We start from the raw sequence: 115343 nt of genomic DNA on the forward strand, positions 1-115343 counted from the left end.
GCCGGCGGCGTGCGGCGCGCCGGAGGTATCGGAGGGCCCGTCCATCTCGCGGGCGATGAACTCCTCCAGATCGAACAGGTTCGCACCTGCCCGGTCGGCGATGGTGAGCAGGGTGGTCATCCGCGCGACCTCCTCGACCTGCTCCTTCAGGAACCACTGCATGAACTGCTCGCCGAGGTAGTCGCCCTCTTCGCGGGCGGTGCTCGCGAGCTGGACCACCTGGTCGGTGACGGTCTTCTCCTGCGCCAGCGCCAGCGCGATCGGCTCGCGGGCGTTCTCGAAGTGCGACTTGGCCGCGTCGACGCTGCGGATCTCGACGCTGATGTCGCGGTCGAGGAAGTACTGGACGATCATCATGGCGTGGTTGCGCTCTTCGACCGCCTGCTTGTAGAAGAGCTTGGCGAGCTGCGGCAGATCCGCGTTGTCGTACCAGACCGCGAGTGCGATGTACTGGTGCTCCGCATTGAATTCGTTGTGGATCTGATCCTGCAGCAGGCCGTGGAATTTAGTGCGCGGGGGCTCCGGATGGGTCGACATGTGCACGAGATTAATGCTGGTCAAGGGCCTTGTCATCCAAGTACACCCTTAATGAGGTTAGTATTGCCTAAATTCTGCGCTGAATGGAAAGCGTAATTCAGCTGGAGTTCCGGGAAACAATTCCGGGAATGCGCGGCGGCGCGCCGGTGGACAGCGGTGCGCGCCCGGACTGCTCCCGCGCCAGGAACTCCTCGACGTCGAAGAGATTGCCATCGGCCCGCTCCACCACGGTGACCAGCGTGTTCGCCCGTGCCGCTTCCTCGATCTGCTTCTCCAGGAACCAGCCGGTGAATTGCTCGCCCAGGTAGTCGTTCGCCCGCCGGGCCTGCTGGGCCAGATCGGTGAGGCGAGCGCTGCGCTCGCTCTCCAGGGCACAGATGTGGGTGGCGGCATCCTGTGACGAACCGAACTCCGAGCGGATCGGATCTATTCCGGTCACCCCGACCGGCAGTTCCCGGTCGAGCAGGTAGCCGATCATGCGCAGCGCGTCGGTGCGGTTGTCCTCGGAGCGCCGATACGCGTAGGCCGCCGAGCGCGGCAGCTTGGCCGCGTCGAAATACACCGCGACCGCGAGGTACTGCTGGGAGGTGGTCAGTTCGAAACGGATGTGGTCGCGGAGCAGCCCCGCGAAGGGCTGCTCCACCGATATGTCGGGCATCCCTCGAAACTACCCCGTGCGGAGGTCCTCCGGAATCTGCTGATCGTTGGCGAGGGCGTCGAAGAACCGGCTGGCCCGATCCCGGTCCCAGAGCAGCACATTGCCGCTGTCGGTGTCGTCGAAGCCGCCGATCGGCACCGTGGTGTTCACGGTGTCGCCGCGCATCGCCCAGCCGAGCGAGGCGACGTGCCAGAGGTGGTCGCCCTCGTCCACCTTCAGCGAGCCGACGGTGTCGGTGGCCAGCGGCCAGAGCGTGAACGGGTTGGCCAGCGTGCCCGCGCTGGTCGCCTTCTGCAGCAGCGCGGCCATGAACTTGCGCTGGTTGTTCATCCGGTCGATGTCGGCGAGCGCGGTGGCGCGGCTGCGCACGAAGCCGAGCGACTGCGGGCCGTCCAGGGTCTGGCAGCCGGCGGGCAGGTCGATGCCTGCCAGCGGGTCGCTGATCGGGGCGTCCAGGCAGACGTCGATGCCGCCGAGGGTGTCGACGACGGCGGCGAAGCCACCGAAGCCGATCTGCGCGTAGTGGTCGATGCGCAGGCCGGTGGCGCCCTCGACGGTCTGCACGAGCAGCGGCGGGCCGCCGAAGGCGAACGAGGCGTTCAGCTTGTCCCTGCCGTGGCCGGGGATGCTCACGTAGGAATCGCGCGGCAGGCTGACCAGCGTCGCCTGCCCCGACTTCGGGATGTGCACCAGGATGATGGTGTCGGTGCGCTCGGAGCCGACCTCGCCGCCGGTGGCGAGATCCTGCTCCTGCTCCGCCGAGAGCCCGGCCCTGCTGTCCGAGCCGACGAGCAGCCAGTTGGTGCCGGGGGTGTCGCCGATCCGGTCCTCGTAGGCGCTGAGCGCGTCGATCCGGGTCAGCGAATCGTCCAGGTGCACGACGGCCGCGACCATGCCGACGATCAGCACCAGCAGGAAGACCAGGAACCAGCGGAAGAGGTGCCGCTTGCGGCGCCTGCGCTCCGGCTGCGGGGCGCGCGGGGGAGCGCCGCGGCCGCGCGACGGGGGCGGGGGTGGGCGGCGCTGGTCCCGGTAAGGCTGCGGCTGCTGCGTCGGCGCGTGCCGCGCCCGCTGCGGCGGCTGCTGCGGTTGCTGCGTGGGGTGTTTGCTGGTGTAGCGCCGGGTGGCCTGCTCCGGCTCGGGCGACCGCGAGTAGGCGAGCTCCTGGTCGCGCCTGCCGTCCCGGCGCACGACCTGGGTCGGCTCGATCCCGCCCGCGCCCGGCGGCGGCGGGCGGCGCTGGTCACCGCCGGGCGGGCGGGCGCCGGGCGGCTGGTTGCGGTACGGCGGCTGACCGCCGCGTGGCGGCTGGTGATCGCGTGGCGGCTGGTGATCGCGCGGGGGCTGGTGATCGCGCGGGGGCTGCTGGCCGCGTGGCGGCGGATTGCCGCGGGGAGCGCCGGGGGGCCGGCCCTCCCGATGTGGCGGCGCACCGCGGTGCGGCGGCTCGGCGCCGCGCGGCGGCGGGGGCCCCGGCCTGCGCTCCTGCTGTCCGGGCGGTGGCGGCGTCCGGCGCGCGGGGTACTTGGGGTCCTCGCCGTTCATCATGCAGACTCTACTGATCCGTCGGGTCGATCGGGCGGTACGCGGGATGCCCCCGCTCACTTGATGAATCACCCCGGACGCGGCCGGTGTTAGCGGCTCAGGGCAGCCAGTCGACGTGCCCGCGGAGCACGGTGTAGCCGACGTAGGCGATGGTGTCGATCAGCGCGTGCGCGACGAGCAGCGGCCAGAGCCGCCCGGTGCGCTGCCACCAGCGCCCGAAGATCAGCCCCATCACCACGTTGCCGAGCCCGCCGCCGAGCCCCTGGTAGAGGTGGTAGCTCCCGCGTAGCAGCGCCGAGGCCAGCAGCGCCGAGTTGTCCGACCAGCCGAGCCCGCGCAGCCGGGTGAGCAGGTACCCGACCACGATGATCTCCTCCGCCGCCGAGTTGGCGCAGGCGGAGAGGATCAGCACCGGCAGCCGCCACCAGTGCTCACCGAGCGAGCTCGGCACGATCGTCACGCTGAAGCCGAGTGCCTGCGCGAGCAGGTAGAGCCCGAGCCCGGGCAGCCCGATCAGCGCGGTGAAGCCGAGCCCGGCGAGCAGGTCGCCGCGCCAGCGGTCCCTGGCCAGCCCGACCGCCTTCGGCCCGATTCCGCTGCGCCACAGCAGGTAGAGCCCGAGCGCGGCCCACGCGACCAGCCGCAGCACGCCGAGCAGTTGGAAGGCCAGGTCGAGCAGCGGCTGATCGGCGCGCGAGGCGTTCAGCGCGACGGTCCTACCGCCGACCCCGCCCGGCTGCAGCGCGCTCTCCAGCAGCGACAGCGCGGCGCTGAGCCCGCTCGCCCCGAAGGTGAGGGCGAGGACGAGCACGACCTCGATCCGGAGCGCGCGCCGCTCGGACTCGTCGAGCGGGCGGGACGGGGCTGGGTCGGCGGGCATGACAGCGAATCTAGTCAGCGGCGGAACTCCTCCACCGGCGTGTACTCCGCCGCCGCCGCGCCCATCTCGTTGCGGTACCTGGAACGCCGCCTGCTCGTCCTCACCCGCGGCTACCTACTGAACCTGCTCGGCCCGCTCCCGGACGCCGAACTGGAGGTCAAGGCGTACGTCATGGTCAGCGTCGGGGTGGCGAGCAGCCTCCGCATCGGCCTCGAAGCCCCTGCCCACCTGGACCGCGACCAGGTCATCGGCGAGATCGCCCGGATGGTCTCGGGCTGGCTCCAGCCGTAGTGCGTCAGATTCTCCGCAGCCCGTTCAGGAACGGGCAGCCCGCGAGGGTGCGGACCGCCCGGCTCAATCCTTCGACGTCGTCGGCGGGGGTGCGGAAGGGCAGGCGGAAGTCGTGGTCGCCGTCCATGCCCTCGATGCGCAGGGTCAGCCCGTAGCGGTCGATGGCGAGCGGGTGCACGATGCCGCGCTGCAGGTGCGCGGGGAGTTGCCTGGCGATCATGGCGACCAGGTCGGCGTGGTCGCTCTCCAGGTGCTGGAGCCAGGCCGACTCCATGGCGCAGAAGGGGTCGGGGACCGCGGTGCGCAGCTCGTCGACGTCCACCGACTCGGCACCGGTGGAGTCGGCGACGACGGCGGACTTGATCACGACGCGGAGCAGGGTGAGGCCGTGCCCGACGTCGAGCAGCATGGGATGCGGCAGCTCCTTCGCGACCTCGCCGGCGAGCGCGCGCTGCGCGGGCAGCGGCACCGCTCGCACCCAGCCGCGCAGCCAGACCAGGGAGCGCACCGGCTCGCGCACCACGATGGGGGCGTGGTCGGTCAGCTCGAGGACCGCGGGCGCGCCGCCGCCGCCGGAGTTGGCGACCAGCACCGCCGCGACCGATGTGCTCGGCACCGCGACCACCGCGTCGCCGCACTCGCGCAGGTGGTGCACCGAGACGGGGGTCGGGTCGATGCCCGGCATGGCGAGCACCGCGTTCTCGGCGTGCGCACAGGCGCTGCGCACCCGTTCCGCGGTCGACGGTGCGAGGGTCGATTGCGGCATGTAGTCCTCCTGGTGCCCGCTCGCCCGGCTCGGCGAGAATTAGGTTACCCTAAGCTAAGTGAACGGACGATCTTGTGCAAGAGCTTCGATCAGGGCGGTCGGGAGGTCCGGCCCGGCCGGGAGCGCGCGCCCGTGCCGGTCAGGCCGGGGTTACCGTGGGCGGATGACCGAGCCCTCCACCGCGCCGAGCACCGCCGCACCGGAGTCCGGCGTGCCGATCGACGGCGCGGTGCCGCTCGAAATCGCGCTGGCCGACGCCGGGCCGCCTGCGGGCGGGGCCGAGCCGGTGCTGATGTCGCTGCGGCCACCGCCCCGCCGCAGCCTGGCCGACGGCCTGATCCGCCCGCTCGGTCCGCTGCCGCCGGGGAGCAGGGCGCTCGGGCCGGAGCTGCCCGACGCCGAGCTGGCCGATCTCATCGGCTCGGTGGTGCACACCGCCGACGGGTTCGTCGCCCGCACCGGGGAAGCCGCCCGTGCGCTGGCGCTCCTCGCCGCCACCGCGGCCGCGCTCTGCGGCGAGGACGTTCGCCGCGGGCTCGCCGCCCCGGACATCGCCTTCCTGACCGGGCTGAATCCGCAGGCCGTCGAGGCGGTGCGCGGCGTGTTGCTGTGGATCGAGGCGGAGAATCCGGCCGAGCTGACGGCCGAACTGGCGGCCCTGCTGCGCGGGGGCGGCGCAGGCAGCGCAACGGCGGGATGAGTTCCGCGGGACGCAAGTAGTGTCATAGGCGTGCCGCGCATCGCCTACTTCGGACCATCGGGAACCTTCACCGAGATGGCGCTCGCCCGATTCGAATCGGCGGGCGCCTTCGAGGGGCAGGTGGAGCGGGTCGCCGCGCCGAGCCAGGGCGCCGCGCTCGACCTGATCCGGGCGGGCGAGGTCGAGGGCGCGGTGGTGCCGATCGAGAGCTCGGTGGAGGGCTCGATCGCCGCCACCCTCGACTCCCTCGCGCTCGGCGCGCGGCTGCAGATCGTCGCCGAGACCGAGCTGGAGGTGACCTTCAGCATCCTGGCCAGGCCCGGCACCGAGCGCGCCGACGTGCGGTTGCTCGCCGCCTACCCGGTGGCCGCCGGGCAGGTGCGCGAATGGGTGGCGCGCGAGTTGCCGGACGCCGCCTACTACACCTCCACCTCGAACGCCGCCGCCGCCGAGGACGTGCAGGCGGGCAAGGCCGACGCCGCCGTCTCCACCGTCCTGGCCGGCGAGCGGCTCGGGCTGGCCACGCTGGCCGCCGGGGTGGCCGACCACGACCAGGCCGTCACCCGCTTCGTGCTGGTGACGGCGCCGCGGACGGCCCCGCCCGCCACCGGCGCCGACCGCACCTCGGTGGTGCTGGAGCTGACCAACGAACCCGGCTCGCTGATGCGCGCCTTCGCCGAATTCTCCACGCGCGGCATCGATCTCACCCGGATCGAATCGCGGCCGACCCGAACCGGCATGGGCGCCTACCGCTTCTACCTGGACTGCGTCGGGCACATCGACGACAGCGCAGTGGCGGAGGCGCTCAAGGCGCTGCACCGCTCGGCGCCGCGCATCCGCTACCTCGGATCGTGGCCCGCGTTCGCCAAGCCCGGCGCCCCGCCGCCGCCGGACACCGATGCCGCGCTGTGGCTTTCGCAGCTACGAAAGGGGGTGGCGGACCGTTGAGCGCACGACTGATCCTGGTTCGGCACGGAGAGACCGAGGGCAACGTCGCCAAGTTGCTCGACACCAGGGTGCCCGGCCTCCCGCTCACCGAACGCGGGGTGGCGCAGGCGAAGACGCTCGGCGCCACGCTGGCCGCACCGCCGCGCGCGCTGTACTGCTCGGCCGCGCTGCGCGCCAGGCAGACCGCGAGCTACATCGAGGAGGCGACCGGGGTGGCCGCCCAGGTGCTCGACGGCACCTACGAGGTGCAGGTCGGCGAGATGGAGGGGCAGAGCTCGGCCGCCGCGCACGACCTCTTCCAGGACATCTACCATGCCTGGCACGAGGGTGAGCTGGACCGCAGGCCGCCGGGTGGTGAGTCCGGGTACGAGGTGCTCGCCCGCTTCCTCCCGGTGATCGAGCAGCTGCGGCGGACCTGGTTCACCGACGGCGCCGACGGCGACGTCCTGCTGGTGATCCACGGCGCCGCCATGCGGCTGCTGGCCCGGGTGCTCACCGATATCCGGCCACCATTCACCACGAACAACCACCTCGACAACACCGAGACCATCGAGCTGCTGCCGCGGCCGGACCGCGGCTGGGAGCTGACCCGCTGGGGCCGCTTCACCCCGCCCTTCGGCCCGGATACCGAGCCGCAGCAGGACGACCCGATGGGCTGACGCCCTACCGGACCGGGAACTCGTCGCGCTCGGGCAGGCCGTTCACCAGGTCGAGCAGCGCGGCGCGGAGCCGGGCCGGGGTGCCGCTGCTCAGCGAGGTCCACTTGCTGCCGTCGTCGGCCCGGCTCGCGGTGGCGAGGAAGCGGCCGTTGCGGGTGTCGAAGACGGCGATGTGGTTGTCCGCGTACTCGCGGGTGCCGTCGCGGTAGGCCACCCCGACGATCTCCGCGTGCGCCTCCAGGTGCACCAGCGCCGAGGCCAGCGCCTGCGCGTCCCGATCCGGGGTGCCGACGCCTGCGAGCCGCCGCGCGGTGGCGGCGGCATCCCCGAGCTCGCCGAAGATCGGCACCAGATCGTCGGTGTAGGCGTTCATGCCGGTGAGGTCGAGCGGCTCGGCGGGGCCGAGCGCGGCGAGCAGCGGGGCGGGCAGATCGTCGCCGACCTCGTCGAGGACGTAGGAGTTCGGCCCGCGGAGGGCGACGGTCACCAGGTCGTCGCCCTTCGCGAGGCAGAGCCTGCTCACCCGGCCGTCGACCACCAGCCGCAGCGCGACCACCCAGTGCGGGCGGTTCAGCGTGCGCAGGCGGTCGGCGAGCTCGGGGTGCACCTCGCCGCCGGACAGCAGGGCGCGCTCGGTGAGCGACCCGGCGGCCGCGGCGAGCGCGGCATCGTGCTCGGCGACGTTGTCGTACCGGCCGATCGCGTCCAGCACGACCGGGACGTCGTCGATCTGCAGCTCCTCCAGGAGGAACTGCATCTCGTCCAGCGAGAGCACCACCGACTCGAGGGCCGCGGGACCGCGGCCCGCACCGAGCACGGTCACCGAATGGTGCCGGCGTCCGCGCCGATCACGCCGTCGGTGGCCCAGCGGCCGTCGTGGAAGTGCTCGTCGCTGCGCAGGTAGTCGGCCGCGTCGTGCTCGCCCTCGTCGTCCTCGCCGGTGGCGCGGCCATTGCCGAGCAGCGGGCTCTGGCCGCTGCCCGTGGAGCGAACCGGAGCGGCGTCCACCCGGGCGACCACGGAGTCGCCGACCGCCGCGGCGACCGGAACGCCCGCGCCGAGTGCCGCACCGGCGCCCCAGCCGTCGGGAAGCGTGAGCTTGCCGTTGCTGTTCGCCGAGCCGCCGGCGCCGACGCCGGAGAGCGCCGCGGAGCGGGTGCTGGCGGCCGCCGCGCCCGCGGCGCCCGCCACCCCGAGCCCCATCGGCGCGACCGCGGCGGGGGCCGCGGTGGTGCCCGCGGAGGTGAGCGCGGAGATGGCGGCGCCACCGAGGTTGCCCGCGGTGGTGACGCCGGTGCCGACCACCGAGCCGGCCACATTGGCGGCCTGGGTCGCGGCACTGATCACCGCGGGGTTCTGCACGAAGGCGGTGGCCGCGGCGACCGCGCTCTGGATCGGATCGCCCTGGAAGGCCGTCTCGGCCGACTGCTCCGATGCGCCGTCCGCCGTGCCCGCGCCGTTGGCGATGGCGGGCGGCCGGGCGAACTCACCGGGCGTGGTGACGAGTGCGCTGGTCGCCGCCTCGTAGGTCTCCATGACGAGGGCGGCGCGGATATCCATGGCATGTTTGGCGACTTCGGCCACCTCGAAGGCGCCGGAGAGCGCGCCGGGCGGGTTCGCCGAGGCGACCACCGCCGCGTTCACGGCGACGATCTCCGGCAGGCTCGGCATGGCGAGCGAGGCAACGGTGTACGCCGTCGCGTTGGCCGCCGTCTTGGTGGCCATGGCGGCCGCCATCACGCCCTGCTGCTCGGCCCAGCCCATGAAGCCGGTGAGCCGGGAGAGCGCGGCGATGCCGTTGATGCCCTGCATGCCGACGCCGAGCTCGGCCATCACCCGTGCGACGGTGGCGGTCGCGTCCACCCAGACGCCGGTGAGCGCGCCCCACGCGGTCGCCGCCGCGGAGATGGGAACGGCGTGCGCGCCGGTGTTCAGCGCGACCGAATTCACCTCGGCCATGCGCGGCAACCAGAAAACCCCGGTGATCCCTGCGGTCATTCTCGTTTCTCCCCTGTTCGAATTCGCTCGCGGATCAGGCGCCGATCGCGCCGAGCGCGGCCGCCTGGACGACGTCCTGGCCGAGCTGTGCGGCCAGCTGGCTGCGCAGTACGGCGGCGGCGTGGTGCAGCTCGAGGATCCCCTGCGCGACCGCGTGGTCGTGGGTGCCTGCCGCGGTGTTGAAGTGGTTCGCCGCGAGCAGCGAGACCTCTTCGGCGCCGGACGGCAGCACGTGCGTGGCGGGCGCGGTGACGGTGGCGGCGGCTGCGAGCCGCTCGGCGAGCAGATCGAGCTCGGCCGCGGCCAGAAGCACGGCCTCCGGCGACATGAGTACGTGGCCAACCATGACTCGACTCCTTCTAGTGGCTATGGGGCGGAACCACGAGAATTCCCCCTACGAGTTCTAGGACGCGACGGCGACACCATCGGTTCCCTCGAGTCCTCGAGTTCCCTGAGACTAACGCACATCCGCGCGTTCGCCGCGGGAAAACTCAACCCCAGCCCAGCTCGTGCAGCCGCGCCTCGTCGATGCCGAAGTAGTGCGCGATCTCGTGAATCACGGTGACCGCCACCTCGTCCACCACCTCGGCCTCGTCGCCGCAGATGTCGAGGATGGCGTCCCGGTAGATGGTGATGGTGTCCGGCAGCGAGCCGCCGTAGTGGCTGTCCCGCTCGGTGAGCGCGATGCCGTGGTAGAGCCCGAGCAGATGTGGGTCTTCCGGATTGCGTGGCTCGATCAGCACGACCACGTTGTCGATGGCCCGAGCCAGCTCCGCCGGGACGAGATCCAGTGCGTCACCGACCAGTTCCTCGAACCGGGCGGCGGGCATCGCGACGGTCACCGCGGCGCGGGCTGTGGCGGCAGCGGGGCCGCGCCGGGCAGCGGGGCCGGGGTGGAGCGGCCGCTGTTCGGCGGCGGCACCGGGGCCTGCCCGTTGATCAGGATGTCACCGCGCGCCGAGCCCTGGATCGGCGCGAAACCCTCGCGGTCGGCGCCCTTTCCGATCATGCAGTCCAGCTTGCGGCTGCCCGCCAGCCAGCTGCGCGCGTCCAGGTAGTCGAAGAAGAGGGTGAGCGTCTTGTTCCGGATGGCGTCCGGGCTGCCCAGGTAGTCCGTCGAGGTGCGGGTGCACTCCTGCTCCATGAACTTGTCCTGGTCGTCCTTGGTCGGCAGGCCGCTGGTGAAGTGCGAGCCGAGGTCGATGGTGGAGACGATCTCGACCGCGTGCTGCTGGGCGCACTCCACCGGGTCCGACGGCAGGTTCTGATTGATGCCGAGGCAGACGCCCGGCTCGTAGACCCGGGACTGGTCCTGCTTCGCGGCGCTGCCGACGGTGCTCGGGGTCCCGGTGGCGGCGGCGACCTGCAGCCCGCAGCGCAGCGTGCGATCGCCCGCCTGCCAGCCGTCCGCGCTCGGGTACATCAGCCCGACCACGTACCGGCCGCGCGGATCGAACCGCCCGCCCATGTACTTCTGCACCGCCGGGACGCAGTGCTCCTCCTTGAGTTCGGTGAGGCGGAGCGAGTCGGGGAAGCGGGAGCCGGGGGCGAACTCGCGGCCCGGGTAGCGGCTCATGTCCACCTCGGCGGCGACCTCGAACAGGTGCTTGCCGTCGCAGCTCACCTTCACCAGGTCGCTGCGGTCGGTGGTGCTCCAGGTCAGGCAGTCGCCCGCGGCCGCGGTGCCGAAGGCGGCGTCGCGCAGGCCTGCCGGGGCGGCGGGGTTGTGCGCCTCGAGCCCGGTCTCGTTGTCGAACCCGGTGACGAAGAGCGTCACCATGGCGGCGGCCACCGCACCCACCGCGACCGCGAGCAGGGACAGGCGCAGCGTGCGGGCGGACAGGTGCAGCCCGCGCTTGCCTGCGCGCGGCTCGCCGTCGCCCGTTTTTCCTCGGGCGCGGTCGCGGGGGTTCGGCTCGTCGGGAGACATCGCGATCCATCATGGCAGCGCCATCGCGTCGCGTGCCACGTTCGGGTGTATCGACTGGGGTTCAGCGGGGTCGATTACGCTGGTCGCCCATGATCGACCTCCGATTCCTGCGGGAGAATTCCGACGTCGTCCGGGCCTCCCAGCGCGCCCGCGGCGAGGACCCGGCGCTCGTCGACGCGCTGCTCGAGGCCGACTCCGCGCGCCGCTCCGCGGTGGCGAAGGCGGACAACCTGCGGGCCGAGCACAAGGCCATGGGCAAGCGGGTCGGCAAGGCGAGCCCGGACGAGCGCCCCGAGCTGCTCGCCCGCGCGCAGGAGATGTCGGCGCAGGTGAAGGCGGCCGAGGTGGACCAGCACGCGGCCGACGCCGCGCTGGACACCGCGCAGCGGGCGATCTCCAACGTGGTCCAGGACGGCGCGCCCGCGGGCGGCGAGGACGACTACGTGGTGCTGGAGACGGTCGGCACGCCGCCGGAGTTCGACTTCGAGCCGAAGGACCACCTCGAGCTCGGCGAGGCGCTCGGGCTGATCGACATGGAGCGCGGGGCCAAGGTCTCCGGCGCCCGCTTCTACTTCCTCACCGGGTACGGCGCGCTGCTGCAGCTCGGGCTGTTGCAGCTGGCCGCGCAGCGGGCGGTGGCGAACGGCTTCACCATGATGATCCCACCGGTGCTGGTCCGGCCGGAGATCATGGCGGGCACCGGGTTCCTCGGGCAGCACTCGGCCGAGGTGTACCACCTGGAGGAGGACGACCTGTACCTGGTCGGCACCTCCGAGGTGCCGCTGGCCGGCTACCACTCGGGCGAGATCATCGATCTGAGCGCCGGGCCGAAGCGGTACGCGGGCTGGTCGTCCTGCTTCCGCCGGGAGGCGGGCAGCTACGGCAAGGACACCAGGGGCATCATCCGGGTGCACCAGTTCGACAAGATCGAGATGTTCGTCTACTGCGACCCGGCCGAGGCGGACGCCGAGCACGAGCGGCTGCTCGCCTGGGAGCGCGAGATGCTGGCCGCCATCGAGGTGCCGTACCGGATCATCGACGTCGCCGCGGGCGACCTGGGCAGCTCGGCCGCGCGGAAGTTCGACTGCGAGGCCTGGGTGCCGACCCAGGGCGCCTACCGGGAGCTCACCTCGACCTCGAACTGCACCACCTTCCAGGGCCGCAGGCTCTCCGTGCGGTTCCGCGACGCGGACGGCAAACCGCAGATCGCGGCCACCCTGAACGGCACGCTGGCGACCACCCGCTGGATCGTCGCGATCCTGGAGAACAACCAGCGCGCCGACGGCTCGGTGCGGGTGCCCGCGGCGCTGGTCCCGTTCGTCGGTACCGATGTACTGCCGCCGCAAACCAGGACATCGGCCTGACGCGGCGATAGCCGGGAGTTCGCCGGGGGTCGAAAACAGGGATAGGGCTGTGGCCGGGGTGGGTTGCCTCTACCCTGTTGTCGTGCGAGGAATCGGGTCTCGCGGCGATACCCGAACCCGGGTGCGGGCCGCGTCAGCGCTGGCGACGGCCATGGTCATGTCCAGGACCACCGGCGCCTTCTATGTCATGGGCGGTGCCCTCGGGCTGCTGCTCACCGCGATCGCGCCGGGCGACGAGGGCAACCGGGTGCTGGTCGGGAGCGCGGCGGCCGTCGCGCTGCTGCTCGGGCTGAGCCTGCTCGGCTGGGGTCCGCGGATGCCGCACAACGTGCACCATGCCTACGTCGCCATCGCGACCGTGCTGGTGACGGTGGCGGTGCACTCCTTCCCGAACACCGTCGGCGCGATCAGCCTCGCCGCCTTCTACGTCTTCGTCGCCTGCGACGCCGCGCTCTTCTTCGCCTGGCCGCTCGCGGTCGCGCACATCGGCTTCGCCATGGTGATGTGTCTGTGGGCGCTGCCGACCAGGGATCTGCCCGGCTGGTCCGGGGTGATCCCGGCGGGCGTGACGTTCGGCGTCGGCGTCGTGGTCGGAATCCTGACCAGGATGGCCTCCGAGGCCGATATCGACACCCTGACCGGGCTGCTCAACCGGCGCGGCTTCGACCGGTTGCTGAACGCCGCGATCGAGCAGGCCGGGCGCACCGGGCAGGGGCTCGCCCTTGTCCTGGTCGACCTCGACCGCTTCCGCAAGATCAACGACCACCTCGGGCACCGGGCGGGCGACGCCGTGCTGCAGCGGGTCGCCGACGCCTGGACCGAGCTGCTCGCGCCGGACCAGCGGCTGGCCCGCTACGGCGGCGACGCCTTCGCGCTGCTGCTGCCGAACACCACCGAGCAGGCCGCCATCCTGCTCACCGAGCGGCTGCGCGCCGCCGTCACCACCGGCTGCTCGGCGGGCGTCACCTCGTGGCAGCAGGGCGAGTCCGGCTCGCTGCTGGTCAGCCGCGCCGACGTCGGGCTGTACCGGGCCAAGCAGGGCGGCCGGAACCGGACGGTGCTCGAGTCGTCGCGGCAGCAACCGCTCGCGGTCGAGTTGCGCGACGCCATCGACCGCGGCGCGCTCGACGTGCACTACCAGCCGATCGTCAGCCTCACCGAGGGGGGCGGCAAGGCGGTCGGCGTCGAGGCGCTGCTGCGCTGGTCGCCCGCCGCCCAGCCGGACGTCACCACCGAGGGGCTGATCCGGGTCGCCGAGGAGTTCGACCTCATCTCCGACCTGGACGAGCTGGTGCTGCGCAAGGCCTGCGCCGACGCGGCCAGGCTGCAGGAGACCTTCGCCCAGCTCGACCTGACGCTGAACGTCAATGTCAGCGGCCTCGAACTGGCCGAGACCGAGTACGCGGACCGGGTGGCGGGCATTCTGGAGAACACCGGCTGGCCCGCCGACCAGCTGGTGCTCGAGGTGACCGAGAGCGAGCTCGCGGCGGAGTCGCAGACCGCCATCGCGAACCTGCACACGCTGCGCGAGCGCGGGGTCCGGATCGCCATCGACGACTTCGGCACCGGCTACTCCTCGCTGAGCAGGCTGGCCACGCTCCCGAGCGACATCATCAAGGTGGATCAGTCCTTCGTCGCCGCCATCCGCTCGGACTCGCCCGCCCCGCCGCTGCTCGGCGTGATCGCGGCGCTGAGCAACGCGCTCGACCTGCAGGTGATCGCGGAGGGGGTGGAGACCGAGTACCAGGCAGCCGTGCTCACCGAGCTCGGCTTCGCGCTGGCACAGGGGTACCACTACAGCGACTCGCACCCGGTCGCCGAGCTGATCACCGACCTGAACAGCGGGCGAGGTGAGCTCACCGCCGAGCCCGCCGTGCCGCCGCGCACCGGGGACGACGACACGCACGAGACCGCCGACGGGTGGCTCCCGCTCGGCTGAGCGGAAATTCCGTTGACCTGCCATCGGCACGGGCGCAGGATGGGGCCATGCACCTGCTGATCTACGCCTGTTGAGTTGTGCTCGGCCGCGCTGAGCGCGGCCGCACCGAGGCGGGGCTCGCGCTCCGCGCGGTGCTCTACACCGGCACGCGCGAGTTCGTGCCGTACTACGCGCTGTACGCGGTGTTCTTCGCCGATCACGGGCTGAGTACCGCGCAGATCTCGTCGCTGCTCGCGCTCTGGTCGGGGACGGCGTTCCTGCTCGAGGTGCCCTCCGGCGCCTGGGCCGATGCCTACTCGCGGCGGGCGCTGCTGATCCTGAGCGGGCTGCTGCTGGTCGCCGGGTTCGGGGTCTGGACGGTGTGGCCGGGGTATCTCGGCTTCGCCGTCGGGTTCGTGGTGTGGGGTGCGGCGGGGGCGCTCTCCTCCGGCACCTTCGAGGCGCTGCTCTACGACGAGCTCACCGCGCTCGGTGCGGCCGGGCGGTACCCGGTGATCCTCGGCCGGACCAGGGCGGCCGGTGAGTTCGCCGTCGTCGTGGCGATCCTCGCGGCCGCGCCGCTCTACGCCTGGGGTGGGTACGCGCTGGTCGGGTGGGTGAGCACCGGGCTCGCCGCGGTGCACACGCTGGCCGCCTGCGCGCTGCCCGCGGCGCCGAGGGTGGTCGGGGTCGGTGACGTCCCGGAGGACGGGGACGAGATCGAGTGCCCTCCCGCCGAGGCGTCCATCCCCTCCGACAGCACCTCCGGTGTCGGGCGCTGGATCGCCATGCTGCGCAGCGGGCTCGGCGAGGCGCTCACGCATCGGAAGGTGCGGCGCGGCGTGCTGCTGGGGGCGGCGCTGTACGGAATCACCTCCTACGACGAGTACTTCGGGCTGCTGGCCGAGGCGGGCGGTGCGGCGACGGCGGTGGTCCCGCTCCTGGTCGGGGTGACGGTGGTCGGCTCGCTGCTCGGCGCACTGGCCGCCGGCCGGACCGAGGGCCGCTCCGGCCGGGTGCTCGGCGCGCTGGTCGGCGCGGGCGCGCTGCTGCTCGCGGCGGGCTCGGTGCTGGCGGGCAGCGTCGGCGGTGCGGTGGCGGTGGTCACCGGATTCCTCGCCATCGCCGTCGGGTACGGCGTCGGGGTGAACGCGGAGGTGGTCGCCGACGCCAGGCTGCAGGAGGCGATCGACGGCCCGGCCCGCGCCACCGTCACCTCGGTCTCCGGCCTGCTCTCCGAGGTGGTCGCGCTCGCGGTGTTCGGCTTCGTCGCACTGGCGACGGCGGTGCTCTCGCTGGCCACCACCATGGCGCTGCTCGGGCTGGCGGTGCTCGCCATCGCCGCGGTCACCCCGCGCTGGCTGCCGTCGCGGCGGTAGCGTGCCGGGATGACCGGACGCACGCGCATCGGGGTGCTGCTCGGCTTCGGGATCGGCGCCGGGGTCGCCGTGCAGGCCAGGATCAACGGCGCGCTCGGCGCCCGGCTGCAGGACGGCATCGCCGCCGCGACGGTGAGCTTCCTGGTCGGGCTGGTGGCGCTGCTGCTCGCGGCGCTGCTCGACCGTCGGGTGCGCGCCGGGCTGCACCGGGTGCGCGCCGCGGTCGCCGACCGGTCGCTGCGGCCCTGGCAACTGCTCGGCGGGCTCTGCGGCGCCTTCTTCGTAGCCGGTCAGGGGCTCACCGTCGCGGCCATCGGGGTCACCGCCTTCACCACGGCGGCGGTGGCCGGGCAACTCGTCAGCAGCCTGGTGGTGGACCGGCTCGGGATCGCCCCGAGCGGCCGCACCCCGGTGACCCCGCGGCGGCTGGCGGGCGCGGTGCTCGGCATCGCCGCGGTCGCGCTCGCGGCCTTCGGCCAGCACGGCGCGCCCGCGGGCGGGGTGGCGCTGCTCCCCGACATCCCGCCGGTACTGCTGGTGCTGCTGCCCGCACTGGCCGGAATCGGGCTGGCCTGGCAGCAGGCGGTGAACGGGCGGGTCGCCGCGGTGGGCGGCCCGCCCGCCGCCGCGCTGGTGAACTTCGTCGTCGGGCTATTGCTGCTGGTCCCAGTCACGGTGGTGGTGCTGGCGGTACGCGGCCCGCCTGCCTCGCCGCCCCCCGAACCGTGGCTCTACCTCGGCGGGCTGATCGGCGTGGTCTTCATCGCGGTCGCCGCGTTCACCGTCCGCTGGATCGGCGTCCTGCTGCTCGGCCTCACCTCGGTGGCCGGCCAGCTCACCGCCGCCATCCTGCTCGACGTGCTCACCCCGACCGGACCGGGCATCTCCCTCGCCGCGCTGACCGCCTGCGCCCTGACCCTGATCGCCGTCCTGGGAGCCACCCCGGCCCGCCGACGTTGAAACGCCTACCCCCGGGGCCGCGAGGCCACCGGCGAAGTCCGGGCAAACTACGCTGCCAGCATGGTGATCGAATACGGGGTGTGGGTGTCTCGATTGATGCTCGGCATGGTGTTCGGGCTCGCGGCGGCGGGAAAGTTGCTGGACGCACCGGCGACGCGGAAGGCGGTGGGGGAGTTCGGGGTACCGGTACGCGCGGTGCCCGCCGTCGCCGCTGGGCTGCCCTGGCTGGAGGCGATGATCGCGGCCGGGGTGCTGATCCGCCCGGTGGCCGGGCTCGCGGCGGGCGCCGCGGTGCTGACGCTGCTGGTCTTCACCGGCGCGGTGCTGCGGCTGCTGCGCGCGGGCAAGCGCCCCGCCTGCGCCTGCTTCGGCGCGAGCGAGCGGCCCATCGGCGGAACAACGCTGGTGCGCAATGGAATCCTGCTCGCGCTCGCCGCGATCGTGCTGGCAGGCGCGCTGCGCTACCCCGAGGTCCCCGAGATCCTGCCCGCGGACAACACCTTCGGGCTCACCCTCTTCGCGCTGCTCGCCGCGGTGCTGCTGTGGCTGGTCGGCGAACTGCTCGCGGTGCGCCGGAGGCTGGACCAGCAGGCGCTCACCACGCTCGGTGCCGAGGGGTTGCCGGCCGGGGCGGTGGCACCGGAATTCGAGCTCCGCCCGGCCGATCCCGGCGCGACCCCGGTGACGCTGGCCGACCTGCTCGTCCACGGCCGCGGCGTCCTGCTCGTCTTCGTGCACCCGGGCTGCGAGATGTGCGCGGCGCTGGCCAGGGAGCTGCCGCGCTGGCAGCGCCGGGTCGCGGAGGCGCTCACCATCGTCACGGTCGGCAACGGCGACCCGGCGGAACACGCCGCGTGGGGCGCGGAGCAGCGGCTCGGTGATATCCCGGTCCTCGTACAGCAGGGAAACGAGGCGGCGCTGCGCTATCGGGTCCGCGGAACCCCGTCGGCGGTCCTGATCGACCGGGAAGGCCGGATCGCCGCCCCGGTCGGCCGCGGCGCGATGGCCATCAGGGATCTGATCGTGCACCCGAAGGTGGCCGCGGATCGGTAAGGCGGACCGTTCCGGGGAGTTTGCCCGAAATTCGCTGCAACTGAATCATTTTCACGCGATGAACTGTCAATCCCCATTACGATCGGCTCCGCAAGGCTCCATCGCCCGACGACTTCGAGGTGACATATGGCCGACTTCGCGTTCACGGACTACTCCGGCAAGGAATTCATCATCCGGCTCAACAACGAGCAGCGAATCGAGGAGGCCCGGCGCATCCTGGCCGGGGAGGAGACGATGTCGATCCACGTGATGGGTCGCATCCGGAAGCAGCCGGTGGACTACAACCCGCACTGGAGCTTCCACCTGGACCCGGACACCATCACCTTCTTCACCATGGCGATCGAGGTGTGCGACTCGTCCATCACCTACACCGAGGACCACCTGGACGAGGCCTGCGGCGCCTTCCTGCCCGGCTGTTTCTGGTGCCCCTGGTCCTCCAAGCTGACCAGGGAGGTCGGCGCCCGCGTCAGCGCCTGATGAGCGCCGGTCCGCCGGTCGGCCCGCTGCGGGGCCGGCCGGCGGACCGGGCGTCAGTGCGTCTCCAGCTTCTTCGACCGCAGCTCGTGGCCCTTGGAGGTCTTGCAGCGCCCGCTCTCCAGATCCCACTGCCAGCCGTGCAGGTTGCAGGTGAGGGTGCTGCCGTCGATCACCCCGAAGCGGGAGAGATCGGCCTTGAGGTGCGGGCAGCGGCGCTGGATCTCCCAGCCTTCCAGCTCGACCGAGGCGGAGTCGTCGTGTGCCTCGGAGAACCAGCCGTCGGCGTAGGCGATCCGCTCGTCGGTGAGGCACTTGAAGAAGGTGTAGAGGAACTCGTTGTAGCCGCCGATGCGCCAGGTCTGGAACCGGGTGGAGAGGAAGATCGTGTTCACCCAGTCCGGTTCGTCGTCGCGCAGCACGGTGCGGACCAGTTCGGGGGCGATGCGGAAGCCGTAGCGGTACTTGCCCTCGCCCTCGACGGGCGCGCGGACCACCCGCTTCGGGAAGTCGAGCACCACCGTCTCGTCGCCCATGACCAGCCCGACCGCGTACCCGATGCCGTCGCAGATCAGGTCGCTCTGCGCCATGATCGGCTCGAACTTGGCGCGCAGCGGCTCGAGCAGCGGGCCGTCGCCGTAGGCCCAGGTGGCCTTCTGCGCGGCGATGACCGGGGCCAGCCTGGTGGCCATCTCCTCGATGTAGGCGGCCTTGTCGCCGTAGATGGTGGCCGGGTCCACCGGGTGGGTGAGTTCGAGTTCCTTGCCGTGCACCTCGGCCACCGAGCCGGGGATCATCAGGATCCCGCCGGAGTTGCCGTTGATCCGCATCTGCTCGAGGAAGGTCTCCTGGTCCGGGAAGATATTGCTGTTCTCCGGGGAGAAGCGGTCCTCGGTGTCGTTGAGGTAGCGCAGCTCGTCGTCGAGGAAGACCGGCGGGCCCGCCGATGGCACCACCCAGGTCGCGCCGACCTGCTCGATGTAGGAGCGGGCCCGGTCCATCCCGCGCTGGCGTTTCTGCCTGGCGAAGTTGGCCTTGGTGCGGGAGGGGATGTCGTAGACCATCGGGTACCAGATGGCGCCGGAGTACTGCAGCAGGTGGATGTCGATGTGGCCGAACGCCTGGTCGAGCAGCTCCATGTCGACCGGGCGGGCGTCGTTCATGTTGAAGCAGGTGGTCTCGCCGTCGGAGACGACGATGCCGGAGTCGCCGATCGGGCCGTCGGCGGGCGCGCGCAGCGCGATGATCATGATCTCCAGCTCACCGCCGGGCCCGGTGACGGTGTGCTTGACCGAGTCCTCGGTTTCGAAGAACTTCTCGAAGCCGAGCTTCTCCAGTTCGCGGCGCAGGTCGGGCACCGGGTAGTCGGGCAGCAGCACGGTGGCGTTCTTGTTCACGTGCTCGAGCAGGTTCTTCGCGTCGAAGTGGTCGCGGTGCAGGTGCGAGACGTAGAGGAAGTCGACGTCGCCGATGGCGTCCCAGTCCAGCCCGGTGTTGTCCGGGAACGGCACCCACGAGGCGAAGTAGGCCGGGTTCACCCAGGGATCGCAGAGAATCGTCCCGGCCGTGGTGCGGATGTGGAAACCGGCGTGTCCGACGCTGGTGATCTGCACGGAATGCTCCTCCTGACCGTTGCCAGATGCCAAGGGTAATCCGTCGGAACGGCGCCTGCTCAGGGGGTGACGTCGCCGATGCAGTAGCCCTGCGCGGCCGCGTCGCCGGTCGCGGAGCCGTCGGTGAGGGTGAAGGTGCGGGTCTGCGTGGCGCCGGTCGCCTGCGTCACCGGCGCCTGCACGGTGATGTAGCCGGCGCCGAGCCAGGCCGAGGTGAGCTCGGTGTCGTCGAAGGCGGTGACGCCGGTGAGCGCGCCCGGCTTGTTCGCCAGCGGCGCGGGCAGCGGGGAGCCGGTGCCGCGCGGGTCCCAGGTGGCCGGGGTGGCGGCGCAGACCAGCGGGTGCTCGCCCTCGGTGTCGGCGGGGTCGAGCGGCTGCCCGACGAAGCGGGAGAGGTAGCGGCGCACCACGTGCCTGGCGTCGGCGTCGTCGAACTGCGGGGTGGTTCCGGTGGCGAAGACCCGGGGGCAGGCGTAGCCGGACTCGATGTCGCGCAGCTCGGCGCGGACCGTCACCGCCGGGCCCTGCCAGCTGACGGCGGTCGCGGTGGCGGTGCCCGGCCCGGCCAGCGCGGCGAGCACCGGCGCGGCGTCGGCGTACATCTCCGCGACGTGCGCGGGCGCCAGCGTCCAGCAGGACTCCTGCAGCTCCTCGATCGGCTGCGTGGTCAGGTCGGCGGCCCAGCGGCGCAGCGCGGGCGCGGCGCCCGGAGTGCCTGGCACCTCACCTACCGGCGGTGCCTCCGCAGGCACCGGCGGCGCCTCCGGCGCGGGCGGCGGAGCCGGAATGCTGCTGCTCGGCACGGTGGCGGCGGACGTTGTGACCTGCGCCGCCTGCTGTTCCGGCTCGTCGCCGGGGATGCCGGAGACGGAGTCACAGCCCGCGATCAGCGCCACCGCGAGACCGCCGAGCACCAGTCTCCGCGCCTGCCGCCTCGGGCGGAGCGGGGGAGCGGGGCGCTTGGCTCGCGGATCGCGGTGCACGTCGACGTACCTCTTCTCTCGTGATGCCTGGTGCCGGAGCGGAAGGATGCGGCGACTACGCTAGCGGAACTGTGGAACCCGTCTACCGCACGATCATCGGCCTGGCCCGGACCGTCTTCTTCGTGCAGGGCCTGAAATTCACCGTCACCGGCGCCGAGAACTTCCCCGCCACCGGTGGCGGCGTGGTCGCCATCAACCACACCGGCTACCTGGACTTCACCTACGCCGGCCTCCCCGCGCGCACGCCGAAGCGGTACATCCGCTTCATGGCGAAGAAGGAGGTCTTCGACAACAAGATCTCCGGCCCGATCATGCGCGCGCTCAAGCACATTCCGGTGGATCGCGGCGCGGGCGCCGACTCCTACCGGGCCGCCGTGCGGTACCTGAGCCGCGGCGAGCTGGTCGGCGTCTACCCCGAGGCCACCATCAGCCGCAGCTTCGAGATCAAGGACTTCAAGTCCGGCGCGGCGAGAATGGCGCTGGAGGCCCAGGTGCCGATCATCCCGGTGGCGATCTGGGGTGCGCAGCGGGTCTGGACCAAGGGTCACCCCAAGCGCCTCGGCCGCACCAATACGCCGATCCACATCGTGGTCGGAGCACCGATCCAGCCGTATGAGCCCGCCGCCGAGCTCACCGCCGAGCTGCGCGCGACCATGCAGCGGCTGCTGCTGGATGCCCAGCGCGACTACCGGCACGAGGAGGGCGCGTACTGGGTGCCGTCCCGCCTCGGCGGCTCGGCGCCCACCCTGGAGCAGGCGAACGAGCTGGACGCCGCCGAGGTGGCCGAGCGGGCCGCGAAGCGCGCCGCCCTGAGCGATCCCGACCAGCGCGATTCTCGGAATCCGGACGCGGGCGGATAGAGTTTTTCCAGCGCCCCCCGGGGCGCGCGCGGATGTAGCGCAGTGGTAGCGCATCACCTTGCCAAGGTGAGGGTCGCGGGTTCGAATCCCGTCATCCGCTCTCTGCCTGATTCGGCCGGAGGATTCCGGCAACCCTCCGGACATGTTCGATCGCCCGCACGCCGTCGTCCCCGAGATTGGCCGAACAGGACACTCCGTCGCCCCGGCCGGGGAGGGCCGCTGTGCATCCGGGCACCTTCGGCGCCGAACCCGGCTCGGCGCGCTCGCTGTGAGTGTGCCGGAGGTGCCCGACGCGGTGCGCCGGGTGCAGACGCAGCCCCCGAGGGCGAAATCCGGATGAGGCGTGCGGTAACGGCCTGTCACCTGGCACGATCTCCCCTGTGGTCGCGTCGTGCAGATGCACACGACGACGCGATCCGGCGCCGCGCGCGGCGACGTTGCACAGAATTCACCGAGGAATTTCTGGATACCGACCAATCGGTAGCCGCAGTCGTGTCGAATCGCCGAGGAGTGTGTGTTGTGCAAGAGCTCGAGGTGTGAACCCAATGGCCACAGCTGGTGTGTCCGCAGAACGGACAGTGGTGAGCGGGGTACTGCTCTCGCGATCGTCGACCGACGGCGCGAGCCCAACCGTGCTACGCACGGCGGAGCGGGACGTCGCCGACGGCGCGACCGTCGAAACGATCGTCACCGTCCTGGACGAGGTGGGCACGGCACCCGGCTCCGATGTGACGATCGATGACATCGCCGTCGCCTATCGCTCCCCGACGCAGCGCCGGGAGATCCTGGCCGCGCTGGCCGACGGCCCATGGCGCACGGCCTCGCTGGTGTCGACCAGGTCGGCGCTCGCGGCCTTCGTCGCGCACCTGCCCGAGGTGGCCGGGCACAACACCGTGCTGGTGCTGGAGGCCGCGGATTTCCACACCACCTGCGCGGTGGTCGGCCCCGACCGCAATCAGGCGCCGGTCGGCGATTCCTGGCAGACCGTCGTCGCCGATGCCGAGGGCATCGAGCGCACGCTGGCCCGGGTCCGCTCGGTGCTCACGGCGGTGCATGCCGAGCCGGACGCGGTGGTGCTCTGCGGCTCGGCCGCCGACGACGCCGCCCTGGCGGAGGCGCTGCGCTCGGCCTTCGGAGTCCCGGTCGTGCATCCGGCCGCGCCGGGCAAGGCCGTCGCGCAGGGCGCCGCGCTCGCCGCCGCGACCGGCCGGGCCGCTCCGGTCGCCGCCGCCCCGCGCCGCCGCGGAGTGCGGCCGCTGCTGGTCGCTGCCGCTGCCGCGCTCGTACTCGGCGCCACCGGCTTCGCCGCCGCCCAGGTGCTCGACAGCGGCCACACCGAGCAACAGCCCTCGCCCGCCGCCATCGCCAGCTCGGCGCCTGCGCCGTCCTCGGCCGCGGAGCCGACCCAGCCGCCCGAGGCCCCGCCCCCGGTGGAGCCGCCCCCGCCGCCGCCTGCCGAGGTACCGCCGCCCCCGCCCGCGGAGATCACCGCCGAGGTGGCCGAGCCGGCCCCGCCGCCGCCCGCGCCCCGGCCCGCGCCGCAACGCCCCGCGCCCCCGCGGACGACGCAGGCACCGCCGCCGCCCGAGCCGGAGCCTGCCCCGGAGCCCGCTCCCGAACCAGCTCCCGAGCCGCCCCCCGCCCCCGCGCCCGCCTCGCCGATCGCGCCGCTTCCGAGCGGGCTCTTCCCCGGTGAGTCCATGCCGCCCGCCGCGGACGCCGACCCGGAGGTGCAGCGGCAGTGGTGGGAGAACCACCTGCACTTGAAGGAGCAGTGGCTGAACAGTGGCGGCGGTTAGCGGAAGGCGCGCAGCCGCAGGCTGTTGCTGACCACGAACACCGAGCTCAGCGCCATGGCGGCGCCGGCGAGCATGGGGTTCAGCAGCCCGGCGACGGCCAGCGGGATGGCGGCGACGTTGTAGGCGAAGGCCCAGAACAGGTTGCCGTGGATGGTGCGCAGGGTGCGCCGCGCGAGCCGGATGGCATCCGCGGCCACCCGCAGGTCGCCGCGGACCAGGGTGAGGTCGCTCGCCTCGATGGCGACGTCGGTGCCGGTGCCCATGGCGATCCCGAGGTCGGCGGTGGCCAGCGCGGCGGCGTCGTTCACGCCGTCGCCGACCATGGCGACCACCCGGCCCCGCCGCTGCAGCTCGCGCACGGTGTCGGCCTTCTCCTCGGGCAGGACGTCGGCGATCACCTCGTCGATCCCGACCTGCGCGGCGACGGCCCGCGCCGCGGCGGCGTTGTCGCCGGTGAGCATGACCGGGGTGAGCCCGAGCGTGCGCAGCCGGGTGACCGCCTCGGCCGAGGTCTCCCGGACGGCGTCGGCGACGACGAGCACGCCGCGGGCCCTGCCCGCCCAGCCGGCCAGCACCGCGGTGCGGCCGGCGCGCTGCGCCCGCTCGACTGCCGCCGCCAGCTCGGTGCCGAGCTCGAGGCCCTGCTCGGTGAGCAGCCGGGCCCGCCCGACCAGCAGTTCGGTGCCGTCGACGGTGCCGCGCACGCCGAGCCCCTCCCGATTGGCGAAGCCGGTGACCGCGGCGAGCTCGCCGGTGCGCTCCGCGGCGGCGGTGGCGATCGCGCGGGCGATCGGGTGCTCAGAGCCGTGTTCCAGCGCGCCCGCCAGCGCGAGCACCCGGTCGGCGTCCTCGCCGTCGGCCGCGACGACCTCCAGCAGCGTCATGACGCCGGTGGTGACGGTGCCGGTCTTGTCCAGCACGACGGTGTCCACCCGCCGGGTCTGCTCCAGCACCTCCGGCCCCTTGATCAGGATGCCGAGCTGCGCGCCGCGCCCGGTGCCGACCAGCAGCGCCGTCGGCGTGGCCAGGCCGAGCGCGCACGGGCAGGCGATGATCAGCACCGCGACCGCCGCGGTGAAGGCGGCCGCCACCGAGCCGCCGGTGCCGAGCCAGAAGCCGAGCGTGCCGACCGCGAGCGCGATCACTATCGGGACGAAGACGCCGGAGATCCGATCCGCCAGCCGCTGCGCGCGGGCCTTGCCCGCCTGCGCCTCCTCGACCAGCTTCGCCATCCTGGCCAGCTGGGTGTCGGCGCCCACCCGGGTCGCCCGGACGACCAGCCGCCCGCCGATATCGACGGTGCCGCCGGTCACCGCGGCGCCCGGCCCGACCTCGATCGGGACCGACTCGCCGGTGAGCATCGCCGCGTCCACCGCCGAAGAGCCGTCGACCACGACCCCGTCGGCGGCGATCTTCTCGCCCGGCCGGACCACGAACTCGTCGCCGACCAGCAGCTCCCGCACCGGGATCCGCCGCTCGACCCCGTCGCGGCGCACCGCGACGTCCTTGGCGCCGAGCTCGAGCAGCGCCCGCAGCGCCGCCCCCGCCTGCCGCTTGGAGCGCGCCTCGAAGTACCGCCCGGCCAGGATGAAGGTGGTGACGCCCGCCGCCGCCTCCAGGTAGATCGCGCCGGTGCCGTCCATCCTGGCGATGGTGAACTCGAACGGGTGCGTCATTCCCGGCGTGCCCGCGGTGCCGAGGAACAGGGCGTAGAGCGACCAGCCGAAGGCGGCGAGCACGCCCATCGAGACCAGGGTGTCCATGGTGGCGGCGCCGTGCCGCAGGTTGGTCAGGGCCGCGCGGTGGAAGGGGAGCGCGCCCCAGACCACCACCGGCGCGGCCAGCGTCAGCGAGAGCCACTGCCAGTTGGTGAACTGCAGCGCCGGGATCATGGCCATGGCGATCACCGGGACGGTGAGCAGCGCGGAGATCGTCAGCCGGTTCCTCGCCTCGGCCGCCGGGTCGGGCTCGGCCGCAGCAGGCGCCTTCGCCTCGGGGGGCGCGGGCAGCGCGGCGGTGTACCCGGCCTGCTCGACCACGTCGATCAGCTGATCGGGGTGCACCGGCCCGGTGACCTCGACGCTCGCCTTCTCGGTGGCGTAGTTGACGGTCGCGCTGACGCCGTCGAGCCGGTTCAGCTTCTTCTCGATCCGGTTCGCGCAGGAGGCGCAGGTCATGCCGCCGATCACGAGCTCGATCTGCCCGACGGGCTGCTGCGTGGCGGTGGTCATCGGGCGCTCCTTCGTCGGCGGGTTCGGTTCCTACCATACCCCCCTAGGGTAATTTGTCGAGGCCGTGCAGGTGCCGCGCGGTCGGCGATGCGGCGACGGTGTCCGGGTCCGGGTAGGTGCCGAGGAGCCGGTCGGCGGTGCCGGAGCTGGTCACCGTGAACCAGTAGTGCTCGTTCCGGTAGTGGTGGTGCCGGTGGTTGCGCCACACCGCGCGGTAGAGCGCGCGCTTCGGCTTGTAGTCGGTGTGGATCAGGTAGTGCGTCCACTCGTACGCGATGCCGAGCACGGTGATGGTGAGCAGGACGGTGAGCCCGAGCTCGGTCCTGGGGAAGGCGAGCAGGGCGATAGCGGTCAGCACCGCGATGGTGACCAGCAGCGAGCGCGGCGGGATGAAGATCAGCGGGATGTCGCGCGGGTCGGCGTGGTGCTCGCGGTGCTTGCGGGCCAGCTCGGAGTCGATCGAGACCGGCCCGAGCCGCCGCGGGCGCCAGTGCAGCACGGTCACGTGGATGACCCACTCGATGGCGGGGAAGGCGGCCAGCGCGAGCAGCGGCACCAGTGCGTCGGTCGGCTGCCAGTCGCCGAGCGCGAGCCGGGCGGTGAGCGCGGCGACCAGGGTCGCGGCGATCATCCAGGGCGAGGGGTGGCGCAGGAATTCGGTGAACGCGGCGCGCAGGGAGAGGTTGCGCCGGACCGGGCGGGTTCTGGTACTCATGGCTGCTCCTCCGGGGTGAGGATCTCGATCAGGGTGGTGGTGGCCGGCTCCAGCAGGGCGCGGGCCAGCGCGGCGGCCTCCTCGGGGTCGCCGTCCGTGACGGCGGCGGCGAGGGCGCGGTACGCCTCGGCATTGCCCACCTCGGCGGACATGACCGGGGCCAGCGCCGCCAGCGCGGGTTCGTAGGCGGCGCGCAGCATGGTGAACATGAGCCGGAAGACGATGGAGTCGGCGGCGTCGACCACGTGGTCCCAGAAGGTGAGGGCCGCGCGCTGCGCGGCGATGGGGTCGTCCGCGGCGGCGGCGACCGCCTCCGCGGCGGCGACGATCCCGTCCGCGATCTCGCGCCCGCGAACAGCGGCGTCGGCATCACTGCGGGGCGCCGCGCCGGGATCGTCGCCGACAGCGGTGCGCCGCCGGCCGAGGCGAGCGGCGGCCAGCTCGGCGATCTTCGGCCCGCTGTGCAGCCTGACCTCGAGGATGCTGCGCGCCACCGCTGGCTCGAGCACGCCGTCCCGGATCAGCAGCCGGGGCAGGATCTCCAGCCCGGAGCCGTGCCGGTAGTCGAGCACGGTCGTCGCGTCGCCCTGCCGCACGGCGACCAGCCCGGCCCCGGCCAGCCGCTGCAGCGCCTCCCGCACGGCGGGCCGGGAGACGCCGAGCGCCTCGGCCAGCTGCCGCTCGCTGGGCAGCGTCGAGCCGGGCGGGAGCTCGCCGCTCAGGACATCGGCCGCGATCTGTTCGAAGACGTCGGCCGAGACCGAGCGCTTGACCACCGGTTGCAAAGGCATGCCGGGAGTCTGCGCCGGAATTGGTCAGAGGTCAAGTGGTCAGACCAGTCAGCTCGGGTCGGAGCCGCTGACCGCCGCCAGCCACAGTGCCGCCACCGCCCCCACCGAGCCCGCCGCCGCGAAGGCGGCGAGCCCGCCACCGGCGACATAGACCCAGAACAGCGCCGCGAACGGCGCCGCGACCGCGGACTGCGCGTCGAGCACCAGGCGCCGCCACAGCCCGGCCCGCGCCACGGCATCCGGATCCGGCCGCGACGGATTGTCGACCAGCTGACCCGGCGGCTCGGCGCGCCGCACCCGCCCCGACGGGAACAGCCGCCCGTCCGCCGAGCCAAGCGCATCCGCCGCCGGGACGACCCGCTCGGTGTGCAGCACGAGCGCGGGATCGAAGAAGACCGGAACCCAGCGCGTCCCGCCCCCGGACTCCGCGACCGGCTCGATCTCGAGCCACGACCGGCTGACCAGCCGATGCTGCTGCCGCACCCGGCGCACCCGGACCTGCCCGCCCGCGGGCACCGCGCCCCCGATCCACCCGAGCGCGAACGCCAACTGAACTCCGCTGTACCCGAGAATTCCGAGCGCGACCGCCGCGAGCCCGCCGAGCTGGTCCGGATCGGCGAACGGCGCCCACGCGGCGCAGACCGCGAGGGCGCCGATCGTCACGGACACCGGATAGGCCGCCACTCGACGGCCCGCGCTCACTTCACGAAACCGATGATGGTGTAGTCCAGCGAGGCCAGCCCGGCCGCGCCGAAGTTGGCGATGTCGGCGCGGACGGCGACATTGCCCGGCGACTGCAGCAGCGGCAGCGAGTGCCCCTCCTCGAACACCTTGCGGTCGATCTGGTTGGCCTTCTCGATCGCCTTCTGCGGGTCGAGTTCGGAGATGGTCTCCTCGATCAGCGCGTTCAGTTCGGGGGAACCGATCCGGCCGTAGTTGCCCTGGAGGTTCTCCGGTTTGTAGCCGTAGATCTGGTCCAGGCTGCCCAGCGGGAACGGGTCGCCGACCCAGGTCCACTGCGCGACATCGAAGTTGCCCGGCTGGATCACCTCGGTGAAGTAGCCGCGGCCCGGCTTGGTCTCGATGTTCAGCTTGACCCCGACGGCGCTCAGGTTCTGCTGGATGATCTGCGCGATCTGCACCCAGGTGTCCGCGTCGTACATGATGTCGCGGATCTCGAGTTTGCGGCCGTCCTTGACCCGGACGTCGCCCTCCAGCTTCCAGCCGAGCGCGTCCAGCTCGGCGGCGGCCGCGGCCGGGTCGAAGGGCAGGCTGTTGTCCTGGTATCCCTGCTGACCCTGCAGGTAGATGTGGTTGTTCAGCGGCTTGGGCTCCTGCACCAGCCCGTTGTGGATGGCGGTGGCGATGCCCTGCCGGTCGATCGCCTTGAAGATCGCCACCCGCAGCGCCGGGTCGGCCAGGATCGAGCCGGGCGCGCCGTTGAAGGTCAGGTGGCTCCAGCTGTTGCCCGGCGCGCGGCGGATCGCGATGCCAGGGGTGGTCTGCGCGGTGCGCAGGTCGTCGCGGGAGCCGATGCCGACGGCGTCGATCTCGTCGTTCTGCAGCGCCGGGATCTGCGCCGCGCTGTCCAGCACGCTGTAGGTGATGGTGTCCAGCTTGGGCTTGTTCCCCCACCAGCGCGGGTTGTGGCCGAGCACGATCCGGCCCTGCGCCCGGTCGACGGACTGCACCAGGAACGGCCCGGCGGTCTGGCCGATGCCGTCCACCAGGCTCTTGTTGAACGCCTCCGGGTTCTGCGTCACCGCCTTGGGGAAGAGGAACGAGTTCCCGGCGAACTGCCCGCGCCAATCGGCGAAGTGCTTGTCGAAGGTGAGGATCGCCTGCCTGTCGTCGACGCCGCGCTCGACCTTCGCGACCCGGTCGAAGCCGCTGGTGTTGGCGATCAGGAAGGCCGGGTCCCGCCCGCTCAGCGCGTTCGCCTGGGCCGCGATGTCCTCCCAGGTGATCGGCGCTCCGTCGGACCAGACCGCGGCCGGGTTGATCGTGTAGGTGACCTGCTGCGGCTCGGTGCCGGTCAGCTCGACGCTGGTGAAGTAGTCGGTGTTGACCGAGAGCGCGCCCGCGGCGTCGGTGCGGAACGAGCGCGGCAGCACCGGCCGCAGCAGGCTGCCGGTCTCGGCGTCGTTGCCGTCGTTGGAGAGCGCGTTCCAGTTGGCCGGCAGCGCGGTGAGCGAGAGCCGCAGGTTGCCACCGTCCTTCAGGTCGGCCGGGTCGCGCGGGTTGATGTCGCTGCTGCTGCCGATCGCGGCCACCGCGCCCTCCGGTGCGCCGGAGTCGTCGGCGCTACATCCGGTCGCGATGAGGCTCAGCGCGATCAGGGGTATCGCGAGACGGGCCACCGTGGTTCTGGCACGCATGGCACTCCTTCCGGTCCGGTTCGGCGGGGTCACTTCAGGAACCCGATCCTGGTGTAGTCGTAGGACGCGAGCCCGGGCGCGCCGTAGTTCGCCAGCTCGGCCCGCACGGCGACGTTACCCGTGGACTGCACCAGCGGAACCGAGAAGCCGATCTCGAAGAGCTTCCGGTCGACCTCGTTGGCGAGTTCGATCGCCTTCGCCGGGTCCAGCTCGGCCAGCGCGCGCTCGATCAGGGCGTTGATCTCCTGGTTGCCGATCCGGCCGTAGTTGCCCTGCAGATCGTCCGGGTTGTAGGCGTATACCTGCGGCAGGCTGCTCAGCGGGAAGGCGTCGCCGGACCAGACCCAGTGCGCCACATCGAAATCACCCGGTTTGATCACGTCCGTGAAGTAGCCCGCACCGGTTTTGGTGTCGATGCTCATCTTCGCGCCGACCGCGGCCAGGTTCTGCTGGATGATCTGCGCGACCTGCACCCAGGACTGGGCGTTGTACATGACGTCGCGGAACTCCAGCCTGCGGCCGTCCTTGACCCGGACGTCGCCCTCCAGCTTCCAGCCGAGCGCGTCCAGCTCGGCGGCGGCCGCGGCCGGGTCGAAGGGCAGGCTGTTGTCCCGGTACCCGATCTGGCCCTCCACGTAGACGTGGTTGCCGAGCGGCCGCGGGTTCTGCACCAGCCCGTTCTGCACCGCGTTCGCGATGCCTGCCCGGTCGATGGCCTTCGAGATCGCGACCCGCAGCGCCGGGTCGGCGAAGATCGAGCCGGGCGCGCCGTTGAAGGTCAGGTGCGTCCAGCTGTTGCCCGGCGCGCGGCGGATCGCGACGCCGGGCGTCGCCCGCGCGGTGCGCATGTCGTCGATCGAGGAGATGCTGATCGCGTCGATCTCGTTGTTCTGCAGCGCGGGCATGGTGGCGTCGTCGGTGAGCACGGAGAAGGTGATGGTGTCCAGCTTCGGTTCGGTGCCCCACCAGCGCGGGTTGTGGCCGAGCACGATCCGGCCCTGGGTCCGGTCGACGGATTGCACCAGGAACGGCCCGGCGGTCAGGCCGATGCCGTCCACCTGGCTGTCGTTGAACGCCTCCGGTGTCGCCGTCACCGACTCCGGCACCAGGAAGGTGTTCCCGGCGAACTGGCCGCGCCAGTCCGCGTAGTGCTTGTCGAAGGTGAGCACCGCCTGTTTGTCGTCGGCGCCGCGCTCGACCTTCGCCACCCGGTCGAAGCCGTTGGTCATCTTGATCAGGTAGCGCGGGTCGCGGCCGCTCAGCGCGTTGGCCTGGGCGGCGAGGTCGCGCCAGGTGATCGGGGTGCCGTCGGACCAGACCGCATTCGGGGCGATCGTGTAGGTCACCCGCTGCGGCTGCTCGCCGGTGAGCTCGACGCTGGTGAAGTAGTCGGTGTTCACGCTGAGCGCGCCCGCCGCGTCGGTGACGAAGGCGCGCGGCAGCGTCGGCCGCAGGACGCTGCTCACGCTGCCGTCCGCGTCGGTGTGCAGCGGGTTCCAGTTCTGCGGCAGTGCCGTGACGGCGAGCCGCAGGTTGCCGCCGTCGCGTAGCTCGGCGACGTCGCGCGGGTTGATGTCGCTGGTGCTGCCGAGCGTCGCGTCGCCGTCGGCGGCCGGGTCGTCCGGGCTCGCACACCCGCCGAGCACCAGCCCCGCCGCAAGGAGCGGAATCACCCAGCGTGTCGTGCGCCTGCCCACCGTCGTTCTCCTATCCGCTGACGACCGGAATCGGTACCGCGGCGATCAGCGCGCGGGTGTACTCGTGCTTCGGGTCCGCGAAGATCTGTTCCGCCGGTCCGGATTCGACGATCTTGCCGCGGTACATGACCGCGATGTCGTGCGCCAGATTGCGGACGACCGAGAGATCGTGCGAGACGAAGAGGTAGGAGAGCCGGTGCTCGGCCTGCAGCGCGCGCAGCAGGTTCAGCACACCGGCCTGGATGGAGACGTCCAGCGAGGAGACCGGCTCGTCCAGCACCAGGAGCTCGGGTGCGAGCGCGAGCGCCCGCGCGATGCTGATCCGCTGCTTCTGGCCGCCGGAGAAATCGGCCGGGTAGCGCTCGGCGTGCTCCGGCCGCAGCCCGACCTGGGCGAGCAGCTCGGGCACCCGGCGGGCGATCTCGGCGCGCGGCCGCTTGTCGATCCGCAGCGGCTCGGCGATGGCGTCGAAGACCGGGAGCCGCGGGTCGAGCGATGCGGTCGGGTCCTGGAACACGATCTGCATGGCCCGGCGCAGCTCGCGCCTGCGCTCGCCGGTGAGCGCCGCGACGTCGGTGCCGAGAATCTCGATCCGGCCCTGCTGCGGCCTGGCCAGATCCAGGATCTGGGACAGCGTGGTCGACTTGCCCGACCCGGACTCGCCGACCAGCGCGAGCGTGCGGCCCTCGCGCACCTCGAGGTCGATCCCGTCGACCGCGCGGACCTCGCCCTTCTTCCGCTTGAAGACCAGCCCCGAGGTCAGCGGGAAGGTCTTGACCAGCCCCGATACCCGGAGCACCACGTCCGGTTTCGCGACCGCGACGGGCTCCGGCGGCGCCGCGATCTCGGCCCGGTAGGCGCCGAAGAGCTCGCCGGAGCCGATCTCGCCGGTGCGGATGCAGGCGGCGCGGTGGGCAGGCGCGACCTCCGCCAGCGGTGGCTCGGCGGCGAGGCAGGCGTCCAGCGCCACCGGGCAGCGCGGAGCGAAGGAGCAGCCGGGCGGCAGCGCGTGCATGGCGGGCGGGGCGCCGACGATCGGGATGAGCGGCTGACGCGCCGGGCCGTCCATGCGCGGGATGGAGCCGAGCAGCCCCACCGTGTACGGCATCCGCGGCACGCCGAAGAGTTCGCCGGCGCTCGCCGTCTCCACGATCCGGCCCGCGTACATGACCGCGACCCGGTCGGCCAGGGTGGCCGCGATCCCCATGTCGTGGGTGATCATCACGACGCCCGCGCCGGTGATGTCGCGCGCCTCGCGCAGCAGCCCGAGGATCTGCTGCTGCACCGTGACGTCGAGCGCGGTGGTCGGCTCGTCGCAGATGATCAGCGCCGGGTCGTTCGCGATGGCCATGGCGATCACCACGCGCTGCCGCATGCCGCCGGAGAACTCGTGCGGGAAGGCCTTGGCGCGCAGCTCCGGCTCCGGGATGCCGACCAGGTCGAGCAGCTCCACCGCGCGCTTCGCCGCCGCGGCCTTCCCCATCTTCCCGTGCGCGAGCAGGGCCTCCGCGATCTGCTCGCCGACCCGGTACACCGGGGTGAGCGCGGAGAGCGGGTCCTGGAAGACCATGCTCACGGTGCTGCCGCGCAGCTTGGAGAGCTCGCGGTCGCCGAGGCCGAGCAGCTCCCTGCCGCGCAGCCGGATCGATCCGCTCACCCGCGCCTGGTCCGGCAGCAGCCCCATGACGGCGAGCGAGGAGACCGACTTGCCCGAGCCGGATTCGCCGACGATGGCGAGTACTTCGCCGTCGGAGACGGTGTAGTCCACCCCGCGCACCGCGTCGATGCGCCCCTCTTCCCCGGGGAAGGAGACCCGCAGGTCCCGCACCTCGAGCAGCGGCTCACTCATGACTTCTCCGACTTCTTGGACCGGGCCCGCGCGGCCGAGGGATCGAAGGCATCGCGCAGGCCGTCGCCGACCAGGTTGGCGCAGAGCACGACGAGGATCAGCAGCCCACCGGCGAAGAGGAACAGCCACGGGTAGGTGAGCGCGGAGCGGGTGCCCTCGGCGATCAGCGAGCCGAGCGACACGTCCGGCTTCTGCACGCCGAAGCCGAGGAAGCTGAGCCCGGTCTCGGCCATGATCGCCGCGCCGACGCTGAGCGTGGTGTCGATGATCAGGATCGAGGCGATGTTCGGCACGATGTGGCTGATGATCACGGTCCAGGTCGACGCACCCATGTACCGTGCGGCCCTGACGAATTCGCGATCGCGCAGGCTCAGCGTGAGCCCGCGCACGATGCGCGCGCTGATCATCCAGCTGAAGACGGCGAGCAACACGATGAGCAGCACGATCGAGCCGCTGCCCTTGGTCCGCGGCGCGAAGATCGCGACGATGATGAAGCTCGGCACCACGAGCAGCAGGTCGACGAACCACATGATGGCCCGATCGGTCCAGCCGCCGAGCAGCCCGGCCATCGCCCCGGCGATGGCGGCGATGGCGGTGCTGAAGACCGCGACGAAGAAGCCGATGGTGAGCGATTTCTGCAGCCCGCGCATGGTCTGCGCGAGCACGTCCTGGCCGATCTGGTTGGTGCCGAACGGGTGGCTCGGGCTCGGCGGCTGCAGCAGCGCGGTGTAATCGAGCTGCTGGTAGTCCCACTTCAGCAGCGGCGGCAGCGCGAAACTCGCGATCACCATGAGGATCAGCACGACCCCGCCGACCACCGCGGGCTTGTTCCGCAGGAAGCGCCGCAGCACCAGCTTCTTGCGCCCGGCCGCCGCGGCGGGCTCCGGCGCGCCCTGGACGATGAGCTCGGCCTCGGTCATGCCACCCGCACCCTCGGGTCGAGAACGGCGTACACGATGTCGGAGAGCAGCCCCGAGATCAGCACCACCAGCCCGGCGAAGGCGGTCACCGTCACCACCACGTAGAGATCCTGGGCATTGATCGAATCGACCAGCCACTCGCCCATGCCGTGCCAGCCGAAGATCTTCTCGGTGAAGGCGGCGCCGGTGATGAGCCCGCCGAAGCTGTAGGCGAAGAGCGTCGCCATCGGGATCAGCGCGGTGCGCAGCCCGTGTTTGTAGAGCGCGCGGCTGCGCGTGAGCCCCTTGGCCCGCGCGGTCCTGATGAAATCGCTCTGCAGCACGTCGAGCATGGCATTGCGCTGGTAGCGGCTGTATCCGGCCATGCCGCCGAGCGCGAGCGCGAGCGTCGGCAGCACCAGGTGCTGCACCCGGTCGAGCAGCTGCGGGCCGAACCCGACGATGGTGTTCGCCGAGGTCTCGCCGGTGTAGAGGAAGATCTGCGCGCCGGTGGCGGTGTTGATCTGCAGCGCACCGTACTTCAACAGCGTCGCGAGCAGGAAGATCGGCGTGCTGAGGATGAGCAGCGAGACGATGGTGGTGAAGTAATCACTGAACCTGTACTGCCGGATCGCCCCCGCCGCGCCGATCAGCACGCCGAGCACGGTGCCGATGATCGAGCCGATGATCAGCAGCCGCAGGCTGACCAGCACCCGGCGGCCCAGCTCCGCGCTCACCGGCTGCCCGGTCAGGGTGGTGCCGAAATCGCCGTGCGCCACGCCTGCGACCCAGATGAGGTAGCGCTCCGGTATCGGGTCGTTCAGATGGAGTTCCTCGGCCTTGGCGTCGATCACCGACTGCGGCGGCCGCGGATTGCGCTGCTCCAGGCTGTCCAGCGGGCGGAAGGTCAGCGAGGCGAGGCTGAAGGTGAGGAACGACGCGAGGAACAGCAGCACGACGTAGTTCAGCGCGCGGCGGAGCAGAAAGCCCGTCATCGGTCCCCTGGGTCACTCGTCGGCCGGATGTTGATCCCCGCATCATAGGGACGGCGGTACCGGTCCCGCATGCCGTGTATCGGCGACCGCGGCTCCGCGCGATCCGGCAGGATGGGTGGGTGACCCGTCTGCACCTACCCAAGCCCGAGCTGGTGGCCTCCGATGTGGACGGCACGCTGATCGACCGCGACGAGCGGGTGACGCCGCGGACGAAGGCGGCCGTCGGCGCGATCGTCGCCGACGGCGTGCCGTTCGTGCTCGCCACCGGCCGCCCGCCGCGCTGGGTGCACCCGGTGATCGACGGCCTCGGCTTCGCGCCGCTCTGCGTCTGCGGCAACGGCGCCGTCGTCTACGACAGCGCCGCCGACCGGGTGCTGATCAGCCGCACCCTCGACGTCGAGACGCTGGCCTGGCTCGCCGATGTCGCCGAGCGCGCGCTGCCCGGCTGCGGCCTCGCCACCGAGCGGGTCGGGGAGAGCGCGCACGACGCGGTGACCCCGCAGTTCGTCAGCACGCCCCAGTACGAGCACGCCTGGCTGAACCCGGACGACACCGCGGTGGCGCGCACCGAGGTGATCGACACCCCCGCCATCAAGATGTTGATCCGGCTGGTCGGCGCGCGCAGCGGGGAGATGCGCGCGGCGCTCGCGGCCGAGGTCGGCGCCGCCGTCGACATCACCTACTCCACCGACAACGGGCTGATCGAGCTCTCCGCGCCCGGCGTGACCAAGGCGTCCGGGCTGGCCGCGGTGGCCGAGCGGCTCGGCGTGGCGGCGGCGTCGGCGGTCGCCTTCGGCGACATGCCCAACGACGTCCCGATGCTGAGCATGGTCGGGCACGGCGTCGCCATGGGCAACGCGCACCCGGAGGCGCTGGCCGCCGCCGACGAGGTCACCGAGACCAACTCCGACGACGGCGTCGCCCGCGTGCTCGAGCGCTGGTGGAGCTGACCCCGGCCGGGTCCCTCGACCGGCCGGGGCCGGGTACTCAGCCCGCCGGAGCGGGTGCGGGGATCGGCGCGCCTGCCGGGTTCTTCCGCATCTCTTCCTGGTACGTGTCGTTGTAGGTCTTCCAGATCGTGGTCACGATCCCGGTGATCTGGTTCAGGATCAGTGACCCCTGCTGGAAGTCGGCGCGCAGCCCGTCCGGCACCGGGTAGGCGTTGGCCAGCGGCAGCCCGAGCACCCCGGCATCGGCGCCGAGCTGCAGGAACCGGTCGAGGATCGCGCCGAGCACCTCGACCACCTGGCCGTTCGGCGCGGTGTAGATGTATCCGTTGGTGAACCGGGCGAACTGCTGTCCCTGCGCCGCGGGCAGCGGCTCGGAGACGGCGTCGCCGAGCGGGCTCGCCGCGCCGCCCTTCTCCGCGTAGTACCTGGCGATGATGTTGTCGTTCACCCGCTGCAGCAGCCGCCCGGTCAGGGTGGCGAGCGCGTTGAGATCGGCACTGCCACCGCCGGGCGGCGCGCTCATCTCCGGCCCGCCCGCGGCGATATCGCGGATCCGGTCCATCAGCGCGTAGGCGGCATCGCCGGGGCAGGTGGTGTTGCCGACGTCGCGGTGCGCGAAGACGATCGGCAGCGCGACCTCCTCGCCCTCGGCGTACGGGGTGAACTCGGTGCCCTCGGAGTACATGAGGGTCTCGCCCTTCGGGTCGAGCCCGGCGATCCTGGTGCGCCAGCCCACGTACTGCCCGACGGCGTTGACCGCGACGCTGGTCGGCGCCTCCGCCTCGTGGTTGCCCATCAGCGCGACCCCGGCGGTGTTCTCGTTGAACCCGCCCGCGTGCGCGCCCTGCACCGGCCGGTCCAGCCCGCCGAACCGCCCCTCGAAGATCTGCCCGTACTTGTCGACGAGGGCGTTGTAGCCGATGTCGCACCACTCCAGCGTCTGCGCGTGGTAGGCGTAGATCGCCCGCACGATGCCCGCCGACTCCGCCCTGGTGTAGTCGTTGCGGCCGGCCGTGTGGTGCACGGTGACGCCGCCGAGCGACCCGTCGTAGGTGGGCTCCATGCAGCGGATGGACTCGTCCGCGCCCCACTGCGCGCGGCTGATCACCCGCGGCCCGCCGTCCGGCAGCGCGCCCGCGATCTCGCTCAGCCCGCCGTCGATGTCGGCGCGGCCCGGGTCGATGAGCACGGCGGTGAGGTCGGGGACGCCGTGCGCGGGGTCGACCTGCTCGGCGATCGGGGTGATCGACGGGCCCGGCTGCCCCGCTCTGGTGACCAGCACCTGCACCGCGTTGGTGCTGCCGACGTAGACCGGCTCGGTGCCATCGACCCGGGGCGGGGCGCTGTGGTCGGAGGCGCCGGTGTCCACCGGCTCGGCGGTGAACCACGGGCCCCAGCTGCCGTCCGGCGCCGCGGCGCGGACCAGGGCGTCGGTGCCCGCCAGGTCGGCGGCGGTCAGCGCGACCATGCTGAACGGCTGGTCCCTGGTGATCTGCTTGACGCCGGCGCCGACCAGGTCGGCGTACTCGGCGGGCAGCGCGCCCGGGGTGAGCGCGGGGGTCGCCGGGGTGGTGCCCGGTTCCAGCCGGCCGGGGTCGGCGATGAACCGGGTGCTGCCGAGCCGCGGCAGCGGGACCTGCGCGGGCAGTGCGACCCCCGGCGGTGCCGGAATGCCGGGCGGGACCGGGACCGATTCCGGCAGCGGGAGCATGCGCAGATCGGACAGCCGCAGCTCGGGCAGGTCGAGCCCGGTCAGCTCGTCCAGCGGGAGGATCACGTCGGGGGCGGCGCTGAGCGCCGCCTCGGCCAGCCGGGCGGGGATCGCGGCGAGCTCGCTCCCATTCGCTGCGTCGTAGCGGGCGGAATCGCTCTGGGTGAACGTCGCGAGGGGAGCTGCCACCGCCAGGATCGCCACAACCGGGAGAACGTAGGAGCGTTTCGGTTTGCGAGAGGGCACGAGCGTCTCCAATCAGGTGGAACGGTGAATCAAGCTGCTCAGTCCGGGGGGTTGCGTGTCAGACGGTTCTGCTATCACACTGGTCACTATTGTCACATATCTAAACCTCTGGTCGAGGTTGAGGTGATTGCTCGAATGTAGCCTCCGATCTACTCGGGCGGAAGCTACGACATGCCGTTCGAAGGGAGTTCGTCGTGCAGCGAATCCATCGGCGCCGGGGGCGGCGCGGCAGCCGCACCCAGGACCCGGCGCTAGCCCCGCGGCGGCTGCTGATCGCCTGCGGCGCGCTCGCCGCCAGTGCGCTCGCGGTCACCCTCGCCTGGCCGGGCGCCCCCTACCGCGTCACCACCGGCGACGGCCACGGCCGCGGCCTGAGTCAGCACGGCGCCTTCGAGGGAGCGCAGGACGGCTGGGACGCCGAGCGGATCCTGGCGCACTACTACCCGGGCGCCGAACTCGGCCGAATCGGTCCGACCCTGCTCCGGGTCCGGCTGCAGACGCAGGACGACTCCTCGCTCGACACCTACGCCGAGGCGGGCGCCGTCGTGGCGGGCCGCGCCCTGGAGCCGGGGCAGGTCGCCCACCTCACCCCGCTGCCGGACGGCGGCGCGAACGTGCTGGTCACGCTCGGCTGTGACGGCGCGGTGGTCTGGCAGGGCGCCACCGACGACCCGTGGGTCTATCCCATCGATCTGGGCCCGAACCGGCCGCCCGCCGAGCACCTGAGACTCTGCGGCGGCACCGGCTACCGCGGCGCGCTCGGCGTCGCGCTGGAGGAGGGCGCGGCGCGCACCGTCAACGAGGTGGACGTCGAGGACTACCTGCTCGGCGTCGTCCCGACCGAGATGCAGGCCAACTGGGCGGACAAGGGCGCGGGCGAGGCGCTGCGCGCGCAGGCGGTCGCGGCGCGGTCGTACGCGCTCGCCGAGCAGCGCTACGACTACGCGCAGACCTGCGACAGCACCGACTGCCAGGTGTACCCGGGCACCGAGCGGGAGGATCCGCGCACCACCGCCGCCGTCACCTCGACCGCGGGAACCGTGCTGCTCCGCGACGGCCACCTGCTGCGCTCCGAGTACTCCGCCGCCCCCGACGGCGGCGAGCCCGCCGACATCGACACCTTCGAGATCGGCCCGCTCCCCGCCGACCTGCCCCCCAACCCCTACCTGCGCCCCGACCCGGTGCCGCGGGACCCGCGGGTGGACACCGGCATCGAAGGCCCCACCGCCATCCAGGTCGAGTACCAGCGGATCGGCGGCGAGCAGAGCGCCGTCGGCGCCCCCGTCGGCCCCGAACTCGACCTTCCCCTCGGCGCGGGCACCTACCAGCTCTTCGCCAACGGCGTGATCGTCGCCACCGACACGCTCGGCGCCCAGGTGGTCGACTTCGACACCCTGCTCTCGATGATCCCGGAGAACCCCTGACCTCGACATCGGGGTGACCACCGATGCCGCACACCGAGCGGGACACCGCGGAACTCGACGCCGGATTCCCGGGCCGATCGCACCCACCTGCGCTTCGGCGCGAGTTTCGACTGCGCCGAAAGCCGGGGATGGCGTCCGATACGCTGGGCCACCGTGACCGTCGCATCGTCCCCCGGTAACGCATCTGCCCCCTTCGATCTCATCGTCGTCGGCTCCGGTTTCTACGGGCTGACCATCGCCGAACGCACCGCGAACCTGCTCGGTAAGCGCGTGCTCGTGCTCGATCGCCGCCCGCACATCGGCGGCAACGCCTATTCGGAACCTGAACCGGAAACCGGGATCGAGATCCACAAGTACGGTGCGCACCTCTTCCACACCTCCAACCAGCGGGTGTGGGATTACGTCACGCAGTTCACCGAGTTCACCGGCTACCAGCACCGCGTCTTCGCGCTGCACAAGGGGCAGGCCTACCAGTTCCCGATGGGGCTGGGGCTGATCTCCCAGTTCTTCGGCCGCTACTTCACCCCCGAGGAAGCGCGCCAGCTCATCGCCGAGCAGTCCGCGGAGATCGAGACCGGCGACGCGCAGAACCTGGAGGAGAAGGCGATCTCGCTGATCGGGCGCCCGCTCTACGAGGCGTTCATCCGCGACTACACCGCCAAGCAGTGGCAGACCGACCCGAGGGAGCTGCCCGCGGGCAATATCGCCCGGCTGCCGGTGCGCTACACCTTCGACAACCGCTACTTCAACGACACCTACGAGGGGCTCCCCAAGCAGGGGTACACGAAGTGGCTGGAGAACATGGCCGCCTCCGACCTCATCGAGGTGCGGCTGGACACCGACTGGTTCGACGTGCGCGAGCAGCTCCGCGCCGAGAACCCGGACGCCCCGGTGATCTACACCGGCCCGCTGGACCGCTACTTCGACTTCGCCGAGGGCGAGCTGGGCTGGCGCACCATCGATTTCGAGACCGAAGTATTGAGTGATTGCGGTGACTTTCAAGGCACCTCGGTGATGAACTACAACGACGGCGACGTCTCCTACACCCGGATCATCGAGCCGAGGCACTTCCACCCGGAGCGCGATTACCCCACCGACAAGACCGTCATCATGCGCGAGTACTCCCGCTTCGCGCAGACCGGCGACGAGCCGTACTACCCGATCAACACCCCGGAGGACCGGGCCAAGGTCAAGGCCTACCGGGACCGGGCGAAGCGGGAGACCGCCGAGGCCAAGGTGATCTTCGGCGGCCGCCTCGGCACCTACCAGTACCTCGATATGCACATGGCGATCGGCAGCGCGCTGACCAAGTTCGACAACGTGCTGCGCCCGCACCTGGAGAACGGCGCGCCGCTCGCCGACGACCAGGAGTCCTGAATGAGTCTGCTGCACAACGATTCACACGCGCTGCTGGCGCGCGTCATCCTGCCGCGGCCCGGTGAGCCGCTCGACGTCCGCACCCTCTACCTGGAGGAGTCGGCCACCAACGCGCGCCGCGCGCACGCGACGACCCGCACCTCGCTCGCGGTCGGCGCCGAATCCGAGGTGTCCTTCTGCACCTACTTCAACGCGCTGCCCGCCAGCTACTGGCGGCGCTGGAGCGTGCTCGACTCGGTGCTGCTGAAACTGGAGCTCACCGGCCACGGCCGGGTCGACCTCTACCGCTCGAAGGCCGACGGCTCGCGCATCCACGTGCACGGCGCGGAGTTCTCCGGCGGCGAGCCGGTGGCGGTCACCTTCGAGGCCGACCTCGGCCCGTTCGAGGACGGCGGCTGGCTCTGGTTCGACATCACCACCGACACCGCGGTCGAGCTGCACGCGGGCGGCTGGTACGCGCCGATCGAGGCGCCGGGCCAGGGCACCATCGCGATCGGCATGCCCACCTTCAACCGCCCCACCGACGCGGTGAAGACGCTGGCGGCGCTCGGCTCCGACCCGCTGGTGCTGGAGCGCACCCGCGCGGTCATCATCCCGGACCAGGGCACCCGCAAGGTGGTGGACGAGCCCGGCTTCGCCGCCGCCGCCGCCGTGCTCGGCGACCGGCTCGCCATCCACGACCAGCCCAACCTGGGCGGCTCCGGCGGCTACAGCCGGGTGATGTACGAGGCGCTGAAGACCACCGACGCCGAGTTCATCGTCTACATGGACGACGACATCGAGATCGAGCCGGATTCCATCCTGCGCGCGCTCGCCTTCAGCCGCTTCGCCAAGTCGCCGGTGCTGACCGGCGGGCACATGCTGAACCTGCAGGAGCGCTCGCACCTGCACGTCATGGGCGAAGTGGTCGACCGCAACGTCTTCATGTGGACCGCGGCACAGAACGTCGAGTACGACCACGACTTCGCCAAGTACCCGCTGCGCGACCGGGACAATTCCAAGCTGCTGCACCGGCGGATCGACGGCGACTTCAACGGCTGGTGGACCTGCGTGATCCCGCGGCAGGTGGCCGAGGAGATCGGGCAGCCGCTGCCGCTGTTCCTGAAGTGGGACGACGTCGAGTACGGGCTGCGCGCCCGCGCCGCCGGCTACCCCACCGTCACGCTGCCCGGCGCGGCGGTGTGGCACATGGCGTGGAGCGACAAGGACGACGCCATCGACTGGCAGGCCTACTTCCACCTGCGCAACCGGCTGGTGGTCGCCTCGCTGCACCTGCCGGGCAACGCTCGCCCGCTGGTGCTCGACACGGTCAAGGCGACGCTCAAGCACCTGCTCTGCCTGGAGTACTCGACCGTCGCCATCCAGAACCAGGCGATCCGCGACTTCCTCGCGGGCCCGGACAAGCTCTTCGAGCTGCTGCCGAGCGCGCTCGGCGCGGTGCACGCCATGCGCAAGAGCTATCCGGACGCGGTGGTCCTCCCCTCCTCGACCGCGCTCCCGCTGGCCAGCCACGCCGACGTCGGCGCGGTCGGCGAGCCGGCCAACCCGATCGCCAAGGCGGTCCGGCTGGCGCGCGGGCTGGTGCACAGCACCCGCCCGGCGCGTACCAGGCATCACGAGACCCCGCAGCTGAACGTCCCGACGCTGGACGCCCGCTGGTTCCTGCTCTCCCAGGTGGACGGCGTCACCGTCACCACCGCGGACGGGCGCGGCGTCGTCTACCGCAAGCGCGACCCGCGCCAGGCGCTCGGGCTGTTCAAGGAGGCCATCCGGCTGCGCAGGGAACTGCTCGCCCGCTTCCCGGAGATGCGGCGGCGCTACCGGGCCGCGCACCCGCGGCTCACCAGCACCGCCGCCTGGGAGCAGATCTTCGGGATCGGCGATGCGCCGAGCACCGTGCCCACCGTCGAGACCAGCGAGGTCAAGTGAGCGCCCGGAACGCCGAGCCCACCGCCGGGCCGCTGGACCCGGCGCCGGCGGCGAGCCAGGCGAGCCCGCCCGAGGTGGCGATCATCACGGCGGTGCAGTCGGCGATCGGCGGCAACCCCGCCGTGATCTCCGCCGCGCGCGGGCTGTCGCACTTCGGCGAGCACGCGCTCGGCTGGGTCGGTATCGCCGCCGCCGGCTGGCTGGTGGACAAGCCACGGCGCAGGCAGTGGGCCGGGGTGGCGGTCGGCGCGGTCGGCGCGCACGCGGCGTCGATCGTGATCAAGCGGGTGGTGCGCAGGCCCCGCCCGCACGACCCCGCGGTGCGGATCAACGTGAGCACGCCGAGCAAGCTGAGTTTCCCCTCCTCGCACGCGACCTCCACCGCGGCGGCTGCGGTGTTGCTCGGAAAACTGACCGGGCTACCCTTGCCTGCGGTGCTCGTCCCCCCGATGGTGCTCTCGCGAGTCGTCCTCGGGGTGCACTACCCCTCCGACGTGCTCGCCGGGTCCGCGCTGGGCGCCGCGTCCGCCGCCGCCCTGCTCGCCGTCGAGAAGCGACTCGACAGTGACCGCACGAGAAAGAGCAGTGATTCAAAGTGATGAAGCCGGGGCCGAGATGAGCGAAGAGCCGACGGGCACCGATCTCGCGGAAGGCGTGACCAAGGGTCCGCCGAAGACGCTCGCCGGTGGCCTGATCAAGACCATGCGCCCGCGCCAGTGGGTGAAGAACGTCCTGGTCCTTGCGGCGCCGCTGGCGGCGGGGTCGGCGACCGACATCGACGTGCTCATCCACGTCGCCATCGCCTTCGCGGTGTTCTGCCTCGCGGCCTCCGGGATCTACCTGGTGAACGACGCGCTCGACGTCGAGGCCGACCGGGCGCACCCGACCAAGCGGTACCGGCCGATCGCCGCGGGCGTCGTCCCGGTGAACCTGGCCTACGCGCTCTCGGTCGTGCTGCTGATCGCCTCGATCGCGATCTCCTTCCTCGCCGCCTGGCAGCTGGCCGTGGTGATGGCGGTCTACATCGGCATCCAGCTGGCCTACTGCTTCGGGCTCAAGCACCAGGCCGTGCTCGACATCTGCATCGTCTCCTCCGGCTTCCTGCTGCGCGCGGTGGCGGGCGGCGCGGCGGCGAACATCCCGCTCTCCCAGTGGTTCCTGCTGATCATGGCGTTCGGCTCGCTGTTCATGGCGGCGGGCAAGCGGTACGCGGAGCTGCAGATCGCGCTCGGCACCGGCGCCAAGATCCGCAAGTCGCTGGAGTACTACACGCCGACCTACCTGCGGTTCATCTGGACCCTGGCGGCGACGGCCGTCGTGGTGTTCTACGGCCTCTGGGCCTTCGAACAGGGTGACGCGAACGACACGAACTGGTTCGCGATCTCCATGATTCCGTTTACCATCGCAATCCTGCGTTACGCGGTCGACGTCGACGGTGGCGAGGCCGGTGAACCCGAAGAGATCGCGCTGGGGGACCGCGTATTGCAGTTCCTCGCCATCGCCTGGATCGGAGCGGTAGGTGTCGCTGTCTATCTCGCCTGACGAGAGAGTGGCCGAGGGGGCCGGGGAAACCGAAGGGGAGCGCGAGCGGGCCGAGGACTCGGCCCGCTCCGCGCCGCGGTACACCCGGCTCTCCCGCGCCCTCTTCGTCGGCGGGATCGCGGTGACCGTCGCGCTCTTCGCGATCGGCGGCTGGCAACGCCGCTGGATCGCCGACGACGGCCTGATCGTGCTGCGCACCGTCCGCAACCTGCTGGCGGGCAACGGCCCGGTCTTCAACGCGGGCGAGCGGGTCGAGGCCAACACCAGCACCGCCTGGACCTACCTGGTCTGGTTCTTCAGCTGGATCACCGGCGCACGGCTGGAGTACGTGGTACTCGCGCTCGCGCTGACGCTCTCGCTTGGCGCCGTCATCTTCGCCATGCTCGGCACCGCCCGGCTCTGGGGCGGCCCGCGCGCCGCCTTCCTGCTCCCCGCGGGCGTGCTGGTCTACATCGCGGTGCCGCCGGCCCGCGACTACGTGACCTCCGGCCTGGAGAGCGGGCTGGTGATCTTCTGGCTCGGGCTGCTCTGGTGGGCCATGATCGGCTGGGCCAAGGCCGAGCGGGTCCGGGTGCCCGCGCTGCTCGGGCTGGTGTTCCTGGCCGGGCTGGCCCCGCTGATCCGCCCCGAGATGGCGGTGCTCGGCGCCGCCGCGCTCGGCATGATCTTCCTCGCGCCGCTGCCCACCGGGCGCCCGGTGCTGCTCCGGCTGCTGATCGTCGCCGTGGCCGGGCTGCTCCCGCTCGGCTACCAGATCTGGCGGATGGGCTACTACGGCCTGCCCTACCCGAACACCGCGGTCGCCAAGGACGCGGGCGGCGCCAAGTGGGGCCAGGGCTTCACCTACCTCTGGGACCTGGTCGGGCCGTACTGGCTCTGGCTGCCGCTGCTCCTGCTGCTGCTCGCCGGGCTCGGCGCGCTGCGGCTGGCGAGCGAGTCCACCGCGCGCGGCGAGCGGGAGCAGGCGGCCCGGCCGCACCTCGTCACCCGGTTCCGGTGCTGGCTGCGCTCGCCGAGCGCGGTCGTCACGCTGGTGCTCGGCGGCGCGCTGCTGCTGACGGTCTACGCGCTGCGGGTCGGCGGCGACTTCATGCACGGCCGCATGCTGCTGCCGCAGCTCTTCCTCTTCCTGCTGCCGATCGCGGTGCTCCCGATCCGGGTGCCCCGCGGTGCCTTCCGGCCGTTCTCCCTGCGCGACGTGCGCTACCTGCTGGTCCCGGCGCTCTGGCTGGCCGTGGTCGGCTGGGCGCTGTTCGCCGCCGGTACCACCGCCATCACCACCGGCACCAAGATCAGCTCGTCCGGCATCGTCGACGAGCGGGTGTACTACGTGCTCAACACCGGGCGCGACCACCCGATCCGGGCCGAGGACTACCTGGACTACCCGCGCATGCGGGCCATGGTCGACGGCATCGCCAACACCCCCGACGGCGGTCTGCTGCTGAACTCGCCGTCCTTCATGTTCTGGTACATCGCCCCGCCCCCGCAGCCCATCCCCGAAGGCGGAGCCGGACACACCGTCTTCTTCCTGAACCTCGGCATGACCAGCATGAACGTCCCGCTGGATGTCAAGGTGGTCGATCCGATGGGGCTGGCCTACCCGCTCGCCGCGCACACCGACCGGCTGGCCGACGGCCGCATCGGGCACGACAAGAGCCTCTACCCGGACTGGGTGGTCGTCGACGCGGGCATGGTGGACAAGAAGCCGTGGATGCCCTGGTACCTGGACGAGCAGTGGGTGAGCCAGGCTCGGGTCGCCCTGTCCTGCCCGGACACCTACGCGCTCATGCTCGCGCACCGCGACCCGCTCACCCTCGACCGGTTCAAGCACAACCTGCGCAACGCGCTGAACTTCGCGGCGTACCGGATCGAGCGGGTGCCGAGGTACGAGATCGAGCGCTGCGGCCTGGTCGACCCCTTCCCGCAGCCACCGCGCTGATTCTTGACCTTTTCCGACAGTCGCCGCCCGGTTCCGGCCGGGCGGCGTCGCTGTCTCCGGCGCGTTGCGCGGAGGCGCGCCGAACCGGTCGTGATCGGGCACAAGCCGCTCGCCGAATCTTTATCACATTTCGATAACGGGCTCCCCGCGCCGCGCCGCTAGGCTCGGTGCGATTTTTCGTGTGACGAGGAAGGCCCCTGATCAGATGCGAGGCGTGAACATCCGAAGGCGAGCGGGTTCCCGGATCCGCCGGATCGCACTGCTGACACTGGCGGTGGTGCTGCCGGTCGGCACCGCGCTCGGCACGGCGGCGCCGGCCTCGGCTGCCTACGACCCGGCCGGGATCGACGTCTGGGTGGACTCCCCGATGGGGCCGATCAAGTCGCGGATCTTCCGCGCGGCCGACGGCAATACCGATCGCGTGGTCTACGCCCTCGACGGCATGCGCGCCAGGGAGGACCTGAGCGGCTGGGAGCTGCACACCGAGGTGCCGCGACAGCTCGCCGCGGCGAACATCAACGTCGTGCTGCCGATCGGCGGGCAGTCCAGCTTCTACGCCGACTGGGCCGCGCCCAGCTCGCTGGCCGGGCTGCCGCCCGCGAGCGGCTCGGCCGGGTCCGCCACCGGCTCCGGCGGGCTGCAGGCGCTCGACCCGGGCCCGGGGAAGAGCTACCGCTACCAGTGGGAGACATTTCTCACCGGCGCGCTGCCGGAGGCACTGCGCGACCGCTTCGGCTTCGCCACCGAGCGCAACGGCGTCATCGGGCTCTCCATGGGCGCGAGCGCGGCGCTCGCGCTCGCGGCCTTCCACCCGGAGCGCTACTCCTACGCCGCCGCCTACAGCGGCATGCTGAACGTCAATGCCCCCGGCATGCGCGAGGCCATCCGGCTCGCCATGGTCGACGCGGGCGGCTACAACATCGAATCCATGGCGCCCGCGGCCAGCGCGCTGTGGCAGCGGCTGGATCCCTTCTCGTTCGCTCCGCTGTTGCGGGAGAATGGCACCCGGCTCTGGATCGCCGCCGCCGACGGCCGTCCGGTCCCCGCCGACGGCGCCGATCTCGACACGTTGAACGCGATCGCGCTGGAGAATCTGGCGGCCGCGAACACCAGGGCGTTCCAGGGCAGGCTGGATTCGGTCGGCGTCACCAACGTCACCTACGACTTCGCGAACGTCGGGGTGCACACCTGGCGCAACTGGGAGTCCGAAGTGGGCCGGATGCTGCCCGATCTCGCCGCGGGCATCGGGTGACCGCGGCGCTGCCCCTGATAGGGCCGGGTAGGCAGGGCGCCGCCCGGCCGGGTACCGTCGGCGATTGTGTCCCGAGGGCGTCCGCGGGACGGTCGGCAACGAATCGGTAGCGCCAGGGTGCGTCGGTTGTGGCTCGGATCACTATCCAGCAACATGGAGGCATGCGCTTCCGATGGATACAGCGGTAGCTTGCGCCGAGGTCGCACATGTCCGTTATGCGAGGCAATGACGTGTCCTGGTGCCCGATGAGGGGCCGGTTTCGATAGCTTACGATTTGCCCGACCGGTCGCCAGAGCGAAAGGTTCGACGAATGCGAAGTGCGCGGTGGAAACGCGGGGCCGATGCGGGAGCACGCGGCTCCCGGCTCGGACGGTGGAGCGCGGCGCTGGCAGTGGCGCTGCTGGCACCCATGGGGATCGCGGTCACCGGTACCGCCGCGCCCGCTCAGGCGGCGTTCAACCCCGCGGCCTTCGACTTCTGGGTCGACTCCGGGATGGGCCCGATCAAGTCGCGCGTGCTGCGCGCGGCCGACGGCAACACCAACCGCGTCGCCTACCTGCTCGACGGAATGCGCGCACCCGAGAATCTGAACGGCTGGGAAATCGAGACCCCGGTCGCGGAGTTGCTGGCCGGCGCGAACATCAACGTCGTGATGCCGGTCGGCGGCATGTCCAGCTTCTACGCCGACTGGAATGCGCCGAGCACCTTCGTCGGTATTCCGGCGGGCACCGGTTCCAGCTCCGGCTCCGGCGCGCTGAACGCCTTCGCGGCCGGTCCGGGCAAGAGCTACCGCTACCAGTGGGAATCCTTCCTCACCAACGACCTGCGCAATGCGCTGCGTGATCGGCTCGGTTTCCGCCCGACCCGCAACGGCGTCTTCGGCCTGTCGATGGGCGGCAGCGCCGCGCTCACCCTCGCGGCCTACCACCCCGACCAGTTCAGCTTCGCCGGCTCGTACTCCGGCTACCTGAACATCTCCGCACCGGGCATGCGCGAGGCCATCCGGGTCGCCATGCTGGACGCGGGCGGCTACAACGTCGACGCCATGGCGCCGCCGTGGGGCCCGCAGTGGCTCCGCATGGATCCCTTCGTCTTCGCGCCGCAGCTGGTCCGCAACGGCACCCGGCTCTACATCGCCGCCGGTAGCGGCCTGCCGACCGCGGTCGACGGCCCCAGCTTCAACACCCTGAACGCCATGGGGCTGGAGGCGCTCGCGCTCGCCAACACCAGGGCATTCCAGGTGCGGATGGCGACGCTCGGCGGCGGGAACGCGACCTACTCGTTCCCCACCTTCGGCGTGCACAACTGGGTGAACTGGACGGAGGAGGCGAAGCGAATGCTGCCCGACCTCTCCGCGAATATCGGCTGACGCCGCCGCCCCCGGACCGCCCGGCACCGATTACGGTGCCGGGCGGTCCGTCTTTTTCCGCCGTCCCGGAATTCGGGCGGATGCGGGGTTCGTCACAGTGAAACCCCCGTATCCGCCCCCTGCGAACCATGAATTCCGCTGCGGCGTGGCCGTTCTTGTGGATAACGGAAACGAATCGGAACCAAGCGACGACATCAACCGGAGAACGCGATATGGTCTCCGCACGATCACAGCGCCACCCGGTGGGTAAACGACCTCTCCGTCTTGCGAAGGATTCCGAGGTCGAATATCGTCCAGCGAGCGCGAGTGTGACCAGATCGTTGTAGTGCGCCTCGCAGGGCCGGTGGTCGGGATCCGGTCCGGCGGGGCTGTGCGTCTCGTAGGCAACACTGGTGCGGTCCCCGCCGGGGTGGGGAGCCGTGCCACGACAGCAGGAAGAGAGCAAAATTCATGCGTTTCGGCAGGGCGGCCGCGCCGAAGAAGATCAAAACGGGATGGCGTGCGCGAATTCTGGCTGTTGGCGCTGCGGCGCTGGCACTGCCGATCGCCGCCGGCATTGCGGCCCCGACCGCCGCCGTGGCGGCACCCGCCCCGGCGCTTCGGGCGCCGGCGGGCGGGGTCGAGGACCTCATGGTCCCGTCCGGGATGGGCCCGATCAAGGTGCAGGTGCAGTGGGCGGCTCGCGGCGGTAACGCGGCGCTCTACCTGCTCGACGGACTCCGGGCGCGGGACGACCGCAACGCCTGGTCGTTCGAGACCAATGCGCTCGAGCAGTTCAAGAACGACAACATCAGCCTGGTCATGCCGGTCGGCGGGCAGTCGAGCTTCTACACCGACTGGTACGCACCGAGCAACACCAACGGTCAGAAGACCACCTACAAGTGGGAGACCTTCCTGACCGAGGAGCTGCCGAACTTCCTGGCGGGCTACGGCGTCTCCAAGACCAACAACGCGGTCGCCGGTCTCTCCATGGGTGGCAGCGCCGCCCTGGCACTGGCCGCCTACCACCGGGACCAGTTCAAGTACGCCGCGTCCTACTCCGGCTACCTGAACATCTCGGCGCCGGGCATGCGCGAGGCCATCCGCGTCGCCATGCTGGACGCGGGCCGCTTCAACGTCGACTCGATGGCGGCCCCGTGGAGCCCGCAGTGGCTGCGTATGGACCCCTTCGTCTTCGCGCCGCAGCTGAAGGGGCTGCCGATGTACATCTCGGCCGCCTCCGGCCTGCCGGGTCAGTTCGATCGCCCGAACTCCGCGGTCGGCGTCTTCAACACCGGTAACGCGATGGCGCTCGAGGCGCTCTCGCTGGTGAACACCCGCGCGTTCCAGGTCCGCCTGAACTCGCTGAAGATCCCGGCCGCGTTCAACTTCCCGGCCGCGGGCACGCACTCCTGGAAGTACTGGGAGGGCGAGCTCTTCAACTCCCGCAAGGGCATCCTCGATGCCACCGGCGGTTGGTGACACCACCCCCGTTCGACGCCGCGGCGCCGTCAGCTTCCTCCGGGAAGCGGCGGCGCCGCTGCCGTTTCCGGAGTCCGCGATCCCTCCGCAGAAATCGGGCAAATATTGAGCATCGGTCCGCGGTTGGCGCGTCGCACCGGGAAAAGCCCTGTATGCGGGGTACAAACGAGGAGTGGCAGGGAAATTTGGGGGTGCCAGGGGATGGAAATGGTTGCGCGCACGTGCTCTGGCAACCGGAGCGCGACCGCGTGGTAGCCGTCTGCTGGCCGCCGCCGCCGTCGCGGTCGCGACACTGCTCCCCGCCGCCACCCCGGTCGGCTCGGCCCAGCCCGCCGCAGCGGCGGGCGCGGCCGCGGTGAGCAAGGTGGTCTGGTTGGACGACCGGCGGGTCTCGCTCTGGATCGACTCGCCGTCCATGGGCGCGCCGACCCAGGTGCAGCTGCTGCTGGCCAGGGACTGGAACGCCCGCCCGGACGCCACCTTCCCGGTCCTCTTCATGCTGGACGGGCTGCGCGCCACCGACAGCGAGTCCGGCTGGACCAAGGACGCGGGCGCGGAGAGCTTCTACGCCGACAAGAACGTCACCGTCGTGCTGCCGGTCGGCGGCCAGTCCAGCTTCTACGCCGATTGGGTTCGCCCGGACAACGGGCACAACTACCAGTGGGAGACCTTCCTGACCAGGGAGCTGCCGCCGATCCTGGAGCAGCAGTGGCGGGCGACGAACGCGCGCGCCATCGCCGGGCTCTCCATGGGCGGCACCGCGGCCATGTTCCTCACCGGCCGCAACCCCGGCTTCGCGAAGTTCGCCGCCTCCTACTCGGGCTTCCTGACCACCACCACGCTCGGCATGCCGCAGGCGATCCAGTTCGCCATGCGGGATGCGGGCGGCTTCGATTCCAACGCCATGTGGGGACCGCCGACCGACCCCGGGTGGCAGGAGCACGACCCCTACCTGCTCGCCGACAAGCTGAGCGGCGTCAGCCTGTACGTCTCCAGCGGCAGCGGCGCCGTCGGCCCGCACGACCTGGTCTCCACCATTCCCGGCATCAGCACCAACTACGCGGGCACCGGGCTGGAGATCCTCTCCCGGCTCACCACGCAGAACTTCGTCGACAAGCTCGGCAGGCTGAACATCCCGGTGCAGGCCAACTACCGGGCCTCCGGCACGCACTCCTGGCCGTACTGGGACTTCGAGATGCGGCAGTCCTGGCCGCAGGTGGCGGCCGCGGTCGGCGTCGAGGCCGACAAGCCCCCCTGCGCGGCGGGCGGCGCGATCCAGCCGGTGGCCGCGGTCAACCCCTGGTTGGGCGACTGTCTGACCGGCGAGTACCCGGTGCCGGGCGGGGTCGCGCAGGACTTCCGCTCCGGCCGGGTCCTCTTCGCCGCCGACACCGGGGCGCACCCGGTGGCGGGCGCGCTGGCGGGCGGGTTCATGGCGGCGGCGGCCGGGCCGCAGCCGCTCGGGCTGCCCACCGGCGACGAGCAGCTGCTCACCGACGGCCGCGGCCGGTTCCAGAGCTTCCAGGACGGCGCGCTGTACTGGACGCGAGAAACCGGCGCCCAGGTGGTCCGCGGCGCCATCCTCGGCTCCTGGAGCGAGCAGGGCTTCGAGCGCGGCCCCGCGGGCTACCCGGCGGGGCCGGAGGTGCGGCTGCCGAGCCGGGACGCGCTGGTGCAGAGCTTCGAGAACGGGGCGTTCTACTACAGCGCGGCGACCGGTCCGCACCGGGTGCAGGGGCTGATCCTCGGCAAGTACGCGCAGCTCGGCTTCGAGAACAGCCCGTTCGGGTTGCCGGTCGACGAGGAGCAGCCCGCCAAGGATCTCGGCAGGTACGCGCGGTTCGAGGGCGGCAACCTGTACTGGAGCCCGCTCTCCGGCGCCTGGGCGGTGCGCAACGGCCCGATCATGGACCTCTGGCGGGACGCGGGGTACGAGAACGGCAGGCTCGGCTACCCGATCAGCGACGAGTTCCCGGTGCCCGGCGGGGTCCAGCAGAACTTCCAGGCCGGCTTCGTCACGGTGCGCGACGGGAAGCCCGAGATCCACGGCATCTGAACGGCATCCGGGCGCGGCCCGCTAGCCTGGTGGGCGACCGACCCCCGAACGCTGACTAGCGAGGACAAGAATTCATGCATCGGACCCGTGGAAAGGTGATGGGCGTCGCCGTGGCGCTCGCCGCCACCGGCCTGCTCGCGGCCTGCGGTGACAACGACTCGACGGCGTCGAGTACCCCGTCCCTGACCGGCACCACCACGTCGGCCGGCCAGGCGCCCAGCTCCGCCGCTCCCGCGCCGGATCAGGACGCGACCCCGTCGGCCGAGGTCTCGGCCCCGCCGGCCGCGGAATCCCCGGAGCGCCCCGAGCCGGTGCCGACCGATGCCGTCCCGCCGGCCAACACCTCGACGCTCGGCGACAAGGACAAGAAGTTCCTCGACGCGCTGGCCGCCAAGGGCATCACCCCGTCCACCCCGGACATCGCGCTCAGCATCGGCGCCTACGTCTGCCAGGGCAGCGCGGCCGGGGCTTCGGATCAGGACCTGATGACCTTCGTCTCCGCGATGGCAGGCTCCGACCCGTCCTTCGATCCGGCCAAGATGCCGGTCGAGCAGGCCGGGAAGATCTACCTCGACACCGCCAAGCAGACCTACTGCTCGTGAGCGCGCGCCGCGGTTCGTCGCCCCGCCGGTCCAGGCCGGCGGGGTGCCTGGTGTTCCTGCTCGTCGTCGTGCTGATCATCATCGCGGCGCTGCTGCTCTGGTACCTGCTCGCCGGTCGGCTGAAGGTGCCCGGGCCCGGTCCGACCCCGCCGGAGCCGCCGGCCTCGCAGCCCGCGGACTGCCCGGACGTGCAGTTCCTCTCGGTCCCCGGTACCTGGGAGTCGAACAGCGATGACGACCCGCACAACCCCACGGCGAACCCGGTGTCGCTCATGATCAACGTCTCCGGCCCGATCGCGGAGCGGTTCCCGGCCGAGCGGGTCGACGTCTACACCGTCCCGTACGTGGCGCAGTTCTCGAACCCCATCGCGATCCCGCCGGACGGCCAGCAGTCCTACAACAACAGCCGCTCCGAGGGAACCGCGCGCGCGATCGACCTGCTCACCACGGTGCACGAGCGCTGCCCGCTCACCTCGTACGTCATCGTCGGGTTCTCCCAGGGCGCGGTGATCGCGGGCGACATCGCCGCGCAGATCGGCGCGGGCGACGGCCCGGTCCCGGCGGAGCTGGTGCTCGGCGTCACCTTGATCGCGGACGGCAGGCGGGCCGCCGACACCGAGGGCGCGGCCATCACGATCGGCACCGAGCCGGCCGGCGTCGGCGCCGAGGTGGCGTTGAAGGGGCTGAACGTGCCCGGAATCACCATGACCGGTCCGCGAGAGGGCGGATTCGGTGAACTGGCCGGCCGCGTCTACACCATGTGCGCGCCGGGCGATCTCATCTGCGACGCCCCGCGCGACGCGCTGAGCCCAGCGAACATCATGGGTAGCGTGCTCACGCTGACCAGGGCGGTGGGCAATCCGGTGCACAGCCTCTACAACGGGTACGTCGTCGACGATTCCGGGACGACAGCCACCGGGTGGACCGTGAACTGGGCGGCGGGGCTCATCGAGGGAGCTCCGCGGCCACCGCATTCGTGAGGTCTCACAGCAGCGCGCGGCGCCCGTTCGCATGTCGCCCGCGGTGTGGCCGCATCCGTTCTCGGGGCTTGCGGGACGCTGTAAAGTGCGCTGGTGATCGCACCTGGCCCCAGAGGAGCATGAGTTCATGACACAAGCCGGAGCACCGGCCACCGCCGAGCCCCGTGCCGCGGAAGCCGAGCTGACCGCGCTCGGCACGCCGCTGCGGAAATTCCGGTTCGCGGCCGCGGGCGAGGGCAACAAGCAGGAGGGCGGCGCGCGCAAGTTCGTGCAGACCGCGCAGCAGGCCGAGGAGTACGGCTACGACACCTTCGTCGTGCCGGACCACCTCGGCGACCAGATCGGCCCGATCGCCGCGCTCGGCGCGCTGAGCCAGGCCACCGAGCGCATCCGGCTCGGCACCTCGGTGCTGGCCAACGGTTTCCGCCACCCCGTCGTGCTGGCCAAGGATCTGGCCACCATCGACGTGCTCTCCAAGGGCCGGCTCGAGGTCGGGCTCGGGGCGGGCTGGAAGCAGGACGAATTCCTGGCCGCGGGCCTGGAGTACGACTCGCCCGGCGTCCGGCTCGCCAAGCTCGACGAGGCGCTCACCATCCTCGACGTGCTGCTGCGGGGAAGGGAGTGCACCTTCGAGGGCAAGTATTACCAGGTCAAGGGGATCAAGGGCACGCCGCGACCGCGGCAGGGCCCGCGCCCGCCGATCTGCACCGGCGGCGGTGGACCGAAGATGCTCCGCCTGGCCGCCAAGCACGCCGACATCGTCTCGGTCGTTCCGGTCACCACCAAGAACGGCAAGGGTCTGCTCTCCGGGATCACCCTGGAGAAGACCATCGAGAAGGTCGAGCTCATCCGGGAGGCGGCCGGTGACCGGTTCGGCGACATCGAGCTGAACTGGGCCATCACCGCCATCGTCATCACCGACGATCGGGAGAAGACCGCCGAGATGGCGCTGTCCGCCATCGAGCGGGGGCTGCACCCCGATCTCGAGGTGGATACCGAGCTCTCGGTCGAGGACATCCTGAACTCCCCGTACGTCGCCATCGGCACGTTCGAGGAGATCGCGGAGCAGATTCGCCGGGTCAGGAAGCTCACCGCCCTGTCCTACGTCGGCATCTTCCCCACCCAGATGGATGCCTTCGCACCGGTGATTCCGCTGCTGCGGGAAGAGTGACCCGGTCTTCTCTGTAACATAACTCTGGTTTGAGTACATCTAGCCTTTAGCGGTCACCGCGCAGACCGCGACGAATCTGCCACGCCGGTGCTCGGACACGGAGTGCCCGCCGGGCGAAAGCGAGTCGGGGCCTCACAGGTATCAACGGCATCTCGCCGTCGGGCTGTTTGTGCCTCGGAGGAGAAGAAGGAATGGAAACGACTTTCGACGAGTACCTGGACGAGACCGGGAACATCCGTATTCCCCTGGATCACACCCTGGTCGACCACGTCGAGAAGCACACCCGGAACGACGCGAACACGCTCGCGTACCGCTACATCGACTACTCGCGCGAGCGAGACGGTGAGGCGCTCGAGCTGACGTGGCGTGAGTTCGGTGTCCGGTTGCGCGCGGTGGCCGGCCGACTCCAGCAGGTGACCAACCCGGGCGACCGGGTGGCGATCCTGGCCCCGCAGGGGCTGGATTACGTGATCTCCTTCTTCGCCGCCATCTTCGCGGGGAACATCTCGGTGCCGCTCTTCGACCCGGACGAGCCGGGCCACACCGACCGGCTGCACGCGGTGCTCGGGGACTGCAAGCCGTCGGCGATCCTCACCGCGAGCTCGTCGGCCGCGGGCGTGCGCCAATTCTTCCGCTCGCTGCCCGCCGCGCAGCGGCCCCGGATCATCGCGGTCGACGCGATCCCGGACAGCGTCGGCGACAGCTGGGTGCGGCCGGAACTCGACATCGACGACATCGCGTACCTGCAGTACACCTCCGGCTCCACCCGGACCCCGGCAGGCGTCGAGATCACGCACCGCGCGGTCGGCACCAACGTGCTGCAGATGGTGGACGCGCTGAAGCTCGACATGAGTTCGCGCGGCGTCACCTGGCTGCCGCTCTTCCACGACATGGGGCTGCTGACGGTGATCCTGCCCGCGGTCGGCGGCAAGTTCATCACCATCATGTCGCCGAGCGCGTTCGTGCGGCGCCCGTACCGCTGGATCAAGGAGCTCGCCGCGGTCTCCGACGGTGCGGGTACCTTCGCCGCCGCCCCGAACTTCGCCTTCGAGCACGCCGCCGCCCGCGGCCTGCCGAAGAGCGGCGAATCGCTCGACCTTTCCAATGTGATCGGGCTGATCAACGGCAGCGAGCCGGTGACCACCTCGTCGATGAAGAAGTTCAACGAGGCGTTCGCGCCCTACGGCCTGCCGAAGACGGCGATCAAGCCGTGCTACGGCATGGCCGAGGCCACGCTCTTCGTCTCGGCGACCAAGCACGAGGACGAGGCGAAGGTCAGCTACGTCGATCGCAACGAGCTGAACGCGGGCCGCATGGTCCGCGTCGAGCCCACCCACGAGAACGCCATCGCCCAGGTGAGCTGCGGCTACGTCGCGCGCTCGCAGTGGGCCGTGATCGTGGACCCGGACACGGTGGAGAGCGGCGTCGGCGTCGAGCTGCCGGATGGCCGGGTCGGCGAGATCTGGCTGCACGGCGAGAACATGGGCATCGGGTACTGGGGTCGCGACGAGGAGACCACCAAGACCTTCCGCAACCGGATCGGCGAGCGGCAGCAGGGCGACAGCAGGGCCGACGGCACCGAGAAGGATGCCGACTGGATGCGCACCGGTGACTACGGCGTCTACTTCGACGGCGAGCTCTACATCACCGGCCGGGTCAAGGACCTGGTGATCGTCGACGGCCGCAACCACTACCCGCAGGATCTGGAGCACTCGGCGCAGGAGGCGAGCACCCAGCTGCGCCCCGGCTTCGTCGCCGCCTTCTCGGTGCCGGCGAACCAGCTCCCCGCCGTGGTCTTCGAGCAGAACTCCTCCGGGCTGAAGTTCGACGCCGACGACGGCTCCGAGCAGCTGGTGATCGTCGGCGAGCGCGGCCCGGGCGCGGGCAAGGCCGATCCGCAGCCGATCGCCGACGCGGTGCGCGCGGCGATCTCGCAGCGGCACGGCGTCACCGCGCGCGACGTCCTGCTCGTGCCGGCCGGCTCGATCCCGCGCACCTCGAGCGGCAAGATCGCGCGGCGCGCCTGCAAGGCCGCCTATCTGGAGGGAACGCTGCGGGGTGGCTACACCCAGCAGGCCTTCCCCGACGCACCCGACGAAGAGTGAGCACGGATTCCCGGCGCCCCAGCGGCGCCGGGAATCGTCCCCGTATGCCGGAGCCTCGGTGCACTGCTCGATTCCGGCGTTCGCCCGGTGCGGTGCACGCACCCGAGTAGCTTGAGGAATTGATGGCTGACAACGAGGGCAACACCGACCCGCAGGCCGGCAACGCGGAGCGGCCCGACATCTCCGTCACCGAACTGCGGGAGTGGCTGCGCAACTGGGTCGCCGAGGCCACCGGCCAGCCGGTCGAGCAGATCACCGTCGACCGCCCGATGGAGGAGTTCGGCCTCGCCTCGCGCGACGCGCTCGCCCTCGGCGGCGACATCGAGGAACTCACCGGCGTGCTGCTCACCGCCACCGTGGTCTACCAGCACCCGACCATCGCCTCGCTGGCCGAGCGGATCGTCAACGGCGAGCCGGAGGCGCCCGCCGAGACCACCGACGACGCCTTCTACACCTCGTACAGCCCCGGCGCGGCGCACGACATCGCCATCGTCGGGCTCGCCACCCGGCTGCCCGGCGCGGGCGACACCCCGGAGTCGACCTGGGACTTCCTCATCAACCGCGGCGATGCCATCCGCGAGCTGCCCGAAGGCCGCTGGTCCGAGTTCCTCGGCGAGCCCGAGGTCGCGCAGGCCGTCGCGGAGAGCAACAGCCTCGGCGGCTACCTGGACCAGGAGGTGGTGAAGGGCTTCGACGCGGAGTTCTTCGCCATGTCGCCGATCGAGGTCGAGCGGGTCGACCCGCAGCAGCGGCTCATGATGGAGCTCACCTGGGAGGCGCTGGAGCACGCCAGGATTCCGGCGAGCGAGCTGCGCGGCACCCCCGTGGGGGTCTTCGTCGGCACTACCAGCAACGACTTCCAGCTGATCGCGGCGCTCGGGCTCGGCGGCCAGAAGGACCCGAACGTTCCGGCCTCGGCCGACGCCTACGCCATCATGGGCAGCGTCAGCAGCATCATCTCGAACCGGGTGTCGTATTTCTTCGACTTCACCGGCCCGTCGGTGGCCATCGACACCGCCTGCTCGTCCACCCTGGTCGCGGTGCACCAGGCGGTGCGCGCGCTGCGCGACGGTGATGCCGACCTGGCGCTTGCCGGTGGCGTCAACATGATCCTCGCGCCCTTCGCCAACCTCGGCTTCGACCGGAACGGCGCGATCGCCAAGGACGGGCACGTCAAGGCGTTCTCCTCGGATGCCGACGGCTTCGTCCGTTCCGAGGGCGCGGGCCTGATCGTGCTCAAGCGGCTCGCCGACGCCGAGCGCGACGGCGACCGCATCCTCGCCGTGGTCAAGGGGTCGGCCATCAACAACGACGGCCGCTCCAACGGCCTGCTCGCGCCGAACCCGGACGCGCAGGCCGAGGTGCTGCGCCGGGCCTACCGGGACGCGGGCATCGTTCCCTCCTCGGTCGACTACATCGAGGCGCACGGCACCGGCACCCTGCTCGGCGACCCGATCGAGGCGGACGCGCTCGGCCGGGTGGTCGGCCGCGGCCGGGACGCCGACAAGCCCGCGCTGCTCGGCTCGGCGAAGACCAACTTCGGGCACCTGGAGTCGGGGGCGGGCGCGGCCAGCCTGGCCAAGGTGCTGATGGCGTTCCAGAACGACGTGCTCCCGCCGAACATCGGCTACGCCGGGCCCAACCCGTACATCCCGTTCGAGCAGGCGCACCTGAAGGTCGTCGACGAGCCGACGCCGTTCCCGCGCTACAGCGGCGTCGCCACCGTCGGCGTCTCCGGCTTCGGCTTCGGCGGGACCAACGCGCACATCGTGCTGCAGGAGTACACCGGCCCGGATGGCGTGCCCGCCACCGGGACGACGGCCCCGGCCGAGGCCGCGGATTCCGCCGCGATCGCCGCCCAGCCGCTGGTCGCGGTCGGCGGCGCCGACGCGGCGGACGACGTGACCACCGACGCCGTCGGCGCTACGACCGACGATGCCGCGGTGCCGTCGGCCAACGGCGCGGCTGTGCCCGCGGGCGACGCAGGCGCGCCGGGTCCCGATGGCGCGGTGCCGTCCGGCGCCGACGCGACCGACGACTCCGTCACCGCCGCCACCGGCGATGACGTCATCGCCGCCGCCACCGAGATCCTGGTCGAGTCGGCCGAGCCCGCCGAGTGGACCGGCGAGCGCGAGGAACCGCTCCCGGTCATCCTCCCGGTCTCCGCCTACCTCCCCTCGCGCCGCCGCCGCGCCGCCACCGAGCTCGCGGACTGGCTGGAGACCGAGGCCGGGCAGGCCACCCCGCTCGCCGACGTGGCGCGCGCGCTCGCCAAGCGGAGCCACTGGCGCTCGCGCGGCGTCGTGCTGGCCAAGACGCACTCCGAGGCCGTCGCCGGGCTGCGGCAGCTGGCCGCGAACAAGCCGGGCCCCGGCGTGTTCAGCGCCGACGCCCCCGCCGCGCAGGGCGCCGTCTGGGTGTTCTCCGGTTTCGGCGCCCAGCACCGCAAGATGGGCAAGCAGCTCTACGCCGAGAACGCCATCTTCCGCCGGACCGTCGACGAGGTCGACGAGCTGGTGCAGGACGAGGCGGGGTACTCGATCCGGGAGCTGCTCCTGGACGACGGCCAGGACTACGACGTCGGCACCTCGCAGGTCGGCATCTTCACCATCCAGATCGGGCTCGCCGCGCTGCTGCGCGCGCACGGCGCCGAGCCGGCCGCCGTGGTCGGGCACTCCATGGGTGAGGTGGCCGGTGCCTACATCGCGGGCGGCCTCGCGCTGGAGGACGCGGTGCGCGTGATTTGCGCCCGCTCCCGCCTGATGGGCGAGGGCGAGGCCATGATCACCGATGACGACGTGCGCAACATGGCGCTCGTCGAGCTCAGCGCCGCCGACGTCGCCGATCTGCTGCAGGACTACCCGGACGTCGAGGTCGCGGTGTACGCCGCGCCGACGAACACCGTGGTCGGCGGCCCGCAGGCGCAGATCGCCGCGATCGTGGCGAAGGTCGAGGAGGCGGGCAAGTTCGCCAGGGTGCTGCCCACCCGCGGCGCCGGCCACACCTCGCAGATGGATCCGCTGCTCGGCGAGCTCGCCGCCGAGCTGGCCGGGCTCGAGCCGACCGCGCTGCGCGCCGGTCTCTACTCCACCGTGCACAAGGAGCAGTTCTTCCGGGCCGGGAGCGACCCGGTGCACGACGAGGCCTACTGGGTGAAGAACATGCGGCACAGCGTGTACTTCACCAATGCCGTCAAGCTCGCCGTCGACGCCGGGCACAGCACCTTCCTGGAGCTGGCGCCGAACTCGGTCGCGCTCATGCAGGTGCTCGGCACCACCTTCGCGGCCGGGCTGCACGACGCCCAGCTGATCCCGACGCTCAAGCGCAAGGAAGACGAGTCGGCGGGCGTACTCGGCGCCTTCGCCCAGCTCTACGTGCACGGGCACCGGGTGAACCTCGCGACGCTGCTGCCCGCGGGCGGCTTCGGTGACATCCCGCGCACCTCGTTCCTGCGCAAGCAGTACTGGCCCAAGGCCGCCATCCGGGTCTCCGGGCCGTCGGGCGTGCCCGGCGCGCACGTCGCGCTGCCGGACGGCAGGCACGTCTGGGAGGTGCCCGCGGGCACCGTCACCGACGCCGCCGCACTGGTCACCGCCGCGGCCGCGCAGGTGCTCGCCGATCCGGCGCTCGGCGCCGCGCAGGCGCACGGCGCGCTGCCCGGCTCGGGGTCGCTGACCACCACGCTCACCCCGCACCCCGGCGGGGCGTCGGTGCAGGTGCACGCGAAGGAGGGCAGCGCGTTCCGGCTGGTGCTGGACGCCGTCGTCACCTCCGGGCTGCCGCTGCCCGCGAACACCCTCGCGCCCGCGCCCGCCGCCGCGCCCGATATCGAGGTGGCCGAGAGTTTCGGCGACCGCTGGGACCCGAACGGTGAGCAGCCGCTGGAAGATCGGCTCGCCACCATCGCGGCGGAGTCCATGGGGTACGCGGTCGAGGACCTGCCCATGGAGATCCCGCTCATGGAACTCGGGCTGGACTCGCTCATGGCCATGCGGATCAAGAACCGGGTCGAGTACGAGTTCGACATCCCGCAGCTGCAGCTGGCCGCGGTGCGCGACGCCAGCCTGCGCGAGGTCGGCAAGGTGCTGCGCTACGCCATCGACCACCGCGACGAGGTGCAGGCCATCGCCGACCGGCAGGCGGCGGGCGAGGGCGAGCTCGAGGTCGGCGGCGATCTCGTCGCCGCCGCGCGGGCCGCGCTGGCGGCGGGGGAAGATCCGCTGGCCGCGGCGACCCCGCCCGCGCAGACCGCGCCGACCGAGATGCCGGCGGTGACGGCCTCCGCCTCGGACACGGCCGCGCGCGCCGCCGACGCCGCGGATGCCGTCGAGCATGCGGGCGGCACCACCCCGGCGACTGCCGCGCCCGCCACCGCGCCGAGTCCGGCGGCCGCGTCGAAGCAGGCCGCCGAACCCGCCCGGACGCCGGAGCCCGCCGACCCCTCCGACGAGGAGGGCGTACCGCCGCGTGACGCCGCCGAGCGGCTCACCTACGCCACCTGGGCCCTGGTCACCGGCACGTCCCCCGGCGGCATCTTCGACACCCTGCCGATCCTGGACTCCGACACCGCCGAGAAGCTGGCCACCCGGCTCACCGAGCGGATCAAGGCCGAGGTCACGGTGGACGACGTGCTCGACTGCGAGAGCATCGAGCAGCTCGCCGACGTCGTCCGGAATCTGCAGGACACCGGCGCCGACGTGGAGGGCTTCATCCGCCCGCTGCGCACGAAGACCGAGGGCTCGGCCGCGGTGCCGGTCTTCGTCTTCCACCCCTCCGGCGGCAACACCCTGGTCTACGAGCCGCTGCTCAAGCGGCTGCCCGCGGAGACGCCGATGTACGGCTTCGAGCGGGTCGAGGGCAATATCGAGGAGCGGGCCAGGCAGTACCTGCCCGAGCTGCGCAAGATCCAGGGCGACGGCCCCTACGTGCTGTACGGCTGGTCGCTGGGCGCGGTCTTCGCGCTGCAGGTGGCCAGGCTGCTGCGCGACGAGGGCGCCGACGTCCGGCTGGTCGGGCTGATCGACCTGGCCATCCCGGCCGAGCCGGAGGACAACAGCCCGGACGAGCGGGTGCGCCGCATCCAGCGCTACCAGGAGTTCGCCCGCAAGACCTACGGCATCGACGGCGACCTGCCGGAGGAGCAGCTGCGCGAGCTGGCCGATGCCTCGGACGACGAGCAGTACACGATCGTCGGCCAGCTCATCAAGCTGAGCGGCGCCAAGATCCCCGGCGGCGTGCTGGAGCACCAGCGCACCTCCTGGATCGAGGGCAGGCACCTGGCAGGCATGCAGCCGATCCGGTACGACGGTGACGTCGTGCTCTACCTCGCCGACCGCTACCACGACGGCATGATCGAGCTGGAGCCGCGCTACGCCGAGCGCAAGCCGAACGGCGGCTGGGGCGAGTACCTGTCGAACCTCGACGTCATCGAGATCCCCGGCGATCACCTGCAGATCATCGACGAGCCGCGGGTCGGCCGGATCGGCGCCGACCTCAGCGCCCGGCTCGACGTCATCGAGAAGTCGAAAGGGGACTAGTGACCAACACCGCCGAGAAACTCGCCGACCTGCGCAAGCGATTGGAGCTGGCGCAGGAGCCGGCGGGTGAAGCGGGTGTGGCCAAGCGCGCGAAGAAGGGGATTCCGAGCGCGCGGGATCGAATCGGCATGCTGGTCGATCCGGGCACCTTCGTGGAAATCGGCGCGCTGGTGCGCAAACCGGGCGATCCGGAGGCGCTCTACGGCGACGGCGTCGTCACCGGGCACGGCCTGGTCGACGGCAGGCCGGTGGCGGTGTTCTCGCACGACCAGACCGTGTACGGCGGGTCGGTCGGCGAGATGTTCGGCCGCAAGGTCACCCACCTCATGGAGTACGCGGCCAGGGTCGGCTGCCCGGTGGTCGGCATCAACGACTCCGGCGGCGCCAGGGTGCAGGAGGCGGTGACCTCGCTGGCCTGGTACGCCGAGCTGGGCCGCAGGCAGGAGCCGCTCTCCGGGCTGGTGCCGCAGGTCTCGATGATTCTCGGCAAGTGCGCGGGCGGCGCGGTGTACGCGCCGATCAACACCGACGTCGTCGTCGCCACCGAAGAGGCGTACATGTTCGTCACCGGGCCGAAGGTGATCCGCGAGGTCACCGGCGAGGACGTCAGCCTGGAGGAGCTCGGCGGCGCGCACAGCCAGGCCGAGTACGGCAATATTCACCACGTCGCCGAGGACGAGCCCGCCGCCTTCGAGTGGGTGCGCCGCTACCTCGGCTTCCTGCCGACCAGCTGCACCGAGCGGCCGCCGGTGGTGAACCCGGGGATGGAGCCGGAGGTCACCTCCAGCGACCGCGAGCTGGACGCGATCATGCCGGACTCCGACAACGCAGGCTACGACATGCACGACATCCTGCTGCGCATCTTCGACGACGGCGACTTCCACGAGTTCGGCGCCTCGGCCGGGCGCAATGTCATCACCGGCTTCGCCAGGGTGGACGGCCGCAGCGTCGGCGTCGTGGCGAACCAGCCGATGGTCTACGCGGGCGCGCTCGACGCCCGCGCCTCGGACAAGGCCGCGCACTTCGTCCGGATCTGCGACGCCTACGGCCTGCCGCTGGTCTTCGTCGTCGACACTCCAGGCTTCCTGCCCGGTGTCGAGCAGGAGAAGATCGGCGTGATCAAGCGCGGCGGGCGCTTCCTCTTCTCCTTCGTCGAGGCCAGCGTGCCCAAGGTGACCGTGGTGATCCGCAAGGCGTACGGCGGCGGCTACGCCGTCATGGGCTGCAAGCAGCTCGGCGCCGATGTCAATCTGGCCTGGCCGACCGCGCGGATCGCCGTCATGGGCGCGGAGAGCGCGGTCAGCCTGATCGGCGGCAAGCAGATCGCCGCGGCTCCCGAGGACCGGCGCGCCGCGATCCGGCAGCAGATGATCGACTTCTACAACGCCACCATGGCGACGCCGTGGGTGGCGGCCGAGCGCGGCTACGTCGACGCGGTGATCGAGCCGTCGGCCACCCGGCTGGAGCTGCGCAAGGCGCTGAGACTACTGGCGGACAAGAAGGTCGCGCCCAGCCCGCGCAAGCACCACCTGCTCCCGCTCTGACGCGATCGGCCCGCCACCGGGATTCCGGGGCGGGCCGATCCGGGTTTCTCGATCAGACGAGGGTGGCCTTCTGGATGACCACGTCCGTCTTCGGCACATCCTGGTGCGGGCCCGCGTTGCCGGTGGCGACGCCTGCGATCGCGTCCACCACCTCGGTGCCCTCGACGACCTTGCCGAACACCGCGTAGCCCCAGCCCTGACCGGCAGGCGCGGAGTGGTTGAGGAAGTCGTTGTCCGACACGTTCACGAAGAACTGCGCGGTGGCCGAGTGCGGATCGTTGGTCCGCGCCATGGCGACGGTGTACTTGAGGTTCTTCAGCCCGTTGCCCGCCTCGTTCTGGATCGGGGCCTGGGTCGGCTTCTGCTGCAGACCCGGCTCGAACCCGCCGCCCTGGATCATGAAGCCCGGGATGACGCGGTGGAAAATGGTGCCGTCGTAGTGCCCGGCCTTCACGTACTCGATGAAGTTGCGCGCGCTCTCCGGCGCCTTGGCCTCGTCCAGCTCCAGCACGATGGGCCCGTGGTTGGTCTCGAGATTCACCTTGGTCATACCCCCAGCTTTCCATCTCCGCGCCCCCGGTCGTGTATCAGGGGCCGTCATGTTCCCGGTGTCGCGCGCAAGTACCGCTGCTGATTCATCCCCAGCCCGCACCCCTGTGGACAACTGCCGCATATTGAGGGCGAGCGCGCGCCCGCGCCGACACGCGGGCGGTTAGCATTGCCAACCGTGCCCGACCCCGCTACCGCTGTCTTGACGAAGCCCCCCGCCGCGCCCCAGGTCGCGCCGCAGGACTACCGCATCGCGCGCCTGATCGCGCTGATCGCCGGTGTGCTCGGTGCGCTGCTGGCGCTGGCGACGCCGTTCCTGCCGGTGACGCAGACGACGGCGGCGCTGCAGTGGCCGCAGGGCGGGTCGGTGGAGAGTGTGCAGGCGCCGCTCATGTCGCAGGTGCCGCTGGAGGTGCGGGCCACGATTCCGTGCTCGGCGGTGGAGCAGCTCCCGCCGCAGGGCGGGATGCTGCTGGCGACGGCGCCCCCGCAGGGGACGGGGGCCGCGCTGGAGTCGCTCTTCGTCCGGGTCTCGGAGACCGCGGTCGACGTGATCGACCGCAACGCGGTGGTCGCGACGGCGGAGCGCGCTCGGATGGCGGAGTGCGGCACGATCGTGATCGGCTCGGACATCGACGCCACCACGGCGGTGTTCGACGGGCTGCTCACCCCGGAGGGCAAGCCGGTGGGGGGCACGCTCACCGGTGACCTGCGCCCGCAGGTGGTCGGCGTCTTCACCGACCTGCGCGGCGACGTCCCCGCCGGGCTCTCCTTCGACATGGACGTCGACACCAGGTTCAGCACCAGCCCCACCTGGATCAAGCTGAGCGCGATGATCGGCGCGGTGCTGCTCACGCTGCTCGCGCTCGGCGCGCTGGCCCGGCTGGACGGCAGCGACGGCCGCGGCCATCGCCGCTTCCTGCCGCGCAACTGGCTGAAGCCGACCCTCGCCGACGGCGCCGTGATCGGCACCCTCGTTGTCTGGCACTTCATCGGCGCCAACACCTCCGACGACGGCTACATCCTGAGCATGGTGCGGGTGGCCCCGGACGCCGGGTACATGGCCAACTACTTCCGCTGGTTCGGCGTCCCGGAGGCGCCGTTCGGCTGGTACTACTACGTCATCCAGGTGTTCTCCGAGATCTCGACGGCCAGCCCGTGGGTCCGGGTGCCCGCGCTGCTCTGCGCGATCCTGTGCTGGATGGTGATCAGCCGCGAGGTCGTGCCCCGTCTCGGCCGCGGCGTGCGGACCAGCCGGGTCGCGCTGTGGACCGGCGGACTCGTCTTCCTCGCCTTCTGGCTGCCGTTCGACAACGGCCTGCGCTCGGAGCCGATCGTCGCGCTCGGCGCGCTGCTCACCTGGGTCTCGATCGAGCGCGCGGTGGCGACCGGCAGGCTGCTGCCCGCCGCCATCGCGATCCTGATCGCCGCCTTCACCCTCGCCGCCGCGCCGACCGGGCTCATGTGCGTGGCCGCGCTGCTCGCCGGCATCCGCCCGATGGTCCGGATCGCGGTGCGCACCAGGCGCAGGCTCGGCGGCAGCCTCGCCGCGACGGCCGCGCTGCTCGCGCCGATAGCGGCCGCCGGGCTGCTCGTGCTCACCGTCGTCTACAGCGACCAGACCTTCGCAGGCATCCAGGAGGCGAACCGGGTGCGCCAGGCCACCGGCCCGAACCTGGCCTGGTACGAGGATTACCTGCGGTACTACTACCTCTTCGTGGAGACGGTGGACGGCTCGCTCGCCCGCCGCTTCGCCTTCCTGGTGATGCTGCTCTGCCTCTTCACCACCATGCTGGTGCTGCTGCGCAGGCGCCGGGTGCCCGGCATCGCGGCGGCGCCGACCTGGCGGCTCATGGGCATCGTCTTCGGGACCATCTTCTTCATGATGTTCAACCCGACCAAGTGGACGCACCACTTCGGCGCCTACGCGGGGATCGCGGGCTCGCTGGCGGCGGTCACCGCGGTCGCGGTCTCGGCATCGGCGCTGCGGGCGCGGAAGAACCGCGCGATCTTCCTGGCCGGGCTGCTCTTCGTGCTGGCGATCTCGTTCTCCGGGATCAACGGCTACTGGTACGTCTCCAGCTTCGGCGTCCCGTGGTTCGACAAGCGGATCTCGCTCTCCGGCTTCCAGTCCAACACGCTCATGCTGGTGCTCTTCGGCGCCGCGCTGGCGCTGGTGGCCTGGCTCTCGCTGCGCGAGGGGTACGCCAAACCGCCCAGTTCACCGCGCTCCGCGCGCGGGCAGCGGATCCGCCGGTTCGCCGCCATCCCGCTCACCGTCGTCGCCGCGCTCATGGTGCTGATCGAGGTGGGGTCGCTGGCGAAGGGCGCGGTCTCGCAGTACCCGGGGTACTCGCTGGCCCGCGGCAACATCGACGCGCTGAGCGGCGACATCTGCGGCCTCGCCAACGACGTGCTGGTCGAGCCGGATCCGAACGGCGGCAGGCTGGAGCCCATCGCCGACCCGGCGAACCCGGCCACCGACCCGCTGGCAGGCGCGAACCCGGTGGGCTTCGACCCGAACGGCGTGCCGGACGACCTCTCCGCGGACAGCGTCGAGGTCAAGCCGGGCACCGGCAACACATCGACCCAGTCGGTCGGCGCCGCCTTCGCCGAGGGCGAGAGCGCGGGCACCGGCGGCGGCCAGGGCGCGCTCGGCGTCAACGGCAGCACCGTGGCGCTGCCCTACGGCCTCGACCCGGCGAGCACCCCGGTGCTCGGCAGCTACCAGGAGGGCGTGCAGCAGCCGGCCAACCTGACCTCCAGCTGGTACCAGCTGGCGCCGCGCTCCGCGGAGCGCCCGCTGGTCGTGATCACCGCCGCTGGCCGGATCCTCTCCTACGACGACACCGGCGCCATGAAGTACGGCCAGTCGCTCACCGTCGACTACGGCAAGCGGCAGCCGGACGGCACCGTGCAGCAGCTCGGCACCTACCTGCCGCGCGACATCGGCCCGTTCCCGTCCTGGCGCAACCTGCGGGTGCCGCTGGACGAGATCGCGCCGGAGGCCGACGCGGTCCGCATCGTGGCCAACGACCCGATCCTGATCGGCGACCAGTGGCTGGCCTTCACCCCGCCCCGGATGCCGGAGCTGCGCTCGCTGAACGGCTACCTCGGCCGCGAGCAGCCGATCCTGCTCGACTGGGCGGTCGGGCTGCAGTTCCCCTGCCAGCGCCCGTTCGATCACGAGTACGGCGTCGCCGAGGTGCCGAACTACCGCATCCTGCCGGACCGGCCACTGGCGATCAGCTCGACCAACACCTGGCAGGCGCAGGAGTTCGGCGGCCCGCTCGGCTTCTCGCAGATGCTGGCCCGCTCCACCACGGTGCCCACCTACCTGGAGAACGACTGGGCCCGCGACTGGGGTTCGCTGGAGCGCTACGACCAGTACCGCTCGGCGGTCCCGGCGCAGCTGCGGACCGGCACCGTGAGCCGGTCCGGGCTCTGGACCCCCGGCCCGCTGCGGGTGTTCGCGCAGTAGCCGCCGGTGGGGCAGGTATCGACACGACGAAGGCCGTCGGGCGACGCTGGTTCAGCGCCTCCCCGACGGCCTTCGTCGGTTCGTTCGATGTGCCCGGGTAACCGGGCGCGCAGTGTCTAGACCTTGGTCAACCGCCGCCCCAATTCCCGGCGGAGTACTTCCTGGGGAGGGAGCTTGGACAGCATCCGCAGCACGGCGGGGCGCAGTTCGCGCTGCTCCTCCTCGTTCAGCAATCCGACGAGGTCGCGCAGCTCCATGTCATCGAATTCCGTGGTCATACGGGTCAGGGTACGTATCCATTCGGAAGTTCGCCGGGCAATCCGGCGCGCGGCTGCGAAGATGCGAAACCCTGCCCGGCGACCTGCCAGGACGGTAGCGGAAGTGTCACCGGAGCCTTCGCACCCTGTGTGGAACGTTCGCTCCGGCAACGGTTTTCCCCCCGCTACCGCGACCGGATCGGCGCCTCCGCGGCGAGCCCGGAGCGGGTCACCTCGGTGACCGAGACCGTCGCGGGCACCGCGGCCGGGTCGAGCGGGGTGAAGCGCTCCAGCGCGCCCCAGTCCCGGCCCCAGTCGCTGTCCAGGTAGGTCGGCACGGTCTGTGCGTCCAGCAGCAGCCCGGTCCAGCCGAGCGGGCCGCCGCCGATATCGTCCTGCCAGGCATTGGAGGCGTCCGAGCCGACCCGGTCCGGCAGGATGCGCCAGCGCGGCACCTCCGCGACCCCGTTCGCGTGGTCGAACGGCCGCTGGCACGGGAACGCCAGCCCGACGTGCCAGTCCAGCAGCACCGGGTCGGTTGTGCCGACCACGCTGCTCAGCGTCGCAAGCGCGGGCAGCCGGGGCGGGGTGACGGCGAGCCACTGCTTCGGGGTGATGTCGTTGTCCACCGCGACCAGCCGCACCGCGTTCGCCTCCGAGGGGATCTCGTCCAGCGGCACCCGCAGGTTCCGCCAGGACGGCGACGGCCCGATGTCGAGCGGAAGCACCGAGCCGAGCGTGCGCACCGAATCCCCGTCGCGCACCCCGTACTCCAGCTTCAGGTCCGAGCCGTAGGTGCTGACGCCGTCGGCGTCGACCGAGCGGATCCGGCCCGCCGCGGTGATCACCAGCGTCCGGTACGCGGGGTCGTGGCGCATGCTGTCGCCGAGGTTCAGGCCGTACCACTCGGTGGTGAGCGACGCCTGCTGCTGCACGCCGCCCTGGAAGCTGCCGAGCACCGGGGTGCGGGCCGGGTCGAGGCCGAAGGGCAGCGCCACCGCGCTGCCGTTGATCCCGGTCTGTGCGGAGACGCCGCCGCCGGTGCCCGCCCCCGTGGTGTTGGTGGTCTTGTTCTCGGCGCCGCCGTCCACCGAGTTGGCGCCGCCGCTCGAGGTCTCCTCGGCGTCCGCGGTGAGATCGGCCGCGACGCCGTCCGGGGTGAAGCCGGTGTTCTTCGCGGCAAGGCCGTCGGCGGCGGAGCCGGTGATCGGGAGCAGCACCGAATCGGCGGTGTCGGTCTCGACCAGCACCTCGTCGGCGAGCGCGCAGGGCTGCCCGGCCAGCGCGCGGGCATTGGAGAGCGCGATGCTGTAGGCGGGCGCCTGCCCGGCCGCGCCCTTGAGCAGCGAGGCCACCTCGAAGAGCACGAGCAGCGCCGCCGCGACGGTGAGCGGCGCCGATGCCAGCCGATCGAAGCGGCCCGGCGTGCCCGCCGGGCGGAACGGCGAGCGGTAGTGCGCCCGCGCCGCGACCAGCAGCGCGACGCCGGCCAGCCCGAGGAACAGCGTGGAGAGCCCCTTGCCCGCCACCAGCGGCGCCTTGTCCCACCAGGGAACGCCGTAGCTGGAGACGTACCACCAGCCGTTCGACCCGGTGAAGGTGATCGCGAGCACGAAGAGCACCGCCGCGGCGAAGAGCGCGCGGTTGCGGGTCTGTCTGATCCCGTTCACGCCGACCGCGACGGCGGCCAGCGCGGCCAGCGAGGCGGCCAGCCCGGCGTAGACGCCGAAGTGGTGCGTCCACTTGGTCGGGGTGAACATCATGAGCAGCAGCGCGCCGAAGACGATGCCGAGAATCCGCACCGACGGCCCGCGCGAGGTGCCGGGGATGCCGTTCTTGCGCAGCACCTGCAGCACGCAGACCAGCAGGCAGAGCAGCATGAGCAGGACTCCGAAGCGGCGCGCGAGCGAGCCGTCCGGGGCGAGCATGAGCAGCGAGTCCCAGCGGGTGCGCTCGTCGAACCAGGCCACGTTCGGCCCCACCTCGGTGCGCACCCGGGTGGCCTCGCGCACCGTCGCCATGGTCTGGTCGGCGAAGACCACGACCAGCACCGCGGTGCCGGCGGCCAGGATCGGCGCGCCGTAGGCGAGGTAGCGCAGCGCGGTGCCTGCCCGGCCGACCGGGTCCGAGCCGCGCACCTTGCGGACCAGCACCACCAGCGCGGGGCGGGAACCGGCGAGCAGCGCCGCCAGGCAGATCAGCCCGGTCGGCCCGGCGGCCAGCGAGAAGGCGGCGATCAGCACGCCGAGCGCCGCCGGAAGCAGCCGGCCGGTGGCGATGGCGCGCTCGATGGAGCACCAGGTGAGCAGCGCACCCGCGGCGATCAGCGGCTCCGGGCGCAGGCCGTTGTCGTAGGGCAGCCAGAAGGCGAGGAAGACCAGCCCCGCGGTCCACAGCGCGACGCGGTTGCGCCGGACCCGCGCGCCGAGCCGGGGCAGCACCTCGCGGCTGATCACCAGCCAGCAGACGATGCCTGCCAGCAGCGCGGGCAGCCGCATCCACGGGCTGGAGGTGGAGATCTTCGCCATCCAGGCGAGCACCTCGTAGGACCAGCCGAACGGCGCCTCCGGCACCCCGAACCAGCGGTAGTAGTTCGCCAGGTACCCGGACTTCTCCGAAACCCGGGCCATGTTCAGGATGTAGCCGTCGTCGGAGGTGTTGGCGCCGATCACGTGCCAGAGCAACAGCGTGCCGAGCACCGCGGCATCGGCGATGCTGAACCGCCACCAGTGCGCGGGGAGCACGCGGCGGGCGCTGCGGCCGTCGGCGGTGTCCAGGAAGTGCAGCGCGACCAGCGCGACCACGGTGGCGAGCAGGGCGAGCACCATGACCGCCAGCTTGAGCGGGGACGGGCTGGAGGTGAAGCGCGAGTCGAGCTCGGCGTGCAGGTTCGCGCCGGTGAGCTGCCGCTCGTCGAGGTCGGTGAAGACGCCGACCAGTTGCGGGCGGATGTCGCGGGTGACGGTGTTGCGGAACGCGGTTCCGTCGGCCCGCGTCGCGCCGGTGAACTCGACCGTCGCGGCTTCGTCGTCCACCGTCGCGGTGATCGCGGTGCAGCCCTGGATCTCGGCCACCGGGGCCGCGAGCATGGGGACGTCGCGCAGCAGCACGGAGAGGGTGCCGTCCCGGACGGTCACCGTGAGGCCCTTGGCGCTCGCGTCCGGCGAAGCAGGGGGAATCGTGGCGAGCAGCGTCGTGCCCTGCTCCGGCGCGGCTGTCCCGGTCGCGTTGTCCACCGCGGTGCTGTCGCCCGGCGCCGCCTGCTCCCGCCCGGCGCCGCCCTGCTCGCCGGTTCCGCTAGGCGGAGCCGGGTTGCCTGACCCCGCGCCACCGGGCAGCGAGGCGCCGTCCGGGGCGGGGGTTCGATCCGCCTCGGGCGCCGCGCCGAGCAGTGCGCAGGGGAGCGTGGCGTCCAGGCGCAGCGGGACGTAGGAGACTAGCGGCGCCTCGACCGAGGCCGCCCCCGGCTGCGGCCAGTCCAGCGTCGTCGCGTCCTGGCGCACCGGCAGTACCGGTGTGAGCAGGGCGAGTACGAACCCGAGCAGCCCGGAGACGAGGGCGATCAGGCGATAGCGGGTGAACGCAGCGGTGGGTCGGTCCGGTCGCACGGTCGTTGATGCTATAGACCGCCCGCGGCGGCACCGATGGCGCGCACGTCCCGAACCCGCGCGTCGGCCACCGCCACCGGCTCCGCGCCGGCGCGCAGCGCGTCGGTACCGGCCCGGCCGGCACCGCTCGGCGCAGTCGGGCGAAAACCTCAGCGCGCGACGGTGACCAGCGTGAACGGGCCGATATCGGTGACCGTGAAGGCCGGGTCGGCGAAGAGTTCGGCGGGAAAACTCACCGTGTAGCGGCGCACGTTCGGATCGTTCGGGTAGACGTCGGCGGCCAGCCGCAGGGTGTAGCCGTCGCCGCCGCGGCGGAAGAGGAAGGCGTCCGGCGCGCGCCACGGCGCGGCGTCGAGCGCGGCGAGCAGCTCGGCGGGGGTCTCCAGTTCGCTCCAGCGCTCGATGGCGGCGGCGCGGCCGGCGAAATCGGCGAGCGGGTTGGCGTAGTGCGAGGTCAGCCCCTGGAAGCCGAAGTACGGGTAGTAGGCGAGGAAGCTGGTGTCCGCGGTGAGCAGCACGGTGTCGGCGGGGGCGCGACCGGTCTGTGCGCGCAGCTCCTCGTCGATCTGCCGGTAGTGCGTGACCGCGGAGGGGTCACGCTTGTCGGCGCGGTTGCCGTCGCCGTCGGTGTCGGTGTAGGCGGTGGTGATCTCGGCGGCGAGCACGTGCGGGATCTGCTGCGCGAAGGCGAGCGCACCCGCCAGCCCCACCGCGACGGCGACCGCGCGGAACCGCTCCGGCTCGTTCAGTGCCCGGTAGACGGCGCGCGCGCCCTCGAAGAAGCCGAATGTCCCCGCCGCCGCGAGCAGGACGAGCAGGATCGGCTCGAGCCGGAACGAGAGCAGGGTCGTGCCCGCCACGGTCGCCAGCATGGAGAGCAGCGTCCACAGGTACACCGCGGCGACGCCGATGCCGAGCGCCTGCGCCCGCCGCGACGAACCGGACCGGACCACCAGCCAGATCAGGCCGAGCAGGCAGAGCGCGCCGCGCAGCGAGAACTCGGCCATGGGCAGCGGAAGTTCGGCCCCGGCCTCGGGCAGGTAGTGGAAGGCGCCGCCGCCCAGGGCGACCTCGCCGGTCACGGCTTCGAGCAGGTAGGGGGTCCAGACGAGCAGCGCCACCAGCGCGGAGATCCCGGCGATCACCGCCAGCCGGCCGAGCGGCGGCACCGCGGCCCGCCACGCCCCACCTGCGGGGAGGGGATGTGGGCCGACACCGTGACCGGCCGCCCGCGAGTCGCCGTCGGCCCGCGCCGCGCCCGCGGCGGAAGCGCCGTCGGCCCGCGCCGATGTCGGCAGCGGCGCCGCAGCCGCCGAGCGGACGCTGCGCCTGCCGCGCAGGCCCTTCCCCTCGGCCCGGCGAGCCCGCACCGCGGACCACGCCGCGAGCAACCCCATGAGCCCCACCGCGAACGCCGCCAGCGCCGCGTACAGCGTGTAGAACGTCGCGCACAGCCCGAGGAACAGCCCGGTGCCGAGCACCGCACCCCACCCACCGGCGGAGGAGCCGCGCGGTCCGGGCCGGTGCAGCGCACCCCAGGCCAGCACCAGCGCGGGCGCGATCAGCACGACGAGCACGGCGCTGTACGCCTCCGGCGCGGCGTACGCGAGCGTGAGCGCGACCGTCGCCGCCGTCACCGCGACCGCCAGATCGGCCCGGATCAACTCACTCCAGAGCACCAGCGCCAGCACCGACGCCACCGCGAGCGCCACGATGGCGTACGGCTTGAAGACCTCCCACCCGTCCATGCCGAGCAGGTTCGCGACCCGCCCGCCCAGCCAGAACCACCCCGCCGGGTAGAACGGCGGCAGGTCGGCATAGGTCATGTCGCGCAGCGCGGCGCTGTCGGTGAGCCGGGTCAGGTACTCGGTGCGGAACTCCTGGTCCACCGAGATCCCGAAGAGGTACAGCTTCGTCGCGGCCAGCGGCATCCCGAGCGTGACCGTGACGAAGGTCGAGATCCCCGCCCAGGAGAGCAGCTTCGCGAGCCAGGGCAGCCGGTGCCGCCGGAGCAGCACGACAGCGGCGACGAGCAGTACGGCAGCACCGACCTGCCCCACCGTGGTGAGCGCCCGCGTGACATTCGACGAGTTGAACGCGGGCCACTCGACCAGCGCGAACGCGACCAGCTGCAGCGCGGCCACGACAGCGGCCACCACCGCGGCGAGCAGCGCGTTGCCCGCGCCCGACGCGGCGCGGCGGGCGAGAATCACCAGGGGGCTGCTGGTCAACGGTGCGCTCCGTTCGACGGGGCCGGTACTTACGGCTCGGCCGCACCGCCACGAAGCGACGGTGCGGCCGGGAGGAGGCTCGCCGCGCTCGACCGCGCGGCCGGATACCGGGCTAGATGGGCAGCTTGCGGAAGATCGGCCGCGGGACGTGCCGCAGCACCGACATCACGTAGCGGAAGGTGCCCGGCGCCCAGATGAGCTCCTTGCCCTTCTCCGACGCGGCCACCGCGAGCGCGGCCACCTGCTCCTTGTCCACGGTGAACGGCGCCTCCTTGGCCCCGGTCTCCGCCCAGTGGTTGACGGTGGTCGTGGTCCGCACCTGCCCGGGCCGGATCACCAGCACGCGCGGGCCGTGCGGCCGCAGCGCCTCCCCGAGGCCGAGGTAGAAGCCGTCCAGCCCGGCCTTGGTCGAGCCGTAGACGAAGTTCGAGCGGCGCACCCGCTCGCCTGCGGCCGAGGACATGGCGATGATCCGCCCGAACCCCTGCGCCTTCATCTTCTCGCCGAGCAGCACGCCGACGGAGACCGCCGCGGTGTAGTTGATGCCGGCGATCTGCACCGCCTTGCGCTGGTTCTGCCACAGCTCCTCGGCATTGCCGAGCAGCCCGAACGCCACGATGGCCACGTCGACGTCGCCGCCGTCCCACGCCGCGTCGATCACCTTGGGGTGGCTGTCGGTGTCGAGGGCGTCGAAGTCGACCAGGTCGACCCCGGTCGCGCCCGCGGCCTTCAGCTGGGCCACCGCGCTGTCGCGCAGCGGGTCGTTCGGCAGCGCGGCCAGCACGATCCGGGCCGGCCCCTTCTTCAGGTACTCCACGCAGATCGCGAGCCCGATCTCGGAGGTTCCGCCGAGCAGCAGGATGGTCTGCGGGTTGCCAACGGCATTGATCACTGGAGCTCCAGCCTTCTCGCCATGTCCGACATGAAAACGCCCGTGGGATCGACGCTCCGGCGGACCGCGATCCACTCGTCGATCCGGGGGTACATCTGGTGGAAGGTCGCCGCGGTGGTCCGCGAGTCCTTGCCGGTGTAGAGCCTGCCGCCGAATTCCAGGACGCGGCGGTCCAGCTCGGTGACGAAGTCGTTCAGCCCGGCCCTGATGGGGAAGTCGAGGCAGACGTTCCAGCCCGGCATCGGGAAGCTCAGCGGCGCCTGGTTGCCCGCGCCGAAGTACTTGAACACGTTCAGGAACGAGTAGTGCTCGCTGCGCTGGATGTCGACCAGGATCTGCTTGAACTCCGCCACCGCCTCCGGCGGCACCACGAACTGGTACTGCAGGAAGCCGCGCGAGCCGTAGGCGCGGTTCCACTCGCCGAGCATGTCGAGCGGGTGGTAGAAGGCCGTGAGATTCTGCGGCTTGTCCCGGTAGGTGGCGCCCTTGCGGTACCAGACCTCGGTCGCCAGCGCGAAGGTCTGCTTGTTCAGCAGCCCGTTCGGGAAGAGGTCGGGGAAGGTGAGGAAGGTCTTGCCGGTGAAGCCGAGCGGGTTCTTCCGCAGCTTCCTGGGCAGCTCGTCGAGCTTGGCCAGCGAGCCGCGCGAGATGACGGCGCGGCCGAGCTTCGGCTCCGGGCTCATGGCGTCGAACCAGGCCGAGCTGTACTCGTACCGATCCTCGGACCCGTCGCTGTGGAACGCGATGGTCTCGTCCAGCCCGGCGGTCACATCGCCGTCGGCGATGAAGTAGGCCGTCTCGGTCGGCGTCATCTCGATGGTCGCGCGCAGGATGATGCCGGTGAGCCCACAGCCGCCGATGGTGGCCCAGAAGAGCTGCGGATTCTGCTCCGGCGTCACCGTCTGCACGGTGCCGTCGGCGGTGAGCAGCTCCATCGAGCGCACGTGGTTGCCGAAGCTGCCCGCGCTGTGGTGGTTCTTGCCGTGGATATCGGAGCCGATGGCGCCGCCGATCGTCACCTGCCTGGTGCCGGGCAGCACCGGGACCCAGAGGCCGAAGGGAAGCGCGGCCTTCATGAGCTGGTCCAGATTCACGCCCGCGTCGACGTCGACCAGCCGGGAATCGCGGTCGATCCGGTGGATCTTGTTCAGCGCGGTCATGTCGACGACGAGCCCGCCCGCGTTCTGCGCGTTGTCGCCGTAGGAGCGGCCGAGGCCGCGCGCGATGACGCCGCGGCGTAGGTGTGCGGGCTTGCCGTCGTTGTCCGCGGCGACCAGGGCAACGGCCTTGGCGATCACCTCGGGATCGCCCGTGGAGAGCACTTCGGATGAGGTGGGTGCGGTGCGACCCCACCCGGTCAGCGAGCGGGTGCGCGTCGGCAGTTCGACGGCGTCACCGGCGCTGCCGGTACCGGTGGACGGTGTGGTGGCGGTCGGAGCGTTCGTGGACATCGGCATAGAGGCTACAGGTAGGCCAACGGGGTCGATCCGCGTCTGTCGTACTCCTCGGTACGACAGGGTTAGGCTCTCCCCGTGTCAGCCGAACCGCACCTCCCGCTGCCCGCCGAGCTGCCCTTGGTCGACGAGCCGGGCGGCACCGACGTCGACCTGAAGACGCAGATCATCCGGTTCGTGCTCACCGGCGCGTTGTCGGCGGTGGTCGACTTCGGGCTCTATGTCCTGCTCTACAAGGCGGCCGGGCTGCCGCTGGACGCCGCCAAGGCGATCGGCTTCATCGCGGGCACCACCACCGCCTACCTGATCAACCGCCGCTGGACCTTCCAGGCCCCGCCCAGCCGCCTCCGCTTCCTCGCGGTCGTCCTGCTCTACGCCGTCACCTTCGCGGTGCAGGTGGGGATCAACTCGCTGATCAACCGCTGGCTCGACGACAACCTGGTCACCCTGGTCCTGGCGTTCGTCGTCGCCCAGGGCACCGCGACCGTGATCAACTTCGTGGTGCAGCGGGCGGTCATCTTCAAGATCCGCTGAGCGCGCTCCGGTTCGCCTTGGCGCCGAAGTAGTCACCGCCCTTGGCCCTGACGTTGTCGGTGCCCCAGTCGCGCAGCTCCCGGTCCGCCGGAACCAGGTGCGGGATGTGCTTGCGGCAGTGGATGTAGGCCTCCTCGACGTCGACCACCACCCAGCGCTCGGCCACCCGGCCCCTGTGCTGGGCGGGCAGGTCGGGCACGCGCGGCCGCAGCACGTCGTCCTCGACGATGTGCGCGCTGCCGTTGATGTGCAGCCCGATCAGGTCGTGCACGAAATCCAGCAGCATGATGCCGACGTGCGGATTTTCCAGGATATTGCCGAGGCTCGCCATGACGCCGTTCCCGCGATATTCGGGGTAGGCGACGGTGCGCTCGTCCACCACGTGCAGGAATCCGGGCACCCCCGCCCGGAAACTGGAATCACATTCGCCTTTTCGGTCGGCGGTCGCGATGAACGCCATATCCATCTTCGCGATGAACCCGATCATCGCCGGGTTCAGGTGGTCGAGCACCTGCTCGTCGTAGAAGCGCTCGGCCCTGGTGGTACTGCCGTACTGCTGCTGGAGGTCGCGCTCCCCGTCGCTGCCGTGTCGAGAACCAGGCATGGCGCCCCCTCCGGTCGTCGAACGAAAACGTCGACCAGTTTAGGGAAAACCCCACCCGGCGCTCACCGGAATGCGAGGTATGTCTCTGCAGAAATGCTCGTGCACAAGGGTTTTCCGAGAATTTGCGGGCGCCGGGCAGGCGAATTCAGTTTTTTCTGGTGAACCGGTTGGTATTCGCGGGGTTCACACGGGGGTGAGCGAAACCGGGACCCCGTTGAAGACGGCATTGCCGGACGGCACGTCCAGCACCGAGTCGTCGGTGAGGATGTTCGCGCTCACCCCGGCGTGCTCGCGCGCGACCCCCTGGTCGCTGCCGCCGTGGCCCCAGCCGTGCGGCAGGCTGACCACCCCGGGCATGATCGCCTCGGTCGGCTCCAGCGGCACCGTCACGGCGCCCGCCGCCGACTTCACCACCGCGTGCTCGCCGAGCCCGAGCCGGGCCACGTCGTCCGGGTGGATGTGCAGGGTGCAGCGGTTGGTGCCGCTGACCAGCCGGGGCAGGTTGTGCATCCAGCTGTTGTTCGAGCGCAGGTGCCTGCGGCCGATCAGCACCACGTCCGGCGCGGCCGCGGTGAGCGCGGCGCGCAGCCGCTCAGTATCGGCGAGCAGCTCCGGCGGCGCCAGCTCGACCCGCTTCGACGCGGTGCGCAGGATGTCGGGGAGCCGCGGCCGCAGCGGGCCGAGGTCGATGCCGTGTGGCTGTTCGAGCAGCGTGTTCAGCTCCAGCGTCCCGCCGTTCCACGCGCCGTAGGGGCCGAGCCGGAGCATCAGGTCGATCCGCTGCTCGGTGCTGGTCAGCCCCTGGAGTTCCGGCCGCCGCTCGTCCAGCCCGGCCCGGTGCAGCATGCCCGCGATCACGAACTCGTCCAGCGCGGCCAGCGCCTCCGGTCCGTGCGGCTGCCCGGAGACCGCCGCCGCCAGCCGGGCGACCACCTCGGACTCCGACGGCCGGTCACCGAGCGGCACCAGCGGCCGCGAGTACCTGGTGTAATTGCGCACCGCGAACTGCAGCAGCGCGAAGTCGTAGTGCGGCGACTGCAGGGTGCGCGGGGGAGGCAGGATGACGTCGGCGTGCCTGGTGGTCTCGTTCACGTAGCGGTCGACGCTCACCATGAACTCCAGCCCGGCGAAGGCGGAGTCGAGCCGCGGCCCGTTCGGCGCGGAGAGCACCGGGTTGCCCGCGACCGTCACCAGCGCGCGGATCTGCCCGTCGCCGGGGGTGGTGATCTCGTCGGCCAGCGTCGCCACCGGGATCTCGCCCATGGCCTCCGGCAGCTCGCGCACCCGGCTGCGCCAGCGGCCGGGGCGGAACGGCTTGCTGCGCACGATGCCGAGCGCGGCACCGGTGGCGAACATGGCGCCGCCGGGGGTGTCGAGGTTGCCGGTGAGCACGTTCAGCACGTCCACCAGCCACTGGGTGAGCGTGCCGAACTCGGCGGTGCAGGTGCCGATTCGGGCGTACACCACGGCGTTCGGCGCGGCGGCGAGCTCCCTGGCGAGCCGGACCACGGTCTCGGCGGGGATGCCGGTGCGGCGCTGCACCGCGGCCGGGGTGAACTCCGCGGCCGCCGCGCGCACCTCGTCCAGCCCGTTGACCGGCACCGTGACCTCGACGAGCTCCTCGGCGAAGAGCGTCTGCACGATGCCGAAGAGCAGGTAGGCGTCGCTGCCGGGACGGATGAAGAGGTGCTCGTCGGCGATCTCCGCGGTCCTCGTGCGCCGCGGGTCGACAACGACCAGCCTGCCACCGCGCTCCCGCAGTGCCTCGAGCCTGCCGGGGAAATCCGGTGCGGTGCAGACGGAGCCGTTCGACTCCAGCGGGTTGGCGCCGAGCATCAGCAGGTAGCCGGTGCGGTCCAGGTCGGGCACCGCCACCGCGAGCGGGTCGCCGAAGAGCAACCCGCTGGCCAGCTGCTTCGGCATCTGGTCTGCGGTGCTGGCGGAGAAGAGGTTCTTGGTGCCGAGCGCCCGGATCAGCGCGGGCGCGTAGAGCGCCCCGGCGACGGTGTGCGCGTTGGGGTTGCCGAGGTAGACCGCGGTGGCCTGGCTGCCGTGCTCGGCGGCGATGGCCGGGATCCGCTCGGCGATCAGGGTGAATGCCTCGTCCCAGGTCGCGGTGCGCCGGAGGCCGGTGGCCCGGTCCAGGATCAGCGGCTCGGTGACCCGGTCGGGGTCCTCGTCGAGCTGCCCGAGGCTGGCGCCCTTCGGGCAGAGGAATCCCCTGCTGAACGGATCCTCCCGATCGCCGCGGACGGCGACCACGTGGTCGTCCTGATCGAGCGTGATCTGCAGACCGCACACCGCCTCGCAGAGCGGGCAGGTGCGCAGCAGGTTCCTGGTGTTCGAGCTCGCAGCCATACCCCCATCATCGTCCATCGTGAGAGGAACGACGGGAATTTCTCTCAATACCGACGCGAACGACCGGTGCCCGCGGTGCCGAGGTGGGGAGTTCCTCAGCGGTGCGGACACCGGTCGTGGTCGGTGGGGTGTTACCCCGCTTCGCTCAGCAGGCGACGCTGGTGAGCTGCGCGCGCCGGTTGGTCAGCGCGGCGCGGACGGCGGCGCCGATGGCGACCACCGGCGGGACCCAGCGGGCCTCGCCCGGCGCGACGCCCCAGGAGGCGGAGCCGGCGGAGAGCTGGGTGGGCGGCAGCGGGATGCCAGCGCCGTCGGTGTGCACGACCGCGCCGGCCGAGCGCAGCGCCTCCAGCGCCATCTCGGCCTTGGCGACGCCGGTGACCAGGTGGATCTCGCGGCGCTCGGCGCCGGGGATCTCGATCACCGGGCCGCTGAGGTTGTTGGCGCGGAGGAAACGACGGACTTCCGCGGCGAGCTCGCCGGCGACCTCGATGCCCGCGACCGCCTCATCGGCGATCAGGCAGAGGCCGTTGGCCGTTTCGGCGACCGTCCATCCACGCTGGGTGTAGTCCTGCGCGGCGGCGGTCATCGCGGCCGCCGAGACGGAAGTCGGAAACGTGGTACGCACTGTCTTTCTCCATTCCCCGGTCAGAGTCAGGTCCTGCATTCACGAGTGGTATCGGTGCGCGGTGTCCTCGGCGTTACGTGGTTCGCCGAAAAATTACGAACTGTCAGGTTCGTCTCATTCCCGACCCGGACAGCCGATGTCTGGTAGTGCGCTCGACGCCCTTCGATGCCGGTAGCCCGAGCGATGATATACGGGGAGGATTCGGGGATGAGCAACGACTCCGACAGCACGCGGATGCCGTCCGGCGAATCCCCGCTCAGCGCGGGATCGGACAGCGCGGAAGCGGTTCCGCCGCCGGGCGAGCCGCGCACCGCGGGCGCGGCCCCCGGCGACCCCGATGCCGCCTCGCGCTGGGAGCTCTGGCGGGAGGCGGCGGCCCGCCGCTTCGCGCGCTCGGCCGCCGGCGAGCAGCCGCGCGCCGCGCTGCAGCGCCGCGACCCGTTCGAGAGCGCGGCGGCGCTGCGCGAGTGGGTGGCCGAGGCGGTGCGCGGGCTGCTCGACATCCGGTTCCGGCGCGAGGTCACGCTCACCCTGCTCCCGCTGGCCTACCTGCTCGGGCTGGCCTTCGCGTTCGCGGTGCCGATCGCGCTGACCGTCTCGCTGTGGCAGCTCTCCGCGGTGCTCGGGGTGCTGGCCGCGCTGGTGGCGGTGCCGCTCGGGCTGACCATCGCGGCCGCGGTCCGGCTGGTGCTGGAGTTCCTGGTGAACGCGGCCCGGCTGGCGGGGCGGGTCGAGCACATCAGCGATCTCGCCGACGATCTCTTCCAGGTGCTCTCCGATGTCGCGGAGCCGGTGAACCAGCTTTCCGAAGATGTTCGCGCGGTACAGTTCTGGCGCTTCCGGCGCGGCTCACGGAAATGAGTACAGCGATGTCCGTCGATCGACCGACAGAACCGGGTCGGGTGTTCCAAGTGATCGTCATTGCCGGACTTACTGTGAAACAATGCCGTCCGAGTGCCCAGGATTCGTAACCGGGCGTTCGTGATCGATCAATCCGCGCTCCGGCGCGGTCGTCGGCCCGAGGGGTGAGGCCGGCGCCCGCCGCTGCGACGGGCACAGCTGTACACAGGGGGGACGTGACGATGAACGCACGCCGGGTGACCGCCGGAGCAGGCGAACCGGGGGGAGTGACCGGGTCGACGCTGCCGCGCCGCCAGCTCGGCAGGCAACTGCGTGACCTGCGCAATCGCGCGGGGATGACGACCAGGGCCGCCGCACGGCACCTGGAGTGGTCGGAGGCGAAGATCTGGCGGATCGAGACCGGCCAGACCTCGCTGCGCGGGCTGGACGTCGAGGCCATGTGCAAGGTCTACGCGGCGCCGACCGAGCTGGTCGAGCCGCTCACCGTGCTGGCGCGGCAGACCAAGGCGCGCGGCTGGTGGGCCGGGTACAGCGACGCCATCCCGGAGGGGTTCGAGGTGTACCTCGGCCTGGAGGAGGCGGCATCGGCGCTGCGCAGCTACGAGGTCGACACCGTGCCGGGGCTGCTGCAGACCGAGGCATACACCCGCGCGCTGCTCGCGGGCGCGCGCCCCGGGCTCACCGCGGAGCAGGCCGAGCGCAGGCTGCGGTTGCGGGCGGTGCGCCAGGAGCAGCTCACCCGGTCGGCCGCGCCGCTGCGGCTGGACGTGCTGATCGCCGAGCCGATGCTGTGGCGCCGGCTCGGCGGCAGCGAGGTGGCCGGTGCGCAGCTGGACCGGCTGCGCGAGCTGGCCGACCTGCCGAACATCCGGATCCGGGTCGTCCCCGCCGATTCGGGCTACCACCCCGGCATGGAGTCCGGGCGCTTCGTGGTGCTGGAGTTCGACCCCGGTGCCACCGCCGCCTACCCGGAGCCGCCGGTGGTCTATGTCGAGGCCTTCACCGGGCCGCTCTTCGTGGACAAGGAGCAGGAGGTCGCGCGGTACCGCGCCGCCTTCGCCGGGATCGAGGCGGTGGCGGTCGACGCCCGCCGCGGTATCGAAGACGCCCGAAACGCTCTGTGAAAGCCGCTGCTAGAACAGCATTTCGGCGAGTACGGCGCGGTGTGCGGGCCTGGCCGCGTCGTACACCGCGCGGCCCTTCTCGGTGAGGCAGAGCGTGACGGCGCGCCGGTCCTCCGGGCACATGCTCCGGGAGACGAGGCCGTCGCGCTCCAGCCGGGCGACGGTGCGGGAGAGCGCGCTCTGGCTCAGGTGGCTGTCCTCGGCGAGCTCGCTCATCCGGTAGTCGCCGCAGGCCGCGTCGACCAGGCGGTCCAGCGTCTCGAACTCGCTGAGCCCGATGTCGTACGGCTGCAGCGCCTTCTCCATGGCGCAGCTCACCGCGGCGTGCCGATCGAGGAGCCGCCGCCACTCACCGAGCAGGTTCGACATGGGCCCATCTTAGTGTCCACGGCAACCTCATGCAACGACATTTAATGCATTGGAATCTAATGCGTACGCATGTAATGTCCCGGCCTATGACTTCCCAGGCAACGCATCGCGCCGTCTCCGCGGCGACCGATCCGGCGCGCTGGTCGGCACGGCTCTGGGCCATGCTGATCACCCTCTGCGTCGTGCTGTTCCTCGACGGTCTCGACGTCTCCATGATCGGCGTCGCGCTCCCATCGATCGGCGCCGAACTCGATCTCTCGACGGCCACGCTGCAGTGGCTGGTCAGCGGCTACGTGCTCGGCTACGGCGGGCTGCTGCTGCTCGGCGGGCGCACCGCCGACCTGCTCGGCAGGCGCCGGGTCTTCCTGATCGCGCTCGCGGTCTTCGCGGTGGCCTCGCTGGCGGGCGGGCTGGTGAGCTCCGGCCCGCTGCTCATCCTGACCCGGTTCGTGAAGGGGCTGGCCGCGGCGTTCACCGCGCCGACCGGGCTCTCCATCATCACCACCAACTTCCCGGAGGGGCCGGCGCGCAACCGGGCGCTCTCCATCTACACCGTCTTCGGCGCGGGCGGCTACTCCTGCGGCCTGCTCTTCGGCGGGCTGATGACCGGTATCGGCTGGCGCTGGACCTTCCTGCTCCCGGTCCCGGTGGCGCTGGCCGCGCTGGCCGCCGCCTGGGTGCTGGTCCCCAGGGACCGCGCGGCGGAGGAGGGCGGGCACGACCTGCTCGGCGCGCTCTTCTCCACCTCGGCCATGCTGCTGCTGGTCTACACCGTGGTCACCGCCCCCGAGGTGGGCTGGGCGACCCCGCGCACGCTCGGCTCGTTCGTCGCGGTGGCGGTGCTCTTCGTGGCCTTCGTCGCCGTCGAGCGGCGGGTGCGGCACCCGCTGGTGCGGCTCGGCATCCTGCGCAAACGCACCCTGGTCCGGGCCAGCCTCGCCGTGATCGCGCTCGCCGGTTCGTATTTCAGCTGGCAGTTCCTCGTCACGCTGTACCTGCAGGACGCGCTGGGCTGGTCGCCGCTCACGCTGGCGCTCGCGCTGCTCCCGGTCGGGCTCATGGTGACGCTCTCGGCGGTCTTCTCCGATCGGCTGGTCGACCGGGTCGGCACCGCGCCGGTGATCGCGGTGACGCTCACCGTGATGACCATCGGCTACCTGCTGTTCCTGCGCATCGATACCGCGCCGTCGTACCTCACCGTGCTGCTGCCCGCCGTGCTGCTCATCGGCGTCGGCTGGATCGGCTTCCCGGCCATCAACATCCAGGCAACCGCCGGGATCGACGACGACGAGCAGGGGCTCGCGGCGGGCGTGCTGCAGACCTCCATGCAGGTCGGCGCGGCCATCGTGCTCGCCGTGACGACGGCGCTCATCTCCACCGGGCCGCACGACGACAGCCCGGCCGCGATGCTCGCGGCGTACCGGCCGGGGCTGGAGTTCGCCGCCGCGGTCACCGCCGTCGGTGCGGCGATCTCGCTGGCCGCGCTGGTGCGGCTGCGCAGGCGGCCGATCGAGCCCGCCGCCGAGCCCGCGGGCTGAGCCCGCCTGTCCGACCGGGTGCCACCCCGCGGGGGTGGCACCCGGTCAGCGGGGAATGAAGGGCGGCGCCGCCTCGTCTTTCGGCGAGCGGACCAGGGTGAGCGGCCGCCCGTCCAGGCCGACGCGCGGCCAGTCGATGCCGAGCGCGGGGTCGAGCGCGTCGATCTCGTGGTCGAACTCCGGGCTGTACTCCAGCGAGCACAGGTAGGTCACCGTCGACTCGTCGGCGAGCGAGAGGATGGCGTGGCCGAGCCCCTCGGCGAGGAAGACCGAGCGCCGGTCGACGTCGTCGAGCAGGACGCTGTCCCACCGCCCGTAGCTCGGCGAGCCCGGCCGCAGGTCGACCACCACATCCAGGAATGCGCCGCGCACGCAGGTGACGTACTTGGCCTGGCCCGGCGGGTCCTCGGTGTAGTGGATGCCGCGCAGCACCCCGGCCGCGGAGACCGAGCAGTTCACCTGCTTCAGATCGAGCGGCCGCCCGGTGGCCTTCTCGAACTCCGACGCCTTGAACTGCTCCAGGAAGACGCCGCGCTCGTCGCGGAACTGCCGCGGCGTCAGCACCCAGGCGCCGGGAACCGCCAGCTCCCTGATCTCCATGCTCACCAGTCCCGTCCGCGCTCGAGCAGGTCGAGCAGGTAGCCGCCGTACCCCGACTTGACCAGCCCCTCCGCCGCGGCGCGCAGCCGGTCGTCATCGATATACCCCATCCGCCACGCCACCTCCTCGGGCACGCCGATCTTCAGGCCCTGCCGCTCCTCGATGGTGCGCACGTAGTTCGCCGCGTCCAGCAGCGAATCGAAGGTGCCGGTGTCCAGCCAGGCGGTGCCGCGGGCGAGCACGTCCACCCGAAGCCTGCCCTGCTCCAGGTAGGCGCGGTTGATATCGGAGATCTCGTACTCGCCGCGCGCGGACGGCCGCAGCGAGCGGGCGATCTCCACCACGTCGTTGTCGTAGAAGTAGAGGCCGGGGATGGCGTAGTTGGAGCGCGGCGTCTTCGGCTTCTCCTCGATCGAGACCGCCCTGCCCTCGGTGAACTCGACCACGCCGTAGGCGGTCGGGTCGGAGACCCAGTAGGCGAAGACCGCGCCGCCGTCCAGCCCGTGGAAGCGGTTCAGGCCGGTGCCCAGCCCGGGGCCGTGGAAGATGTTGTCGCCGAGCACGAGCGCGGCGCACTCGGTGCCGATGTGGTCGGCGCCGAGGACGAAAGCCCTGGCCAGGCCGTCGGGTTCGGGCTGGACCACGTAGTCGATGGCGATGCCGAAGGCGCTGCCGTCGCCGAGCAGCCTGCGGAAGGCAGCCGCCTCCTCGGGGGTGGTGATGACCAGGATGTCGGTGATCCCGGCGAGCATCAGCGTGGAGAGCGGGTAGTAGATCATCGGCTTGTCGTAGACCGGGACGAGCTGCTTGCTCACCCCGCGCGTGATCGGGTGCAGGCGCGAGCCGGTGCCGCCCGCCAGGATGATTCCGCGCATGGCCCCAGAGTCTGCCAGTTCCGGGGGACGCCGGAGACGGGGAGGTTCCAGCCCGACCGCGAAATGGTCACGACGGGTTTGCCGAACAGGTCGGCCGGGGCATGGTTGTTGCACGGATCACACTTGTCGTGATCTTCTGGAGTGGGACGTCAGCGAGGACGCTCCGCCCGTGGGTGAGGTAGGTACCGCCATGACCGCGATCAGTGACGAATTCACGGGCAGGGTGATGAACCCGCACGGGCCGAGCCCGGCCGCCCGCCTTCTGCTCGCCACCTGCTCCGGCGTGCTCCGCCCGGTGCTGCGGCAGCTGCCGATCAACCGGCACACCATCCCGGTCGCCGCGGCAGCGGTCGACGGCCTCTCCCGGCTGCGCCGCGAGCCGCGCGGGGTCGAGCGCGAGCAGGTGCGGCTGCGCGGCTTCTCGCTGGAGATCCTGCGCCCGGCAGGCGGCTCCCGCGCGCTGCGCCACGGCGCGGTGCTCTACCTGCACGGCGGCGGTTTCGCGGTGTGCGGGCTGCGCACGCACCGGCCGATCGCCGCCAGCCTGGCCCGGCGCACCGGGCTACCCGTGGTGAACGTCGACTACCGGCAGCTACCCGGGAAATCCATCCTGCAGTCGGTCGAGGACTGCCTGACCGCGTACCGCTGGCTGCTCGCCCACGGCGCCGACCCGTCCCGGGTGGTGATCGCGGGCGATTCGGCCGGCGGCTACCTGACCTTCGCCACCACGCTGAAGGCGCTGGAGGAGGGGTTGCCCGCGCCTGCCGGGCTGATCGGGCTCTCGCCGCTGCTCGACCTGGACCACGTGGCCAAGCGCGGCTACGTCAATGTCTCCAGGGACGCCTACATTCCGCTCTCCGCGTTGGCCGCGGTGGTGCGGCTCGGCGCGGAGATCGACGGCGTGCTGGATCCGATCCTCTCGCCGGTCAACGGGAACCTGGCGGATCTGCCGCCGGTGCTGCTGGTCGCCGCGGAGGACGAGGTGCTGCGCTACGACAGCGAGCTGATGGCGGCCAGGCTCGCCGCCGCGGGCGTGCCGCACAGCCTGGAGCTGTGGCGCGGCCAGGTGCACGCCTTCATGAGTATCTTCCCGAGCCTGCCCGAGGGCAGGGCCGCGCTCGGCCGGGTCGCCCGCTTCGTGCGGGACCGGGTCGAGCACCAGGAGCGAGCTCGGACGGCCTGACATCGATCGGCCGGACGAGTTCTGAACCTTGCCCCGCACCCGGTGCGGGGCAAGGTTCACCTTCGAAACGACGGAACCCCGCCCGGACCTGGTCCGGGCGGGGTTCCGCTGTTCGAGCGCCGGAATTACTTGGCCGGGGGGACGAACGGCTGGTTCAGGGTGCTCCAGTACTGGATGGCCGCGCCGATCGCCACCGGGGCGGTGATCAGGATCTGGCCGGCCAGGGTGCCGAGCGCGCCGATGGCGAGGATGCCACCGATGCAGCCGATGGCGGCGGCCGGGATGAACGGGCCGAAGAGGCCGACGATGGTCGCGGAGGCGACGGTGGCGCCGGCGATGCCGCCGAGCACGCAGCCGAGCGCGCCGCCGGACAGGCCGCCGACCAGGGTGCCGACGGTGGCGCCGACGGAGATGGTGTCCTTCAGCCGGTTGAACGCCGCGAGCTCACGGTCGTACTCGTTCTTCCAGGGCGCCTTGTCCTCGTAGGGCAGCGCGACCGGCTTGTAGACGGCCTTCTCCAGGTCGAGCTGCGGGGTCAGGGTCGCGTCGTTGCCGGAGATCTCGGCCGCGATCGGGAACTCGAACTCGTCGAGCCGGAAGCTCAGCGGGGTGCCCGCCAGCACGGTGCCGTCGGCGGCGACGACCTTGAAGACGCCGTCCTCGGCGACGAGCTTGCCGGAGTCGGTGGAGATGAAGGTGGCGGTTTCGGTGGCGTGCGCGGTGAAGTTCACCGCGTCGGCCGGGGCTTCCGCCGGCGCCGCGTTCACGGTGCCCGCGGTGACGCCGATCGCGGCGATCAGCAGAGCCGACGTCGCGGCGAATTTCTTGATGAACATGTGTTGTGAACCTCATCGAGCGGTCGGACGGAGGGGACTCGCTGATCGAAGGCCAGATCAGCTAACGCCTGGTGAATGCGCTGTGACCGGGTGTTCAAATTCCGTTCACCGAGCAGACCTGGTGGTCCGTGGGTTCTCCGAAACCAAGACGCTGAACAGGTGTTTCGGTGTGATTAAAACCCTGCTACATCATTCTTTCCGGTTTGATTGTGATGCAGATCACCAGGTCTGCGGAATGATCGGCCGGGCAAATCGGACTTCTAGCCGGCGGCGGGATTCCGGTACCGCCGAACTTCGGCGGTAGAGTCGCGGAATGCGCTTGCTCGTCACCGGCGGAGCCGGGTTCATCGGTGCGAACTTCGTCCGGCAGACCGTGGCCGATCGCCCCGACGTCCGGGTGACGGTGCTCGACGCGCTCACCTACGCGGGCAATCGGGAATCGCTGGATTCGGTCGCCGACCGAATCGAATTCGTGAAGGGCGACATTGCCGATACCGCCCTGGTCGACGAGCTGACCGCGGAAACCGACGCGGTGGTGCACTTCGCCGCGGAATCGCACAACGACAATTCACTGGCCGACCCGTGGCCGTTCGTGCAGACGAACATCGTGGGAACATTCGCGCTGCTGCAGGCGGTGCGCAGGCACGGCGTGCGGTTCCACCACGTCTCCACCGACGAGGTATTCGGCGACCTGACCTCGGACGATCCGCCGTTCTCCGAGCTGACGCCATACAACCCGTCCAGCCCGTACTCCGCGACAAAGGCCTCGAGCGACCTGCTCGTCCGGGCCTGGGCGCGTTCTTTCGGCGTCCGCGCGACGCTGTCGAACTGCAGTAACAACTACGGCCCCTATCAGCACGTGGAGAAGTTCATCCCGCGGCAGATCACCAATCTCATCGACGGGCAGCGGCCGCGTTTGTACGGCGCCGGACACCAGATCCGGGATTGGATTCACGTCGACGACCACAATCACGCGGTCTGGGCCGTCCTCGAACGCGGCGCGGCGGGCCGGAGCTATCTGATCGGCGCGGACGGGGAAACCGACAACCTGACCGTCATCCGAATGCTGCTCGCGGAATTCGACCGCTCGCCGGATGATTTCGACCACGTCACCGACCGGCCCGGCCACGACCAGCGCTACGCCATCGACGCGACCCGGCTGCGCACCGAACTCGGCTGGACCCCGCGCTACGCGAATTTCCGCGACGGACTGGCCGCGACGGTGCGCTGGTATCGGGAGAACGAAGCCTGGTGGCGGCCGTACAAGGAGCACACCGAGGACGCCTACCGGAAAGCGGGCGAGCGGGTGCTCCCGCTGTAATTCAGCCCCAGACCAGCACGTGGTACTTGACCGCGGCCGCGGTCAACGCGACCGCGGTGGCGCCGACGATGGTCAGCGCGGCGCCCCGGCCCGGCGCGGTGCCGTCCGGCAGCGCCAGCCGCCAGGGCAGCCAGCGCAGCAGCACCGCGAAGGTGAGCACCGCGAGCGGCACGAAGTACCTGCCCTGCACGCCGTCGATGATGAAGTAGTCCACCGGCGTGAACGACATGTAGAGCGTCACGTAGATCATCGCCACGTTGGCCAGCAGCACCAGCGCCACGATCAGCGTGCGGCGGAAGGTCGCCGCCTCCGGGCGCAGCCGGTCGCCGATCCCGATGCCGATCACGAAGGCGAGCAGGCAGGCCAGGATGGCGAGCGCGGGCACGTCGATGTAGGCGAAGCCGAGCTCGCCGAAGAACTGGGTGAACCAGCGCTGATCCCGGCGCGAGATGCTCTCGCCGAACACCTCGACGAAGGCGATCGGGTCGGTGAGGATGCCGCGCAGCTGGTCGTCCGGGCGGACGGTGCCCCACTGCGCCTCCGGGCGCATGAGGCTCATGCCGTCGCCGGTCGGGGCGGCCACCTTCATCCAGACGGCGAAGAGCAGGCCGCCCGCGGCGGCGAAGATCCAGTGGGTGAACCGCCAGACGCCGCGGAATCCCAGCCGCTCGCCGGGGATCACCACGATGAGCAGGGCGAGCAGGATGTAGGCGGGCTTGCAGAGCGGCAGCGCCAGGGTGGCGGCCAGCAGTGCCGCGGTCTCCGGGCGGCGCAGACCGTCGCCGAGGAAGAGCGCCTTGACCAGGAGTGCGGAGATCAGGAAGGCGAGTGCGTTGGTCAGGGTGTCGGCGGTGACGGTGCCCGCCTGGAAGATCGCGATCGGCAGCACCGCGACGGTGAAGGCGAGCCACTGGATGCGGTGGGCGCGCAGCGACCACAGGGCGAAGCCGGTGATCGCCAGGTAGGCGGCCAGCCCGGCCAGCCGGGTGACCAGGGTGGACGTGCCGACGTTCAGGTCGAGAGCCTCGGCGGTGCGCAGGCCGATGGCGCTCGGGAGGTACGGGACGGGGGAGTACGCCGCTGTGTTGGTGAACCAGACCTGGTCCATCTCCGCGCTGACCGGGGCGGATTTGTACCGGTCGTAGGCGGACGGGTCGGCGGCCATCGGGTTCTGCTCGTCGCCGTTGGTGGTGTAGTCGGTGAGGGCGTAGCCCATCAGGTCGGTGATGGATTTCGGGACGTCGCCGCCGTAGGCGATGCCTCGGGTGTCCGCGATCTCCTGGGGGAGGAGGCCGCCGTGCGCTACCTGGTACGCGCGGCCGAACTGGGTGATTTCGTCGTGGCCCCAGAAGGGTGGGGTTATCACGGCGAAGACTGCACCGAACAGTCCGGCGAGGATCAGGAACGCGGTTGTCGCCGGGCCCAGCTTGTGGATGATCCGGTTCGCGACGCCCGCGCCGGCCCCTGCGTTCGCATCTCGCCCGGCCTTCGGCCGCTCGACCTGTTTGTCCCCGGAGAGACCGGGGGAGTTCGGCGTTACGCCTGGCTCGGCGTCGGCAGGCTCGGTCGCGGTGAGTTCGGTCGCGGTGGGCCGGGCCGAGCCGGGCTCGACTTTCGAGTCCGCGCGTTCGGCCGGGTCCGGCTCGTCGCCGGAGGGGGTGGGCTGGGTGCCGGTGGCCGACGCCGTCACCGGCGGGGTCCGTCGTCGGTGACGGCGCTGTAGCGCAGGTAGACGAGGCGCGCGGCTTCGTGGCGGGAGCGGCGGATGCCGTCCAGGATGAGGCCGGCGGTCCAGGCCAGGCTGCCGAGCAGCAGCAGGGTGAAGGCGAGGAAGAGGGTGGGGAAGCGCGGCACCTCGCCGATGTCGTAGTAGGTGATCGCTATCGGGATGGTGAGCACCAGCGCGATCAGCCAGGCCAGCGAGCCGAAGAGCCCGTAGAAGGCGACCGGCCGCTCGTGCCGCGCCAGCCCGGCGATCAGCTTCAGGATCTTGAACCCGTCGTGGTACGTGCGCAGCTTGGATTCGCTGCCCGCCGGGCGATCCCGGAACCCGACCGGCACCGCGGTCCGCGGCACCCGCAGGTGCAGCGAGTGCACCGTGAGCTCGGTCTCGATCTCGAACTCGCGGGAAACCGCGGGGAAGCTCTTCACGAAGCGCCGGGAGAAGACCCGGTACCCGCTCAGCATGTCCTCGACGTTCTCCCCGAAGACCTTGCCGACCACGCCGTTCAGCACCTTGTTGCCGGTCTCGTGCCCGGCCCGGTACGCGTTCCCCGACTCGTCCTGGCGGCGCACCCCGAGTACGTGGTCGTAGGGGCCGTCGAGCAGCGTCTTGATCATGAGCGGCGCGGCCGACGCGTCGTAGGTGTCGTCGCCGTCGATCATGAGGTAGACGTCGGCCTCGATATCGGCGAAGGCGCGGCGCACCACATTGCCCTTGCCCTTGACGTTCTCCCTGCGCACGATCGCACCCGCTTCCCGCGCGCGCTCGGAGGTCGCGTCGGTACTCAGGTTGTCGTAGACGTAGACCACGATCCCGGGCACGGCGGCCTGCAGGTCGGCGACGACCTTGGCGACCGAAGCCTCTTCGTTGTGGCACGGGACCACGGCGGCAATGCGAAGCTCGGAGGAGTCCACCCGGGTCAATCCTCGATCTCGGTGGGTTCGAACAGGGAACACGGGGAGGGTACAGGCCGGGCGCGGCCACCGCGTGCCCGGTGTACCGTCGGCGAGCGTGTCGTCCCGCGAGTCCGCCGAAACCGTTCCCGCACCGCTGAGCCGCCGCCTGCTGACCGCGCTGCGGCAGGGCAGCGCGTTCCTCGTGGTCGGGCTGATCGGCTTCGCGGTGGACGCCGGGACGTACAACCTGCTGGTGTTCTGGGGCGGCGAGGGCGTGCTCCACCACGCGCCGCTGCCCGCGAAGATCATCGCGATCGCGGTCGCCACGGTGGTCACCTACTTCGGCAACAAGTGGTGGACGTTCGCGCACAAGCAGGGCGGGAGCGCGGCGCGGGAGTACCTGCTCTACGCGTTCTTCAATGTGATCGCGATCGGGCTGCAGCTCGGCTGCCTCGCCTTCTCCCGCTATGTGCTGGATCTCTCCTCGCCACTCGCGGACAACATCTCCGGCACCCTGATCGGCCAGATCGTCGCGGTGCTCTTCCGCTACTGGGCCTACGACACCTTCGTCTTCACCGGTCCGCGGGCCGACCTGGAGCAGCACATCGACGACGCGCTCGGCGACCGTGCTGGGCAAGCGCCCGGTTCGCCGCGTTGATATCCTCGGGCCCGCCGCGAAGGTATCCAGGGACGAAGGTGGATGCACAGCCCGTCCCGTCGGCACGACACTGAATTTCGAGGACTTCATGGATCAGTCGGCTACGCAGGCCGTTACCGAAACGAACGACCGAGCCGTCGCCGAGGCGGCGCCCACCGCGCTGCGCTCCGATCACCGGGCTCCGGACCGCCTGGTGCTGCAGCGGGGAATCTTCACCGGGCCATCGGCGAAGATCAACGACGAGCTCTACGCCGTCGTCACCAGGGGGCGCGCCCAGCGCGACCGCCTCTCGCTGCAGCTCGACAAGGGCGCGACGGTGCACACCAACACCTACTTCGGCCGGTTCGCGGCGGCCTACTGGCAGCGCTGGACCACGGTCACCGAGGTGCAGGTCACGCTGGTGCTCGACGTCGCCGCCGACGCCAGGCTGCGGCTGGTGGCCTCGGACATCGCCGGGCACCGCCGGATCGTCGACTCCATCGAGGTCGCCGCGAGCGGCCCGGTGACGCTCGGCGCCACGCTCGACCAGTACGTCGACGGCGGCGCGCTCTGGGTCGAGGCGGACGCCGTCGGCGGCGCGCTCGGCATCACCGAGCTCACCTGGTCGGCCGCTGCCCCGGAGCGGATGCGCCCGGTCGCCATCGCCATCTGCACCTTCAACCGCGCCGCCGACTGCGCCGAGACGGTCGCCGCGCTCGCCTCCGACCCGGCCGTGCTCGCCGCGATCGACGCGGTGTACGTGGTCGACCAGGGCACCGACCTGGTCGAGGAGCGGCCGCGGTTCCGCGAGGTGCTGCCGGTGCTCGGCGAGAAGCTGCGCTATATCCGCCAGCCCAACCTGGGTGGCGCAGGCGGCTTCACCCGCGGCCTGTACGAGGTCTCCGCGGTGAACGAGCACGCCGACGTCATCCTGATGGACGACGACATCCTCTGCGAGCCGGAGACCGTACTGCGGCTCAACGCCTTCGCCAACCTGACGGTGGAGCCGACGCTGGTCGGCGCGCAGATGCTCTTCCTGCTCAACCCGGACTACCTGAACGTCGGGGCCGAGGAGGTGCACCTGGACCGGCTGATGCACGGGCAGAAGGTGTCGAAGGCGCTGCGCAACACCAGCATGCTGAAGAAGAACCAGGAGCGCCGGGTCGACGCCGGCTACAACGCCTGGTGGACCTGTTTGATCCCGGCCGAGGTGGTCGCGAAGATCGGGCTGCCGCTGCCGGTCTTCTTCCAGTGGGACGACGTCGAGTACGGCGTGCGCGCGCGGGAGCACGGTTTCGTCACCGTGACCCTGCCGAACGCCGCCGTCTGGCACGCCGATTTCTACTGGAAGGACTACGACGACTGGGCGCGCTACTTCAGCACCCGCAACTCGCTCATCGTCGGCGCGCTGCACACCGACCTCGACGGCAGGAAGATCAGCAAGCAGCTCTTCCGCAATATCGCCGAGCAGCTGGTCGCCATGCAGTACGGCCTGGTGCACACCACCCTGCAGGGCATCGAGGACTTCCTGCGCGGCCCGAAGATTCTGCGGGACGGCGGAATCGAGGCGCTGGCCCAGGCCCGCGGCCAGCGCGCCGACTACCCGGAGACGTTCAAGCACCCGGCCGCGACCCCGCCGGTGCCGTCCACGCACATCGCCGTCCAGCGTGCCTCCGGTGAGCCGAGCCGGGCGCTGCTGGTGCTGATCAAGCGGGCGATCGGCCAGTGGACCGGGCGCACCCGCCCCGGCCTGGTCGGGATCACTCGCGAGGACGCCTACTGGTGGCACGTCTCGCTCTTCGACCACGTCGTGGTGACCGATGCCTCGCAGTCCGGGGTGCGCATCCGGCAGCGCGACAAGGCCCGCGCCCGCGCCCTGCTGATCCGCTCGCTCAAGGTGCTGCGCAGGTTGCGCCGCGAGCTGCCCGCGCTGCAGGAGCAGTACCGGGCCGCCGCGCCGGAGCTCACCAGCCGGGAGAACTGGGAAAGGCTCTACGGCATCCGGCCGTGATACCCGCACGGGGTGCTCCGGCCGAGGGGCACCCCGTGCGACCGGTCAGAGGAACAGGTCCGTGGTGAGCGGGCCGTCGCCGGGCACCACCCGGTACTTCTCCAGATCGGTGATGCCGTGCGCGGCGAGCACCTCGTCGTCCAGGAAGAAATTGCCGGTGGTCTCCTTCGCCGGCGAGGTCAGCACCAGGTACGCGGCGTCGGCGTAGATGTCGGGGGTGCGCGAGGTGGCGACCATCTCCTCGCCGCCGAGCAGGTTGCGCACCGCAGCGGTGGCGATCGTGGTGCGCGGCCACAGCGAGTTCACCGCGATGCCCGCGTCCTTCAGCTCCTCGGCCAGGCCGAGCGTGGTGAGCGACATGCCGTACTTGGCGATGGTGTAGCCGAGCGAGCCGCCCGCCCATTTGGGGTCGAGGTTCAGCGGGGGCGAGAGCGTCAGGATGTGCGGGTTGCGCCCGGCGGCCGCGGATTCGCGCAGCGCGGCGATGCTCAACTTCGAGAGCAGGAAGCTGCCGCGGCAGTTGATGTCCTGCATGAGGTCGTACTTCTTCATCGAGATCGCCTCGGTGGGCGAGAGGTCGATGGCGGAGGCGTTGTTGACCACGATATCGATGCCGCCGAAGCGCTCGACGGTCTGCCGCACCGCCGCGGCGACCTGCTCGTCCTCGCGCACGTCGCCGACGAACGGGAGCACCGTGCCGCCCGCCGCCTCGAGTTCCGCCGCCGCGGTGTGGATGGTGCCAGGCAGTTTGGGGTGCGGCTTGTCGGTCTTGGCGATGAGGGTGATGTTCGCGCCGTCGGCGGCGGCCCGCTTCGCGATCTCCAGCCCGATGCCGCGGCTGCCGCCGGACATGATGACCGTCCTGTTCGCGAGGGGCTTGGAAGCCTGATCCGTCATCGACTGCTCCTGTCGTGGGCGGGATGTGCCTGGACCAGGGTAGCGCGGTTATGCAATCAGTTGCATAGGGGGTGCGGAGAAGGGGCGCCCGCCGGTGGCGGACGCCCCGGTCACGAGCTCAGGCGCTCATGACTCCGACCAGAACGATCAGGTTGAGCAGGAAGATGAGGGCGACGAAGCCCCACGTGATGTAGAGGAAGACGAGGCCGGGGGCCTTCTGTGGAACCGGGCCGATCGCGCCGTTCAGCAGGATCACCACCGGGGCCTTGTAGTACACCCGGGTGCCCTGCCCCGGCTGGACCGGGACCGACGCCGTCGCCGGGCCCATGTCGAACAGCCACGGTGTACTCACCCGCACATGGTGCTGGCCCGGGCCGACCGGGATGTGGTTCGGACCCCACCGGGTGACCGGCACCTGGTGGCCGTTCACCTGGATCTTCGGCTTGGTGATGGCGAGCAGGAACGCGAACGGGGAGTACGAGGCGTCGACCGTCAGCCCCGGCGGGTCCGGCAGCGGCAGGGACTGCTGCGGAAGTGCCTGCGTAGCAGGGTATCCCGGCGGCCCACCGGGGTAACCCCCCGGCTGCGCCCCGGGGTACCCGCCCGGCTGCGGATACCCGGGCGCACTCTGCTGCCCGGCGGCAGGGTCGCCCTGCTGGGGATAGCCCGGCGCGCTCTGCTGGCCCGCCGAGGCCCAGCCCGGCTGCGGAATCCCGGGCGAACTCTGCTGCCCGGCGGGCGCCCACCCTTGACCGGGGGCGGGCGCCCCACCCTGCCCGGGATACCCACCCGGCGAACCGAACGGCGGTGGGACGGGACCGGATGGTGGATACCCCCCGGGCTGAGCCATATGAGCCTCCTGATGGACCGAATGTGCGAGCCGACCCTACAGCGCCGGAACGAGCCTCACTTTTCGGAGCCTCGCTGCCGATACATCCGCCGCTGCTGCTTGTGCACTTCCTTCCAGGCCCGCTTCCGCTCGGCCGCGAGCCGCTTGTCCGTCCGCGCCGCCATGTGGGCGTTCTCCCGCAGCAGCTTCCGATAGCTCGCCAACCTGCGTTCGGTCAGCTCACCGGAGCCGAGTGCCGCCCGCACCGCGCAACCCGGCTCGCTCTCGTGCCCGCAGTCGCCGAACCGGCATGCGCTCGCGAGGTTCTCGACATCGCTGAAGGTCTTCTCCAGCCCCTCGGTGGCGTCGAACAACCCGATCCCGCGCAACCCAGGGGTGTCGATCAGGGCACCTCCGTGCGGCAGCGGCCGCAGCTCCCGGTACACGGTGGTGTGCCTGCCCTTGCCGTCGCTCGCTCGCACCGCCCCGGTCGCGAACGCCTCCGCGCCGAGCAGCGCGTTGGCCAGCGTGGATTTGCCCGCCCCGGACGGGCCGAGCAGCACGACGGTGCCGTCGAGCACGGCGGTGAGCACCTCCAGCCCGGCCCCGCTGGTCGCGCTCACCGCGAGCACCGTCGCCCCGGGCGCGACCGCGCGCACGGAGTCGAGCGGAACATCCTCAGCCGCATCGGCTTTGGTGAGCACGACGACGGGCTGCGCACCGCTCTCCCAGGCCAGCGCGAGCAGCCGCTCGATCCGCCCGAGGTCGACATCGCCGTCGGCGGGCACGCAGATGAGCACGGTGTCCACATTGGCCGCGAGCACCTGCCCCGCGGAGCGCCCGGACGCCGACGAGCGGCTGATCACCCCGCGCCGGGGAAGCAGCGCGGTCACCGCGAGCGGCAGCAGCCCGGTGGATGTTTCGAGCAGTACCCAGTCACCGGTGCAGAGCCCGGAGATCTCGGAGCCGGCCCGCGGCAGAGTAGCCCTGGCGAGCCCGGCGGGTGTCGCGACATCGCATTCGCCGCGATCGGTCCGGATCACCCGGCCGGGTACGGCGCCGTCGGGCACGGTGTAACCGGTGGTGTTCCAGCCATAGGGAATCAACAGGTCGTAGTCGACCATGGTGAGGGGAGTCCTTCGAGTGGGCGCCGAGCCCGACCCGGACTCAGCGCAGAATGAGTGAGGTGCGCACGTGGCCGTACCCGGCCACGACGACAAAGGCCGTGGTCACAGTGCACACCTCCATTCCTCGCTCGTTCGGTTGCCGCCTACCCTCGCAGCCCGCGGTCGCGGGCGCAACCGAATTAATCCGGCTTGCCGAAGTGCTCGTTGCGCCCGAGCGAGCGCAGCCGGAACCACTCCTTCAACCCCGCCGGGTCCCGCCGCGTCACCAGGAAGAACCAGGAGAAACGGATCCACTCCTGCGGCAGCAGCTTCCGCATCCCGGGCTGGGACATGAGGTAGCCGCGGTTGCGGTAGGTGAAGTATCGCTTCACCGGGTCGTCCGGGTACTGGGTGTGCATCCGCCCGCCCAGGATCGGCTTGAACTCCTCCGCGCCGTTCGGGTGCAGGTACGCCGTCTGCAGGCAGGTGCCGAAGGGCAGCCCGGAGCGGACCAGCCTGCGGTGCACCTCCACCTCGTCGCCGCGCACGAAGAGCCGCAGGTCCGGCACGCCGATCAGGTCGACCGCCTGGGCCGAGACGAGCGCGCCGTTGAAGAGCGAGGCGATGCCGGGCAGGAAGTCGTCGTCACCGAGCTCCGAGCGCAGCCGTCGCCAGACCACGCCGCGGCGCAGCGGGAAGGCCAGCCGGTCCGGGTCGTCGATATCGCAGACCACCGGCGAGACCTCGGCGAGGCCGTGCTTTTCCGCGCAGGTCAGCAGGGTGGAGAGCACTTCCGGGCCCTCCGGCCTGCCGTCGTCGTCGGCCAGCCACACCCAGTCGGCGCCGAGTGTGAGCGCGTGCAGGATGCCGAGCGCGAAGCCGCCCGCACCGCCGAGATTGTGCCGCGAGCCCAGGTAGGTCGCCTCGATCGGCTGCTGCGCGACCAGCTCGGCGACCTCGTCCTCGTTGCCGTTGTCCACCACGATCAGGTGGTCGACCGGCCTGGACTGCGAGCCGACCGCCTTCAGCGACTCAGCCAGCAGTTCGCGCCGCTTGTGCGTCACCACCACCGCGATGATCCGCTTGTCCGGCCCCGTGCCCGGCGGCACGAATTCCTCAAACTCCTCGACGCCATCGGGTGACTCACTCATGCTGTGCTTTCTGGGCACGATCGAGGGCCCTGCGTGGCCGCGCTTCGCTCCCGCCTTCGGGCCTGACTCGCTCATGCCTGGTTGGGCTCCAGTTCCTTGCCGCCGTCGGCGTTCAGTTCACGCAGCACCTGCGCCACGTGATTCCCCGCGTCCGGGCCCTCGTAGGCCCGCACCACTTCCTCGATTCCGCCGTGCTGCCGGATACGCCCGTGGTCGATCCACAGCGCGGAATCGCACAGTTGCGCGAGGAATTCGTTGGAATGGCTCGCGAACACCAGAATGCCGGAGCGCGACACCAATTCCTGCAGCCGCTTGCGCGCCTTCTTCATGAATTCCGCGTCGACCGCGCCGATGCCCTCGTCGAGCAGCAGGATCTCCGGGTCGATGGAGGTCACCACGCCCATGGCGAGCCGCACCCGCATACCGGTCGAATAGGTGCGCAGCGGCATCGAGAGATATTCGCCGAGCTCGGTGAAATCGGCGATCTCGTCGATCTTGGCCATCATCTGCTTGCGCGTCTGGCCGAGGAAGAGGCCGCGGATGACGATGTTCTCGTAGCCGGAGATCTCCGGGTCCATGCCGACGCCGAGGTCGAAGACCGGGGCCACCCGGCCGCGGATCCGGGCGCTGCCGCGAGACGGCTCGTAGATCCCGGAGAGCAGCCGCAGCAGCGTGGACTTGCCCGCGCCGTTGTGCCCGACGAGCCCGATCCGGTCGCCCTCCTCGAGCGAGAGCGTGATGTCGCGCAGCGCCTCCACCACGACGACGTCGGACTGGTTGCGCCCGATCGCGCCGCCGGCCTTGCCGAGGAACGCCTTCTTCAGCGACCGCGACTTGGCGTCGAAGATCGGGAACTCGACCCACGCCTGATGGGTTTCGATACTCACACGGTCGGTCATCGGGCTCCTATACCCAGTACGGGACGCGCGAACGGAACTGCTTCATCGCCAGGATCGCCACCGCCCAGCCGGCCAGCGTGATCACCCCGACGATCACCCAGTGCCGGAGCGCCTGCGGCTCCCCGAGCAGCGGCGCGCGCACGATCTCCAGGTAGTGGAAGGTGGGCACCAGCTCGACCAGCCTGGCCCGGTCGCTGCCCGCCCCCATCTGGTTCTCCAGCGTGGAGGTGGTCCACATGACCGGGGTCAGCACGAAGAGCATGAGCGTGGTGCTGCCGAGGATCGGTGCGATGTCCCGGTACCTGGTGCTGAAGATGCCGAAGAAGATCGACACCCACATGCAGTTCAGGAAGAGCAGCAGGATGGCGGGGATGGCGAGCAGGCTTGCCCAGCTCACGTCCTCCCAGACGCCGAACGCCGCCAGCATCACCAGGTAGATCACCATGTTGTGGGCGAAGAAGAGCAGCTGCCGCCAGACCATCCGGTAGATGTGCACGCTCAGCGCCGACGGCAGCTGTTTGATCAGCCCCTCGTTGGCGATGAAGACGTCGGCGCCCTCCAGGATGCTGGCGTTGATCACGTTCCAGACGATGAGCCCGACCGTCACGTACGGCAGGAACTCGCGCAGCGGCTGGTCCAGCAGCATCGAGTAGAGGACGCCCATGGCCGTCGCCTGCAGCCCGGTGGCGATGGTGATCCAGAACGGGCCGAGCACCGAGCGGCGGTAGCGCTGCTTGATGTCCTGCCAGCCGAGCGAGAGCCAGAGCTCGCGCTGCGAGAAGCCGGTGCGGAAGTCGCCGAAGGCGCGCGCGAAGGTCTGGGAGTCGGACTTCATCGGCGGTGCGGAGAGCAGGTCGTTCGGCGCGGGCGCGGTACTATCCTTCTCCGCCTGCGCGACGGTGTCCTCTGGCACGGAGGCATCCACCGTCGGGGCGGTGTTCTCCCGGTCCGAGTCGGGGCGAGCAGCAGCTGCGGGCACGGTGCCAGACCTTACCCCGGCGCGCCCGCCCGCCGGGATGCCGCCGGGTGCATCGCCGCCCGTTCCCGGCAGGTGCTGATCGGTCTGTTTCTCAGAGATATTGACCGGCACCCCCGGTGGCCTGGGTGTGCGGCCCGCCGCCGCGCGGGTCGGCGACCGCGAGGCCGGGCGGAAGCGCGCCCTGGCGCATCTGCTCCAGCTGCGCCCGCGCCGCCATCTGCTGGGCGAAGAGCGCGGTCTGGATGCCGTGGAACAGCCCTTCCAGCCAGCCGACCAGCTGCGCCTGCGCGATCCGCAGCTCGGCGTCGGTGGGAACGGTGTCGTCGGTGAAGGGCAGCGTCAGCCGCTCCAGCTCGTCCCGCAGCTCGGGCGCGAGGCCCTGCTCCAGCTCGCGCACCGAGGACTTGTGGATCTCCTTCAGCCGGTTGCGGCTGGCATCGTCCAGCGGGGCGGCGCGCACCTCCTCCAGCAACTGCTTGATCATGGTGCCGATCCGCATCACCTTGGCGGGCTGCTCGACCATGTCCGCGAGCGATTCGCCCGCCTCTTCCTTCTGCTCCTGGTCGTCGGATTCCTGGCCGTCGGGGGCGCCTGCCTCGACGGGAATGCTCAGCGGCTGCCCGTCCGGACCGATCACGACGACGGAATTCGGGGTTTCGTCCGATGGCGTCATGTGCTCCATCATGTCGTGTGCCCGGCGAGGTGACCACCTGACCTGTACCCACCTCCGGTTACGGCCCGGCGTTCTATCCTGTTCGGGTCGCGAACAACGGATTCCTGCGGAAAGTCGATTGTCATGCCGAGTCGATTGCCATGCTGATTCCCAGGTCGCCCTACTCCTCGGTACGGGAGCGGAGCAACGTGGTTACCCAGCCTCGGTCGGTGCCCCTAGAGTGGCCGACATGACTTACGACGTCGCGAGGGTGCGGGGCCTCATTCCGTCCCTGGGCGACGGCTGGATTCACCTCGATCCCCAGATCGGCATGCTGGTGCCGGATTCGGTGTCGCGCGCGGTGTCGACCGGTTTTCGGACGTCTTCCTTCTCGCATACCGGCAGGCATCCGGCGGCCGCGCGCAGCGCCGGAATTCTGGAGGCGGCTCGGGTCGCGGTGGCCGATCTGGTCGGCGGCGACCCGGCGGGTGTCGTGCTCGGTCCCGACCGCGCGGCGCTGCTCGCCTGGCTGGCCGAATCGCTCAGTTCGCGGCTCGGGCTCGGCACCGGCATCGTGCTCTCCCGCCTCGACGACGAGGCGAACGTCGCGCCCTGGCTGCGCATCGCCAACCGCTACGGCGCGCACGTGCGCTGGGCCGAGGTGGAGATCGAGACCTGCGAGATGCCCGCCTGGCAGTTCGAGGAGCTGATCGGCCCGACCGCGCGGCTGGTCGCGCTCACCGCCGCCTCGCCGATCGTCGGCTCGGCGCCGTCGGTGCGGGTCGCCGCAGACCGGGTGCACGAGGTCGGCGGGCTGCTGGTCGCCGATGCCTTCGGCGCCGCACCCTACGCGCTGATCGATATCGAGGAGCTGAACGCCGACGTGGTCGCGCTGAGCGCGCCGTCCTGGGGCGGCCCGCAGGTCGGGGCGCTGGTCTTCCGCGACCCCGCGTTCCTGGACCGGATCCCGTCCATGTCGCTCAACCCCTACGCCAAGGGCGCCGAGCGGCTCGAGGTCGGCGGCCACCCGTACGCGCTGCTCTCCGGGCTGACCACCTCGATCGACTTCCTCGCCGGGCTGGACGAGCGCGCCCGCGGCACCCGGCGCGAGCGGCTGGAAATCTCCATCACCTCGCTGCAGGACTACCACGACCAGCTCTTCGAGCACCTGATGGAGGTGCTGGATCGGATCGCCGGGCTCACCGTGATCGGCCGCGCCTCCACCCGCATTCCCACGGTGAGCTTCACCGTCGCCGGGATGCAGGCGGAGAAGGTCGCCGCCAAGCTGGCCGATGCCAGGATCGGCACCGTGAGCGGGATCCACGGCGGCAGCAGGCTGCTCGACGCGCTCGGCGTGAACGACGAGGGCGGCGCGGTGACCGTCGGGCTCGCCCCGTACACCACCCGCTTCGAGATCGACCAGCTCGGCCGGGCGCTCTCCGCGCTGGAGTGAGCTAGCCGAGGGTGAGCAGCACCTTGCCGACGGTGTCCGAGCCGTCGAGCAGCCGGTGCGCCTCGGCCGGATCGGTCACCTCGGCATGGATCACCGGGACGATGGCGCCCGCGGCCACCAGCGGCCAGACCTCTTTCCGCACCCCCGCGATCACCTCGGCCTTACTGCCCGGCCCCGTTGCGGGCCTGCCGCGCAGGTTGGTCGCGTGGATGGTGCCCCACTTGCGCAGCAGCGCACCGAGATTCAGCTCCGCCCTGACGCCGCCCTGCATGCCGATCACCACCAGGTGGCCGTGCGGGGCCAGCGCCTCGATATTGCGGGGCAGGTAGGCCGCGCCCATATTGTCCAGGATGACGTCGGCGCCGCCGTGCTCGCGCAGCACCTCGACGAAGTCCTGGTTCTTGTAGTCGATCGCGATATCGGCGCCCAGCTCGACGCAGCGCGCGAGCTTCGCCGCCGACCCCGCGGTCACCGCGACCCGCGCCCCGAGCTGCTTCGCCAGCTGGATGGCGTGCGTGCCGATCCCGCTGCCGCCGCCGTGCACGAGCAGCAGCTGCCCCGCGCGCAGCCCAGCGGTGCTGACCAGATTCGAGTACACCGTGGCCGCGACCTCGGGCAACCCCGCCGCGGCGGCCAGATCCAGCCCCTCCGGCACCGGGAGCAGCTGGCCGGCGGGCACCGCGACCCGCTCGGCGTAGCCACCGCCGGAGAGCAGCGCGCAGACCCGGTCGCCGACCGACCAATCCCGGACGCCGTCGCCGAGCTCCGCGATCACCCCCGAGCACTCCAGCCCGAGCGTCTCGCTCGCCCCCGGCGGCGGCGGGTAGTTGCCCTGACGTTGCAGCAGGTCGGCCCGGTTCACCCCGGCCGCCGCCACCTCGATCAGCACCTCACCGCGGGCAGGGGTGACGTCGGGCGTTTCGCCCCAGGTCAGCACCTCGGGGCCACCGAATCCGGTCAATCGCACAGCGCGCACGGTTCCATCCTGCCCGCTCGGTGCCGGATCATGCCGCCGACCCGCGTTCGCCGATCCGCGCGGGGGGCTGCGCGGAGCACGCCGACGGACTAGCGTTCCCCGCGTGAGCAGCTTCGTCGACTTCCAGAACGAGATCTACCTGGGCGGACTCGGCGGGTTGCGCCCGGATCTGCCGATGACGGCGGCCGGGCTGGCGGAGCGGGCGCGGCGCGAACTGCCGCCGGAGGCGTACGCCTACGTCGCGGGCAGCGCCTCCGCCGAGCGCACCGCCGCCGCCAACGAGGCGGCCTTCGACAACTACCGGATCCTGCCCCGGATGCTGCGCGGCACCACCGCCCCCGGCGCCCGCGACCTCGCCGTCGAGGTGCTCGGCACCCGGCTGGCCGCGCCGGTGCTCACCGCCCCCGTCGGCGTGCTGGAGTTGCTGCACGAACGCGGCGAGGTGCTGGTCGCCGAGGCGACGAAGGAACTCGGGCTCGGCATGGTGCTCTCCACCGCCTCCTCCAGCACCATCGAGGAGGTCGGCGCCGCCGCGGGCGACTGGTGGTACCAGCTCTACTGGCCCGCCGACGACGAACTCGCCCGCTCCTTCGTCACCCGCGCCGAGGCGGCGGGCGCCAAGGCCATCATCGTCACCGCCGACACCCCCGCGCTCGGCTGGCGCCCGCGCGACCTGGAGCAGGCGCACCTGCCCTTCCTGCTCGGCAAGGGCATCGCCAACTACCTCTCCGACCCGCTCTTCCGCGCCAAGCTCGCCACCCCGCCGGAGGAGTCCGACGACGCCATGCGGATGGCCATCCTGACCTGGGTCGGGCTCTTCGGCAACCACGCCCTGCGCCCCGCCGACCTCGCCAAACTGCGCGAATGGACCGACCTCCCGATCGCCGTCAAGGGGCTGCTGCACCCCGACGACGCCCGCCGGGTGGTCGACGCGGGCGCCGACGCGGTGATCGTCAGCAACCACGGCGGCCGCCAGGTGGACGGCGCCATCGCCGCCCTGGACGCGCTCCCCGCCGTCGTCGCCGGCATCGGCGACCGCGCCGACGTGCTCTTCGACTCCGGCATCCGCACCGGCTCCGACGCGCTGATCGCCCTCGCCCTCGGCGCCAAGGCCGTCCTCTACGGCCGCCCCTGGGTCTACGGCCTCGGCCTGGCCGGCCGCGACGGCGTCCGGCACGCCCTCCGCGTCCTGCTCGCCGACTTCGACTCCGCCCTGGGCCTTTCCGGCTCCGCGAGCGTCACCGGCCTGGACCGCTCGCTGCTCTCCATCGTCCGCTGAGCGGGTCGTCCGTTACCATCGACAGCACTGGAGACGTGGCAGAGCGGCCGAATGCACTCGCCTTGAAAGCGAGCGTCGCGAGAGCGACCGGGGGTTCAAATCCCTCCGTCTCCGCCAGCGAACCGAACAGTGCTACATCCCTCGCGCGACGAAATTCGGGCGGAGTTCCGGCTCGGGCTCGTCGAAGTAGCGGTGGAATGTCGGCACCAACCCCGACGAGAGCGGCGGGTTGATCCAGGACCAGTCGGTGGGGCAGCGCCGGCCGGCGGACGCCTCCTTCTCGACATGCTCGCAGAACTGCTTCGCCACCGTGTGGTGATCCACCATGGCCACCCGCTCGGCCCGGAAGCTGTGCAGTACAGCGCGATTCAGCTCGATCAACGCCCGATCGCGCCACATCGTGCGCGGGTGCGAGGTATCCAGGCCGAGGTGCGCGGCGACCACGGGGAGCATGTCGTAGCGCTCGGGATCGGCGAGGTTGCGGGCGCCGATCTCGTACCCGACGTACCACCCGTTGAAGGGGGCGAAGGGGTAGGTGACGCCGCCGATCTCCAGGTCCATGTTGGAGACGGCGGGCAGTGCGTGCCACTTCAGGCCGAGTTCGGCGAACCAGGGGAGGTCGGGGTGCTCGATGCGCACCTCGCGGACCAGCTCGGCGGGGATGTCGAAGCGGGCGAGCGGCTCGTCGGGGGTGCTGATGATCAGGGGGAGCACGTCGAATCGGGTGCCTGCCCCGCGCCACCCCGATCGCAGTGCCAGGTCGGTGATCTCGAGGCTGCCGGGGTCACCGGTGACGGTCCCGTCCGGCTTGCGATACCCGGCGTACCGGATCAGCTGCGAGTTCAGAATCCGAAACTCCGCACCGTCCGGGCGCCGCGGCGGTCCGACGGTGATGGTGGATTGAATGGCCCCGTTGTTGGTGGCCTCGCGCAGGTGCCGAAAGCAGGCATCGGCCAGCTCGCGGGCGGTGCGCGCCTGCCTGGCATCGATGAGTTTCAAAGAGCGCCAATGCTTCCGGCCGACGCAGCGCGCGTGGTTGCGCCAGGCGAGCCGGGCGCCGATCAGCACCTCTTCCGGCGTCTGCGTGTAACTCCCGTTGAAGCGCAGCTCGAGCGCGGCGCCGACGCCGCGTTCCGAGGTGAGGTGCGCCAGTTCGGGCAGGCGGAAGAAGTCGAGGCAGTCGCGCAGCCGGCGCGGCAGGTCGGAGCAGACCGGCGATTCGGGCGGCGACAGGGGTAACGCTGAACTCACAGTTGTCTCCGGCGGTCGGAACTGACTGAGATCGAGCACAAGCGCCACCACCATAAGCGGGGTCGGGCGGGTTCGCGGGATGGTACCGGTCCGTCCGTACCCCTAACGATGCCGACACGCTATGAGTGACCGGTCGGTCTCGCGGGTTCTGGCAGGATGGCCGTTATGCGTGGTTCTGTCCTGCGGCGAGGTTGCGCCGGCGCCGTTGTCACCCTCGCGCTCTCGACCGGCGCGGTGGTGGCGCAGGCCGCGCCCGAGTCCGGCTCCGCTGCGACACCCGCGCCCGCCGAGCAGGCGGGCACCGCGCCGCCGACCACCCCGGCCATCCGCCGGATCGAGGCGGTGGACGACCGCAGGGTCCGCGTCTTCGTCGACTCACCCGCCATGGAACGCGAGGTCGAGGTGATCGTGCTGCTCCCGCGCGACCGCTCGCAGCCCCGCCCCACCGTCTACATGCTGGACGGCCGCAGCGCCGAACCGGACACCAACAACTGGCTGGAGAAGGGCCGCGCCGCGGAGTTCTACGAGGACAAGCCGGTGAACGTGGTCTTCACCGTCGGCGGCCCGGCCAGCTTCTACACCGACTGGCAGCAGCCGGACCCGGTCCTCGGGCTGAACCGCTGGGAAACCTTCCTCACCGAGGAGCTGCCGCCCGCGATCGACGCCAGGTTCGCCGGGAACGGCCGGAACGCGGTCTCCGGTGTCTCCATGGGCGCGGAGGCGGCCATGATGCTGGCGATCCGGCACCCCGAGCTGTACCGGTCGGTGGCCGGGTACAGCGGATGCTTCAGCATGGGCACCGATCTCGGGCAGGCCGAGGCGCGCGCGGTGATCGCGACCTACGGCGGTGACCCGGACAATATGTTCGGCCCGTCCGACCACCCGGACTGGCTGCAGCACGACGTGGTGCTGCACGCGGCGGCGCTGCGCGGCAAGGCGATCTACCTCTCCGCGGGCAGCGGGCTACCCGGTGTCTACGACGGCCCGGACAACCCCGACTACCCCGGCAATATGGGCCTCGGCGGCCTGCTGGAGGCGGGCACCGGCAACTGCACCCGCCGGCTCACCGCGCGCTTCCAGGAGCTCGGCATCGCCGTGACGACGCACCTGCGCGCCACCGGCACGCACTCCTGGCCCTACTGGGCCGACGAACTCGAGATCTCCTGGCCGACCGTCGCGGCCGGCCTGGAGCTCTAGGCCGCGAAACGGGCCTTGACCGCCGGGTCGGTGGCGAAGCGCAGGAACCGATCGTTCTCGTGCGGGTCGCCGGTGGTCACCCGGACCCCGTCCCCGCCGTACGGTCGCACCAGCACCCCCGCCTCGGCCGCCGCCTCGGAGAACGCCACATTGTGCTCGCCGAGCGCCAGCCAGACGAAGTTCGCCTCGCTCGGCGGCACCGGGTAGCCGGCGGTGACCAGGGCGTCGCGCACCCGGTCGCGCTCGGCGATCAGCGCCCCGGTGCGGTCGAGCAGCTCGGGGCGGGCCTCCAGCGAGGCGATGGCCGCCGCCTGCGCCACCCGGTTCACGCTGAACGGGATGTGCACCTTCATCAGCGCGGTGATCACCGCCGGGTCGCCGACGGCGTAGCCTACGCGCAGCCCGGCCAGCCCGTATGCCTTGGAAAAGGTGCGCAGCACGACGACGTTCGGCCGGTCGCGGGCGATCTCGACGCCGTTCGGATGGTCCTGCGGGGTCAGCCGGAGGTACTCGAAGTAGGCCTCGTCCAGCACAACGAGCACGCGCGCGGGGATCGCGTCCAGGAAGCGTTCCAGCGCGGCCCTGCCGTGCGCGGTGCCGGTGGGGTTGTTCGGGTTGCAGACGAAGATCAACCGGGTGTGCTCGGTGACCGCCGCCGCCATGGAGTCCAGGTCGTGCGTGAGCTCGGGGGTGAGCGGCACCGGCACCGCCGTGGCGTTGCCGACCTGCGTGACGATCGGGTACGCCTCGAACGAGCGCCAGGCGAAGACCACCTCGTCGGCGGGGGAGGAGCAGGTGATCTGCACCAGCTCCTGGCAGAGCGCGACGCTGCCGCAGCCCGCCGCCACCCGCTCCACCGGAACCCCGAGGAACGCGGCCAGCGCGGTGCGCAGCTCGACGGCGTGGTTGTCCGGGTAGCGGTTCGCCAGCTCGGCCGCCTCGGCGATCGCCTTCGCCGCCGCGGGCAGCGGACCGAACGTGGTCTCGTTGCTGGCCAGCTTGGTCGCCCCCGGGTGGTCCCGGCCGGGGACGTAGGCGGGGATCGTGGCGAGGTCGGGGCGGATGTGCGCGGTCACCCTCCCAGCCTAGGCCGCGGGTGGCTGCCGCCGACATCCCGCACGCGGCCGACGGCCGAATCGCCGAGCAACCGGAAAAATCGGGCGCGTCCGCCGCTCCGACGTGGAAATTCTCGCAGATACCGGCAGGTACGCCTACCCTTGATTCATGCCGGGCACCTATGACGACATCGCCCCGCTACGCCGCGGTGACGGGGCGGATGGCGACCAGACGACCGCGAGCAGCCCCGTGGACCGCGTCCCCATCACCGTGCTCGAACCCGAGGGCAACGCCAGGGGCGGCATCGTGCTGCTGCACGAATCGCGCGAACGCGGTCCCGGCCTCCGCGACCTCATGACCGCGCTCGCCGCCGAAGGCTGGACCGTCGTCACCCCCGATCTCTTCCACCGGGTCACCGGCGAGCCGGAGCACGAGGTCTTCGGCGACGAACTGTTCGCGGACTTCGACGCCTGCTTCGACTGGCTCACCGCACACGGCGTCTTCCCGGACTGCGTCGGCGTGCTCGGCTTCGACACCGCGGGCACCGCCGCCTTCCTGGTCGCCACCAACCGCCCCATCGGCGCCGCCGTGAGCGTCGCCGCACGCGGCCTCACCGAGCCGCTCGCCGCCGAAGCCGAGGCCCTCGTCCAGGCCGCCCCCCGCCTCCAGGCCCCCTGGCTCGGCCTCTTCGGCGCCGACGACCCCGCCGACGACGTCGAGAAGCTCCGCGACGCCGGCGCGGCGGCATCCGTCGCCACCCTCGTGGTCACCTACCCCGATGCCAAGCACCGCGCCGACCGCCCCGCCGAAGACGAGGACGACGACCCCGTCCGCGTCGACGCGCAGACCAGAATCTTCGACTGGTTCGACAGTAATCTGCGCTGACCAGCCGTTTTGGTATGCCGAGGTAGGCTGCTGTAATCTTTCTGCTCGGTGGTCCGAAAGGGCCGGTGCCCTCGAAGAGAAGGCTCCAGGAGGCGTGCCAGAGCGGCCGAATGGGACTCACTGCTAATGAGTTGTCCCTTCACGGGGACCGGAGGTTCAAATCCTCTCGCCTCCGCCAAGCCCGGGTAACCGGGTGTACAACTGAACAGGCTATGCGCCCGTAGCTCAATGGATAGAGCACTTGACTACGGATCAAGAGGTTAGGGGTTCGAGTCCCTTCGGGCGCACAGAAGTTCACCCCGCCACCAGCGAAAGCCGGTGGCGGGGTGAACTGCTTTCCGAGTCCGGGCGAATTGATCCCGCAGGCCCGGCCCCGCTGGGACTGCCTGCCGAGCCGCGATGGATCGCCGGCGTGGAACAGCCCCCGGGAGTTGACTCCCGGGGGCTGCGAAAACAGTTGCTCATACGCTGATTACAGATCCTCGAGCAGGATCAGACCGTCCTGCAGCGCCCTGGCGAGCAGCGCGGCCTTGGTCTGGGCGGGCCGCCCGATGGCCTGGTACTTGTCGCGGATGCGGTTCAGGTGGGTGTTCACCGTCCCCATGGTGATGTAGAGCTCCTTGCAGGTCGCTGTCTTGGAGTCGTTGGCGAACCAGTGCAGCATCACCTCGATCTCGCGCGGGCTCAGCTTGGGCTGGGGCCGCTGCGGCTGTGCGGCGGTGCCGGGGTGACGGCCGAGGTGGATTCCGGACAGGGCGCCCAGCGGCGCGGTGGCTGCAGTCATGACGTCGTTCCTTATGGGAGTGCTCGTGCTGATCGGTGAGATTGTCGGACCCCGACTTTCCGACGTTACTCAGTGTCGCAGGACGAATGGTTCGTCGCGAGATACCAGAACTGGTACCACCGTTGACCGACTGAATGGAACGTGTTCCGCCACCTCGGTGCAATTTGCCCGTAAACCTTGGTACCACTTTCAACTACCGGCAAATGCCCTGGTAGAAATAGTATTACCGACAGGTCGGTTTTAATCAGGCGATCTCGGAGTGAATGATGGGGAATTGCTGAGCCTCGCCTTACCGGTGCGTATCGGGGATCGCTCGGGGCGTGATCCGTATGCGCTTCCGGATTCACTTCCGGGGAAATTGTGGCGGCGAATACAGGGACAAGCTTATGTCCGTTCGGGCGCACTTTACGTCGTGTCTCCGCCCGACACGCTGAGCGTGTCGCGGAGCGCGGGCGGAAACCGTGCGGCGGCGCCGGTGCTCGGCGACAATGGCCGCTCGGGGAGGAGGGGGTCACCATGTTGCGGATCGGTGTGGTGGAAGACCACGAGAGCCAGATCATCGGGCTCAGGGCGATTCTGGCGGAGACGGACGATCTGCGGCTGGTCGCCGAGGGCCCGACGGTCGCCGAGATGCTCGCCGGCGCGGGCGATCTCGACCTGGTCGTGCTCGACCTGCGGCTCGGCGACGGCTCGATGCCGGAGGACAATGTGGCGCGGCTGCGCGCGGCGGGTGTCGAGTGCCTGGTGGTGAGCGCGGCGGAGGAGCCGTACCTGGTGCAGTCGGCGGCGCGGGCGGGAGTGCTCGGCGTGCTGCGGAAGTCGGCGAAGGTCGACGAGCTCGTCGAGGCGATCCGGTGCGCCGCGCGCGGGCTGCAGTGGACGACGATGGACTGGGCCGCCGCCATCGATCTGGACGACGAGTTCGTCGCGGTGAGGCTCAGCCCGCGCGAGCGGGAGGTGCTGCGGCTCTACGCGATGGGCGAGTCGGCGCAGCGGGTGGCGAGCGCGATGGGGCTCGCGCTGAACACGGTGAACAAGTACGTGCAGAACATTCGCGAGCGGTACGCGGAGGCGGGGCTGAACGCGAACACCAAGGTCGAGCTGTACCAGCGGGCGCTGGAGGAGGGCATCGTGCCCTACCCGCGCCGGTTCTGGGGGCGTCGCCGATGAGCGCCGCGCTGCTCACCGAGACCGACTCCGCCGCGGAGCGGGTGCTGCGCATCTTCGCCCGCTTCGTGGCCGCGGGGTACGTCTTCTACCTGGGGTTGCTGCTGCCCGACATCGTGCGCGGCGCCCAGGTCACCGCGTGGTGGTGGACGCCGATCGCGCTGATCGCGGTGTACGGCACCGGATTCGCGCTCGGGATCGCGAGTTTCGGCGGCACCGAGCGGCGGCTGCGGCTGCTGGCGGGCGCGGCGGCCGCCGGGTACCTGGTGGCGGTGCTGCTCTGGTGGCCCGCCTGGAACGGCGGGCAGCTGGCGGAGTTGCGGGGGATGTGGTTCTCGCAGTTCAACGGGTTGGCCAGCCTCGCGGCGGCGGCTTCCTGGCGGCCGCGATGGGCGGTGGCGCACCTCGTGGTCGCGGCGGTGGTGGTGCAGGGCATCAACCATCTCGTCCGGTCGGGCGCGAGCGATCTGCTGCCGGAGATCGCCTGGAGTATCGGGTTCTGCCTGCTCCCGGTCTCGGCGGGGATCATGGCGGTGCGCACCGGGCGCATCCTCGACGAGACGAGGGCCGAGACCTACGCGGCCGCGGCGGGCGCCGCCTCGGCCAGGGCGCGGACGGTGGAGCGGGCCCGGTTCGACGCGCTCACCCACGACGGCGTGATGTCGACCCTGCTCTCCGCGGCGCGGCAGCCGATGAACCGGCTGCTCAGCACCCAGGCCGCGATCACCATGGCCAAGCTGGACACCTTCCGCTCCGGCGGCGATCCGGCCACCGAATTCGACGTGCCGGGCCTGGTCTCGCACATCCGGGTCGCGGTGAACGAGGTGAACGATCGGGTCGGGGTGGAGTCGGTGGTCGCGGGCGACGCCGAGGCGGCTCGCTTCCCCGCGGCGGCGGCGCGGGCCGTTGGTGTCGGCATGGCCGAGGCGCTGCGCAACAGCTACCGGCACGCCGGGCCGGAGGCCGAGCGCTGGGTGGTGCTGCACGTCGCCGCCGACGGCTTCCGCGCCACGGTCGGCGACACCGGGCGCGGCTTCGAGCCGGCGGCGGTGCCCGCCAACCGGCTCGGCATCGCGGTGAGCATCGTCCGGCAGATGAACGAGCTGCCCGGCGGCACCGCCGTGCTCGAGACCGCGCCCGGCGCAGGCACCCGGGTGCACCTCTCGTGGAGCCGGGACGCATGAGCGCGGGCGACACCAAGGACATTCGCGACCTGCTCGGCATGCACACCACCGGCGCGCGGGTGATGGTCGGCGCGTACGTGCTGCTCATCTCGGTGGTCACCGTCGCGACCTGGCCGGGCATGCGCACGGTCTGGCCGACGGTGCTCAGCCTGGTCGTGCTCGCCGTCGCCACCGTCGCGCTGATCGCGGTGCCCGGTGATCCGCTGCCGCTGGTGGCGACCGTGGCCATGACGCTGGCCGGGCCGTTCGCCTGCGCGGTCACCCTGGTCGTGGTTCCGGTGCCGATGCTGACGCCGCTGCAGGCGTGGACGCACGGCGGGGCGACCACGATCTACTGCTTCATGTGCGTGCGCGGGCGCTCGGGGTTCGCGTGGCTCGGCATTCTCGGGGTGACGCTGGTCTACATGGCGTGGACGGGGCTCACCGGGCAGGGCGCGGTGGCCGGATTCGGGCTGGTGGCGATCGAGATCGGGCCGCTCGGGATGGCGACGGTGCTCTCGTACACGCTGCGGCCGAACGCGCAGCTCACCTTCGAACTGCGCGACGCGGCGCGGGATCGGTACGCGGAGGAGTCCGCCGCCGCTGCCACGATGCAGGAGCGCGATCTCCAGGTGACCCGGCTGGATCGGTTGACGCGGCCGCTGCTCACCCGGATCGCCGACGGCACCCCGCTCACCGAGCGGGAGCGGCTGGAGTGCGAGCTGCTGGAGGCGCACCTGCGGGACAGTCTGCGCGCGCCGGGGCTCAGCGACGAGCACACCACCGCGCGGGTGCGGGCGGCGCGCAGCCGCGGGGTCGAGGTGGTGCTGATCGACGATCGGGGGATGGCGGAATCGGCGCCGGAGGTGGGGGAGCGGGTGCGGGAGGCGGTGGTCGCGGCGCTGGACGCGACGGCGGACGGCTCGGTGCGGATCCGGATCCTGCCGCCGGGGCGGCCGACGCTCGCGTCGATCCTGGTGCGGGCCGGCGCGGATGTCCGGCGCACGGAGTACGACCACGCCGGGCTTCCGGCCGGGTGAGGTCGGTGGGCGCCGGGCGGAGTGCCCACGCCGGTCGGTGCCGAACACGGCCGTGTGAGAACTGGGCTTCAGCGCCAGGCCGGGAGCTCCGGGAGATCGCCGGTGAGGCCGTCGGCCCCGCGGCCGAGCAGCCAGGCGAGCAGGGCGTGGGCGGGGCCGGTGATCAGGGTGCCGGGGGCGCCCGCGCCGATGGTCGCGCCGAAACCGGTGTCGTCCGAGCGCAGTTCGAAGGCGAGCCGGTCGCCCGCGTTCATGCCGTGCGTGGCGACCACCTCGGGCAGCAGCCGGGCGACGAAATCCGCGGGCCAGTCGGCGGAGGTGTAGCCGGCGGCCAGGTCGACGTGGTGGATCTCGACCTCCTGCAGCCGCATCCAGCCGATGGCGGCACCGGCGAACTCGCGGCCCTGGCGGTTGCGCACCAACGTTGTCCACGCGGTCGGCGGGAGCTCCGCGGCCGCCTCGGCCAAGCGCGCGGCGGCGGCCTCGTTGTCCGGGTACTGCTCGGAGATCGGGCGGGCGGCGCCCGCGGCGATATCGGCGTCGCGGGTGGTGGGGTCCGGGTACTGCGGGGTCTCGATGCCGGTGCGGGCCCAGGTCAGCAGGTTCACCAGGCTGTCGGCATTGCGGGCGAGGTGGGTGAGCAGGTGTCCGCGGGTCCAGCCGGGGAGCAGCGACGGCGCGGCCAGATCGGCATCGGTGAACCCGCGCGCGCTGTCCAGGAAGCGCCGGGTGGCGGCCGCGACGGCGGCCAGATCGGCGGGTACCGGCGGTGGTGCGGCGGCATCGGTCACCCCATGGACCCTACCGCCGCGGCGGCGACGCCCGCCCGACTTCGAGCGCGAGGGCGAGCAGCCACAGCGACATGGCGGTCACCTGGATGCGCTGTGCGATGCCGAGCGCGTAGTCGCCGGAGAGGTTGTCCGCCACCAGCATCCACACCGTCGCCGCCGCGCCGACGGCCAGCGCCAGCGCGCCGAACTCGCGCAGCGCCGGGCCGTAGCGGTACCGGAAGGCGGCGCGGGTGAAGGCGAAGGCGGCGACGGCGATCCCGGTGACGGCGAGGGTGCTGGTCAGCGCGTGCGGCTGGTGCAGCTGTGGGAAGAGGTCGCTGCCCCCGCAGTCGGTGCAGTCGCGCAGCGGCACCCTGGCGTCGGCCACCGTCGCCGCGCCGAAGCAGAGCAGCGCGATCCAGCCGGTCACCGTCAGCGGCCCGCGCGGGAATCGGGCCAGCGCCACCGCTGCGGCCAGCGCGGCGAGGACGCCTGCCACGGTGTCGGCGGTGGAGAAGACCCAGCGGTAGGGCTTGCCCTCGGCGTCCAGCTCGCTGAGGAAGGAGTGCACGGGGTCGGCGTGCAGCGGCAGTGCGAACTGGAGCACCCAGGCGGAGTAGCTCAGGCCGGCCACGGCGACGGCGATCGCGACGAACCAGGTGGCGGGGCCGCGATCCGAAGTGAGCATGGCTTCGATTGTTACTCGGGCGAGGGCCGGGCCGAGCGCACACCGATTGCGAAGGGGGCACACAGGTTGGTGTCAGGTTCGGCGCGCAGGCTGGTCGGTGAGACGAGGAGGTGAACCGATGATCGCAATCGCGACCGCGGTGGCTGGCTGCGCGGTGATGGCGGCCATGGCCGTGTCCGGCTACCTGGCGCAGCAGGCGCCGAGCACGGTGGTCCGCGCCAGGCGCTGAGTCAGCGGACGGCGGCCTGGACCCGGTCGGCGGCGGCCGCCGGGTCCTCGTGCTCCCAGATCCGGACGACCTGCCAGCCCGCGGCCGTCAGCTCGGCGTCGGTGGCGCGGTCGCGGGCGACATTGCCCGCGAGCTTGGCCGCCCACCACTCGGCATTGTTCTTCGGGGCGGTGGCGTGCCGCGGGCAGCGGTGCCAGAAGCAGCCGTCCACGTAGACGGCGACGCGGCGGCGCGGGAAGACCACGTCGGCGCGGCGG

General features: G+C 71.3%; 96 protein-coding genes and 4 tRNA genes (1 of these 100 only partly in view). 49 read left to right on the plus strand and 51 right to left on the minus strand.

Annotation, left to right across the window (positions count from 1 at the left end; genetic code table 11):
* The 4 genes from ACFO0B_RS17760 to ACFO0B_RS17775 form a co-directional block, all read right to left on the minus strand.
* Window positions 1-537 (minus strand): ferritin (locus tag ACFO0B_RS17760; protein ID WP_378613574.1); only part of this gene is annotated, 537 nt, incomplete at its 3' end.
* A 97-nt stretch (window positions 538-634) separates the two neighbouring features.
* On the minus strand, window positions 635-1195 hold the full coding sequence (locus ACFO0B_RS17765; RefSeq protein ID WP_378613575.1) for a ferritin: 561 nt from the start codon (window positions 1193-1195) through the stop codon (window positions 635-637).
* 9 nt (window positions 1196-1204) lie between these two features.
* The gene (locus ACFO0B_RS17770; protein ID WP_378613844.1) at window positions 1205-2404 is read right to left on the minus strand and encodes an LCP family protein; all 1200 of its coding nucleotides are present in this window, start codon (window positions 2402-2404) and stop codon (window positions 1205-1207) included.
* A 433-nt stretch (window positions 2405-2837) separates the two neighbouring features.
* Window positions 2838-3620 (minus strand): CPBP family intramembrane glutamic endopeptidase, encoded by a 783-nt coding sequence (locus ACFO0B_RS17775; RefSeq protein ID WP_378613576.1) that lies wholly within the window; start codon window positions 3618-3620, stop codon window positions 2838-2840.
* A 39-nt stretch (window positions 3621-3659) separates the two neighbouring features.
* Here ACFO0B_RS17775 and ACFO0B_RS17780 point away from each other — a divergent pair, with 39 nt between their 5' ends.
* Complete coding sequence (locus ACFO0B_RS17780; protein ID WP_378613577.1) at window positions 3660-3911, plus strand: hypothetical protein; 252 nt, start codon at window positions 3660-3662, stop codon at window positions 3909-3911.
* Window positions 3912-3915: 4 nt separating this feature from the next.
* Here the strand turns inward: ACFO0B_RS17780 and ACFO0B_RS17785 are convergent, their stop codons facing one another.
* The gene (locus tag ACFO0B_RS17785; RefSeq protein WP_378613578.1) at window positions 3916-4677 is read right to left on the minus strand and encodes a DUF2470 domain-containing protein; all 762 of its coding nucleotides are present in this window, start codon (window positions 4675-4677) and stop codon (window positions 3916-3918) included.
* 163 nt (window positions 4678-4840) lie between these two features.
* On the opposite strand from ACFO0B_RS17785, the gene ACFO0B_RS17790 reads away from it, so the two are divergent.
* The 3 genes from ACFO0B_RS17790 to ACFO0B_RS17800 are packed head-to-tail and all read left to right on the plus strand — an operon-like array spanning window position 4841 to window position 6984.
* Window positions 4841-5377 carry a hypothetical protein gene (locus ACFO0B_RS17790; protein WP_378613579.1) on the plus strand — a complete coding sequence of 179 codons (537 nt, stop codon included), beginning with the start codon at window positions 4841-4843 and terminating at the stop codon, window positions 5375-5377.
* Between the two features lie 30 nt (window positions 5378-5407).
* A complete protein-coding gene (gene pheA, locus ACFO0B_RS17795; RefSeq protein WP_378613580.1) occupies window positions 5408-6325 on the plus strand; it encodes a prephenate dehydratase in 918 nt (305 codons plus the stop codon).
* Window positions 6322-6984, plus strand: coding sequence for a histidine phosphatase family protein (locus ACFO0B_RS17800; RefSeq protein WP_378613581.1), 663 nt, complete (start codon window positions 6322-6324; stop codon window positions 6982-6984). Before pheA ends, ACFO0B_RS17800 begins: the two co-directional genes overlap by 4 nt.
* Window positions 6985-6988: 4 nt before the next feature.
* Here ACFO0B_RS17800 and ACFO0B_RS17805 read toward each other — a convergent pair whose 3' ends face one another.
* From ACFO0B_RS17805 to ACFO0B_RS17825, 5 genes are all read right to left on the minus strand, one after another.
* Window positions 6989-7807, minus strand: coding sequence for an ESX secretion-associated protein EspG (locus ACFO0B_RS17805; RefSeq protein ID WP_378613582.1), 819 nt, complete (start codon window positions 7805-7807; stop codon window positions 6989-6991).
* Window positions 7804-8982: a PPE domain-containing protein gene (locus ACFO0B_RS17810; protein ID WP_378613583.1), complete on the minus strand. Its 1179-nt coding sequence runs from the start codon at window positions 8980-8982 to the stop codon at window positions 7804-7806. Before ACFO0B_RS17810 ends, ACFO0B_RS17805 begins: the two co-directional genes overlap by 4 nt.
* A 34-nt stretch (window positions 8983-9016) precedes the next feature.
* Window positions 9017-9328 carry a PE domain-containing protein gene (locus tag ACFO0B_RS17815; RefSeq protein WP_378613584.1) on the minus strand — a complete coding sequence of 104 codons (312 nt, stop codon included), beginning with the start codon at window positions 9326-9328 and terminating at the stop codon, window positions 9017-9019.
* Window positions 9329-9473: 145 nt separating this feature from the next.
* A complete protein-coding gene (locus tag ACFO0B_RS17820) occupies window positions 9474-9812 on the minus strand; it encodes a metallopeptidase family protein (RefSeq protein ID WP_378613845.1) in 339 nt (112 codons plus the stop codon).
* A gap of 8 nt (window positions 9813-9820) precedes the next feature.
* Window positions 9821-10912 carry a septum formation family protein gene (locus ACFO0B_RS17825; protein WP_378613585.1) on the minus strand — a complete coding sequence of 364 codons (1092 nt, stop codon included), beginning with the start codon at window positions 10910-10912 and terminating at the stop codon, window positions 9821-9823.
* Window positions 10913-11001: 89 nt separating this feature from the next.
* Here ACFO0B_RS17825 and serS point away from each other — a divergent pair, with 89 nt between their 5' ends.
* The 6 genes from serS to ACFO0B_RS17855 all read left to right on the plus strand — a co-directional run bounded on the left by serS (window position 11002) and on the right by ACFO0B_RS17855 (window position 18063).
* On the plus strand, window positions 11002-12276 hold the full coding sequence (gene serS / locus ACFO0B_RS17830) for a serine--tRNA ligase (protein WP_378613586.1): 1275 nt from the start codon (window positions 11002-11004) through the stop codon (window positions 12274-12276).
* A gap of 121 nt (window positions 12277-12397) precedes the next feature.
* Window positions 12398-14215, plus strand: coding sequence for a putative bifunctional diguanylate cyclase/phosphodiesterase (locus tag ACFO0B_RS17835; protein ID WP_378613587.1), 1818 nt, complete (start codon window positions 12398-12400; stop codon window positions 14213-14215).
* Between the two features lie 77 nt (window positions 14216-14292).
* The gene (locus tag ACFO0B_RS17840; protein ID WP_378613588.1) at window positions 14293-15573 is read left to right on the plus strand and encodes an MFS transporter; all 1281 of its coding nucleotides are present in this window, start codon (window positions 14293-14295) and stop codon (window positions 15571-15573) included.
* A gap of 9 nt (window positions 15574-15582) precedes the next feature.
* The gene (locus ACFO0B_RS17845) at window positions 15583-16533 is read left to right on the plus strand and encodes a DMT family transporter (RefSeq protein ID WP_378613589.1); all 951 of its coding nucleotides are present in this window, start codon (window positions 15583-15585) and stop codon (window positions 16531-16533) included.
* A 60-nt stretch (window positions 16534-16593) separates the two neighbouring features.
* Window positions 16594-17586 carry a MauE/DoxX family redox-associated membrane protein gene (locus tag ACFO0B_RS17850; protein WP_378613590.1) on the plus strand — a complete coding sequence of 331 codons (993 nt, stop codon included), beginning with the start codon at window positions 16594-16596 and terminating at the stop codon, window positions 17584-17586.
* 126 nt (window positions 17587-17712) lie between these two features.
* Entirely contained in the window at window positions 17713-18063 is a 351-nt protein-coding gene (locus tag ACFO0B_RS17855) for a BP74-related protein (protein ID WP_378613591.1), read from the plus strand.
* 53 nt (window positions 18064-18116) lie between these two features.
* Here the strand turns inward: ACFO0B_RS17855 and ACFO0B_RS17860 are convergent, their stop codons facing one another.
* Complete coding sequence (locus ACFO0B_RS17860) at window positions 18117-19673, minus strand: Rieske 2Fe-2S domain-containing protein (protein ID WP_378613592.1); 1557 nt, start codon at window positions 19671-19673, stop codon at window positions 18117-18119.
* 59 nt (window positions 19674-19732) lie between these two features.
* Complete coding sequence (locus ACFO0B_RS17865; protein WP_378613593.1) at window positions 19733-20656, minus strand: hypothetical protein; 924 nt, start codon at window positions 20654-20656, stop codon at window positions 19733-19735.
* Between the two features lie 71 nt (window positions 20657-20727).
* Between ACFO0B_RS17865 and ACFO0B_RS17870 the strand changes: the two genes are divergently transcribed.
* From ACFO0B_RS17870 to ACFO0B_RS17880, 3 genes are all read left to right on the plus strand, one after another.
* A complete protein-coding gene (locus tag ACFO0B_RS17870; protein WP_378613594.1) occupies window positions 20728-21516 on the plus strand; it encodes a lysophospholipid acyltransferase family protein in 789 nt (262 codons plus the stop codon).
* Window positions 21517-21544: 28 nt separating this feature from the next.
* Window positions 21545-21616, plus strand: a tRNA-Gly gene (locus ACFO0B_RS17875).
* Window positions 21617-22148: 532 nt separating this feature from the next.
* Entirely contained in the window at window positions 22149-23315 is a 1167-nt protein-coding gene (locus ACFO0B_RS17880) for a hypothetical protein (protein ID WP_378613595.1), read from the plus strand.
* On the opposite strand, the gene ACFO0B_RS17885 is transcribed toward ACFO0B_RS17880, so the two are convergent.
* From ACFO0B_RS17885 to ACFO0B_RS17925, 9 genes are read right to left on the minus strand one after another with little or no spacing between them, the layout of a single operon-like run.
* A complete protein-coding gene (locus ACFO0B_RS17885) occupies window positions 23312-25546 on the minus strand; it encodes a heavy metal translocating P-type ATPase (RefSeq protein ID WP_378613596.1) in 2235 nt (744 codons plus the stop codon). The genes ACFO0B_RS17880 and ACFO0B_RS17885 overlap by 4 nt on opposite strands.
* A 43-nt stretch (window positions 25547-25589) precedes the next feature.
* Complete coding sequence (locus ACFO0B_RS17890) at window positions 25590-26261, minus strand: sterol desaturase family protein (protein ID WP_378613597.1); 672 nt, start codon at window positions 26259-26261, stop codon at window positions 25590-25592.
* Complete coding sequence (locus ACFO0B_RS17895; protein ID WP_378613598.1) at window positions 26258-27052, minus strand: FadR/GntR family transcriptional regulator; 795 nt, start codon at window positions 27050-27052, stop codon at window positions 26258-26260. The genes ACFO0B_RS17890 and ACFO0B_RS17895 overlap by 4 nt, the downstream gene beginning before the upstream one ends.
* A 48-nt stretch (window positions 27053-27100) precedes the next feature.
* Window positions 27101-27715, minus strand: a complete 615-nt coding sequence (locus ACFO0B_RS17900) for a hypothetical protein (RefSeq protein ID WP_378613599.1) — start codon at window positions 27713-27715, stop codon at window positions 27101-27103.
* A gap of 35 nt (window positions 27716-27750) precedes the next feature.
* Window positions 27751-29430, minus strand: a complete 1680-nt coding sequence (locus ACFO0B_RS17905; protein WP_378613600.1) for an ABC transporter family substrate-binding protein — start codon at window positions 29428-29430, stop codon at window positions 27751-27753.
* A 29-nt stretch (window positions 29431-29459) separates the two neighbouring features.
* Entirely contained in the window at window positions 29460-31103 is a 1644-nt protein-coding gene (locus ACFO0B_RS17910; RefSeq protein ID WP_378613601.1) for an ABC transporter family substrate-binding protein, read from the minus strand.
* Between the two features lie 34 nt (window positions 31104-31137).
* On the minus strand, window positions 31138-32976 hold the full coding sequence (locus tag ACFO0B_RS17915) for an ABC transporter ATP-binding protein (RefSeq protein WP_378613602.1): 1839 nt from the start codon (window positions 32974-32976) through the stop codon (window positions 31138-31140).
* The gene (locus tag ACFO0B_RS17920) at window positions 32973-33896 is read right to left on the minus strand and encodes an ABC transporter permease (RefSeq protein WP_378613603.1); all 924 of its coding nucleotides are present in this window, start codon (window positions 33894-33896) and stop codon (window positions 32973-32975) included. The genes ACFO0B_RS17915 and ACFO0B_RS17920 overlap by 4 nt, the downstream gene beginning before the upstream one ends.
* Window positions 33893-34870, minus strand: a complete 978-nt coding sequence (locus tag ACFO0B_RS17925; RefSeq protein ID WP_378613604.1) for an ABC transporter permease — start codon at window positions 34868-34870, stop codon at window positions 33893-33895. Before ACFO0B_RS17925 ends, ACFO0B_RS17920 begins: the two co-directional genes overlap by 4 nt.
* A gap of 119 nt (window positions 34871-34989) precedes the next feature.
* Between ACFO0B_RS17925 and ACFO0B_RS17930 the strand changes: the two genes are divergently transcribed.
* Window positions 34990-35820: an HAD family hydrolase gene (locus tag ACFO0B_RS17930; protein WP_378613605.1), complete on the plus strand. Its 831-nt coding sequence runs from the start codon at window positions 34990-34992 to the stop codon at window positions 35818-35820.
* A 37-nt stretch (window positions 35821-35857) separates the two neighbouring features.
* On the opposite strand, the gene ACFO0B_RS17935 is transcribed toward ACFO0B_RS17930, so the two are convergent.
* The gene (locus ACFO0B_RS17935) at window positions 35858-37720 is read right to left on the minus strand and encodes an N-acetylmuramoyl-L-alanine amidase (protein ID WP_378613606.1); all 1863 of its coding nucleotides are present in this window, start codon (window positions 37718-37720) and stop codon (window positions 35858-35860) included.
* A 251-nt stretch (window positions 37721-37971) separates the two neighbouring features.
* On the opposite strand from ACFO0B_RS17935, the gene ACFO0B_RS17940 reads away from it, so the two are divergent.
* The 16 genes from ACFO0B_RS17940 to ACFO0B_RS18015 all read left to right on the plus strand — a co-directional run bounded on the left by ACFO0B_RS17940 (window position 37972) and on the right by ACFO0B_RS18015 (window position 64065).
* The gene (locus tag ACFO0B_RS17940; RefSeq protein WP_378613607.1) at window positions 37972-39201 is read left to right on the plus strand and encodes a SpoIID/LytB domain-containing protein; all 1230 of its coding nucleotides are present in this window, start codon (window positions 37972-37974) and stop codon (window positions 39199-39201) included.
* A 153-nt stretch (window positions 39202-39354) separates the two neighbouring features.
* On the plus strand, window positions 39355-40578 hold the full coding sequence (gene glf, locus ACFO0B_RS17945) for a UDP-galactopyranose mutase (protein ID WP_378613608.1): 1224 nt from the start codon (window positions 39355-39357) through the stop codon (window positions 40576-40578).
* The gene (locus ACFO0B_RS17950; RefSeq protein WP_378613609.1) at window positions 40579-42507 is read left to right on the plus strand and encodes a glycosyltransferase; all 1929 of its coding nucleotides are present in this window, start codon (window positions 40579-40581) and stop codon (window positions 42505-42507) included.
* Between the two features lie 32 nt (window positions 42508-42539).
* Window positions 42540-43106, plus strand: coding sequence for a phosphatase PAP2 family protein (locus ACFO0B_RS17955; protein ID WP_378613846.1), 567 nt, complete (start codon window positions 42540-42542; stop codon window positions 43104-43106).
* A 16-nt stretch (window positions 43107-43122) separates the two neighbouring features.
* Window positions 43123-44049, plus strand: a complete 927-nt coding sequence (locus tag ACFO0B_RS17960) for a decaprenyl-phosphate phosphoribosyltransferase (protein WP_378613610.1) — start codon at window positions 43123-43125, stop codon at window positions 44047-44049.
* Window positions 44050-44056: 7 nt separating this feature from the next.
* Complete coding sequence (gene zomB / locus ACFO0B_RS17965) at window positions 44057-45988, plus strand: flagellar motor control protein ZomB (protein ID WP_378613611.1); 1932 nt, start codon at window positions 44057-44059, stop codon at window positions 45986-45988.
* 205 nt (window positions 45989-46193) lie between these two features.
* Window positions 46194-47240 (plus strand): alpha/beta hydrolase, encoded by a 1047-nt coding sequence (locus ACFO0B_RS17970; protein WP_378613612.1) that lies wholly within the window; start codon window positions 46194-46196, stop codon window positions 47238-47240.
* A 310-nt stretch (window positions 47241-47550) separates the two neighbouring features.
* The gene (locus ACFO0B_RS17975) at window positions 47551-48609 is read left to right on the plus strand and encodes an alpha/beta hydrolase (RefSeq protein WP_378613613.1); all 1059 of its coding nucleotides are present in this window, start codon (window positions 47551-47553) and stop codon (window positions 48607-48609) included.
* Window positions 48610-49059: 450 nt separating this feature from the next.
* A complete protein-coding gene (locus tag ACFO0B_RS17980) occupies window positions 49060-50070 on the plus strand; it encodes an alpha/beta hydrolase (protein WP_378613614.1) in 1011 nt (336 codons plus the stop codon).
* 211 nt (window positions 50071-50281) lie between these two features.
* Entirely contained in the window at window positions 50282-52126 is a 1845-nt protein-coding gene (locus ACFO0B_RS17985; protein WP_378613615.1) for an alpha/beta hydrolase-fold protein, read from the plus strand.
* Between the two features lie 74 nt (window positions 52127-52200).
* Window positions 52201-52728: a DUF732 domain-containing protein gene (locus ACFO0B_RS17990; protein WP_378613616.1), complete on the plus strand. Its 528-nt coding sequence runs from the start codon at window positions 52201-52203 to the stop codon at window positions 52726-52728.
* Window positions 52725-53708, plus strand: coding sequence for a cutinase family protein (locus ACFO0B_RS17995; RefSeq protein WP_378613617.1), 984 nt, complete (start codon window positions 52725-52727; stop codon window positions 53706-53708). The genes ACFO0B_RS17990 and ACFO0B_RS17995 overlap by 4 nt, the downstream gene beginning before the upstream one ends.
* A 127-nt stretch (window positions 53709-53835) precedes the next feature.
* Window positions 53836-54879, plus strand: coding sequence for an LLM class F420-dependent oxidoreductase (locus ACFO0B_RS18000; protein WP_378613618.1), 1044 nt, complete (start codon window positions 53836-53838; stop codon window positions 54877-54879).
* A gap of 191 nt (window positions 54880-55070) precedes the next feature.
* Complete coding sequence (gene fadD32 / locus ACFO0B_RS18005; RefSeq protein ID WP_378613619.1) at window positions 55071-56984, plus strand: long-chain-fatty-acid--AMP ligase FadD32; 1914 nt, start codon at window positions 55071-55073, stop codon at window positions 56982-56984.
* 122 nt (window positions 56985-57106) lie between these two features.
* Window positions 57107-62521: a polyketide synthase Pks13 gene (gene pks13, locus ACFO0B_RS18010; RefSeq protein WP_378613620.1), complete on the plus strand. Its 5415-nt coding sequence runs from the start codon at window positions 57107-57109 to the stop codon at window positions 62519-62521.
* Window positions 62521-64065, plus strand: a complete 1545-nt coding sequence (locus ACFO0B_RS18015; protein WP_378613621.1) for an acyl-CoA carboxylase subunit beta — start codon at window positions 62521-62523, stop codon at window positions 64063-64065. The genes pks13 and ACFO0B_RS18015 overlap by 1 nt, the downstream gene beginning before the upstream one ends.
* Before the next feature lie 52 nt (window positions 64066-64117).
* On the opposite strand, the gene ACFO0B_RS18020 is transcribed toward ACFO0B_RS18015, so the two are convergent.
* Window positions 64118-64615 (minus strand): peptidylprolyl isomerase, encoded by a 498-nt coding sequence (locus tag ACFO0B_RS18020; RefSeq protein ID WP_378613622.1) that lies wholly within the window; start codon window positions 64613-64615, stop codon window positions 64118-64120.
* Window positions 64616-64792: 177 nt separating this feature from the next.
* On the opposite strand from ACFO0B_RS18020, the gene ACFO0B_RS18025 reads away from it, so the two are divergent.
* A complete protein-coding gene (locus tag ACFO0B_RS18025) occupies window positions 64793-68095 on the plus strand; it encodes an arabinosyltransferase domain-containing protein (RefSeq protein WP_378613623.1) in 3303 nt (1100 codons plus the stop codon).
* Between the two features lie 116 nt (window positions 68096-68211).
* Here the strand turns inward: ACFO0B_RS18025 and ACFO0B_RS18030 are convergent, their stop codons facing one another.
* The 5 genes from ACFO0B_RS18030 to ACFO0B_RS18050 form a co-directional block, all read right to left on the minus strand.
* Entirely contained in the window at window positions 68212-68373 is a 162-nt protein-coding gene (locus ACFO0B_RS18030) for a hypothetical protein (protein WP_169811444.1), read from the minus strand.
* Window positions 68374-68537: 164 nt separating this feature from the next.
* Complete coding sequence (locus tag ACFO0B_RS18035; protein WP_378613625.1) at window positions 68538-71960, minus strand: arabinosyltransferase domain-containing protein; 3423 nt, start codon at window positions 71958-71960, stop codon at window positions 68538-68540.
* Window positions 71961-72109: 149 nt separating this feature from the next.
* Entirely contained in the window at window positions 72110-74191 is a 2082-nt protein-coding gene (locus tag ACFO0B_RS18040; RefSeq protein ID WP_378613626.1) for a galactan 5-O-arabinofuranosyltransferase, read from the minus strand.
* Window positions 74192-74303: 112 nt separating this feature from the next.
* Window positions 74304-75083 carry a decaprenylphospho-beta-D-erythro-pentofuranosid-2-ulose 2-reductase gene (locus ACFO0B_RS18045; RefSeq protein WP_378613627.1) on the minus strand — a complete coding sequence of 260 codons (780 nt, stop codon included), beginning with the start codon at window positions 75081-75083 and terminating at the stop codon, window positions 74304-74306.
* Complete coding sequence (locus tag ACFO0B_RS18050; RefSeq protein WP_378613628.1) at window positions 75080-76534, minus strand: FAD-binding oxidoreductase; 1455 nt, start codon at window positions 76532-76534, stop codon at window positions 75080-75082. Before ACFO0B_RS18050 ends, ACFO0B_RS18045 begins: the two co-directional genes overlap by 4 nt.
* 81 nt (window positions 76535-76615) lie before the next feature.
* Between ACFO0B_RS18050 and ACFO0B_RS18055 the strand changes: the two genes are divergently transcribed.
* Entirely contained in the window at window positions 76616-77071 is a 456-nt protein-coding gene (locus ACFO0B_RS18055) for a GtrA family protein (RefSeq protein WP_378613629.1), read from the plus strand.
* Here ACFO0B_RS18055 and ACFO0B_RS18060 read toward each other — a convergent pair.
* The 3 genes from ACFO0B_RS18060 to ACFO0B_RS18070 form a co-directional block, all read right to left on the minus strand.
* Window positions 77058-77675, minus strand: a complete 618-nt coding sequence (locus tag ACFO0B_RS18060) for a pyridoxamine 5'-phosphate oxidase family protein (RefSeq protein ID WP_378613630.1) — start codon at window positions 77673-77675, stop codon at window positions 77058-77060. The two genes, ACFO0B_RS18055 and ACFO0B_RS18060, sit on opposite strands and share 14 nt — an antisense overlap.
* A 183-nt stretch (window positions 77676-77858) precedes the next feature.
* Window positions 77859-80033, minus strand: a complete 2175-nt coding sequence (locus ACFO0B_RS18065; protein ID WP_378613631.1) for a molybdopterin oxidoreductase family protein — start codon at window positions 80031-80033, stop codon at window positions 77859-77861.
* 145 nt (window positions 80034-80178) lie between these two features.
* On the minus strand, window positions 80179-80661 hold the full coding sequence (locus tag ACFO0B_RS18070) for a hypothetical protein (RefSeq protein WP_378613632.1): 483 nt from the start codon (window positions 80659-80661) through the stop codon (window positions 80179-80181).
* 207 nt (window positions 80662-80868) lie between these two features.
* Here ACFO0B_RS18070 and ACFO0B_RS18075 point away from each other — a divergent pair, with 207 nt between their 5' ends.
* On the plus strand, window positions 80869-81522 hold the full coding sequence (locus ACFO0B_RS18075) for a DUF4282 domain-containing protein (protein ID WP_378613633.1): 654 nt from the start codon (window positions 80869-80871) through the stop codon (window positions 81520-81522).
* A 221-nt stretch (window positions 81523-81743) separates the two neighbouring features.
* The gene (locus ACFO0B_RS18080) at window positions 81744-82646 is read left to right on the plus strand and encodes a helix-turn-helix domain-containing protein (RefSeq protein ID WP_378613847.1); all 903 of its coding nucleotides are present in this window, start codon (window positions 81744-81746) and stop codon (window positions 82644-82646) included.
* Window positions 82647-82655: 9 nt separating this feature from the next.
* Here the strand turns inward: ACFO0B_RS18080 and ACFO0B_RS18085 are convergent, their stop codons facing one another.
* Complete coding sequence (locus tag ACFO0B_RS18085; protein WP_378613634.1) at window positions 82656-83015, minus strand: MarR family winged helix-turn-helix transcriptional regulator; 360 nt, start codon at window positions 83013-83015, stop codon at window positions 82656-82658.
* Between the two features lie 86 nt (window positions 83016-83101).
* Between ACFO0B_RS18085 and ACFO0B_RS18090 the strand changes: the two genes are divergently transcribed.
* A complete protein-coding gene (locus tag ACFO0B_RS18090) occupies window positions 83102-84553 on the plus strand; it encodes an MFS transporter (protein ID WP_378613635.1) in 1452 nt (483 codons plus the stop codon).
* 45 nt (window positions 84554-84598) lie between these two features.
* Here ACFO0B_RS18090 and ACFO0B_RS18095 read toward each other — a convergent pair whose 3' ends face one another.
* Window positions 84599-85153, minus strand: a complete 555-nt coding sequence (locus ACFO0B_RS18095; RefSeq protein WP_378613848.1) for a dTDP-4-dehydrorhamnose 3,5-epimerase family protein — start codon at window positions 85151-85153, stop codon at window positions 84599-84601.
* 2 nt (window positions 85154-85155) lie between these two features.
* Window positions 85156-86028: a glucose-1-phosphate thymidylyltransferase RfbA gene (rfbA, locus tag ACFO0B_RS18100; RefSeq protein WP_378613636.1), complete on the minus strand. Its 873-nt coding sequence runs from the start codon at window positions 86026-86028 to the stop codon at window positions 85156-85158.
* 190 nt (window positions 86029-86218) lie between these two features.
* On the opposite strand from rfbA, the gene ACFO0B_RS18105 reads away from it, so the two are divergent.
* A complete protein-coding gene (locus ACFO0B_RS18105; protein WP_378613637.1) occupies window positions 86219-87211 on the plus strand; it encodes an alpha/beta hydrolase in 993 nt (330 codons plus the stop codon).
* Window positions 87212-87336: 125 nt separating this feature from the next.
* Here ACFO0B_RS18105 and ACFO0B_RS18110 read toward each other — a convergent pair whose 3' ends face one another.
* Window positions 87337-88047, minus strand: a complete 711-nt coding sequence (locus tag ACFO0B_RS18110; protein WP_378613638.1) for a hypothetical protein — start codon at window positions 88045-88047, stop codon at window positions 87337-87339.
* 313 nt (window positions 88048-88360) lie between these two features.
* Here ACFO0B_RS18110 and rfbB point away from each other — a divergent pair, with 313 nt between their 5' ends.
* Window positions 88361-89368 (plus strand): dTDP-glucose 4,6-dehydratase, encoded by a 1008-nt coding sequence (gene rfbB / locus ACFO0B_RS18115; protein WP_378613639.1) that lies wholly within the window; start codon window positions 88361-88363, stop codon window positions 89366-89368.
* Window position 89369: 1 nt separating this feature from the next.
* Here rfbB and ACFO0B_RS18120 read toward each other — a convergent pair whose 3' ends face one another.
* Together ACFO0B_RS18120 and ACFO0B_RS18125 are read right to left on the minus strand one after the other, a co-directional pair.
* Entirely contained in the window at window positions 89370-91058 is a 1689-nt protein-coding gene (locus ACFO0B_RS18120) for a DUF2142 domain-containing protein (protein ID WP_378613640.1), read from the minus strand.
* Window positions 91055-92005 (minus strand): glycosyltransferase, encoded by a 951-nt coding sequence (locus ACFO0B_RS18125; protein ID WP_378613641.1) that lies wholly within the window; start codon window positions 92003-92005, stop codon window positions 91055-91057. The genes ACFO0B_RS18120 and ACFO0B_RS18125 overlap by 4 nt, the downstream gene beginning before the upstream one ends.
* A gap of 97 nt (window positions 92006-92102) precedes the next feature.
* On the opposite strand from ACFO0B_RS18125, the gene ACFO0B_RS18130 reads away from it, so the two are divergent.
* Both ACFO0B_RS18130 and ACFO0B_RS18135 read left to right on the plus strand, forming a co-directional pair.
* Window positions 92103-92645, plus strand: a complete 543-nt coding sequence (locus ACFO0B_RS18130) for a GtrA family protein (protein WP_378613642.1) — start codon at window positions 92103-92105, stop codon at window positions 92643-92645.
* An 88-nt stretch (window positions 92646-92733) separates the two neighbouring features.
* Complete coding sequence (locus tag ACFO0B_RS18135; RefSeq protein WP_378613643.1) at window positions 92734-94635, plus strand: glycosyltransferase; 1902 nt, start codon at window positions 92734-92736, stop codon at window positions 94633-94635.
* A gap of 45 nt (window positions 94636-94680) precedes the next feature.
* Here ACFO0B_RS18135 and ACFO0B_RS18140 read toward each other — a convergent pair whose 3' ends face one another.
* The 7 genes from ACFO0B_RS18140 to ACFO0B_RS18170 all read right to left on the minus strand — a co-directional run bounded on the left by ACFO0B_RS18140 (window position 94681) and on the right by ACFO0B_RS18170 (window position 101169).
* Window positions 94681-95532: an SDR family oxidoreductase gene (locus ACFO0B_RS18140; protein WP_378613644.1), complete on the minus strand. Its 852-nt coding sequence runs from the start codon at window positions 95530-95532 to the stop codon at window positions 94681-94683.
* Window positions 95533-95650: 118 nt separating this feature from the next.
* Complete coding sequence (locus ACFO0B_RS18145; protein WP_378613645.1) at window positions 95651-96382, minus strand: hypothetical protein; 732 nt, start codon at window positions 96380-96382, stop codon at window positions 95651-95653.
* 56 nt (window positions 96383-96438) lie between these two features.
* Window positions 96439-97485 (minus strand): ribosome small subunit-dependent GTPase A, encoded by a 1047-nt coding sequence (rsgA, locus tag ACFO0B_RS18150; RefSeq protein ID WP_378613646.1) that lies wholly within the window; start codon window positions 97483-97485, stop codon window positions 96439-96441.
* Between the two features lie 182 nt (window positions 97486-97667).
* Complete coding sequence (gene glfT1 / locus ACFO0B_RS18155; protein WP_378613647.1) at window positions 97668-98618, minus strand: galactofuranosyltransferase GlfT1; 951 nt, start codon at window positions 98616-98618, stop codon at window positions 97668-97670.
* A gap of 71 nt (window positions 98619-98689) precedes the next feature.
* A complete protein-coding gene (gene wzt, locus ACFO0B_RS18160; protein ID WP_378613648.1) occupies window positions 98690-99517 on the minus strand; it encodes a galactan export ABC transporter ATP-binding subunit Wzt/RfbE in 828 nt (275 codons plus the stop codon).
* 7 nt (window positions 99518-99524) lie between these two features.
* Window positions 99525-100352 carry a galactan export ABC transporter permease subunit Wzm/RfbD gene (gene wzm / locus ACFO0B_RS18165; protein ID WP_378613849.1) on the minus strand — a complete coding sequence of 276 codons (828 nt, stop codon included), beginning with the start codon at window positions 100350-100352 and terminating at the stop codon, window positions 99525-99527.
* 235 nt (window positions 100353-100587) lie between these two features.
* The gene (locus tag ACFO0B_RS18170; RefSeq protein ID WP_378613649.1) at window positions 100588-101169 is read right to left on the minus strand and encodes a bacterial proteasome activator family protein; all 582 of its coding nucleotides are present in this window, start codon (window positions 101167-101169) and stop codon (window positions 100588-100590) included.
* 229 nt (window positions 101170-101398) lie between these two features.
* Here ACFO0B_RS18170 and ACFO0B_RS18175 point away from each other — a divergent pair, with 229 nt between their 5' ends.
* On the plus strand, window positions 101399-102601 hold the full coding sequence (locus ACFO0B_RS18175; RefSeq protein WP_378613650.1) for a cysteine desulfurase-like protein: 1203 nt from the start codon (window positions 101399-101401) through the stop codon (window positions 102599-102601).
* Window position 102602: 1 nt separating this feature from the next.
* On the opposite strand, the gene ACFO0B_RS18180 is transcribed toward ACFO0B_RS18175, so the two are convergent.
* Window positions 102603-103577 carry an NAD(P)H-quinone oxidoreductase gene (locus tag ACFO0B_RS18180; protein WP_378613651.1) on the minus strand — a complete coding sequence of 325 codons (975 nt, stop codon included), beginning with the start codon at window positions 103575-103577 and terminating at the stop codon, window positions 102603-102605.
* 103 nt (window positions 103578-103680) lie between these two features.
* Here ACFO0B_RS18180 and ACFO0B_RS18185 point away from each other — a divergent pair, with 103 nt between their 5' ends.
* Complete coding sequence (locus tag ACFO0B_RS18185; protein ID WP_378613652.1) at window positions 103681-104856, plus strand: alpha-hydroxy-acid oxidizing protein; 1176 nt, start codon at window positions 103681-103683, stop codon at window positions 104854-104856.
* A 29-nt stretch (window positions 104857-104885) separates the two neighbouring features.
* Window positions 104886-104973, plus strand: a tRNA-Ser gene (locus ACFO0B_RS18190).
* Window positions 104974-104988: 15 nt separating this feature from the next.
* Here the strand turns inward: ACFO0B_RS18190 and ACFO0B_RS18195 are convergent.
* A complete protein-coding gene (locus tag ACFO0B_RS18195; protein WP_378613653.1) occupies window positions 104989-106107 on the minus strand; it encodes a nitric oxide synthase oxygenase in 1119 nt (372 codons plus the stop codon).
* A gap of 165 nt (window positions 106108-106272) precedes the next feature.
* Here ACFO0B_RS18195 and ACFO0B_RS18200 point away from each other — a divergent pair, with 165 nt between their 5' ends.
* The gene (locus ACFO0B_RS18200) at window positions 106273-107304 is read left to right on the plus strand and encodes an alpha/beta hydrolase (RefSeq protein ID WP_378613654.1); all 1032 of its coding nucleotides are present in this window, start codon (window positions 106273-106275) and stop codon (window positions 107302-107304) included.
* On the opposite strand, the gene hisC is transcribed toward ACFO0B_RS18200, so the two are convergent.
* A complete protein-coding gene (hisC, locus tag ACFO0B_RS18205; RefSeq protein WP_378613655.1) occupies window positions 107301-108380 on the minus strand; it encodes a histidinol-phosphate transaminase in 1080 nt (359 codons plus the stop codon). The genes ACFO0B_RS18200 and hisC overlap by 4 nt on opposite strands.
* Window positions 108381-108528: 148 nt before the next feature.
* On the opposite strand from hisC, the gene ACFO0B_RS18210 reads away from it, so the two are divergent.
* From ACFO0B_RS18210 to ACFO0B_RS18220, 3 genes are all read left to right on the plus strand, one after another.
* A complete protein-coding gene (locus ACFO0B_RS18210; RefSeq protein WP_378613656.1) occupies window positions 108529-109245 on the plus strand; it encodes a dienelactone hydrolase family protein in 717 nt (238 codons plus the stop codon).
* Window positions 109246-109333: 88 nt separating this feature from the next.
* Window positions 109334-109423: transfer RNA gene (locus tag ACFO0B_RS18215), tRNA-Ser, on the plus strand.
* Between the two features lie 36 nt (window positions 109424-109459).
* Window positions 109460-109532: transfer RNA gene (locus ACFO0B_RS18220), tRNA-Arg, on the plus strand.
* A gap of 185 nt (window positions 109533-109717) precedes the next feature.
* On the opposite strand, the gene ACFO0B_RS18225 is transcribed toward ACFO0B_RS18220, so the two are convergent.
* A complete protein-coding gene (locus ACFO0B_RS18225) occupies window positions 109718-110029 on the minus strand; it encodes a helix-turn-helix transcriptional regulator (protein ID WP_378613657.1) in 312 nt (103 codons plus the stop codon).
* Between the two features lie 516 nt (window positions 110030-110545).
* On the opposite strand from ACFO0B_RS18225, the gene ACFO0B_RS18230 reads away from it, so the two are divergent.
* Genes ACFO0B_RS18230 through ACFO0B_RS18240 form a run of 3 tightly spaced genes read left to right on the plus strand, consistent with a single transcriptional unit; the run spans window position 110546 to window position 113399 of the window.
* A complete protein-coding gene (locus ACFO0B_RS18230; protein WP_378613658.1) occupies window positions 110546-111199 on the plus strand; it encodes a LuxR C-terminal-related transcriptional regulator in 654 nt (217 codons plus the stop codon).
* Window positions 111196-112380: an ATP-binding protein gene (locus ACFO0B_RS18235; protein WP_378613659.1), complete on the plus strand. Its 1185-nt coding sequence runs from the start codon at window positions 111196-111198 to the stop codon at window positions 112378-112380. Before ACFO0B_RS18230 ends, ACFO0B_RS18235 begins: the two co-directional genes overlap by 4 nt.
* Entirely contained in the window at window positions 112377-113399 is a 1023-nt protein-coding gene (locus tag ACFO0B_RS18240) for a hypothetical protein (protein WP_378613660.1), read from the plus strand. The genes ACFO0B_RS18235 and ACFO0B_RS18240 overlap by 4 nt, the downstream gene beginning before the upstream one ends.
* Window positions 113400-113467: 68 nt before the next feature.
* Here ACFO0B_RS18240 and ACFO0B_RS18245 read toward each other — a convergent pair whose 3' ends face one another.
* From ACFO0B_RS18245 to ACFO0B_RS18255, 3 genes are all read right to left on the minus strand, one after another.
* Window positions 113468-114190, minus strand: a complete 723-nt coding sequence (locus tag ACFO0B_RS18245; RefSeq protein ID WP_378613661.1) for a maleylpyruvate isomerase family mycothiol-dependent enzyme — start codon at window positions 114188-114190, stop codon at window positions 113468-113470.
* Window positions 114191-114200: 10 nt separating this feature from the next.
* Window positions 114201-114857, minus strand: a complete 657-nt coding sequence (locus tag ACFO0B_RS18250; RefSeq protein ID WP_378613662.1) for a DUF998 domain-containing protein — start codon at window positions 114855-114857, stop codon at window positions 114201-114203.
* Window positions 114858-115087: 230 nt separating this feature from the next.
* A protein-coding gene (locus tag ACFO0B_RS18255) for a very short patch repair endonuclease (RefSeq protein ID WP_378613663.1) crosses the window boundary here: on the minus strand, window positions 115088-115343 show its 3' portion. Its footprint extends 149 nt past the window's final position; the window shows 256 of its 405 coding nt (coding positions 150-405); its start codon lies beyond the right edge, outside the window; the stop codon is at window positions 115088-115090.

It is taken from the genome of Nocardia jiangsuensis (assembly GCF_042650385.1).
Classification (GTDB): domain Bacteria; phylum Actinomycetota; class Actinomycetes; order Mycobacteriales; family Mycobacteriaceae; genus Nocardia; species Nocardia jiangsuensis.

Coding starts and splice junctions, on each gene's coding strand:
- ACFO0B_RS17810 (WP_378613583.1), bottom strand. CDS start 8,982: ATGACCGCAGGGATCACCGGGGTTTTCTGGTTGCCGCGCATGGCCGAG.
- ACFO0B_RS17885 (WP_378613596.1), bottom strand. CDS start 25,546: ATGACCACCGCCACGCAGCAGCCCGTCGGGCAGATCGAGCTCGTGATC.
- ACFO0B_RS18110 (WP_378613638.1), bottom strand. CDS start 88,047: ATGTTCATCAAGAAATTCGCCGCGACGTCGGCTCTGCTGATCGCCGCG.
- rfbA (WP_378613636.1), bottom strand. CDS start 86,028: ATGCGCGGAATCATCCTGGCGGGCGGCACCGGCTCGCGCCTGCACCCG.
- ACFO0B_RS17925 (WP_378613604.1), bottom strand. CDS start 34,870: ATGACGGGCTTTCTGCTCCGCCGCGCGCTGAACTACGTCGTGCTGCTG.
- ACFO0B_RS17815 (WP_378613584.1), bottom strand. CDS start 9,328: ATGGTTGGCCACGTACTCATGTCGCCGGAGGCCGTGCTTCTGGCCGCG.
- ACFO0B_RS18095 (WP_378613848.1), bottom strand. CDS start 85,153: ATGGAGATCAGGGAGCTGGCGGTTCCCGGCGCCTGGGTGCTGACGCCG.
- rfbB (WP_378613639.1), top strand. CDS start 88,361: ATGCGCTTGCTCGTCACCGGCGGAGCCGGGTTCATCGGTGCGAACTTC.
- ACFO0B_RS18175 (WP_378613650.1), top strand. CDS start 101,399: ATGACTTACGACGTCGCGAGGGTGCGGGGCCTCATTCCGTCCCTGGGC.
- ACFO0B_RS17855 (WP_378613591.1), top strand. CDS start 17,713: ATGGCCGACTTCGCGTTCACGGACTACTCCGGCAAGGAATTCATCATC.
- ACFO0B_RS17845 (WP_378613589.1), top strand. CDS start 15,583: ATGACCGGACGCACGCGCATCGGGGTGCTGCTCGGCTTCGGGATCGGC.
- ACFO0B_RS17790 (WP_378613579.1), top strand. CDS start 4,841: ATGACCGAGCCCTCCACCGCGCCGAGCACCGCCGCACCGGAGTCCGGC.
- ACFO0B_RS17890 (WP_378613597.1), bottom strand. CDS start 26,261: ATGAGTACCAGAACCCGCCCGGTCCGGCGCAACCTCTCCCTGCGCGCC.
- ACFO0B_RS18145 (WP_378613645.1), bottom strand. CDS start 96,382: ATGGCTCAGCCCGGGGGGTATCCACCATCCGGTCCCGTCCCACCGCCG.
- ACFO0B_RS18090 (WP_378613635.1), top strand. CDS start 83,102: ATGACTTCCCAGGCAACGCATCGCGCCGTCTCCGCGGCGACCGATCCG.
- ACFO0B_RS18170 (WP_378613649.1), bottom strand. CDS start 101,169: ATGACGCCATCGGACGAAACCCCGAATTCCGTCGTCGTGATCGGTCCG.
- ACFO0B_RS18065 (WP_378613631.1), bottom strand. CDS start 80,033: ATGGCTGCGAGCTCGAACACCAGGAACCTGCTGCGCACCTGCCCGCTC.
- serS (WP_378613586.1), top strand. CDS start 11,002: ATGATCGACCTCCGATTCCTGCGGGAGAATTCCGACGTCGTCCGGGCC.
- ACFO0B_RS18080 (WP_378613847.1), top strand. CDS start 81,744: ATGAACGCACGCCGGGTGACCGCCGGAGCAGGCGAACCGGGGGGAGTG.
- ACFO0B_RS18200 (WP_378613654.1), top strand. CDS start 106,273: ATGCGTGGTTCTGTCCTGCGGCGAGGTTGCGCCGGCGCCGTTGTCACC.
- ACFO0B_RS17990 (WP_378613616.1), top strand. CDS start 52,201: ATGCATCGGACCCGTGGAAAGGTGATGGGCGTCGCCGTGGCGCTCGCC.
- ACFO0B_RS18050 (WP_378613628.1), bottom strand. CDS start 76,534: ATGTCCACGAACGCTCCGACCGCCACCACACCGTCCACCGGTACCGGC.
- ACFO0B_RS18075 (WP_378613633.1), top strand. CDS start 80,869: ATGAGCAACGACTCCGACAGCACGCGGATGCCGTCCGGCGAATCCCCG.
- wzm (WP_378613849.1), bottom strand. CDS start 100,352: ATGAAGTCCGACTCCCAGACCTTCGCGCGCGCCTTCGGCGACTTCCGC.
- ACFO0B_RS18140 (WP_378613644.1), bottom strand. CDS start 95,532: ATGACGGATCAGGCTTCCAAGCCCCTCGCGAACAGGACGGTCATCATG.
- ACFO0B_RS18210 (WP_378613656.1), top strand. CDS start 108,529: ATGCCGGGCACCTATGACGACATCGCCCCGCTACGCCGCGGTGACGGG.
- ACFO0B_RS17785 (WP_378613578.1), bottom strand. CDS start 4,677: ATGCCGCAATCGACCCTCGCACCGTCGACCGCGGAACGGGTGCGCAGC.
- ACFO0B_RS17895 (WP_378613598.1), bottom strand. CDS start 27,052: ATGCCTTTGCAACCGGTGGTCAAGCGCTCGGTCTCGGCCGACGTCTTC.
- glfT1 (WP_378613647.1), bottom strand. CDS start 98,618: ATGAGTGAGTCACCCGATGGCGTCGAGGAGTTTGAGGAATTCGTGCCG.
- ACFO0B_RS18240 (WP_378613660.1), top strand. CDS start 112,377: ATGAGCGCGGGCGACACCAAGGACATTCGCGACCTGCTCGGCATGCAC.
- ACFO0B_RS18030 (WP_169811444.1), bottom strand. CDS start 68,373: ATGACCACGGAATTCGATGACATGGAGCTGCGCGACCTCGTCGGATTG.
- ACFO0B_RS18020 (WP_378613622.1), bottom strand. CDS start 64,615: ATGACCAAGGTGAATCTCGAGACCAACCACGGGCCCATCGTGCTGGAG.
- ACFO0B_RS17920 (WP_378613603.1), bottom strand. CDS start 33,896: ATGACCGAGGCCGAGCTCATCGTCCAGGGCGCGCCGGAGCCCGCCGCG.
- ACFO0B_RS17820 (WP_378613845.1), bottom strand. CDS start 9,812: ATGCCCGCCGCCCGGTTCGAGGAACTGGTCGGTGACGCACTGGATCTC.
- ACFO0B_RS18230 (WP_378613658.1), top strand. CDS start 110,546: ATGTTGCGGATCGGTGTGGTGGAAGACCACGAGAGCCAGATCATCGGG.
- ACFO0B_RS18225 (WP_378613657.1), bottom strand. CDS start 110,029: ATGACTGCAGCCACCGCGCCGCTGGGCGCCCTGTCCGGAATCCACCTC.
- ACFO0B_RS18250 (WP_378613662.1), bottom strand. CDS start 114,857: ATGCTCACTTCGGATCGCGGCCCCGCCACCTGGTTCGTCGCGATCGCC.
- ACFO0B_RS17950 (WP_378613609.1), top strand. CDS start 40,579: ATGAGTCTGCTGCACAACGATTCACACGCGCTGCTGGCGCGCGTCATC.
- ACFO0B_RS17850 (WP_378613590.1), top strand. CDS start 16,594: ATGGTGATCGAATACGGGGTGTGGGTGTCTCGATTGATGCTCGGCATG.
- ACFO0B_RS18135 (WP_378613643.1), top strand. CDS start 92,734: ATGGATCAGTCGGCTACGCAGGCCGTTACCGAAACGAACGACCGAGCC.
- ACFO0B_RS17960 (WP_378613610.1), top strand. CDS start 43,123: ATGAGCGAAGAGCCGACGGGCACCGATCTCGCGGAAGGCGTGACCAAG.
- rsgA (WP_378613646.1), bottom strand. CDS start 97,485: ATGGTCGACTACGACCTGTTGATTCCCTATGGCTGGAACACCACCGGT.
- ACFO0B_RS17975 (WP_378613613.1), top strand. CDS start 47,551: ATGCGAAGTGCGCGGTGGAAACGCGGGGCCGATGCGGGAGCACGCGGC.
- ACFO0B_RS18235 (WP_378613659.1), top strand. CDS start 111,196: ATGAGCGCCGCGCTGCTCACCGAGACCGACTCCGCCGCGGAGCGGGTG.
- ACFO0B_RS17970 (WP_378613612.1), top strand. CDS start 46,194: ATGCGAGGCGTGAACATCCGAAGGCGAGCGGGTTCCCGGATCCGCCGG.
- ACFO0B_RS17915 (WP_378613602.1), bottom strand. CDS start 32,976: ATGAGTGAGCCGCTGCTCGAGGTGCGGGACCTGCGGGTCTCCTTCCCC.
- ACFO0B_RS18085 (WP_378613634.1), bottom strand. CDS start 83,015: ATGTCGAACCTGCTCGGTGAGTGGCGGCGGCTCCTCGATCGGCACGCC.
- ACFO0B_RS17825 (WP_378613585.1), bottom strand. CDS start 10,912: ATGTCTCCCGACGAGCCGAACCCCCGCGACCGCGCCCGAGGAAAAACG.
- ACFO0B_RS18060 (WP_378613630.1), bottom strand. CDS start 77,675: ATGCCTGGTTCTCGACACGGCAGCGACGGGGAGCGCGACCTCCAGCAG.
- ACFO0B_RS17980 (WP_378613614.1), top strand. CDS start 49,060: ATGCGTTTCGGCAGGGCGGCCGCGCCGAAGAAGATCAAAACGGGATGG.
- fadD32 (WP_378613619.1), top strand. CDS start 55,071: ATGGAAACGACTTTCGACGAGTACCTGGACGAGACCGGGAACATCCGT.
- ACFO0B_RS17905 (WP_378613600.1), bottom strand. CDS start 29,430: ATGCGTGCCAGAACCACGGTGGCCCGTCTCGCGATACCCCTGATCGCG.
- wzt (WP_378613648.1), bottom strand. CDS start 99,517: ATGACCGACCGTGTGAGTATCGAAACCCATCAGGCGTGGGTCGAGTTC.
- ACFO0B_RS18000 (WP_378613618.1), top strand. CDS start 53,836: ATGACACAAGCCGGAGCACCGGCCACCGCCGAGCCCCGTGCCGCGGAA.
- ACFO0B_RS17775 (WP_378613576.1), bottom strand. CDS start 3,620: ATGCCCGCCGACCCAGCCCCGTCCCGCCCGCTCGACGAGTCCGAGCGG.
- ACFO0B_RS18105 (WP_378613637.1), top strand. CDS start 86,219: ATGACCGCGATCAGTGACGAATTCACGGGCAGGGTGATGAACCCGCAC.
- ACFO0B_RS17765 (WP_378613575.1), bottom strand. CDS start 1,195: ATGCCCGACATATCGGTGGAGCAGCCCTTCGCGGGGCTGCTCCGCGAC.
- pks13 (WP_378613620.1), top strand. CDS start 57,107: ATGGCTGACAACGAGGGCAACACCGACCCGCAGGCCGGCAACGCGGAG.